Here is a 115343-nt window from a genome sequence, read left to right on the forward strand (position 1 = left end):
AGGGCTGCTGCTGCATAAATCAGTTCCGTGCCAAGTTTCTCTTCGATTTCTTGTTTTAACTCTTTGACGATGCGAATAGCACCTATATAGTCTACCACCATGCCATCTTTAACCACACTGGCAAAGCGATATGCCCCTGCAACCGGCTGATAATTCTCATCAAGTACAGCCAATACGATATAGGCTGTTCCCAAATCAACACCTGTGTAATAAACTGAGGAATTGTTGATTATGGGTGTTTCAATAACTTTCTCAAAATCACTAACAAGCTGGTCGCAGTATAGAAAGGTTGAATTTACTGTATCCATTTCTTCCCCCCCAAGCATTTCCAGATCATCATACCGAGTATGTTAATGATCAGATTAACTGAATCAATTAAGTCTTGTCGTGAGCAGTTTTGCTTTTCCTCGTTCCAGTAGGCTTCTAAGATTGCTGGTTCGATCTCTCGTAGGGAGGCGCGCAAGTAGTTTAACAGAGCAATTTCTTTGCTATTCTCCGATCCAACCTGAAACTCACTAAGGTCAACTTGCTTTTCCAGCTTAGCGGAGCGTTCGTTAATTTCTTCTTCCGACCATCCCCAGAATTGAATTTTGTCCGAGGTAATCTGCCCTCGTTCAGCCTTTTTCACATTTTGGAAGCATTTTCCCAGTTCTATGACTTCCTCAGACAGGATAGCATTTCCGAAATGGAATAGTTCTGCGGCGATTAGCAGAAATAACGACTCCAGACAATCTATTTTGCCTAACAATCTAAGGATCGTCCAACTTTCCCTTGATTGTGCCTGGTTGGACTTGTCGCTAGTTTGTTTCTTGTCAACATTTGCCTGACTCTGAACCAGCGTGACACGTCGATCCACAAGAAATTGACGAGCTCCGGGTGTAATCTTGGTATCCGGTTCCAGAGAATAAGTTGTAAAGGGCTCTCGTCTGTATAAATCTCGCAGTTCCATCTCTGTGATAAATTTCATTGCCTCACCTCACCTTCCTTAAATCTCTTTGGGGTAAATCTCCCGGACTATCATTTCTTCAAACTAGAATTCAGAAAATATATATTGTTTCAAGGCTTCAACGCCGTTATTGTCTTTTAAAGAAATTCTGAAATAAGGTTCCTTAACCCCAATTCTTTTCAACTGTTGAATACTCAAATCGGCAAATTCCTGAGCCAAATCGATCTTTGTAATCACTCCAAGTACAGGACAGTTAAATGATTTAGCAAAAGCCGGGGGATATACTTCAAGTAATTTAGATTGATCAACAAGAATCAGTAAATGAGATGCGGTTTGGGCAGTGGCAATTAGGTATTTGTACATCGAAGGGTTTTCTAAATAGGAGCTCGGTGTATCAATGGTGTTTTTTCCGTAGATAATGTCCTGGGTCTTTTTTAGAGGCCTGCTGGATTCGTTTAAAACATTGGCTAAAGTGGATTTTCCGGATTGGGTTGGACCTACGATCATAATTCGCTTCTTCATGTGCGTGTAATTCTGGCCGGGGTAAAGCCCAACAAAGTTTCTAAAGTATCATTAATCGCACCCATTGCTGTTTCAACACTTGCTACATCACCGGAAATAATCAGGGCACCTGTAAAACGATCCAGAAAACCTATCTCTACATCAGAGGCCTTTGTGGCAATGTCTGCAGCTATAATAGCCGTCTCGCCTGGAGTAAGGGTTGATATCCCGATGGCTCCTGTTTCCTCAATTCCCAGACGTTCATAAATATCTTGAACAGGTGATGCTATGATGTGAGCCAGAGTGACTTGCTTGCCTGGTACAGATTCTTGGATAATTCGTTTTCTGTCAAACTCATCGGCCATACTCATATTATCCCTCCTGTCCGGTATCATCATTAATGTCTAATAACTTCCACCTGAAAGTCATACCCTTTGATTAACTCTTCGATTTTATCTAATTCTTCCGGTTTGTAGCTAAAATCTTCGGTAATCGAATAGTTCATGTCTAATTGCTTGTATTTGTTGATCCCTAATTTATGATAAGGGAGCAAGTCGACACCTTGAAAGTTCCTATAATTTCTAAAGGGCTTTAGATACTCCAAGGTTTTGAGGATGGTTTCTTCACTATCATTTAATCCCTTAAGGAGAGGCATCCTGACTTTCACATTAAAACCTCGGCGTACGAGCTCTCTTAGGTTGTCCAGGATACGTTCATTACGTACTCCGGTAAGTTCATGATGCCGATCAGAATCAATGTGCTTAATATCATAGAGAAACAAATCCGTAAACTGAGCTATCTTAAGCAGAGAATCCTGTTTTACATAGCCTGAGGTTTCAATGGCTGTGTGAATACCTAAACGCTTGCACTCAGTTAGGAGGTTGGTGGCAAATTCCGGTTGGGCTGTGACTTCCCCTCCCCCAAGAGTCACTCCTCCACCTGAACTCAGGTAGAAGAGCATATCTTGCTGGATGATCTCCAGAACTTCAGAAATTGTTTTGTCCGAACCGACAATGGAGAGTGCCTGTTTAGGACAGACTGTTTCGCATTTTCGGCAACCGATACAATCAATGCTCCGATTTACTCTATGCCTGGTTGTTTTAGGTTTAGGTTGTCGCAGCTTCTCTTCTTCGTCCTGAAAATAATGGATTTGGACGGGACAATCAGTAATACAGAGGCCACAATCAATGCAAAGATCCTCTTTGAACATGACTTGATACTTTCTTTCAAGTCCCTCAGGGTTTGAACACCATTTACATCTGAGGGGACAGCCTTTGAAAAAAATTAATGTTCTAACGCCCGGTCCATCATAGATGGAGTATTTCTGGACATTGAAGATTCTCGCTTTTCTTTCCAAGATTTTAATGGTTTCTGTACTCATAATGTCCCCATCCCTAGTATTCTCCATCTTCCGGCTCATTAAGGTCTTTGTCTAAATCGAATTAAAAATGCTCTAAGACGGTTCTGCTGATTATTTCGTCCTGTACTTCCTTGCACAGTTCCACGAAGTAAGCGCTGTATCCGGCGACACGAATAATTAAGTCTCTATACTTGTCCGGTTCAATTTGGGCCTTCTTTAAGACTTCGTTGTCCACATAGCTGAACTGCATTTGACCATTACCGAGGATAGAAGCTGTTCGTAGTAAGGTGATTAAGCCATTTTCTCCTTCAGGGGTTTCCAGAATGCCTCGCAGTAGCTTGAAGTTGTGCACCATACCCACATTCATGGATTCGTTGCTCAGCTTACTGACCGATTTAATGATAGCCGTTGGACCCAATTTGTCCGCCCCCTGTGTCGGGCTGATTCCGTCTGAGAGAGGTGTCCACGCCAGTCTTCCATTAGCTGTCGCCCCGGTGATTTCTCCGATGGGCGTGTTATTGGAAATAGAGAGCGTACCATGAGTCAAGTGAGAATAGAGCATTTTAAAGGTGTGATGAACCCGCTCTGTCCAGATGATGATATCTGAGGCTATTTCATCAACATAGTCATCGTCATTCCCGTATTTAGGGGCATTAAGACAATCTGTCCGAATGGCTTCGTACCCATCGAAATTCGCTCCTACTGCATCCCTGATTTGTTTCAGTGTATACTTCTTATCTTCAAAAACTAACTTCTTAATTGCAGCCATAGAATCAGCGTAGGTTCCCAAACCGGAGAAGATAAGTCCCGGGCCATAATTAATGAGAGCTCCGCCGTGGGTAACATCGGTTCCTTTTTCCATACAGCCTTCTACCAAGAGAGACATCAGCGGTTTGGGGGCCAGGTCTCGGTGTACTCTCTGACTAACAATAGTTCCGATGGCAGACAAACGAATAATATGCTCAAGCTGTTGCTTGCAGGCAGCATCAAATTCTTCGTAGGTCTTGATATCGTCCAGTTCTCCTGAGTCAATTCCTTGCATGGTGCCATGCCATTTCATCATACCGCGGTTGAGAACAAATTCTATGGCAATGGGCCATTGAGTGTAGCCTGTGGATGTCCATTGATAAATTCTGCCGGATTTTTGGGGTTCAACACATCCCATGAGACAATAATCGCGTGAGTCTTCAATAGAGAACCCTTTGGCTAGCATCATTTTTATATGAGTATCATCAAAGTGACAGGCAGGGAAGCCAAGTCCTGCTTTAACCACATCAACGATTTTCTTCAAATATTCTTGGGGGGATTTATTATGAATCCGACAAGCTAAAGAGGGTTGATACATCTTGGTAAATCGAACTGCATCCATGATCAGATAGGTCAGTTCATTAGTTGCGTCCCCACCGGTTCTCTTCTGTCCGCCAATCGTCAAGTTGATAAACGGTTGATAGCCGGCGAAATATTTAGCACCCAATTCACTGGAAAGCCACATGACTTCCGAGCATTTGATAATAAAGCTGCTTATTAACTCAAAGGCTTCGAGTTTATTCATTCTGCCGGCTTCCATATCGGCCTTGAACATGGGGTAGATGTATTGATCTAAACGGCCGAGAGAAATACCAGTCTGGTTTTCTTCCACTACAAACAAGGATTCCAGCGTCCAGACTGACTGAAGTGCTTCCTGGAAGGTACTGGGAGGATTAGCCGGTACCCGGGTTAAAATATCAGAAATCTTGTAAAGTTCTTTTTGTCGAGCTGAGTCATACTCTCTGCCTGCCAGCTCTCTGGCATAATCCGACAGCCGTTTAGCATAGGCCAAAATTCCATCGCAAGTTTCGATCTCTGCTTTATAGAAATAAATCTTATCAATGTCCTCTGGATTTTCCATGGACAATTTGCTCAATTTGTCAACGGCTTCCTGTCTTACTCCATTAATCCCTTTTTTAACGAGTATGACATCATAACCCGGGCAAGTGTCCCCACCGCCATTTACCTGGTGGTAAGAGAGATCACTGACGAAGGATTCCCCCGAAAAAGACCACACTCCGGCTTCTTCATATTGTTGCTGACATATTTCATCTAAGCTTCTGCCTTCCCAGTAGGGGAAGATCTCTTCCTTCAAAATCCGCTTATCTTCTTCACTGATTTGAAAGGGATCTTGCGGCCGGGTTGACATGGTGTCCAATTCATCCCGAATCCAGCGCCAGGCGATATCCGGAGATACTGCACCCGCTCTCGCTTTTCCACAGGGATGACCCACAATCAATTCATCATTTTGAATCACCAAGGGAGCTGTCTCACAAGCCTTTCTAAAGCACTTAGCCCGCAGGAGAATTTTTGGCAACCCTGCATTTTCTTTAGTTACTTGGGTAAAAGCCCGGGCCCGATAGGTACTGACACTGGGCTTAACTTTTAAATAAGCTGCTTTTAGTCGTTCTAAACGAGGGGTTAACCCTGTAATTTCCCCTTCATAGACTGGGGATTTTGTCACACTGTTAGTTGTTGCAGGGTGTGTGGCCAGCCCCTTGGAAATACCCTCAAACAGTTTCATAACCAGAGCTTTTTCATCTTGTGACAAGTGTTTTGTGGCATCTGCAAATTTAGTTGAGAACTCTTTTATATCCAACGTTTATTCCTCCCTCTTACGTTATAAACAGGTAAGTGTCTATTTTTCTTTAGCTTAGGTGAGTTGCTTAAGTAATTTTTCGAGCAGTCCCACCAGATCATTGGAACTCTGATCAGGCAAACAACTAGTCTCACTTACTTTAGCGTCTTTACCCACCTGTGTGCCATTGGTTATATCCTCTAGCTGACGTACACCATAACCGACTTTTCGAATATTAATTAAGTTCATTGGAGTTACATTATCGGAAGTGTACCCCCCGCCCGCTGCTCCAGAACCTAAGGTTAAGGCCGGGAAGAGATTGGTTGTCGCTCCTATCCCGCCTAAGGTGGCAGGAGTATTCACGAGCACTCTTGATACCGGTTTTTTTAAGGCAAACTCCCGAATTACCTCTTCATTTCTAGAATGAATAATCAGAGTATGTCCCCGACCCTCATTAACAAGCAATTCTACGCATTTTTCACAAGCGTTCATCCAATCCTTTTCTACGTAAAATGCCAAAACCGGACAAAGCTTTTCTCTTGAATATGGATTGCTGGAAGAGACAAATTTTTGTTCCGAAACTAACACTTTAGTATCTTCCGGAACGCAGATACCGATATGACCAGCTAACTCAACAGCGGTCTTTCCTACTATTTCAGGATTCAAACTGTCATCAGGCCGAAAAAACAGCTTACTAAGTTGTTCTGCCTCCTGGCCGGTCATAAAGTATGCCCCGGTTTTCTTCAGTTCACGCCTTACTTCATCGGCAATACAGTCTTCCGCCACAATAGATTGTTCCGATGCTGAGACGATTCCGTTATCAAAAGTTCTGCTAAGGACAATATCTGCCACTGCCTTTTTAATATCTGCGGAACGTTCAATAAAAGCAGGTCCATTACCCGGGCCGCCATAAATCGTTGGCTTTCCGGAGGTATATGCTGCTTTGACCATCTTGGGCACACCTGTAATCAGGATAAGCGCTGTATCTTTGTGGTTCATTAAAGCAACTGTTCCGTCCACTGCAATCGTTCGCAGATACCCTATGGCACCGCTTGGCAAACCCTTCTCCTCTGCGGCTCGAATTAATATATCCAGCACCTTGGCGATGGTTTTTTTGGCCTTGGGATGAGGTGCAAAAACAATTGCATTGCCAGACTTTATGGCAATCAAGGTTTTGTATATTGTAGTTGAAGCAGGGTTTGTAGAAGGTGGCAAGGCTGCAATCACTCCAACAGGTACGCCTATATCTATGGTCTTATTTTCTTTGTCTTCACTAATAATACCGACAACTTTCATATCCTTGATCTTCTGATAGAGAAAATCACTGGCAAAAATATTCTTAACTAGCTTGTCCGGCCACTTGCCAAAGCCTGTTTCTTCCTGTGACAGAACTGCCAGTTCTCTCGCATATTTATTCACCGTCTCAGCCATATGACCGACAATTTTGTCCAGCATTTCCTGAGAGAAAGTTGCCAGTATCTTTTGAGCCTCACGGGCATTTTCCACAAGAATCCGAGCCTCTTGGACGGAGAGCAAATCGTTGTCTATTCTATTCATAGTTTCAATCACTCCCCTTTCCAACCGCCGAATTATAATGCTTAAGTGCCCTTTTTACCAATCAAGAACATATCTGGCGATAATTTTCTCAACGTCTGGGTGTGGCCTGGCAATGACATTCGAGGAATAGATTTTTCCGACTTTGCTAGCTTCTTTAACGCCGGCCTCGACTGCTGCTTTCACTGCTCCCACATCGCCACGAATTACTACAGAAATCAAACCGGAAGCCACATTCTCATATCCGACCAATTCCACATCTGCAGCTTTGCACATTGCATCTGCCGCCTCCAGCACCGAAACCAGGCCATACGTTTCTATGAACCCTAAGGCACCATTTGTGTCCACGCGGACTCCCCTTTCAAAAATCAATGATCACTCTTCATCAATATCATGAACCGAAACAATCTTGCCGACCCGACTGACGGGACGTGGCATCACATGGGAGGCTGTCACTTCACCTATGGCTGCTGCTGCCGCTGCACCACTTTCTACAGCCGATCTCACTGCTGCTACGCTCCCTTTAACCATTACTGTAACAAGTCCCGAACCCACATTTTCATAGGAAACAAGAACAACATCAGCTGCTTTACACATAACATCCGCTGCTTGAATTGCCGGCACCATACCTCTCGTTTCCACAAGACCTAGTGCTTCTTCCCCAAAGTATTTCATCGAAACAACCCCACTTTTCTATAATTTAACGCTCAAGGATTGTCGCATTATTGTCTTTTTCAACAAATTATGTACTTTTATAATATCTCATAGGCATATTATTTTTTTGAAGAATCAATATGTCTAATTGCATTATTATATCCAGCAAAAATATTTTATTGGACTAAAGAGTGTTTTTTGCACTTTATTGACTAATATTCTTGGATTGACCTGTCATATTTCAAGTATCCCTGTGTCAATGTAATGAAAAGGTTACATAAGAACTATCCTTATGACCTGGCGTACAATTAGCATCAATACTTGAAAATTGTGATTTAAAAAAGCAGTAAAGCCAATTACAAAAATTGCTTTACTGCTTACTTCAACTCATGTACAATTCAAATTTAACTAGCTCCATTTAACCATAGGAATACAACATTCCAAATGCATTGATTTTGTTATTTTTTTTTGCTAAAGTTAATTACAAATAATCACAAAATCCAAGTTCAATTAAGCTTGGTGGAGATATGTATGGAAATGGAAGAACTGGTTCAAGAAAAGCTGCGACAGGCTTTTCACGACGAAAGAATTGTGTTCGACAAATCAAGATTTGCCGGTGGGCTTACAAACTATAATTATATAATGGTTATTAATGGTATCGAATATGTTATCCGGCAGCCTGGCCGCATGACCGAACAAATTATTGATCGTAAGATTGAAAGGGTCAATAACCATATTGCCTCAGAGTTAGGTGTGAACTCTGATTGCATTTATTTTGATGAATCAAGCGGAATTAAGATAAGCATCTATATCAAGAACAGTTGCAATATGGCACAGGCTGATCCCGGTTCTTTTCATAATTTAGAATCAGTGTGCGACATCATGAAAAAAATACATTCCTTCCCCAAGGGTTTTGCAAATCATTTTGAGTGGCAAGAGGAGCTTTCTAAGTACGAAGGGATTATCCAGCAATTACATGGGAGTTTTTTCTTTGACTATCAAGACTTAAAGGAGCAGCTAATCTTCTTTGTCCAAAAAAATATAGAAAGTACAATTCTTGTGCCATGTCACAATGACACAGTACCGGAAAACTTTATTATGGATGACAATGGCCGGACGTATCTAGTAGACTGGGAATATTCTGGAATGAACGATCCTTGCTGGGATGTAGCAGCCTATATTCTTGAATCAAAACTAAACGAAGAAGCCATCCAATATTTAGTCAAAAACTACTTTGGCTATCCACTTACCACAATGGATGAGCTTAAAATAAAAGGCTTTATGATGGCCCAAGATTTACTTTGGACAGTTTGGGCCTTAATCAGACATTACAACGGCGAAGATTTTCTGGAATACTGCTGTTTTAGGTATGAACGCTTTCGCAAAAATATCAAACTCGTCAAACAATCTCCCCAGTGCTCTATAGCGAGTATGGTTACGGGTTAAAACATTGGGCCAATTCTTATTGAACTTAATATCAGATGGGGCCGCTACATGCTTGTCAAATTCGACACTGGTGTCGATTTTGACCTTACTCACAGAGAAAAATGAACAGTAGGGTAAGGATTATTATTCAAGTAACCCGCTGAAGCAGAATAAAGAACTTCCACAAGAAGTGAGTGTCTTAAATTCATACAAGATAAGAGCGCCTGTTTAGGCGCTCTCAATATAAAATCCTTTATTTTTACTTTTTGCTTGATACAAAATTTGATCAGCTTTGTTCAGAAGGTCATCGTACTTAAGGGTCCAGTCTTCAATCCATAAAAGTCCGCCGGAAATCGTTATCGGCTTAAGGGAACCGTCTGGAAAAGCGAGTAAATCTTTAGTCAAGCCCCGGTAAAAGTTATCCATCTCCATCCTTATAGCCTCCCTATTTTCAAACCCAAATAAGAACAGGACAAATTCATCTCCGGAACGTCTCCCCAAAATACTGGATTTTCCTCCTATTTTAGCAAGATGTGATACCGCTCTATTGATATATGAGTCTCCCCATTGATGCCCATAAGTGTCATTGATTTGCTTAAGATAGTCAAGATCAAACATGATAAGTGCTGCTGTGTCTTGTTGTCCGACGCTTTCTATAACGTTCTCAATGCGGCGTTGAACTGCCTTTCTATTGTATATCATGGTCAGGGAATCATAATCCCGTTCCATTTTGATCTTGTTTTTCTCCAGAATCTCTTGCGTTACATCGCTTACAACACCCATAGTGCTATTTTCGTTTTTTACCACCTTAACCTTGACGTATTTAATGGGATCCGTGCTTATTTGGTAAACATTCTCATCCTCTTTTTCTGGATTATTAAGTTTTTGCTGAATAAGCCCTATAAACTTCTCTTTGTCTTGAATAATCTCAGCCATGACAGCGCTGTCAATTTCAAGAATTAATGGCAATTGATCCGTCATAAACACATGGCTGGAATCGCATCTGATTTCAAACACACCAATTGGAAAATCCGCCAGATCGATTATTTTTGACATCTTGACGGTAGACTCCAGCAATTGATTATTGGCATTTTCCATTGCGCTGGACAAACTATCAATTTCGGTCAACCCCGTTGGATTAAGTTTAAGTGCTTTGTTGTTAGCGCTTTCTCGCACCTGCTTAACGAGTTGAGTTATTGGTTTTGTGAATCGATAGCTGATGAAATACCCTCCAACTATTCCTATTGCAATGGATGCCAATAGAGACATTCCTAGGATTTGTTGGATTTTACGAACATAATTGAGCAGATGATTTTCTGTCATTAAGCCAACTAAGTACCAAGACTCTTGCTCAAAAGGTGTATTGAATTTGTAAAGTCTTATTCGTTCCAGACAAGCATATATCTTTTCTTCACTATTGTGATTTTCTACACGATAAATATTTCGATTCTTATCTACTTCAGTCAAGGCGAATGATTCCTCTGCTCTGATCATCCGTTTTTGTAATGCACCAACCATTAAAATCGGCTCAATTTTGTTAGCTCCTGCATTGCTGTAGCCGATCAAATACCCCATTGAATCCCTGGGCTGCAAGTCTATGGCGGGTAAAAATTGATTAAAGTAATTTACAGATATTTCCACACCTATAATACCTCGTAAGACGTTATCCCCATCAAAAAGTGGCATTGTGTAAGTTATTATAGGCAAATCATTAGGAAAGAGGTTAAAAGGGGGACTCCAATAGCCCAACAAGTTGGCATTAAAGGTTAGAGGAGCCTTAGAAAATGGCTTCTCAAAAAACTCACTGTTACTTTCATCGAATTTCATGTCGTATTTCCAAGATTGATCCATTGGGATTTTTTGATCTTTCGCCAAATCCGAAGGTCCAAGAATCAGGTATAAATCTTTACTTGTATAATCATTCCAAAGTGGATCATAGTCACGAATGTACAGCGCCGGATACTTAGCCGATTCTTCTTTTAAAATAATAAAGGCACCCGTGGTCTGAGTCGTCCTCAACATATTGATCAATTCGTCAATGGATTCATCGAAAAAGGCCTTACTCGATGAAGTATCAGAAAGATTTCTGGAAAACTTATTGATAAAGGGGGTCATATTAGTCCAGCGATTTTTCATTTCCCTTTGTACGGTATCATTGCGATTGTGAACTTTATCATAAAAAGACTGGTAAGCATTCTCTTGGGCTTGACTGAGAACCCCTGCTGCTATCAAGGTACCTATCAAAAGAATTGCCTGAATGACGATCAATACAATAACAAAACTGGTCATGCGAAATAATATTGATTTTTTATCTATCTCAATTTTCTTCATTACAAGCTTTTCTTTCATCACTCACCCAAAATCAGAGACCCTTCTTGTTTTATTTGCTCATACCATCTGTCAAATTGGGATTCTGAAACTAAAGAATCAATAACTTTTGTGCGCTCTTCTCCGTTTGCGGTACGTTTATCCAACAATTCCAGATCCCTTGTAATTTTATTAAACAAATTACTTTCTAGCAGCAATCGCATCTCATAGCTTCCCTTAAAGGGTTTGTTGAAATATAAGGTGTGTGTTTGAAACATTTGGAGAGTCGAGTCTATCATCTCCGGGATAGCTCTATTGCTTGGACCTATTTTAGTCTGTTCTTCCTGCAGCAGTTTCCCATTTAACGATTCATCCATAACCGGGAAATACCCTGTGGCAACTGCAAACTCGATGTTTTGTGAGGGTTCTGTAAACCACTTCAGAAAGACCCCGGCAGCAAACTCATGGGCCTTGTCACTCTTAGTCACACACATCCCAGCACCTTGCTGAAAAGCATAGGGTTTACCCTTGCTAAAATAAGGATAAGGCAATGTCATAGGTTCAATGGGGTAAACTTCATCCTGTTGCACCGTCACTTCCGTGGGAAAGTAACCGGATCCAGCCGTAGAACCTGTATAAGCCAGCACAGTGCCGGTTTTTGCGTCATCAGAGCTGAAACGGCCACTCTTTTCAAAATAACCTTTTATGTAAGGAATATAATAGTAATCCCAGATAGTCTTGGCCACGTCTTCAGTAAAATTGAGGCGAACTGAGTCATCTTCAAAGCTGTAGATTTCCGTTCCCAACTCCATTCCGGATAAAAGCATATAATTTGCGCTGGAATCAATACCTAAAAATGCTTTACCTGTATGTTCGCGATACAATTTGGAAATCTCGATTAAGCCTTCCCAGGTCTTCAACTTTTGGATATCAGCACCTGTTTCTTGGGAAAACTCGTCCCAAAATGTCTTGTTAACATACAATATTTCAGAGGATTTGGCGATGGGGAGAATCTTCAAATGCTGTTCTTTTCCCAAGCGCCCCTCCTTCAAAAATTCCTCTCTGTAACGTTCTAATTCCTCTTTAGAGAAAAGTTCCTCCAGGTTTGCCAGTTCTGTAACCATTTGGATTCGATAGGCATTGTCAGGATAGGCCATAAACACATCCGGTAACCGTTGGGAACCGATATTTCTGTTGGCAGCGTCGTAAACTGCGTTGGCAAGTTGCTCTACATCGCCTAAACTTTGTGCGTCCACGACGATCCCTCTTTTCACTCCGACAGTTTCGTTAAAATCTGCAACTAAGGCGTCAAATTTATCCTTGATATGACCATTGTAATAATGCCATACAATAACTGTAACCGGTTTCGAAGGATCTAGTGGTTCTTTGTCATGATCAATGAGATTACACCCGGGAAGGAATAGCAACATTGCTGCTACTACGAATAGAATCAGCCCTTTTCCCCTCATATGAAGCCCCCATTATATCTATTTCGCACATGGTTATTTCTATATTGTACCATTCAATCTACCTCCTTTCTACAAGATCATTCTTTTTATTCCAAATATGATTTGAGGCACCGGAAATGGACGAAGTGGACTTGCAGGTAAGAAAAACAAAAAAACATTGTAAAACTAGTAATTTAAACTAAGAACCCTCTGGCATTTAGCACAGTGGGTTCTTAGTTTACTTACTTCGTTTATCATCCCGATCAGACAGTATCAAACCGCCTCATCTAAAAATACATAGGCTGTCACTACTCCGGTCAGGAAAAACTGGAAGAACATTTCAACGGTACTTGTAACTCTGAGAACTGTTGGTAAGGTATCAAATTGCTGAAGCATAGGTATTAAACCACCGATTATAAATAGCATTATCCCAACGGTTATCATAATTTTTTTCTTGGTTAACTGTAAGTTTAAAATCAACGGTATAATCGAAAGAACCAAAATAATAGCTCGAATTGTCTCCAATACGATTATTTCTTCTGTGCTCGGAAGCCGTAGCCCATTCATTTGAGACAGGTAATACTCTCCAGTAAATAATCTAGCATTGATACTGCCAAAAATATAATAAAAGATAACATAACTACCCGAACAAATAAGTATCTTCCTTAACCAATCAAATGAACATCTCGATTTTATGGACTCTCCACTATTTATCTGACTTTTACTATATAAAAAAGCAATTCCCCCCGTGATAAATAAGGCCATCATAGATTGCTGCCCAAATATCGCTGGTACTACTTCCAAAGTTACTATTCCCGGGGCAAAATATAATGCTTCAAGTATTTGAGTTATATAATTCAATATCAGGATTAGGAACAGCACCATGAAAACTCGAATTTTAGTTAAGCGCAAATTCTTGGCAATGAACCCAAGGATAATAGAAATCAGAAAACCAGACAGAAGCATGATTAGGACAATATACCTATAATCACTTTTAACCTCAGGAAATTTCATGCCCAGATTAGTTAGCAATGCGCCAGCTAACATAAGCGAAACCAACGTTAAACCGGTAATTATTAAGCCTTTCCATAAAAACTCAAAGATTGTCTTAATCCTTATCATCCTCTTCTCTTCTCCTAAATCTTTTTGCCAAAACCCCTTAGGATTTGCTATTACCTACAATTAAGGAGGGAACTGAATTCTCATCGTCAAGCATTCTACGAATTTTTTATATATCCTGCCAATAAGTAATAAGTTTTATAAAAGTATACATCGAGCATTAAGAATACTTACTTCGGCCTATATTCACCCTTTTTTCCAGCTGGAATCCCAGCTCACTGAGCTTAACCATTCAATAGTATTTGAGATTTATGAACCTTCCAGATAAGAAATGTATAGTATTGCCATTATGTAAAATACTACCATATATATTCTGAAGAATTGGAAGGAAACCTCTTGAAGTTACGCACTCTGTTATTACTAAGCATCCCATCCTTCATATTGTTTATAGCAATTACCTTAATTTCGGCAAGACTTCCGTCATCCATACCGGAACAAGCTGTGGCTGGTAAGCTTGTCTGGCAAAAAAATAACTGCGTTAGCTGTCACACTCTATTTGGACATGGTGGATATGAAGCGGAGGATTTAACTCATATTACTGCCACGGAGACTTCGGAATACCTTATTAACTATCTTGTCCAGGCTCCTGTTATGCGCCCTCATAAATACACCCGTCACCCGGCCCTGGATAAAATTGATGCTGAGAACTTAGTGAACTATCTGGAATTCGTTCACACTATACCCACTTTGGGATGGCCTCCTCAGCAAGAACAAGTGGGAGATGACTCATGAATCAATCCGTTGCCCCAATGCAGCAATTTTTGGCCCAAATAATTAGTCGTAGGTATTGTTTATCCGCTGTAAGCTTATTTGCCCTGCAAAGCGTTGTGGCCTTGATGGGAGCATTAGATTTGGTGATATCCGATTTGCCTTCGCCTATCCCCTTTGAGTACGGAAGAGCAATCCATCTGGGTCTGGCAGATTTTTGGCCACTCATCGGTACTATGGGTATGGTTTACTTTTTCATCACGGCAGAGCTTAATCGAGAGATCTATTCGCCCAGTCTAGCCCGTCGGCAATACTGGGTAGTCATGTTATTTACTCTCTCTATCTTTGGAACCCTGGCCCTAAGAATAGGTAATGGCCGAGAATTTCTCGAAGGGAAACCTATTTTTTACCTCGGCATATGTCTGGCACTGGTTCTGGCCTCATATAATCTCGTCCGAACCTTATTAACAGATAAGCGAAATATTACTCCAGCGGCTGCGACTATGACTGTGGGCGTGATCTTTCTGTTGTTGCTGTTGCTGCCTAACACAATAACTTTCAGCAACCCGATCATCGATGAAGCAACCAAGTTCTGGGTTGTTCATCTATGGGAGGAAATGGCCTTTGAATTGACCTCAGTGGGTTTCATTGCCACCTTTTTTGTCGTTTCTGGGCTGGCAAATCGTACACAAATTGAAAAATGGCTTTATTTAGAAGCCTCTTTGGCCATAGTCGGGGGGTTGTATGGTACCGGACATCATTATTACTGGATCGGATTTCCTGCCATTTGGCTAATCCTGGGTTCGTTAGTAAGTCTAGTAGAGGTTATTCCCGTAGGCATGTTAGTACACATGACCTATAAGGGATTAAAATCGAAAAAGATCCGCAGTAGACGAGAGATGCTTACATTATGGTTGTTGCTTAGCAGCGTATTTTATCATATAACCGGTGCATCTCTTCTAGGTCTATTCATCACCATTCCTTGGGTTAATCTTTATATGCACGGAACGTATTTTACTTCCGGTCATGCCCATCTGGCCTTATTCGGAAGCTTAGGATTTGTAGTCTTAGCAGGGTGTTATTATGTCCTCAGCCAAGGGAGTGAACCAACACTCAAAGAGTATAAGGGCGGAGTTCTGGCCGTGATAATTCTAAATATTGGCCTGATAATCATGTCCTCAGCTCTACTGGCAGCAGGAATTAAAGAGACTTATCTCTGGCGGATCTTAGGTATGGATTTTATGGATGTCCATTTGCTCCTTAATCCCTATTTGATCCTGCGAGTCCTGGGTGGGACTATGTTTGCATTGGGGGATCTTCTTTTATCCTGGTACATTTTTAAGGCCTGGCGAGGGACAAAGTCTAATAAGATGTGAAGGTAAATAATACGACGTCAGTAACGAGGTTAAGAAATGCAGATTACCATAACAAGTTCATTCTGGTTGTTTCTATTAATCCTATTGATTGCTCTTCAATTACTTCTGGTAATTATTCTTATTACGAAACCCTTTTTGCGCTATCTGATAGGGTTGCAGATCAAGGGTTTTTCGGACAGACTCCTTTCTGATAAATATACTCAAAATCTCATGGAATTGTGGCCAGCAGGAAAACGCATTTCACTTTTAAACATTCTGGAAATAGGCTTTCGAGCTCAGAATGGAAAAATCATAACGCGGCCTCTTGGTTCCCCTAAGCATTTTCCCGGCTTTGATAGTCTCATGTTTGCTCCACAAATTATGACAAGACTCTCTTTACCTGAAGGTACTCAAATAAACATGCAGGTAACTATTGGTCCAAAAGCTTATAAGCCGATGACTCTCGATATCCCCATTATAATTGGGGCAATGGCTTATGGCATAGCACTCAGTGAAGAAGCCAAAAGAGCTTTAGCTAGAGCCGCTAAAACTCTAAAGACCTCCACCTGTTCTGGGGAAGGCCCCTTTTTACCGGAGGAGCGAATGGAAGCAGGAAAATACACGTTGCAAATTTCCCGCTGGGCCTGGGGGGCTAGGACTCAGGAACAAATTGACTCTGCCGATATGTTGGAAGTTCAAATGGGACAAGGTGCTGATATGGGGGCAGTCACTATCGATGCTGTAGAATTTCAAGGTCGGGCGCAAGAACTCTCGGGCTTAGCCCCTGATGAAATGGCTATTGCTTTTCCGGCACCTCCCGGTGTTCAAAAACAAAGAGATTGGCCTAATTTCATGAAAAGTCTACGGGAAAAAGCTAACGGTATTCCTATTGCCTTAAAAATTATGGCAACAGGACACCTAGAGGATGATTTGACGGCTGCACTTAAACTAAAGTTTGATGCAGTTATTATTGATGGTGCACAAGGTGGCTCCCACGCCACAACCCCCATTAAACAAGATGATTTTGGCATCCCTAGTCTCTTTGCTTTAGTTCGGGCTGTACGTTTTTTGGAGAAAGAACGTGCCCGAGACCGGATAAGCTTAATCATTGCCGGTGGGTTCTTTACTCCCGGAGAGTGTCTAAAGGCTATGGCTCTAGGTGCAGATGCAGTCTATATGGCTACTGTTCCTCTGCTTGCCCTGACTCATAGCCAGGTCAATAAAGTCATACCCTGGGAGCCTCCTACGACATTGGTGTTTTATGACTCTCCCTCAAAGAGTAAACTTGATATCGAACAGGCAGCGACAAGTGTCGTTAACGTTATAACCTCTATGGTTTTAGAAATGGCAGAAGGCATGCGGGCTCTTGGAAAGGCGTCCTTGAAAGAGCTAAATCCTGATGACCTAGTTGCCCTGGATTCTTTGAGTGCCGAAGTAACTGGCGTGAAGCGAATATACTAGTAGGGTGCGTTATTCATAACGCACCCTACAATTGTTAGATTCCACGTTTAATTCCTGCTTTTATTCAAACTTCGATTTTGCACTTAATGGGCTTTTATGCAAATATCCTACCTGTTTCATGTTTTCAATAATTTTCCCAAGGTATTCATGAGTCAAATCAGGCCACTCAAACCCAAGGTTTTTTAAATAGTTAATAGTTTTTAAAGAATTAACGTTGAAAGAAGGAGTAAGGGTTAACGTTCCTTTCATAATCAAATCTGTTACAATTCCATTTATTGCTACCTGTTCATTTTCAGATTTTGATAAGGATATGATAGCCTCAGTATACTCGTTCAGGGATATACATTTTATATATAATCCATAGAATTCCAATGTTTTCAAGAAGCTTTTTACTCTAATTGTTTTATGGTTGAATAAATGAAATATAAGCAGTTTTGGAGAACTACTCTGCAATATAGAAATAATTGCTTTTGCACAGGAATCTACAGGTGTGAATTCGATGTATTCTTCGAGAAGATTTTCAGGAATAAGCCTGATTGTAAAGATACTTTTCAGTTTCCTATAAAATGCATTTTCTTCAATGTTGACCTGAAATTGTCCGTCAGAGATACGTCCTGTTAAGATCCCCACTCTAAATATTGTAGCTTTTAATCCCTTTTCAACTTCTTCCAATATAAGGCTTTCTGCCTCAAATTTGCTTCTCACATAAACATTGCTTTTGTAGTCCTGACCAATATTCAAGTCATTTTCAGTAAAGTCTTTTATCAATACTTTCTCACTCATATAGTTGCCTGAGACACTGGTGGTAGAGATAAAGCTCAAATGCAGATCATTTTTATGGCAAAAATCAACTATTTCCTGAGTACCTTTAACATTTATTCGTTCGAAATCTGAATAACTACCATAATGCTTGACCATAGCCGCAGCATGGATCACAGCTGTTACATTTCTGACTAGTTCTTGATACTCTTCTGATGAAAGTCCAAATCTTTTCTTGGAGATGTCCCCGTTTACCAGAATGATCCTTTGATTGATCAATTCACTGGAGGCTTGAGGAAAGTAGAAGTAAAGTAAATCTCTGAATCTTCTTTCAAAGTCTGCCCCTCGCACAATACAATATACTTTAACAAGTTGATTATTTAAAAGCTCTTTCAGGATATGGATACCTAAAAACCCTGTCGCTCCCGTTAATAAGATACCCCCGGTGTTAACCTCTCCTTGAACAATATACCGATTTAAGACTTCAAAATAATTCGGAATCTGATTCGCATAAACGCTTGCTTTTTTGTTTTGATGGGTAATATAACCCCGTTCCTTAATTCCTAAAGAAAGGCTTCTGATGGTGGGATGTTCGTAAAATTCTTGGGCAGATATCTTCCAGGCTTCAGATAACGAAGAGGAAAGTATTTCTAGAATTGCCAAAGAATCTCCACCGAGCTCAAAAAAATTATCATCAATTCCTATTTTGATTACATTAAGAGCTTTACTCCATATATCAGCCATTCGTTGCTCAATACCATCCCGTGGTGCAACATATTCATTAGCCTTATCATCTTCGCTCCAATTAGGATTTGGCAATGATTTACGATCAACTTTCCCGTTGGAGGTTAAAGGAAGTGCCGGTAGCCAAATAAACCGATTGGGAATCATATATTCAGGCAAGTAACCCAACATATGTTGTCGCAACTCAGATACGGGCAGTTCTACACTGCCAACCAGAAAAGCACAAAGTAAAGCCCTATCCAGATGCTGATATGTGGTAACAACGGCTTGTTTAATATCTTCATTCTTTAGAAGACATTCTTCTATCTCACTCAATTCAATACGAAATCCTCTGATTTTGACCTGCTTATCATTTCGCCCAATATATTCGATCTCGCCATTTTCCAGCCACTTTCCTAAGTCACCGGTTTTATACATTCTCGTCCCTGGGAAAAAGGGGTTGGATAAAAATTTCTCACTAGTTAACTCAGGCCTGTTAAGATAACCCCGTGCAACGCCTTCCCCTGCGATAAATATTTCACCTAACATGCCGATGGGAACAGGAGTCTGATATTTATCTAGAATATAAAACTTGGTATTTCCTATAGGTCTTCCGATGGTAAGTTGGTCTGCATCATCAAGTCTTTTTGTTGAAGACCAGATTGTTGTCTCTGTCGGTCCATACATATTGTAGATCTGAGCTTTCGTAATCTTTTTAAGACGTGATAATAAGGATTGAGGGAAAACTTCGCCCCCAACCATTATCAGCGACAATTCATTTAGACAAGTCGAGGAATTCAACATTATGTTCAACCTTGCAGGAGTAGCTTGGAGCACGTCCACTTGGTATCTGACTATCAAATCAGACAACAAGTGTGGGCTAGCTAGTTCCTCGTTATTGGCTATTATCACTTTCAGACCTGCAATTAGTGGGAATAATGTTTCCATAAAAAATATATCAAAAGATAGGGTAGTTATTGAAATTATCGTCTTATAGGTAAAGTCAATTTCCTTAGTAATAGAATGGACGAAATTGCTGATAGCTCTATGTTCGATCATTACACCTTTAGGCGTTCCAGTCGATCCTGAGGTGTAAATAAGATAAGCCAAGTCATTGGGTCGCAGGGTGCAGACTAAGTCATCAGTAGTGCCTTCCCATATCTCTGAATTACTAAGATCAATAACTTCTACCTCTGTCATCAAGTGATTATAGTTAGAACAATTAGTCAAGAGGAAGCGACAATTACTATCTCTTAACATATGCTCGATTCTTTCTCGGGGATAGCTGGGATCAATAGGCAAATAAGCTGCTCCAGACTTTAATATGCCCAATATTCCAACAACCAGATCAAAGGATCGTTCTACGCTAAAACCAACTATCTCCTCTTTGGCGACACCTTTCTTTAACAAGAACCTGGCTAGTTTATTTGATCTATTATTTAATTCCTGATAGGTTAATTGATTATTTTCGAAAACAAGAGCAATTTTTTCAGGAATCTTTCTTACGGTTTCCTCAAACAATTGAATGATAGTTTTCTCTGGTTGGAATTCCATTTCCGTTTGGTTAAATATACTGAGAACTAGCTGCTGTTCTGAGTCAGACAACATATTCAAATTACCAACACTTTTATTAGGGTATTTTATACCGTCTTGAATTAAGTTTACTAAAGACCTGTTGATATCCTCTATCTCCGCTTCTTTCAGAACATCTGTTGAGTAATCATAATCTAGATGAAATAATCCGATACTTTTCAATTCATTGATATTCACGCGTAAAGCATTGACCTCTTGACCATTAAAGTGCGCTTCTAATTCAAATTCTATTTGACCCGAATCCAGATTAGCGTTAAGAAAAGTCAGCGTAAAATCAAATAAGTTATCATTAATGTTCTGTGTTTTCCGAAATTGTTTGAGAATATGTACATACGGATAGCTACTGTACCTCAACATTGTAAGCCATTCAATGTTCAAATAATTTAAATAGTCTTTAAAGCTTAAAGACGGATCTACATCAACTATAAAAGGTAAATTATTAAAAAATGCTCCTATAGTATTTTTTTCTTTTAGAGTAGTTCTATTTAAAATAGTAGTACCGATTACAATTTGCTCCCGGTCCTCTTTCTTCCAGAAATAAATTGATAAAACTGAACAGAAAAAGATAAAAGGCGAAATCTTGTGTTGGTTACACACCTCATTTATCCTTGAAGAAATTTCTAGCGGTATACGGTAACTCTTTCTTCTAGCTTCAAGACCGCTAGTTCCTCTCTTCATAAACAAATTAGTGTCCGGCAAGGCTTTGATTTTCTGCTGCCAATAATCCCGGTCAGTGAAAAACCTCGATGAAGATAAATACCTAGCTTCCTTTTTTATATACTCAACATAAGAAGGTTCATTAATTTCAAGGCCCACTTCATTGACTGCGCTATTTAAATTCTTCACAATTTTATTTACTAGTAGAATAATTGCCCAAAAATCCACAATAATATGGTGACATTTTATAAATAATCCACTTTCGTTGTTACTAAACTTAAGTATCGCAAAATAACAAAGATCGGAATCATAAAATTGAAATGCTCTTGCGGTGACATCTTGAGCCCACTGATAGTAATCTTCCAAACCTTTGTTATAACTAAAATCCAGTAATTCAATGGGATGCTCATTGTATTCCGGAAAGTATTGAACAATCTCATTAGAATCATTCTTCAGCCGAGTACGCAACGCATCATTTTGCATTATAACTAGGTTAATTGCATTATTCAAAAGATGGTAGTCCAGTTGACTCTTAAATCGTATTGTAATCCCTAAATTGACATAACTAGGGTTAGGGTAAAACTTTTCTATGATTGAGATTGACTTCTGGGCACTAGTTAAAGGATAGATGTTTATCTCTTTTTTCATGCTGATACCTACCTTGCGTACTTCAGATATGAAATGCTTAACGATTTTTGCCTATATATAAACTTAAGCTAACTGTTTTTTATCAACTTTTCCGGTGGGATTTTTAGGTAAACTATCTAAAATGACCACTTGCCTAGGACATTTATAATTTGCTAAGTGCCTGCGACAGTATAGTATGAATTCTGTAGGTTCTGCAGACGCCCCCAGCTTTAATACTATAAAAGCTTTAGGTACTTCACCCCTGTCTTTGTCAGGGCTTCCAATCACTGCTGCCTCCAAGATTTGTGGATGATAAAAAAGACATTGCTCTACTTCACTGGGATAAACATTCATCCCTCCAACGAGTATCATGTCTTTCTTTCTTCCAACAATATATACATAACCGTCCTCATCAATCTTAGCTAAATCTCCGGTGTGGAACCACCCTCCTCTTAATGCTTCATCTGTTGCCTCGGGTAGGTTTAAATAACCTTGCATTACATTAGGCCCTTGCACACAAAACTCTCCGATTTCTCCATGAGGAAGTTCTTGATCATGGTCATTGACAACTTTCACATTAACGCCATCTAAGGCCGGCCCTACAGAACCAGGTTTGATGGCCTGATATAACCCAATACATGCAACGGCCTCAGAAGGACCACTCCCTTCAACAAGGGGAATGCCGTATCTATTAGTGAATTCCTTAATTATCTCTACAGAGAGAGGCGCTCCTCCGCTTAGGCAAATTCTCAAGGAGGAGATATCGAAATTGTGTTCTTGGGAAAGAGCTACTAATAAAGCCGAATACATAGCCGGAACTGCACAGAAATAGCTTATTTTTTTTGAAGCTATTTCACCTAAGACTGCATTTGGTATAAACCGAGGTAAGATTGTAAAAGATCCTCCTACGAAAATTGGCATTAACATATTCGTAAATTGTGAAAATGCATGAGAAAGAGGAATGACACATAAATTATGATCGTCTTCTCTAATGCCCATCCTTGTTATTAAGGCATTGGTAATAAATAAGAGATTACCATGAGATAAGAGGGCACCTTTTGGTCTGCCGCTTGTGCCCGAGGTATAAAGACAAACTGCTAAATCGTTTTCTTCTACATTCCTATCAACTGGCTCGGCTTCTTTTTTAAGGAGCTCTTCAAAAGAAATAATTCCCTCTTCTTTTGTCCCTCCGGTTGAGATTATGTTTAAATCAGGTTTCTCAACTCTTACTTCTCTGATCATAGGTAGCAATTCCTGATCTATTATTAACAATTTGACTTTGCCATCATTTAAGATGTAATGTATTTCGTCAGCTTTATATAAAGGGTTTAGTGGCACTACAGTACCAGCCGCTCGAAGAATAGCAAAATATATCCGGACAAAATTGGGGCAATTACCCAGGACTATAGCGACTTTATCACTTGGTTTCACCCCCAATTCCATGAGCCCTTGAGCTAGGTTGTTTACTTCCTTATCTAATTGACTGTATGAAATATTCTCATTTTCATAATGCATAACTGTTTTATTGGGAAGAATTTGAGCAGTTTTACTTAAGATTCTATCTATAGACTTAATATTTCCCATCATTCAATCCTCCTTGCTTTTTATCCAGGATAATATTCATTAAATCGCCGATGGTTTTAATTTTAAATAGCTCTTCATTACTAATTGTTATTCCAAACTCATCCTCTATGGAATTAACCAGGACTGGGATATCCAAAGAATCAGCGCCTAGGTCATCGATGACTCTTGTTCGTTCATTTAATTCTCCTTCGTAAATAAACTGCTGGTCAACGATTATTTTGATTCTTGACAAGATCATCCCTTTGTACCTCCTAAATGATTCAATCTTCCTCGTATATCAATCACATCATTTTCAATAATTTTTACTTACCTTTTTTGTTCCTGAGTATCTTCACGGCTTGTACCCTGCTTAATTATATCAGAAGATGGATTTTTTGGAAATATAATCCATAACATATTAAAAAAAACAGCCCTTTCGGACTGTTAATAGCAATTTCCATTGTTTTAATTGTGAGCATAAAGTCTTCATAATAACCCATTTTACCATCTGCAAAAAACTTCTGATCCAAGCCTACTCTTATGTGAACATGGCTCCCGCGACAGCCTTAATCAAGTGGGATAACTAGATTATTACTTATACAAATGACAGGCTACAAAGTGTCCTGGAGAAACCTCTTTAAACACCGGTTCATTGTGCTTACATTCATCAAGTTCCTTAAAACAGCGGGAACAGAAGCGGCAGCCTGCGGGAGGATTAATCGGACTTGGTACATCGCCCTGAAGAATAATCCGTTCTTTTTTATTCGCTGGATTAATTACCGGAATAGCAGATAGTAATGCTTGAGTATAAGGGTGCATTGGGTTAGCATAAAGCTCCTTTTTAGGTGCAATCTCCACCAACTTACCCAGATACATTACCCCCACGCGGTCACTGATATGTTTAACCACGTTTAAGCCATGAGCGATAAACAAATAGGTAAGCCCAAACTCTTCCTTCAAGTCACTTAGGAGATTCAACACCTGCGCCTGAATAGATACATCAAGAGCTGAAACCGGTTCATCACAGACAATCAGCTTTGGTTCGACAGCCAATGCTCGGGCGATACCTACACGCTGGCGCTGTCCGCCGGAGAATTCGTGAGGGTAGCGGTTACGTTGGTGACGAGCTAGTCCTACACAGTTCAAGAGATAAATAACCCGTTCTTCAACTTGATTCTTCGGCAGGAGATTGTTGATGACAATCGGTTCAGCAATAATATCTCCTATTGTCATTCTAGGATTTAGAGAAGCATAGGGATCCTGAAATATCATCTGGATATCCTTGCAATAGGAACGGCGCTTTTCTTCATTAAGAACTGTTAGATCCTTACCTTCAAATAATATCTTACCATTTGTCGGTCTATAGAGATTTACAAGGATTTTGCCAAGGGTTGTTTTACCACAGCCAGATTCTCCAACCAGGCCAAAGGCTTCCGTTTTGTTAATGGTAAACGAGACTCCGTCAACTGCTTTTAATGCAGTTACTGGCTTGCCAAAAAAATTAGTGTCAATAATAAAATGTTTTGACAGGTTTTGAATATCCATCAACACTTCGTTCATTTTATAGCCAATCCCCCTTCCATTGCGCCGACAGAAGCTGAGGTTGCACCTATGCCACCACAAGTTATACTTTCTGACTCGTATAAGAAGCAGCGCACCTTGCGTCCCGACATTTCTTTCAGCTCAGGGATTTCTTTAGTACACCGTTCCATACTGTGATCGCAGCGATCGGAGAAAGCACATCCCGAAGGCATATTGAGGGGGTTGGGCACCATGCCTTTAATCATATACAAGCGCTCATCACTATCATCGTCAATTTGAGGAATAGATTGCAGCAATCCCACTGTATAAGGGTGTAAAGGGCGTTCAAACAAGCTTCTGACATCTGCCTCTTCCACAATCTTTCCACAGTACATAACAATAACCCGATCGGCTGCTTCGGAAACCACTCCTAAATCATGAGTAATTAGCAAAACAGCCATATTGAACTTTTCTCTCATACGATAGAGTAATTCCAGAATCTGGGCTTGAATAGTAACATCTAACGCAGTAGTAGGCTCATCTGCTATTAAAAGCTCCGGCTCGCAGGCCAGAGCCATGGCTGTCATTACCCGCTGACGCATACCACCGCTCATCTGATGAGGAAAATCGTTGGCCCGTTGGGCCGCTGAAGGTATTCCTACCGTATCCAGCATTTCAATTGTCCGAGCCAAAGCCTCTTTTTTGGAGATCTGCATATGGGTCATGATGCTCTCCATAATCTGATCTTTAATGCGCCAGACCGGATTCAGGGAAGTCATTGGTTCCTGAAAAATCATGGATATATTGTTGCCACGAATTTTTTTCAGTTCTTTCTTACTCATCTTATTTAAATCCTGAGATTTAAAGAGGATTTCCCCATTGGCAATTCTGCCGGGCTTCTGTAAAAGACCCATAATGGAAAGGGAGGTCACACTTTTTCCTGAACCGGACTCGCCGACAATGGCCAGAATTTCGCCTTTATCTATCGTAAAGCTGATATTATCTACTGCCTTGACAATGCCTCGTTTCAGCTTAAACTCCGTACTTAAATTTTTAACTTCCAGCAACATCCTGTACACCGCCCTTATTTTATTCTGGATTTGGGATCAATGGCATCCCGCAGCCCGTCCCCGAGTAGGTTAAAAGCCAGCACAGTAATCGTGATGGCGATACCGGGAAAAATCAGTGTATAAGGCGCGGTAAAAATAAAGCCTCTCGCCCGGCCAAGCATGTCACCCCACTCAGCGAATGGAGGCTGAACGCCCAGACCCAAAAAACCAAGAGCTGCGGTATCCAGCACTGCGCTAGAAATACCTAAAGTAGCTCTGACGACAATCACAGAAATGACATTCGGCAAAATATGCTTATAGATAATGCGACTTGATTTATTTCCTATGACTTTAGCTGCTTGTACAAAATCATTCTCTTTAACCGAGAGAATACTGCCTCGTACAATCCGAGCATACTCCGGAATGGACACCAAGCCAATGGCAATAATTGCCTTATCCAATCCTTTACCTAAAGCCGCCATGAAGGCAATAGCCAGCAAAATCGACGGTATAGCCAGCATCATATCCATTACCCTCATAATGACAGTATCCGTTTTACCTCCTCGGTAACCGGCAATAGCACCCAGAATAACACCAACTGTCAGGGAAATAGCAACCGCTGCAACTCCAACGAAAAGAGATATTTTCGTCCCATCAAGGATTCGGCTGAATATATCTCGGCCTAGTTGATCTGTCCCAAACCAATGAGTGGAATTAGGATGAATAAAGGCTTTACCCATATCGGAATAATTGGGATCATAAGGCAGGATTTGTTTACCCATCAGCTCACTGAGCCAGACAGTAAGAGCTATAAGCACTAGGAATGCAATAATTATCAGGCCGACTACTGCAGCTTTGTTCTGTCTGAGAGTTTCCCACATGACTTTCAGCTGCGATTCCGGTTTTTCCACGTATTCTGCAGCCTGCAGCAAATTTTCATTCGGAACCGAACTATCCTTTGTCTTCATACAAGCTACACCTCTTTCTTAGAATATTTAATACGCGGATCAAGGAATCCATAAATCACATCGACCAATAAATTCATCAGAACAAAGATAGTAGCCACAAGCAAGACCACACCCTGTACTACGGGGAAATCAGACTTGAGAATACAGGCCACAGTATAGGCCCCAATTCCCGGCCAGGAGAAAACCGTTTCCGTGAGCACAGCTCCACCAAGTAAACTCCCCAACTGCAAACCGATAACTGTTATGATGGGAATTAATCCGTTTCGTAAAGCATGTCTGACAATTACGCGGCTTTCATCAATTCCTTTAGCTCTGGCAGTACGAATATAATCCTGCTGCAAGGTATCTAACATGCTGGAACGAGTCATTCTAGTGATGATCGCCATGGAATACATGGCTAGAGCACTGGCAGGTAGAATTATGTGCTGCAAAGCGTCTTTAAAGGAGTCCATATTACCGGTCACCAGACTGTCCACCAAATAAAATCCGGTTACTCGGATAGGCTGTAAGAGGGGGTCGATTCTCCCATTGGAGGGAAGCCAGTGTAAAACCCCCGAAAAAAGGATGATAAGCAGAATACCTAGCCAGAAAATTGGCATGGACACTCCGACCAGCGCCAACAACATACCGGCATTATCGAAAATAGAGTTCTTTTTAACAGCAGAAATTACACCTATAATGATGCCAAATAAGGAGGCCAGGACGATTGCTACAAGAGCCAACTCGATGGTGGCAGGAAAACGAGTAAATATCTCTTTAGTAACTGAGGTTTTGGTATAGTAGGAAGTACCCAAGTCGCCTGTCAGGGCACCTTTAAGATAATGGAAATATTGCAGGTAGATTGGATCATTCAGGCCATTAGCCTGACGCCATGCCTCTACAGTTTGCTGCGTTGCGTGCTGTCCCAAAACAATCGGGGCGGGATCAGGTGAAAACACGCGCATGATGAGAAAAACAATAATGGATACCCCTATCAGCACGGGAATTAACATCAAGATTCGTTTAATGATATATTTGAGCATCAGCAACAACCTTTCGACAAAAACAAAACCGGGAACCGGAGTTATCCGGTTCTCGGCAGTCTTAAATTATTTAGAAGTATACAAAGATCTTATTTCTTCGCTACCCCGGCAAACGGAGTAATGCCAGTCATGTGGAAATAGAAATTCTCAACGTTAGGCTTGTAGGCGCAAAGAGTTTGGGCGTGGGAAATTGGGAGCCATGCAGCATCAGCTGCTGCAATTTTTTCCAGTTGAGTGTAGATTGCATTTCGATCTGACCCTGCAGGAGTCGTTAGACCTTTGGCGATTAAGCCGTTGAATTGATCATTTTTGTAGAGAGCGATGTTCATGGTTGGGTCATCAACAGATAAGAGATATAAGAAGTTGTCAGGATCCCCATTATCCCCGATCCAACCATAGAAAGCTAAGTCATAATCTCCGGCTTTAAGTTTTTGTTTATAGGTGGTCCAGTCGAAGGAGTCAATAGTAACTGTAACACCAACTTTAGAAAGGTAGCCTTGAATTGCTTCTGCCAGTGATTGTCCTGTTGCAGCATTATAAGGTCTTGGGTTGGTGTAAGTGATCATGTGTATGGAAGTCAAGCCGGCCTCTTTCAAGGTCTTAGCTGCAGCTGTAGGATCATAAGCTACTTGGGCGATACTCTTGTCATAACCTTCCATAAAGGTTGGCAGAATAGAAGTAGCAGGTTCAGAATAACCTTGATACAGGCTCTTTACTAGTTCCGGAACATTGATAGCCTGAGAGACTGCTGCGCGAACCTTTGAATCATTGAAGGGCTTCTTAGAAGTATTATAAGCCATATAGTTGATATTCATTCCAGGAGCCTGGAAAATCTTATTGCCGGCATCAGTGATCTGCTTGACAACTGTAGAATCGATGCCATCGATGATATCAGCTTCACCATTGTTTAAAGCAACAACACGAGCAGAGTTGTCTTTGATGAATTTGAAGATAACATTTTTGGTAATTGCCTTGGTACCCCAGTATTCTTCATTACGATCTAACACTATGTTTTGATCTTTTTCCCATTTAACAAATTTGTAGGGGCCGGTACCAACAGGTGCCTGGTTAACATTATTGTTATTATCTTTTAAGGCCTTGGGACTGATGATTGGAGCAGCCATGATCATTGCTAAATTATTCAGCAACGGTGTGCTGGGAGATGTCAAATTAATTTTAACCGTTTTAGCGTCAACAACCTCAACATTTTTTACAGAACCGTAAACGAAAGGCGCATAAGCCATATCTTCGGTCACTTGTGGAGGCAATTGACGGTCAATGTTAAACTTTACGGCTTCTGCATTAAAGTCAGTGCCATCATGGAATTTTACGCCCTCTTGAAGGTGGAAAGTATAGCTAAGACCATCGGGACTAATTTCCCAGCTTTTCGCTAAAGAAGGTTCTACTTTGGTGGAATCTTGGTTGTACTTTAAAAGACCTTCATAAATGTTGCTCATTACCTTTGCCGACTCACCGTCGTCAACAAGTGCAGGATCCAGTCCTCTAGGCTCAGCACCTTGAGCATAAATCAGGGTATCGCTGGCTTTTGGTGCAGTGCTACCCTCTGGGTTTGCTTTGCTGCCTCCACAACCCGTTAAGGAAACTAGGATAAGCGTTGCAGATAGAGCAAGGGCCATAATTCTCTTAACTTTTCTCATTTTCTTCCTCCTACTTTTTCTTTGAATTAGAAAATATTTCATATTTTCTGTGAATTTGTAGTACCACCCCTAGATGTTTTCCCTAATTATAACAAAATGGCTAGGTCAACTAAAGAAATAAAAAAGAGAAAAAGTAGAATTGATTATTACATGTCGAATCTAAAGAGAAGAAAATCCCCTAATGATCCTTCCTTAGGGGATTAAATATAAATTAAAATTAACTAGTTTAGGTTGTATTAATTGAGGGTGAATCACGTTAAATCAGATCCAACAATATCGATTCTTCGGTCTTCCTATCTTTTGATAACTGGGAATTGACTGTACCTTACCATTTTGAACAAGATAGGTAAGATATCGATACACTGTCGGAACGGCTAATGATAATTCTTTGGAAATCTGTTCCACTGTAGTAGGTTGTTGGCAGTCAGTGAGATATCGCTCTATATAGGAAAGGGTCGATTTGCTGATACCTTTGGTTACAAAGACTTCGTACTGCATTATTGGTTGTGCTTGAACTGCCTTTGTCATATCTAACAATCGCATATGCAATTGGACGCGAGCAATTAAGTCTGGTGCTTTCACGGGTTTAAGGGCAAAATCAGTGGCCCCTGCATCTAAAAAACGATCGGCAATTTCCTGCCTTTCATCGACTGTCAGTACTAGAATAGGTATTTGCTGATCTTTTTCGCGGATCAAGCGAACTGTTTCTAAACCATCCATTTCCGGCATATGATAGTCCACTAAAATAATATCCGCTCCATGACTTAGGAACCCCTTAATTCCTGCCCTCCCATTGGGATAGGAGACGGGATCCCATCCGGCAAATGTAAATATTTCACTTAAGGTATAGCGCAATGACTGCTCATCATCCATAATTATTATTCTCATTGGCTTTCTCCCAGTGGCAGGGTTATCCAAACCTTTGTTCCCTGACCGACTTCACTTTTTATATTAACATATCCCTCATGTCCTTCCGCAACCTGTCGCACAAAAGCTAAACCAAATCCGGGGTGGTTTTTAGTGCTGTATCCTGTCTTCCAAATCCGTTTTACGTCATTTTCCGAAATACCGTAGCCATTGTCTTCCACCTCTAATTTCACAGAGTTTCCCAATGTTTTGGCGCGTAAAACAACCCTTCCGTTCTCTCGATCTTGAATGGCATCCAAGGCGTTATCAATTAAATTTATAATTGCCCGAGTTAATCTGATTTTATTAATGTATAGATTTGATTGAGGCTCTCCATCCAATTCAATATCAACGGATAAATTTGTGCCGCTTAAACGACTAGCCCGAATATAATCGATTAGCTCTTTAAGTTCACACCAATTCTTCCGATCCTCGTACAAAATTTCCGAAACCATTTTGCTCATTGAATTAATGGAGCCATAGATAGTTTGACAGTATTCCTTCAGCTTAGGATCAGGCCAGCGGGTCTCCATCAATGACACCAATCCCTCAATAGTAGCAAGGGGAGTTTTGAGATCATGGACAAGATGGAGGACTTCACGTCCTGAGCGAGATTCATTAGCTTCAAGCTTGGCACGAAGCAAATCTTGCGAGATTGTCCACCTTTCCATATATAAAATCAAGTAAATCCATAAAGTTATGGCACTGGCAACAAAAATAAAAAATAACACATTGGCATAAAGTGTTAGAACTTGACCAAATCCGATTTGTATAGCAACTTGTTTTATTTTAATAGATAATGAACCTTGTCCGAAACCATAAGGCGTCAGAAAAGGAACCTGATTCAACCAGGCAACACCAAAAATTAATTGGGAGAAAACCAATAGTTTCATCCCCATATTTAATTTTTGTTTGCTCAATGCCTGCATCACCACAATCGATATCCAAAGAAAAATATCAGTAGCTCCAAAACTATAGTTTAATGGGGTAAGTTGATTAACGATTATATAAGCAAGGGGAACCGCTGTCAGGGGAATGATGGTTTTGAATCTCGGGCAATTTAAAGCCTCGGCCATCCCGTCACCTAACATCACGACACTTAGGAACTGAGGAATTGAAACAATGGTATTAATTGACACAATGAGAAAAGCATTAAACATTAACGCACTACCATCTGTTTTCTGGTTCATCGTTTGGAGTAATTGATCTAATTCGATGAGCTGTGGCTTTAACCAATAAGGAATTAAGATGCCCAGCAGAAAAAATCCAATTCCTATCCATATCTTCCTTGATTTAATAACTCTTCCCACGGAATTACCATCCTTTCTCCTTAGATTATTATAACATGTAATCAAAATACAGATAATTTTATTTCTGCCATGGCGTACTTAACCTTTTTCCATATTTGCCAAGGTGTTCTGGCTTATTATTAATTCAGTGCATACCTCCAGCGAAGTAGAATAAGGGCTCCTACAAGATTCTGCTCAGGCACTTCTGATATCTTCGCTTAGATAATTATGAAAAAAGCTTTGAAACCATTAATCTTTATGGTCTCAAAGCTTTTAATTAATTATGTTCATTTTAAGTTTTAGCTTAAATAGCTAAAACAAAACGCAATTGCTTAAATCTTAAATTTACCTACCAGATAGGAAAGGTTTTCGCCTATTTTGGCTAAAGCCTCTGCAGATTGGCTTACTGAATTCATTGTAATCGCCTGTTCCTCTGAGGAAGCCGAAACCTCTTGGGTACTTGCAGCCGTTTGTTCAGCAATAACTCCAATCTCCTCGACTGATCTAACAGCTTGCTCACTCCCCTCGGCCATTAATTTAGTTGCTTCGGTAACTTGCTGGATTTGCTCAACCACCGTATTAATCTCCGAAACAATAGTTTGGAACGAATCCCCTGCTAGAGCAACAGCCTCTACGCCAGCAGATACTTCTGCCTTCCCTTTTTGCATAACTCCAACGGCGCGTTCAGTTTCATACTGAATGTTTCCGATCAAAGTGGAGATCTGGGCAGCGGACATTGAAGACTGTTCTGCAAGTTTCCGTACCTCCTCAGCCACTACAGCAAAGCCTCTTCCTTGCTCCCCCGCCCTTGCTGCCTCAATAGCAGCGTTTAAGGCCAACAGATTGGTCTGTGAGGCAATCCCGGTAATCACATCAACGATTTGTCCGATTTGGCTGGACTGTTCACCTAACTGAGAAATAACTTCTGCAGTTTGGTCATTAACCTCCCGGATTTTCTCAATCTTCTCCACAGCATTTCTTGCTTGAAGGGCACCCAGTTCTGCCGCTTGAGCCGCGTTATCACTACTATGACTCACAATCTCAGCATTTTCCGCAACTTGTTGGGCATGTGTGGAAAGTTGCTTGATTATTTTTCCGGTTTCCCCCACTGAAATAGCTTGCTCTGACGCCCCCGAGGCAAGTTGTCCCAGTGTACCAGCGACTTGTTCGCTGGCAGCTGTAGCTTCTTCTGCTGCAGCCGATAGTTCTTCACTCGTAGCGCCCAGAGTACTTGCAGTGTCGGCAACTTCCCTGACAATAGTATGAATGTCCCCAATAAACTGATTAAAGTGTTCCGAAAGTTTACCTACCTCATCATTACTTGTAATATTTAACCGTTTGGTTAAGTCGCCGTCCCCTTGTGAGATATCCTTTAACACATCGCTGGTCTTTACAATAGGTTTAGTAATTCTTTCTGAAACTATAAATATGACCAGCCCAATTGCGAACAATGCGACTATCGCAACAATGATTGAAAAATTGCGAATGGAATTAGCTTGCTCCAAGATCGTCGCCATTGGAACATTAATAACAAGGGACCAGGGCGTTGTCGTTCGACCAATCGTCACTGGCACATAGAATCTGTAATACTCATTATTGGATATCGTGTAATTCTTCCCTGCTTTAATTGTTTCCAACGCAGCTAAATCATCAAGATCATTACCGATTTTATTAGGGTCAGGGTTTGATACGTACTTACCGTCATGGGAAACAAGACACGCATATCCGGTATTAAAAGGTTTTATCTCGGAAATTGTCTTCTGGATAGTGTCTAAAGCTATATCTGCTCCAATCGCTCCAACAAATGTACTGTCTCCATTAATCAGTATAGGTTCAACTAGGCTGATCATAAGGACTTCCTTACCCTGCACCGTGTACTGGATAGGATTAGTAACAGTCTCTTCCTGAGTTTTTTTAGGTGTTAAGTAAAAATCCCCTACACCCGGCGTATCATAATCCACGAGAGCTTCGACTTTAATATCTCCTGCTGCTCTATTCCAATAGGGGATGAATCGACCGGTTTTATCATGGCCTGGTTGGTTTACATGATCCGGGTCTTTCCCGTCCAGGGCATTCGGCTCCCATACTGTCCAGGTTCCCAGAAAATCTTGGTTGTCGTTCAAAACGCTTAGGATCATAGAATTCATCGTTCCACGATCAGTGTTGTTGGCCTCCTTAAGGCCTTCAAAGGTTGAGCCTAATGTTCTCACAGTATCCATAGGAACATTTAACTCATTCGTTACTTGATTAGCATATTGATATGCGGTGTGTGTAGCCGTTTCATAAGCAGCATTCTTCGCCATTTCGACAGATTTTGTCGATACAAGCAATATAACGCAAACAAACGAAACTAAAACGACTATGCCTGTTGAGAGTAATATTTTGTTCCTCAGTTTCAAATCCCTTATCATTTTTATTCCCCTTCCTAGAGTTTTGGGTATTTAAAAAACAAGATTCCTTCAAGCTTATTTACTGCCTAAACTAGTCCCCCCAATAAAAAAAGCCGCCGAATTCAAACGATCGGCGACAGATTTTGTTCGGTAACCCGGCTATCTTATACATTAATGAAGACCCGTGGCTTTGCGTCCCCAGTTTTCACTGGGTTTGCTCTTATCGCAGAATATAAAATTATTCACATCCATTATTGAGACTATCCAAGTGACCTAATATGATAAATCGCAATTAAATATAACATATATCTACATATTGTTACAATAATTTTATTTAGAATTTTTTTGATTGCGATACTATAGCTTCCAGCCGGTACGGCTAAGTTTAGTCCCCAAAATAGGCCATAGTACATACCTTAGTATATAAATGAATGACATCCTCAGGTCTAATCTCCCATTAGAAGGGCTGGCAAATACTATGATAATTGGCATACCCAGAGCACTTCTATATCACAAATACAAGCACCTCTGGAAAAGTTTTTTTAATGAATTAGGCATCGATTATATCGTTAGTCCGGATACAAACAAAGAAATTCTTCGCAAAGGTTCAGCCTACTCTATTGATGAATCCTGCTTATCTTCTAAGATCTACCTGGGGCATGTGGAATGGTTGTTGGATAAATGTGACTATATTCTCATTCCCCGCTTTTCAGATTATAGTAGAAATGGCACGGTATGTCCCAAGTTTCTGGCGATTTATGATTTAGTAGCCAACACTTTCAGAGACAGATCTATAAATTTATTATCTTATAGCATTAATCCGAAGGTTACTCATGTTGAAATGGCCGCCTTTCTTAAATTGGGCAAAATCCTGGACAAAAAGAAGTCTCAAAGTCTATATGCCTACCTGAAAGCCAAACAGGCAGAAAAAAGGGCGCATTTGCTAGAGATAACTGAACAAGAGCGTCTACTCCACGAAAGTAAGCTGAAGATTTTAGTGATAGCTCACCGCTATAATATTTGGGACAAATATATCGGCGAACCTATCCTCAACATTCTGCGAGAGCAAGGGACTGTTCCGATTATTGGCGATATCGCTCCCCAAAAAGAGACCTTAGCTAATTATACCCAGATCAGCGAGACATTGCCCTGGGTCTTTAATAGGGAGCTTGTCGGCTCCATACCCATTTATAAAGACCTTGTCGACGGTATTATCCTTATGAGTGCCTTTCCTTGTGGACCGGACTCCCTAGTTAACGAGATCCTTATCCGACGAGTCAAGGATAAACCTATTCTTAATCTCATGATTGACGGACAAGAGGGAAACACCGGAATGGAGACCCGTTTGGAAAGTTTTATCGATATTATCCGGTTTAAAAAGGATGAATGCCATGGAAGAAATTAAGGCCAGCTACCCTCAGCTAGGAAATTATTGCACTCCTCTAGAGCTCTTATTCACTGAAGGATTTGATGTCAAGTATATTGTTCCTCCGCCTATCACCAAAAAAACCTTAGCCTTAGGAAGCCGTTACAGCCCTGACTACGTTTGTGCACCTTTTAAATACCATCTGGGAAACTTTATCGAGACGATTGAGGCAGGCGCAAACACCCTTGTCCAAACCGGCGGAGTATGCCGGTTACAATATTACGGAGAACTTCATGAGCAAATTCTTCAGGATTTGGGCTATAGAGTTCATTTCGTAAACATGTCCAAGGTTCAAGACACCAACCCTCTTACCTTTTACAATGGCTTAAAAGAGATAAATCCCCAGATGTCTTTGCAAAAAATAGGGAGGATTCTGCCTGTTGTGTTGAAGATGTTTGAATACATCGACGAGGCGGAAAACTTTATTCGCAAGAACATTGGTTTTGAAAGTAGCAAGGGAGCTTTTGAGAAAGTTCACGCTGCCTTTCTGGGGGATCTGCGCACTGTCCGTAACAAGAAAGAGCTTAAGAGCACTTACCGGGACTATATGAAGCTGTTCAAAGGAATTGAAATAAACAAGCCTACAGATCCTCTTAAAGTAGGAATCGTCGGAGAATACTACACCATAATGGAGCCTTTTAGCAATCATTATCTCGAGAAAGAACTGGCCCGAATGGGTATTGTCGTTGACAGATGGATGAACGTAACAAACACTCTGATCCATTATCCAAAAAAACAAATACAAAAGCAGATAAAAGATTATGCCGAATATCCTTGGGTGGCTACCAGCATGGCAACCATAGACCGCGCTTTAGAGTTTGCCAGAAAGGGTTATGATGGCATCATTCATGTCAAGTCCTTCGGCTGTACTCCGGAAATCGATGCGATGCCGATTCTCCAGAATATCAGCAAAGATTATAAAATTCCGATTCTCTATTTTACCTTTGACACTCAAACCAGTGAGACAGGGGTCAATACTCGTCTTGAAGCTTTTTATGACATGATCATCATGAGAAAGGAAACAAAGAAATGAGCAAGGCATATTTAGGAATTGATATTGGCTCAATTTCTACTAAAGGGGTGATTATCGATGAAAATAATAATATTAAGGCAAGTGAGTATCTGTGGACAGAGGGCGACCCTCTGAAAGCTGTCAAACGGCTATTGTCCGCTCTAAAACTCCAACTTGCCGACAGTCAGCAAAGAATTGTCGCCGTCGGAACTACAGGCAGTGCCCGCAAACTGATAGGAGCAATGACGGGCGCTACTGTCGTCAAAAACGAGATAACCGCCCACGCCATCGGCGCAATGTCTGTTCATCCTGACGTCCGCACGATTATCGAAATAGGCGGTCAGGATTCAAAAATAATACTAATCGAAAACGGTATCGTTATCGATTATGCGATGAATACTCTTTGCGCTGCCGGAACCGGCGCATTCCTCTCCAGCCAGGCACAGCGCCTGCACATCAATATTGAGGATTTCGGAAAAATTGCCCTGCAGTCTACAAAACCAACACCTATTGCTGCCCGCTGCACTGTTTTTGCAGAATCTGATCTCGTGCACAAGGCCCAAATTGGTCATAAGAAAGAAGATATTGTTGCAGGCTTATGCCAGGCCGTCGTTGCCAACTATCTTAATAACGTGGGTAAGGGCAAGAAGATCATTTCGCCTGTTGTTTTCCAAGGTGGTGTAAGCAAGAACATCGGTGTTATAAAAGCCTTTGAGGAATTACTGGGGATGCAGGTCACAGTGGATCCTAATAGTCATCTGACTGGCGCCCTTGGAGTAGCGCTGCTAGCAAAAAAATCAAGAGTTGAAAAGGATTTCTTCTTTGACATCACTGATATTGAATTTAAAACAGTTGGGTATGACTGCAAAAAATGTTCTAACAACTGTGAAATTATCTGCATTTATAAAGAAAATAAAATTATTGATGCCTGGGGTAATAAATGTGAAAACGGAGCGATCACTAAATCCCAGCCCCATGATTAAATTCATTTAGCAATTTGGCTTTAAATGTCTGAGTTTTTAGGGATTTTGTTCGAATGCCAAAAGCCTTGAGGAGCACATCTTTATGTCCCTCAAGGCTTTAGTTTTGTATCGTAGGGTACGTATCTCTACTTTTCTATCCTTTCGACGACACACTTAACGTACTCCGTCCACGGAAATGATAGGACTCTCCAAATGCGGCACCACCTAAAATCAAAATCGCACCAAGGATTTGAACCATACTCAGATGTTCGTTAAGAATAATTGCTGAGAATACCAGTGCGGATAAAGGGTCGATATAACTGCATATAGCCACTGACTGGGCTGGGAGCTCATGAATAGAGGAAAAATACAAATAACAGCCGATCCCGGTATTAACCATCCCAAGAATTAAAATGGGAATAATACTTGAACGGGTTATAGAAATTGTACCTTCATGCATGAAAAAAGTGTATAGAGCTACTACAGTACAGGCAGTAATAAGTTGAACGAGGGTAATTTCCAGTCCGTCAAGTTCTTTCACTTTTTTATTGGTAATTATCATTCCAGCATAAAGCAATGCAGAAATGATTCCGCACATAAGTCCCCAAGACATTCCCCCTGTTAAAAAATCTGAACCGTTGACGAACACCATACCCAAAGCAACCATGATAACCCCAATCATTTTGCTTACCGTCATCTTTTCCTGGAATGTGTAAGGCGCAGCTGCTATTACAATCACCGGTCCACAATAATAGGCCAGAGTTGCGGTACTGACACTGGTTAGCCGATAAGCCTCAAATAAAAACATCCAACTTAGCCCCATTGAAAATCCGGAACCCAGTAAATAAAGCCATTGCTTTTTAATTTGCTCAAAATGTGGCCTTTTCCCTCCGGCTATAAAAGCAAGGCCTAAGAACAGGCTGCCTATAATGGTTCTTGATAAGACTATTTCCGAACTGCTGAGCAAAATATAACTGGCCACTATGCCATTTGAACCAAAAATAAGCAGCGACAATATATATTTCACGTATGCTTTCGTCATTTATTCTGCTTTCCTTTCGCACTTTTTCTCCTATTGTATTAATCTAACACGCCCTGCTTCTGTTGTGTAGCCTAGAAATACTTCTCGGGAAAATTCTCTTTTCCTAATCATGAAATTTCTAGATACCTCTTTGCTAAGCAGTGTTAGCAGAAGAGAGCATACAGTTTGGCAAAAAAGTTTAATCCACATAAATAAAGACAGCCCTGAGCTATAAACAGGGCTGTCAAAAATCTATGCTTAGACTTTAAACTTATGTATACTTACAAATGCGCCTGACCCCCTTAAGCAAAACCTCTACTCACCTCACCAAAGCTCTAAAAATAAGAATTCCGTCATTTAAGCTTCCTTACTCCTTAACTTGAAGTATACGTAAAAACTGGTACCTGCAGGGCCAGTTTCAACACTTATCCTGCCGTTGTGACGTGCAACTATACCGTAACACACAGCCAACCCTAAACCAGTCCCTTGCTCTTTCGTCGTATAGAATGGTGTGCCTAACTTCTCAAGTGTACTCTGATCAATTCCATTACCTTCATCCCTTACGACCAGGGCTACTTCACTTTTAGTAGTGAAAGTTTTTATTAGTAAATGTCCGCCTTTTGACATTGCTTCAAATCCATTTCGAACAAGATTTAATAACAACTGACGAATTTCCCCAATATTAAGTTGCAAATCCGCAACAGTATTTAGCTCAGTAGTTAGTAATTTATCGTTGGTATTGGCATCTGCTTGGATCAGCGGCAATGTAGATGTGATTATATCGTTAATATTATGCCATTCCAACATAGTTGGTTTGTTTCTACTGATTGAAAGAAACTCCGAGAGAATTGAATTTGCTCGATCTAGTTCTTCTATCATAAGGTCAAAGTATTCCTTATCCTTTGACTCCTGTTTTTTCTTAAGCAATTGCAAAAAGCCTTTTACTGTTGTCATTGGATTTCGAACCTCATGACTAATACTAGCTGCCATTTCACCGATCAAATTTAATCTATCAAGTTTGACCATCTCCATCTCAGCTCGTTTGCGGTCTAAGATTTCCTGTGTAAGTAATTCATTAACTGCTTGCAATTCTTTAGTTCGCTCTTTAACTAAATCCTCAAGATAATACTTATGCCGCAGATCCTGATGCTTAAGCTTAAAAAGCAAAAAAGATATAAAATATGATATTAAAACTACTGAAAAAGTGTTTATATAGTTTCCCTGACGAATGTCCGGATTCTCTTGATTAATAGTTAGGAAAATCGTTAACGTAGCAAAAGATGAACCATACAAAAACGCTTTGACCTTTAGGTTATAATTGGAGATTACGGCTACAATAAGGCAGCCGATTATGTAAACTGTAACTTGCCCATGGATCTTTTGATCGATACCAGAGACCACTGTTGTTTCGAATAGGATAAAAAAAGAATAAAACACGACGTAAAATTTGTGAGCTAAAGTTATCTCATTAGCGGTTTGAACCATTATCTTATAGGAAGCTAAGATGCATAGAATTGACACCCACCCCAAACTGACATGAGAAAGGAATAGATAATAATAACTATTATTAATAGTCCAAAGACCCCTGGTTCCGTTTAGATAATCAATAAAAAGTAAAACTAAGCTTAATAAGAACAACACAATTGAAAATTTTCGGGTTAGATTAAAATTTTGATAGGTGATTATCCTTTCAATGGCGTTTTCATGGTCTTCCGTTATCTGTTGTGATTTTAATAAGCTCATGTAGTACATCTCCTACCTCTATCTCTCACAACAAATAATATTCAATTCTATTAATGTTTATCCTCTTTTTTCCCCTCTTCTTTCTTTTTCTACATGACAACATCGTTCATGATCTAATCGGTCGCATAGGAAAGGGCTGTCCAGAAATTGCGATTAAACTTGAAACATATGTATACTTGCCAGAAAGCAAATAAAAAGATATCACAGATTTTCCATGATATCTTTTTATTTGCTTTGTTTATTCAGTTGGAGCTGCAACAGAAAGTTGATTATTAATCATTTCCTTCTCGGCAATCAAATCTTCGATATGTTCCTTCTGTCCAACTAATTCTTCCAGAGTCATGGAATTAAAATCCTTCTTGGCAGATACAGGGATTTCAATTCCTCGATCTCTCAACAATTGATCCACCTTGTCTTCATTTTTCTTGTAGAGATAATAGGCTAATGCGGAAACCCCTACCCCCACTGCGAAGCCTGTTATATGGTCCCTAGATACAATCATCATTCTTCTTTTCCTCCTAACTTTCTCTTTACTTATTATAATTTTTTAAAATTAGCATTCTAATCTTAAAAAGATTATATCATTCTTACTCTTTAATCCTTCTAAAGCATCTCCATGTTTATTAGAGACTCTCTTCATTTGATTTAATAAAGAAGGTTCTTTCATGCTTCCTCTAAACCCTACGTATTTCCTCATTAGATTGCCAAATATTTTAATAATGCTTTTATGATAAAGATTTTCTTCTGATTTTACCGCAACATCATAATAAGTTCGGTTTTCTTCCTGACTGTAGGCTTGAAAGGCTTGGATGCTTATTCGATCAAATTCTTCTCCTGTCAAATGTCTGACAAAAGTGGAAATCCATGTGATCGTAGAAGAAACTAAAAATTCCTTTTTCAGAATTGAATTTAGTAAATATACGGCAGTAACAACTTCCGGATCAGGGGAGCCTGAGAATTTCACTTCAGAAATGCCATGATTTACAACAGCTGCTAAGGTGCTTACCCCGGCGTTCCACTCCAGTAAATTTGTAATGTTGTTGAAAGGGAGAAGCCCTGAGCGTCCAAGCCAAGCAGCAATTAAGGCCCCCAGAGCATAATTGTCAATGACGTTTACTCCAACGTACTTCTTCTTATTCTCCACGTAAACTGAGCACATATTATACTCAATTGATAAAGCTGTCCCAATCCTTATGATAATCTCCGACAACTCTATTTCAATGGGATTGTAATAGATCAAGACTGACCTGGTGATGGGACTGAATTTAACGCAATGAATTCCGGCATGTCCCAGGACTTCTTTTTCTAGTTTATCAATTCTTCTCGGAGGCATAGATAAGGAAATGCGGACTCTGCCAGGCAATTGGTGGATTATGTTTATCGCTGGATAACTCATATTCTCAACTCACATTTCTTTCAAAGTTATGAAACAATAACCTGGCCGAGTTGCAGACAACTAGTATTGTTGTGCTATTATGAAGCACCGATCCCCAAACTACCGGCAGAATGCCGATAGCGCCCAGCATAAGTCCAACTGTATTGATTCCTATAGTCACTGCAAAGTTCTGTTTTACAATAGACATGGTTTTTCGGGACATATTTACCATGCTGGGTATTAACAAAGGGTCGTCACTGGCAATGGTAACATCTGCTGCTTCTATGGCTATATCTGTTCTGGTATTGCCGATAGCTACCCCAACATCTGCATAGGCTAGGGCCGGGGCATCGTTGATTCCGTCCCCCACCATAATGACTCGGGATCCCTTGGACTGAGCCTGAAGAACATACTTGGCTTTATCTTCCGGAAGCAGTTCCGATTCAAAGCCATCCATAGCCATGCTATGGGCTACAACCTTGGCGGCATTTGCCAGATCTCCAGTCAGTAATTTTAACTCATCAAACCCTAAATACCTCAGACGATTGATTGCTTTTTTCATATTCTCTCTCAAGGTATCTTGGACACCTAAAACCCCTATGAGCACTTCTTCCTGAGAGACAAAAATCACATTTTCGCCCCGGTCTATCAAGTGAGTAATTTCTTTTTCCAGGTCAGAAATATCTATCTGATTTTCTTCAATGAACTTTCTGTTGCCCACTCTGACCGTCTTATTGCCCACCTTAGTTTCTACCCCTCTAGCCACATGAACGATGGTTTCAGAGTGTTCCGGTATAGTCCACCCGGATCTGCGCATTTTTGATAAAATTGCAAAGGCCAAAGGATGAGTCGAAGTTTCTTCTGCCGCTGCCGCAAGCTTTATAACTTCCTCTCCCGTTACATTTTTCTTAGTGACAATGCTTGTGATTCTTGGCTTTCCTTCAGTTACTGTGCCTGTTTTATCTAAAATTAAGGTGTCTGCTTCGGCCATTGCTTCGATTAAATTTCCGCCTTTTAATAAGATTCCGTTTTTGGCTGCGGTGTGAATAGCGGCAGATAAGGCTGTAGCTGTAGAAAGCCTTACTCCGCAAGAATAATCAATTATCAGCATATTTAAGGCTCGGACAGGACTTTTCGTGGTGAGATAAACAATCCCGGCAAGGGCAAAATTCAAGGGGATTAACTGAGCAGAAAATTTATCTGCATAAACTTGGATTTGTGCTTTATTATTGCCGGCATCTTCCACCATGCTCACAATCCGGGAAACAGCAGTATCGTCCCCTACTTTTTCTGCCTTTACTGTTACATTTCCGGATTGAATCACAGTTCCTGCAAAGACGCGCTCTCCTTTTTTCCTTACCACCGGCATAAATTCGCCGGTGATAGCTGCTTGGTCTATAACTGCTTCGCCATCGACAATGATTCCGTCCACGCTAATTTTATTTCCGGTATGCCCCATGACTAAATCGGCAACTTGGATTTCCGACAGGGGAATCTGCACTATTGTATCATCCTCTAACTTTTTCCAAACAACAGTTTCTCCTACCTCAATCATATCTTTTATGGCATTTCTCGTTCTGTTCATGGTATAAGCTGTAATGAGTTCGGCAATATCCGATAGTAAGATAGTGGTTAAGGCAGAAACCCCGCTGCCCGAAAGTAAGGAAGTGATAATCGAAGCCATTGTCAGGGTATCAGCATTCGGCCTCTTCCTAACTAACACGGACTTCATACCACTTTTAAAAATAGACTTTGATAACCCTAAACTAAGAAGGGCCGGAATAGTCGTAAACCTGGACAAAAGACCCTTCTGGGGAACAAGCTCAAAGCCTTTAGAAAAATTAGCAACCAAAAATCCTGCCCCGGTTACGGCAATTCGAGCCAGAATATCCTGATAGGACTCTTCCTGTAGTCTTCTTTCATTGACCGGAACATCATTTTTTTCTGCCCGTTCATTTTTATGGGCTACTAATGAATATGTATAGATAACCGTTTCAACCGTTTCCAGAATTTCTTCCCCATCCGCCATTTCGGAATCAAAAATAACCAAAACATTTCCAGTAACGGTATTTACCGTTGCTTTATTGATAATTGCTATGTTATTTAAGTTCTTTTCCAGATCAATGGCTTGTTGTCGAAGATATTTTAAGGTCCTGCATCTTATCCGCACTCTTCCGGCAATGCTATGAATTATTTCACATTTTAACAAAGGCAGTTCTTTTTTTACCGGCACTCCCTACCATCCTCCTTTACAAGCACATCTCTCGCTTAATAACTTCTTTCATTTTCTCAACTGTGATTCCTAATTGGTCTACTTTCGTCTTTTCCAGTTGGTTTCTGTGCGCGCCTACTATCCTGATCATAGTTTTTAGGTGTTTAATGATTTTCTTTTCATTAATTATATTGGCATCATATAAAATCACTGCGCTGCCTGAAACGTAACTGTAGGTGGCTTCGTTTACTCCCGGAATTGCTTCGATTAATTCAACGACTGAGAAGGTGTCTACTTGCCAAGCTTTAGGGATCTCCCTGATTGAAGGTATGGCTAATCTCAGTCTGCCTGGAAGGCTGTGTACTACATGGATCTTAATCAGATAGTCATATAGGTTTTCTATCAGAATCATCTCGAATCACCCTCTAACACCAGGGATCTGTAAGCCCAATACAATAAGCTGTAAGGATTTGACTTAGCTGCTTCTGTAGAAAAAGCTAACCCCTTCACTCCATAAAATAAGAACATCAGAGAAAGGGCGGTTTTCATATCTAACAGCCCTTTTGTCTTTTCGGAGAGCGAATAACTTAGGGCTTCATTCCATTTCTTAATTTCTTGCCTAATTATGGAGATTTCCGGGCTTTGTATTTTGTCCTCTAACCCCAGAAGCTTTATGACTATCCCAACAATTAGGAGTTCATCTATTTTCTCTGTCTCATAGATTACTAATATTGAACCCGTTAAGGTATTGGCTTCTACTTTTTTTATGCCCTCAATTGTGCACATTTTATCTTCGAGAAACTCTTTTCCGGTTGAAGAATTAACGAAGGCAGGAACAAAAAATCGAATGCGCCCAGGAATAGAATGCTTTATTTCTATCGTTCCACGAAATCCTGGGAAATGAGTTCCCTTTTTCTCTTGACTAAAACCCCTTGTGTAAAAAAGGCCAAAAAGCATACCGCTTAGAATTCGATATTTATTCATGTTACGCTTTCAATACTAGGTATTGATTCCTCCTCTTTTCAAATTCTGTATGTTGTAATTCCCCATATGAAGTAGATTCGTGTCGAACTAAAACCGATTTTATCGCTATATTATATTAGAACCTTTAGCTTGTCAGGATAATTTACAATGATAATTATTATCAGAATTATTGCTGGTTGTTCATCGATATTCATTATCAATTATCATTAAAAATTTAGTCATACTGTTTATCAGTATAACTATATAATACTCTTAGTACACCTACTTTTAGGTAGCTTACACCTTCTGTTGCAACCCTTGTCAATCCTAAAAATTGTGGATTATCTTATTTTTAAACCTTTACAGCATTGCTTTCAGGACAGCTTTTTTGCCGATACTATGCAAGAATATTTGTATTTATTGGCTTTCTCTCGTTGAAAACCATTATCATGTATTGTATTTGAACCATGAACTTTTGTCAATACAAGACACGACTAAGGCAACTTCACTATAATCACTGCGATTTTTAATAATAAGCATGAAGCAGTTGCATTAATGCAGATTGTTTTGTATCATTATATTGAACAATCAACATCGGATCAGACATTTTAAATCTTAGTTCATTTGTAAAAACGAACAAAAAAGTCCTTGTTTTTTTGTAATAAGTTACAAAAAACAAGGACTTTTTATAATTCAGTCGGCCTGGGCGGTTTATAAAAGACTGAGGGCCGTGTAAGACGAAGACTCGGGGTCTGTGCTGTAAGACGCAGAAGTTGATTATTTTCCGTCTGCCGTATTTCATGTAATTGTAAGGCACCGGTTAGGCAGGCTTGAACACAGTGAGGAGATTTGCCTTGGTCAAGGCGGTCATAGCAGAGCTGGCATTTGCCCGCTTTTTGGGTGAAGGGGTTTAATTGTGGGGCATTAAAAGGGCAGGATCCCACACAGGACTGACACCCGGTACACTTCTCCGGGTTATGCAAGACAATACCGTCCCGTCGTTTATAGTAGGCTCCCCCAGGGCAAACCCTCAAACACTCAGGATTTGCACAATGATTGCATGCCGTTGATAAAAAGAACCTTTGAATCTGGCTATCGCCTGCTCTTTCAATCTGACGGAGCTGTCGCCATTTCAATGGCGCAGGTAACTGATTATTTATTTGACAGGCTTTGATGCAAGCACCACAACCGAGACAACGGTTCGTATCCAAGATAAAACCCAGTTGTTTAACCATTCTGGAACACCCCATTTAGTTAAGATATTAGAGAGAATCAGTTGAGTTTACGCAGATTAATAAAGGTTTCATTGAGGGCAAAGCCCGGTGCTCCCAGGGATAAATTCCCCATGTCCGTATTAGGCGTTCCCATTAGGCTGTTAAGGGGAAGGTTAGATTTCACCGGTTCCTGATAAAGAATGACTGCTTCTCTTGGAAGCCTGTTCTCAATTTGGACAATCCCCTCCAGTTTCCCAAACTTATTCCAAACCAGTACCCTCTCCCCTGTCTGCAAGGCATAGCGCTCTGCAACTTCAGGAGAAAGATGAAAAATGAAGTCTTCTTTCTCAGTCTCTGAGGAGTAGACTTGAGAATTAATCGTCGTAGCATGATGGGGGGTTAAGAGGCGAAGGGGAAATTCCTCAGACGGTGAAAGAGGCGGTCTATAGACCGGGAAAGCGGGCAGGCCGGAGGCTTCTGCCCTTGCCGAGCCAAATTCAAAACGGCCGGAAGGGGTTTTAAAACGGCGGTTTTCCCAGGCAGTGGCAGGAAATCGAGCGCGCACAGGGCCATTAAGAATTTCTTCCGGGGTTTCTAAGCCCAGGATTTCCAACATGTCTGGCCCAACTTCTTTGAGCAGGGTCTCCTTTTCCTCTCCACCCGTCGGAAAGGCACAACTCCCCGGGGCCAGTTGATTCAGTTTATGGGAAACAGCCCAGGCGATTTGGAGATCTGAGCGGGATTCTCCGACAGGGGCTATAGTTGGCTCATTGACCCCAACCCAGTAATGCCAATAACTGGCGTGAAGATCCCAATGTTCGTAATGAGTTGTAACGGGAAGAAAAAGGTCTGCAGCTTGAGAAGACATGGAATGAAAAAGATCGCTGATTACAATATAATCGAGCTTTTGAATTAAGGCCTTCCAAAGATGCAGATTCCCATCCTGGGATAATGGATTTCTGCCGGAAATCCAAAGCATTTTTACCGGAGGGTCTGAGCATTGCAGAGCTTGTTCCGCAAAATTATTGATACTTAATAAGCGATCTTCTCGATTCTCTTTGTCCTGAGGGACGGACTTCAGCAGCCCTTTTGACTCTGGGGTTTGTTTAGGGTGAAGGCCCTGGAGCTGGCCTGCAAACTGCCAAGTTTTAAATTGACCGTATTGCACCCCTCCGCCGGGTTCGCCAATATGTCCGGCCAAAGCTCCCAGGGCATCAATGGCCCGCAGATTCTGTCCTCCGTTGGTGTAGCGTTGCAGACCAAAGCCGGCCCATATACAGGCGGGATGAGTTTTAGCGTAATCTACCGCTAACTCCCGAATGGTTTTAACCGGAACTCCAGTGATTTCTGCACAGTGATTCAGATCAATATCCCTGCGGAGATACTGTATAAATTCTTCATGCCCTAAGGAATAGGAAGCCAGGTCGGGATCAAGAAGATTTTCTTCCACAATAACCTTTGAAAACCCTAGGGCCAACAGACCATCCGTTCCCGGACGGACTTGAATAAAATGGCTGGATCGTGCGGCTGTCGCACTAAAGTAGGTATCAAAACAAACCACTTTTACTCCCCTGTCCATGGCATTTAAAAGAAGAGGCATCTGATGGACAGCTGTCCAAGCGGGATTAACGCCCCAGAGCCAAATCAGCTGAGATTTCCCCATATCCCCGGGGTCTGAGCAAAAAAACGTCCCGAAATCATAGGTCTGGGCATCGACACCTGCCGACCAACAGGGGGATCCTATAGCTCTTGTCGTTGAACCAAGACCGGAAAAGAGGCCTTCCATAGCATTATGCAAAACCCCAAAATTTCCCGAATATTTATTTAAAGCCAGGGGCAAGGCATTCCCATACTCCTCCCTGAGCCGGAGTATCGTGCCTGCGATCAGGTTTAGGGCTTCATCCCAAGAAATCCGTTCCCAATATCCGCTGAAGCGACCTCTTTGCTTCATGGGGTAACGTATACGTTTCTGGCTGTAGACTTTCTTGACATCTTCCAAGGCTTTAGCACATAATTTGCCTTTGGTATATTCATGGAGAGGATCCCCTTCAACGGAAATCAAAATTCCATTTCGCGTGGTACTGAGGATGCTGCATGTATCGTAACAATTGCGCGGACAAATATTCCGATGGGTCTGATACATAGGGTTACCTCCTTCCCTTAACTAGTCTTCCTATTTAACACTATTATAATCTGTTTTGGGAATTCAGGAGGAAGAAAGCTCCGAACCATTTACTAAAATGATCAGGAGCTTTCCAGGCTATGGATAACTTAGGAAAAAAGCTTAAACGTCTTTATTAGAACAACGCTGAGATATGGATACCTACTGCACTGACGTAAAAAAGGGCGCGTCCGAGAATTTCCCCTACTCCAACCAAGGCAAACACCAGGTAAAGTGTACTAGCCGTAAATACTTTTTGGGATTTGAGCCCTATTAGCAGCAGAATCAAGGGGGCTAGCCAACCTAACCCGGCCCGGAGCCAGAACAGCGGGCTTGAGAGGAGGAACTGGACAGTAGCCGCACCCTGAGCATTAACCTTAATTGTGGATGCGTACAAAACAAACATAAATATACTTACAATGATACAGCCCAAAGCCCAGTTCAGCAAACTCTTTTTTTGCTCGGGTTGAAGCTCTTTACCCCCCAGAATTACCAGAGCCAGGGCACCTAATAATCCGGCTGTCAGGATGAAGAAAAATACCGGTGCAACATTATTCCAAGCCGGGACTCGGGGAAGAACATAAATCATGGCACTGCTGATGATGCCTAATAACCCCAGCACTGAAGTGATCAGCAAAGAACTCCGAAGTTTACCCGCAGGATGAAAGGACAGCCACAAGAGATAGAGCCAGCCGACAAAGGTAAGGATAAAGAAGAGGATTTCCCGGCTTAACCAGGAGGAGCCGAGATGAGTGATTGCCCGATAAGCCGCCTCCGGATGCCCTAAGTGGAATAGAGAGGCCAGTAAGGCAATCATTAAGAGTATTCCGGAGACCACGACACCTTGCTTGAATAGTTTTTCCTTGAGCTGATTGCGGCAATCCAGGCCTAAAAGGCCGACGATTATACCTATTGAAATCTGACTGAGTACTGTAAACACTATTAAAGGCCATTCCCAAGTTCCCATGGCTTAATCCCTCCTAATCTGCTTGCCTTGTTTTGGTCCGATGAAACGAATGGCTGGCTGAGTAATGTCCGGGCTTGGCAGGCCGGGTAAGGTTTTTAGCACACCCATCCTTTGATCCAAGGCCTCATTAATTTCAACCAATTGTAAGGCTTCCGGAATGCAAGCGGCGACACAGGCAGGTTTCTCTCCTTTATCAATCCTTTGATAGCACAGATTGCATTTTTCAACCTTCTTTTGAGCAGGGTTAAATTGCGGGCGATCATAGGGGCAAGCCATGAGGCAAAGACGACAGCCTATACATCGATCGTGATCATGGACAACAATCCCGTCCTCCCGTTTTGTGTAGGCTTTGACCGGACAAACTCTCAGACATTCCGGATTAGCACAGTGATTACAGGCCATGGAGAAGAACATCCGGGTGGGCAAGGAATAATCTTCTTCACGAAGTTGGAAAACCTGACGCCAACGGGGAGCTGCATCCGTTTGATATTCATTTTTGCAGGCCATCTCGCACCCCTGACAGCCTACACATTTTTCTGAGTTATGCAAAAAACCTAATTGCTTAGTCATTTAGATCCCTCCTTAAGCTTTTTCAATCGTAACGAAGTTGTCATGAAAAGCCACACCATTATTACCGGTGGCTTGTTTTCCCATGTCGCTGGGAGTAGCCTTCAAAGTGTAATTAACATTGAAATTGGAATCCTTATACCAGGCCTCGTAGGAAACAATCACCTCCGGAGATGTCGTCCTGGTTAAATGGGCTTTAACGATAATCGAGCCCAAATCGTTGTAGATTTTAACCTTATCTCCTTCGGAAATTCCGTATTTTGCTGCAAGCACAGGGTGTATTTCAACCTTTGGTTCAGGATTTGCTGTCATCATCCAGTCCAGATTTTGAAATTGCGAGTGAAGGCCGTGTTGAGGGTGAGGTGTAAAAAGGCGGATTGGGTATTTTTCCGGTGCCTTCATGTCTTCGACCCAAACCGGCAAGGCCGGTAACCCATTCTTCTCAGCTAAATCACTGTGAATCTCGATTTTCTTAGAGGGGGTACGGAATTTACCGTCAGCCCAGGATGCCGGCGTCATTTTCGCTTTGCGGGGGCCTTCAATTAATTCCCGATAATCGCTGATTCCGAGTAAACTATGGATGCCCGGATTAAATTCCTTAGCTGCCCATTCTTCCGGAGTTCCGCTGGTTGGGAAGGTACAGGAACCGGGTTCTAAGGCATTCATTTTTTCCGAAAGCAGCATGGCGATTTCTACATCGCTTTTGGACTCATACAGAGGATCAATAGCCCGCTGATTAATTCCGATCCAATAGTGCCAATAACTGGCCATGACATCCCAATCTTCAAAATGAGTTGTCGCCGGGAGAACAATATCGGACATTTGTACGGTTTTGTTAAAGAAGGAATCCACCGTCACAACAAATTCCATGGCTGCAAACATTTTCTCAATAGCATTGGTATCCGGATCTTGAGAACCCGGGTTTCGGCAAGCCAGCCAGAGCATTTTGACCGGGGGATCATTTTGGGCCATCACATCATGGGCAAAGTTATTCATGTTAATATTGCGGTCGCCCTCTTTGCCGTCAGGTCCGATAAATCCTTTCGAACCCTTAGGTGCCGGATTAACCATAGCGTTGTAGCTAAAGCCCCAGGTTTCCAGATGGCCGTAATTGACCCCTCCGCCGGATTTGCCTACATTCCCTGTCATCACACCTAAAGCATCGATGATCCGTACGTTCTGACCGCCGTTGATATGCCGCTGCATACCATAACCCACCCACATTGAAGCCGGTTTGGTTGTCGCATACTCCCGGGCAATTTCCCTGATAATATCTTGGGGAACACCGGTTTTTTCACTAGCCCAGTCAAGGGTAATGTTCGTCTTCAGATAATCCACCCATTCATCGAACCCTACGCTATTGTTTCGAGCATAATCCCAGTCAACCCAGTTGTTGTCGAGAATATAGCGAGCCATTCCCAGGGCCAGAGCACCATCCGTACTCGAGTTTATTTGAATATACAGATCCGCTTTAGAGGCTGTTGAGGTGAGAACCGGATCGATTACAACCAGTTTGGCACCGCGTTCCCGAGCCTTATTGATAAAGGGAAGGGTATGAATTGCTGTCCAGGCGGCATTTTGCCCCCACAAAATAAGATATTTGGCATTGACCATATCCTCAGGATCATTGCTGTAAAGGGTTCCAAAATCATAGGTTTGGGCATCGATCCCTGCCGGCCAGCAAGGAGTGCCCAAGGCGCGCGTCGTGTAACCGATGCTGGACATGGTGCCCTCTGCTCCATAATGCACGATGCCAAAATTCCCGGAATATTTGTTGAAGCAAATCGGGAGAGTTGAGCCATAGCGGCTTTTTAGTTCAAGAATCTTTTTAGCGATGGTGTCCATGGCTTCGTCCCAACTGATGCGTGTCCAATTGCCTGAACCCCGGGGGGTTTGCTTCATGGGATATTTGACCCGATCCGGACTGTAAACCCGCCGAGTATAGGTATACCCTTTTAGACATAGCTTGCCGTTGGTGTAACCATGCTTAGGGTCACCCTCAACCTTTTTGAGAATTCCATTTTGCACATAGGAAATTTGTCCGCAGGTATCATAGCAGTTTCTGGGACAGACGTTGCGAAAGGTTTTCATCTCTTCGAGGGAGTCGTCCGCTGCTGTAACTGATTTGGTTAATAGATTAAAGTTGAATAACGCTGCACCTGCCGCTGCTGCTGCAGTTCCGCCTATAAATTGACGACGCGATAATTTCATAATGAGCCTCCTTACTTACAAAAGCTTGATTGTGTTCCGGCTACGAGGATTTTACTAAGGGCCGTGAATAGTGGATAGTCAGTTGACCTGCCAATGGCTTGGGCAAAAGCTTCTACCCATTGCTCCATGTGCTTGGAGCAAAACTCTCGGTGAAGCTCCAAATAATACTGGGCTGCAGATAGATTTTGCTCTTGCTGGGAGCTAAGGGCTCTGGACAGGAGATAAGCCATGAATTCTAATTCAGTACCTATGAAATCATCAGGTTCATGCCCCTGCTCTTGGGAATGTAACCCTTCCCGGAGATACATTTTTCGTACCGCCAGGGTCTGCTCTTGCATGACTAAACCTTCTGCCGAACGATAGACTGATTCATAGGGAGGGGCTTTCGGGGCCGCCGGACCTACGAATAGACGATTAAACTCATAGGTTAAAGCTTGGTATACTTCCGGACTACTGTTTAGGTATTCCTCTAATATTTTTACAGCCGATTCCAGTTCTTTAGGTCCTTCACTTTGAACCAAGACCGCTGCAGCCTTGTTTAACGGTTCTAAAGTCTTTGGCAGCTGCTCTCCGCCTTGGTCGAAAAATCGACTTAAGGCTAATAATAGGTTAATCTTAGCTTGATATTTCTCCAGGGTTCTTTGTTCGGCACATTCTCTCATTAAAAACACCTCCCCTTTTGTTTGTACCATAAATCACTTCCTCCCTGGTAATTCGGTTTTCCCTGATTTCTTCCTTTGTAAGAAAAAATGAAAATGCTCCCCATCCTTTGCAATAAACTACAAAAAGCCTTTCAACCCTAAGATTGAAAGGCTTCCAAAGAAAGCGAAAAGTTTTTATTAACCTTTATTCCGGCCACAAGGTTTTTAATTTGCCGATTTTTAAAGCGATGAATAGATTCATTTGGTTTTCCAGAACCGATAAATCACGTCCTAAAATCTCCGTGGCCTTTTTTAGGCGGTAGCGCAGTGTGTTGGGATGGAGGAAAAGCCTTTCCCCGGCAGCATTAAGATCCGTACTGGAAGTCAAATAAACTAAAAGGGTTTCTTCTAAGGCTAAATTGTTTTCTCTATCGAATTTCAACAATGGGCCTAGAATCTCATTGCGAAAGTCCTCCAATTCCTGCCGATCCAGTCTATAGAGCAAGCGCATTACTCCCAGATCTTGAAAGGCAATAAGGGGTTCATTCAAGTCAAACAATTGACCCAATTCCAAGGCCGAGCGTGCTTCCTGGAAGCTCCGATGAATATACCGAGCCGTGGGATATAGATTTCCCATTCCCCAAGAAAGCTGATGTTCTTTAGGATAAGCCGCCAGCAACTTTAAAACAGGCCGAAGAAGGATTTGAGCTTCTTCAGTCCATAAGTTTGCCGGAATTATGTCTGCTTGGGGGAATAGCATAACAACTTGGCCATTACGTTCCAGACAAATGGTTTTAGGGCGGTAGCTTCTTAAAGCAGACATGATTTCTGACATAATATCCTCGAAAATCTCTTGTTGGGGTGAGTCGGGGTCAAAACCGGGGATCTCCCCTACCACAACTAGGTGGGGTTTAGAAAAATCCCATCCCCATAATTTACCGCGGGATATAATGACCTCCAGAGAATCAAAATTATTATAAAGTAAGTCAAAAAGGAAATCCCGATGGTAATGCCGTTCATTTTCCTGGACGCACTGGGCTTTGGTCAATTCAAGAAGTAAGAGGGTTGCGGTTTTATCTAAAAATAGCCGCTCGATACTGCCCAGGAAGTTTAGTGAAGTGGCCATGCCCAGGTAACCTAGTATCCCTTGCTCCCCTAATAAAGGATACCAGGTGAGAGGGACGTTGAAGGGTTCAGCCCATTTGCCTGAAAAAAGTTCTCCGGCAGGGACACATAAATTTGGCAAAGACCGCTTGGGAGATATGAAGAGTGGGGGGGTTTCAGGGAGCTCGTTTCCGCCTGCCCATTCTAAGATCTCTAACTGTTTATTGAGGATAAATAGATCAAACCCCAATATTTCACGCAGATTATGCAGAATGGCAAAACTTCTTCCATGGGCCAATTGTTTTGCTAACTCCTGAAAATATTGTTCGCTTACCGCAAGAATTCTCCCCTGTTCACGTTCGATCCAGCTCACTGCGCGTTCACAGAAAGCCTCCCAGGACATCTGTTTTTTTAATGAACATTGTAAAACAATTCCATTGTTTGGATCTTTTGAAGGATCACAACCCTTTTCTATAATCATAAGCTTTATGTTGCCGTCTTCGGGTTGGAGGCTAACAAAATGACCAATCCATGGCAAGGTAATATGGCAGTGATCGTTAAATTCAAACCTCTGAACCGACCACTGCTCACATCCTTTCACTTCTGATTCATTAGGATCAGCAGGGTATAAATCAACAGATTCTAAAAAACGGTTCAGGGTAAGTGCGTAGGGTAACGATTGTTTTCTCATATAGTTCTTTTATCCATCCTTGTCCAACTTTTTCTTTACATTGTTTTCCATAAGCATTAAGAAATTATTTTAGATAGTTGATTAGAATAGTTGGCTTTTATCCCTAAAAACAAGGTCACTCCTGAATTTGATAATATCATTATTACCTCTCCCCTGATTTGCTGGCATTAATACATTTATAAATTTGACGCTTAGTTAACTGTGCGCCTATCTTAACATTTCTTTTTTTAGAATTACAGAAAATTTTTTTAATAGCCGCTTTGGGCAGGATATTAAAATTGTGTTCAGCCCTCTTACCTCACTCTCTTATACTCTTCATGAGCTTCCGGATCCTTCGGGGCTACTTAGTCAGTTCCTTCAGCAGCTCTTCGAATTCTTTGGCTCAAATTCGGAATCGATTCCGAATTTGAACTGTCCTGTCCGGCGGTGAGCTTGGCCCCATACTCTTCAAAGAGGCGCATGAGTTAATTGGCCATTCTCCATGAATTGATCATAGATTTGGCCTCCGTCAGGCACCCTCCGATTTCGACTGAACTGTAAAGCAGCATTCTGTCGGTCTGATATTTAATACTGTTAATTTTCGGCCGCGATAATCTGCGGCGTCCGCTCGCTTATTTCCTTCGTCATGATTTTCGAGCTCCTCTGCTTATTCATAAGCTTTTACGGAGGAAAAGCTTATGAATAAGACAAGATGGATTTGAACAATCTTACTCATAGTTTATGTGTTCAAGCCCTCACTTGTGACAAAATACTGGTAAGACCGTAAAGCGCCTAGGCTCTTTACGGTCTTGCCAGTATTTTTTAAACACCCTAGACAGGGGTAACCCCTGCCGGACAAGGTGCATAAGATAAAAAGGAATAACCAAGGCGTGGCCAGTCAAAATCCAGAACAAGGGGGATTTATAGATGGCTATCATTTCGTCAGGACTGGAAACCGAGATGGTTGTCCGTTATCAGATCGGTATGACTGCCGACGATTCCCCGGTATTTCGAAAAAAAGCCTTTCCGGGCTGAAGATGGACGTGTCCGATGAGGATTTTTACGAAATAGCAACCACATTATACGATTTGATATCCGCAACCCGGAGTAAACGCTTTGACCTGACTGAGGAATAGATCCCCATTCAATCAATCATTCGAGGAGAGAGGGTATTGGTATGCAAATACGCAGCAGAAGACCCTTCGGCTGACCTTTGTTACAAACAGGGGGAAGCACATTTACCCTTGCGCTGCCGGCACCACGGACAGCCCTGACCGCCACTGAAGTTGAGGCCGCTATGGAACTGATTATTTCCAAAAATATGTTTCTCACAACCGGCGGTGAATTGATTGGCAAAAAAGATATAAAAATAACAGATTCAACAACAACCGATTTGTATGATCCGCTCCTGTATTAAAGCCTACCAGAGGGGAAAATGCCTCGCCTGACGATGGCTGTTGATTTTGCGGCCCAGGGGCCGCTGTTACAAATAAAGATTCGGCCCTGCTGCGACCATGGCAGCTCAAATTCGGAATCGATTCCGAATTTGAGCAGAAACCAAGCGGTGATCCTCTAGAGATAATGCTTAAAAAATAGTTCCCTCTTTCCTCTGAATATCGAGGCGTGGCTCACTCATCCAAACCCAACAAGAAACCAAATTCTAGCAGACCCTTAGTTCATCGAGTTTTAACTCAATAACATCCCCTTAAGTTCATGCCATTTGCAATTAATATTGTTTACATTAACAAGCATATTAGACATGTCAACATTCTGAGCTTGAATCGAAGCCAAGAATTCCTCATTTGTGGCTGAATGCTGTTCTGCTATCGCTGATATACTTCCTACTTGATCATTTATTTTAACGAAATTTCCCAATACCTGTTGAGCCATTCCAGACTCCTTTTTCAATAATTGATTTTCCTGATTATAGGAATCCTTCAACTCATTAAAGAAGTGAGTCACATCCGATATTAAATCATTTCCTAATTCAATTGCGCTAAAGCCAGACTTTACTTGAGTTGTTGCAAGATTCACTTTATCTATAATATCTTGGGTTACCTTGCTAATATTTGCAACAGTCGCTGCACTTTCCTCTGCAAGCTTTCTAACTTCTTCAGCAACAACTGCAAAGCCCCTGCCGTTCTCACCCGCTCGAGCTGCTTCAATACTGGCGTTTAGGGCTAGCAGATTTGTCTGACTTGCGATTTGCGTGATTCCCTCTAAAAACAGACTTATTTGATCAATGCTGACTTTAAGAACTTCAACTGTTTCCATGGCTGTAAGAACAGACGTACTCACCGTCTTCATCTGGATATTCATTTGATTAATTTTATTAGAGCTATCCTCAACTTTGATAACCATATTACCGGAAATTTTTGCAACAATGTCAGATATTTTATTATTCTCAGCTACTAGTGTTTTGGCATTTAGCATATTGTAGTTGATATCCTCTATGTTTACAGCTTGTTCCTGTACTCCTACTGCTACTTCCGTCATGGCGACCACTATGTGGTCATTAGACTGCTTTATTGCTTCAATATTTTTGCTAAAACTGCTTAATTCAAGATCCAACACTGTTGATACTTCACTAACCTTATGCATCGTAAGCTGCAACTTATCTAGTAGTTCCCCAGTTTCTTTTTCTTTGGAGACGACCGAATCAACCAGATCTCTTCCCCATTTTGTCAGGAAAAATATCAGAATTACAGACACATTGAAATATACAAGAGTCCTTGTTAGCCCTGAAGCAGGGCTAGTAGTATTCGTCAACGCTAACGGATGCATGACATACGTTGCAATTATTATTGTGTCTATGACTCCTCCAACGATTAATACGAGCGCCTTTTCAAAATATAGGGCCGACATTGAAAAAGCTAGCATCAATAACATGAAACTACCAATACTGGGACTTTGGATATTTGTTTGTAAGGCGATTAATGATATTACAATACTAAATACGCCACCTTTAACCTGTTCCTTGATATGAACAAAGTAAACGGATGTACTAATTACTAGAACGATAAGAACTTTTACTGAATTCGTAAAAAACAAAGTGTCAAATCCATTATAAATAAGACTTTCGAGCAAAATTAAAATAGCCGCACCATAGATAACACTTAAATTGACTTTACTCACTCTTTTTAGATCATACCCCGTTGCAGTTATACGCAAGTTAAATTCCCCTTCTTTTTGAGACATATTTCACATGGCACTTTTCAAGTAAAAACCCCATGTTTCATCCTAAACGCCCTTAAATATATGATTAAAATTTAAATTAAACAATAGCTTTAATTGATCTATGTTTAAGTAGACATTGTAACTCAAATGTATATACCAAATTGTAATTCTCCAAAATGCTGAAGAAAGCAAGCTGTTGGCTTCAACCTTAGTGTTAAATATTAAGACAGGTTGACACCTACCGGCGGTCTCCAAATCAAGCAAAGAGCATAACTACGTGAGGTGATGCTAATCATAATATAATTAATAATGGACAGTTTAAAATTGATTTTATTCTAGAATGTAAAAAAGCCCTGAGGCTGTACATTGTGATGTACCTCAAGACTTCCGTTTTTATGTATCTCCACCACATTCGAGGGTTTGATTGGTGGAGGCGATGCGTATTTATCCAAACCCTCGCCTAGTCATCATACTTTCTAAGATCGTTGTACAGCCTAAGATTAATAGTATTAGCAAAAGTCTAAATCCTCAATATCATTTGGTTGTGAAAGTGTAGATTCTTATTGTTCCGGATCCGCATCATTTTGCTTAGAATCCTGTTCATCAGCTTCAATGTCTAAATACCCAAAACTATTTCGTCAATGAGTCTTGGGTATCCGAACAAACTTATGATGAGTAAGGCATTCCTTTTAAGAACCAATCATAATTGTTTTTCGACTCAAACAGGTCGATCTGCTTTGTTTTGACTGCATTTTCTTGAACTTGATAATTATTCTTCGCTGTATCCATCTCCGACTGTGTAATCATACCGAGGCTCATCCGAACCTGAGCCTCAGAAAGTGCCACTTTTTCTTCTGTTAGGTCCTGCTCTGCGAGGCATAGATCGCTTTGCTTTTTGGCGATATCATTAATGATCGAATGATAGGTTGTCTCCAGCTCTTGCTCTAACTGGGTTAGCTCCAAGTTTGCATTCATTAAATTATAATTTGCTTCTTTATACTGATATGATGAAAGGCCGTGATCCTTCTGCGCCTGTTCAAGATCAGATTGTAAGATCACAATCTCATATTTTTTAATTGCTATCGTATAACTAGACTCAAGAGCCTTCTTTAGATCAGAGTCTTGATCTTCGGGAGTAAATGCTTCATTTAAGATCGGAACAGTTCCTATTTCCGGGTACTTCTCAAAGCTAAACAGATTTTTTAGATCGCCCTTATATGAATCCATCTGAAAATGAACACTTTCCAGTTGATTTTGCAAATCAATTAACTTATTTATATTGTCGTTGACAGTCGTAAAGGGTATTAAGCCCAGTTGCTCTTTTGATTTCAGGACTTCTAATTGCTTTTGAAGCGTATCTATGCTCAAAGAAATATCAGATGAACTCAGCTTTAACTGATTATAAGCAATAAATTTACTTTCAGCAGTTAACGTCTGGGTATCATCGCTCATCGAAGCCTCGAGATCTGCTATTGCTATCGAGGTAGGCAAATCAGCAAGATTTCTCTCTAATTCCTTTAGGTTATCGAGTAAACTACGTTTTTCAGTACCAAGCGAAACGCGAGTTGAGGACTCCTCAGTCTGATCTCTCTGGCTGTCAATATCTTCAAGGTCATCCTCTAAATCCTTAATTGATCTCTTAAGATATGCCTTGGTAACCTCACTATTTAGTCTATTGTTTTGATTGATTTTAACGTCAATATTTTGTTCATTGATTATACCTTTGATATCTTTAAAATTAATGATTTTTAATTCCGCCGTGTCAGCTAAAGCCGTAAACGGTTGCCCAAAAATTAGCATGGAAGTTATTAAGGCCGACAAATATAATTTTTTCATGTTAATCCCCATTCCGCCGCTGTCGCAGGCGGCACAAATAGTTATGAAAAATGGTGTGCGACTTTCACCAAAATGCTATCATTTTCAAGAACTTTGCAGACCATAATTTAGTTATTAACTGATTCCTGGACCACTACAACCGGCGTTTTTTTCTTCTTAAACACTCCTTTAAGGTCATCTAACAGTGTATAGACTACCGGTACAACTAAGAGTGTTAAGAAAGTTGATGAAATTAGCCCGCCAATAATTGTATATGCCATAGGGATACGTGATTCAGCTCCCGTGCCTGTCGATAGTGCTGTAGGAAGCATACCAAAAATCATTGCTAAAGTCGTCATAATTATAGGCCGAAATCGTGTGGAACCTGCCTGAAGTATCGCCTGATTTCTTTCTTCTCCCTCGCTCCGTCTTTGCTTTGTAAAATCAACTAATAGTATTGCATTTTTGGTTACTAATCCCATCAACATGATAATCCCGATAAATGCCATCATGCTTAAGTTGCTTCCTGATAGAAATAGGGCCAGCAGTGCTCCTATAATGGCGAATGGCAAAGAGAATAAAATAGCAAATGGATCTACAAAACTTTCAAACTGTGCTGCTAAGATCAAGAAAATGAATAAAATTCCCATTAATAATGCTGTAATTAAGCTTGAGATACTTTCGGACAACATTTCCTGAGATCCGGCAGCTGTTTGGCTTACTCCAGTCGGCATATTTTCTTCACTGTTCAATCTCTCATTAAACATGGTATTAAAACTACCGGTTGAAACTCCAACTAAATTTGCAGTCACCTGAATCTCTCTTTCTTTGTCATATCTGTTGATAGTAGTGGAACCTGTAGTAAAAACTTGTTTTGTTACCTGATCGAGAGGGACCAGCCTATTATTTGTCCCTGGCACATAAATTCCTTTCAAGCTGTCAAAATCCGTTCTCTGATCATCTTGAAGTAACACCTTAACGCTGTAACGATCCTTTTCTGTTTCATAATGGCTTACGACAGAGCCATTAAATAGTGTTCCTAGCGTATTCGCAACAACAACTGGACTCACACCTAGATCGGCCGCTCGATCACGATCTACCTCAAGCTTTGCTTCCGCTTTTCCAGCCTTATAGTCCATACTGACATCAACAGTCCCAGGAATTTGTTTGAAGATCTTCTCAGCTCTCTGCGTATATTCTAAAAGATTACTAAAGTTATTACCTTTAAAATGTAACTGAACGTCCTTTCCTGACATAACGCTTGAACCTGTGCTCACAGAAATATTAATTCCTGGAATCTTCTTCAAGTCCTCACGCATTTTATTACCGACTTCACTCAAGCTTTCAGTTCTGTCATTCTTACCGGGTAACTTTGCTATAATTTTGATTTGCCCAGTTGTAACTGTGGAGTATAGGTACTGAACTTCAGAATACCCACCGAGAATTTCTTCCATTTGTTTAGTCGTCTTAGCAACACTCTCGAGTGTTCTTCCCCCATCGGGCTCCGCCGTAATTGTGATCTTTCCATTGTCTGTTGTCTCCATAAAACTAATTCCAATACCGGACAGAAGAGTTAAACTTGCAAAGAACATGGCCAATGCAATAAATACAGTTTTTTTCCTGTGCCTTAAGGCTACTTTAAGTATGCTAGTATATACATCGGCAAGTTTGTCAAATAAATGGTTGAACCATAATAAGAGCCTCCCCAGAATACCTGGTTTTTTATTTGTTTCACCTGTTTCTCTTTTAAGATATCTGGACGACAACATCGGCACTAAGGTAAAGGAGACAAATAACGAAACTAATACGCTGGCAGCAACGGTAATGCCAAATTGCTTGAAGTATGATCCAATCATTCCATTAACCAAGGAAATGGGGAGAAATACCGCGACTACTGCAAACGTCGTAGCCATTACTGCAAGTCCAATCTCGCTTGTTCCGTCTTTAGCTGCTTGCATCCCCGATTTGCCCATATTTAAGTGCCTCACGATATTTTCTATGACTACAATCGCATCGTCGATGAGCAATCCAACTGCTAAGGAAAGCCCCATTAAGGACATGGTGTTAAGTGAAAAATCCATTATTTTCATTACTGCAAAGGTCGTGATAATCGATGTTGGCAGTGCAATTGCACTGATGGCTGTACTGCTCCAATTTCGAAGGAATAAGAATACAACAATAACCGCTAGAATACACCCTTCAAGCATCGTTTTCTTAACTTCATCCACCGATTCCTGAATGGTCAGTGAATTGTCGCTGACAATATCAACTTTCACACCTTCAGGCAGCGACGTCTGGAGTTTTGAAATTTCTGCTTTAAGATCACTTGCAACTTGTGTTGTATTTTCCCCAGATTGTTTGACTATTTCAATGCCAATAGTCTCTTTGCCCTTATAATAAGAAATGCTGCTTCGATCCTCAATACCATCTTCCACTTGGGCTATGTCCTTGATTCGTATTTCGGTTCCGTTACGATTAGCGACTAAAACATTTAAGAAATCATTGACTTCTTTTATCGTACCATCTGTCCGTAAGGAAACCTCTTTTTCTCCGTTAGAAACTTTTCCGCTTGACATATCTACGTTGTCGCTTTGAAGACTAGCTGTTATTTCCGAAGTTGTTAGATCAAGAGACGTCATTTTTTCTTTATCCAGCAGGATATGAATTTCCCGTTCTTGTCCACCATAGGTTGTGATAGACCCCACGCCTTTAACCGTATTTAATCGTTTTACGATATCATCTTCAACGACCTGAGATAAATCCTTATTCGAAAGAGGTCCAGTGACAACGAGTGATAGAATTGATTCCGCACTAAAGTCAAACTTTTGAATAATCGGTTCATCAATATCATCTGGCAATGCAGCTCGAATTCCGTCTATTTTATCCTTGACATCTTGGGCTGCCACATCGATTGACTTATCACTATCAAATTCAATGGTAGTCTGCGAAGAACCTTCTGTAATGGTAGAGGAAATATGGCTCACTCCTGAAATCTGTCCGACTGCTTCCTCTACTTTTTTAGTTACCTTTGATTCGAGCTGTTCAGGTGAAGCTCCCGGCTGGGTAATAGAAATAGCTACAATAGGGATATCTGTATCAGGATATTGATTAATGGGTAACCCCATATAGCTCACTATACCTACTGCGACCAAAGCAATCATTACCACAATGGCAAATACAGGCCTTTTTATACTGAGATTTGCTAAAAACATAAGGTTTATCCCCCTATTCCGTTACTGCTGAGACTGTATCGCCATCTTGGATTGTATTTACATTTGTAATGATTACGCTGTCCTCTTCTTCTAAGCCATCTTTAATCTCTACCAAACCATTTGTGATTTCCCCAATACTAACAATATGTTTACGAGCGATCCCTTCATCGTTCACAAAAACCGTATAATCTCCTTGAGTACCACTTAAGGCATCGGTTGGGACTGAAAGCACTTCTTCCTTCTGGTTACCCACAATCTCAACGTTGGCATAAATACCCGGTTTTAGTGATTGATCTGGATTATCAACCAGAACTTTGCATTTAAAAACCCTTGATGAAATATCTGCAGATACTTCAATACTGTTAATCATCCCATCATATTCTTTAACTTGATCCACTCCAACTTTTACTTTGGCACTTTGTTCTAACTTTAAAGAACTTATTTCGTTTTGATCTACCTCAATTACGGCATAGATAGGTGATATATTCTTAACCTTTCCTAAAGTAGTTCCCATGTTGGCATATTGTCCTATACTGACACTTTTCTCATCAATAACGCCTGAAATTGGAGCGGTAATTGTCGTATTTACCAACGATTCTTGCAAAATTTTCAAATCTATCTGTGCAGTATTCAGAGCAGCTTTTGTTGATTCTACACTGTTCTTAGCTTTTTTTAGCGTTGTTTCTGCAATTTCTAAGTCTGCCTTGGAAATTGCCCGCTGATCAAAAAGCGTTTTTGATCTATCATAGGAAATCTGTGCATCTTCCAAAGTCAATTGATTTGCCTCTAAACTTAATTGCGAAGATAGTATCTTACTCTCCGACGATTCAATATTATTTTTAATGTCCTGATCATCTAATTTGATTAACGTATCCCCTTGGGATACATAATCGCCATTCTCAAACACGACCTGTACTACCTTACCGCTAATTTTTCCAGCTATAATTCCTTCTTCAGATGCTTCTAATGAAGCCTTATATGTAAGGGTCGAGTCCTTGGCAACATACTTTGCTTGAGCGACTTTGACAGAAACAATATTAGGAGAAGTGATTTTAGCAACTGGAGTTGTCTTTTTCCCCTTAACCAGAGTGACCCCAGCAACAAAAACGAGCACAACAACTAGGATTATAATTACTCTCTTTCTAGACACTTTAAATCCTCCTCAAGTAATCAGATTTATGCTATATAACCTGTTCTTTACATTCGCGTTGGTTTTCGGCTTTCTTACCTTCGAGTGATATTTTATACCCCCTATCTTTTTTTTTATTATTTGGTATAATACATTGTAATTAGTCAACTACTATTTATAGTAAATATTTATTTACTATAAATAGTAGTTGACTATACGACAATTGTCAATTGCCCTATTTAATTCTTCACAAATTATTCACAGGGAGGTAATTTTTATGATAGAAGACCTTGAATTAAATGAGATTGCAAAAAAGATGTCCAATCTGGTTCCCTTATTTGCAAGAAGGCTTTTAAGACCATTAGAACAAGAAGCAAAAAATCTCACAAGTCCAGTACACATGCACACAATGACTGTTCTATGTGAAAAAGAATATTTTACTATGACAGAACTCTCCAACGAAATGACTATGTCAAAGCAACAAATGACTCCTATCATTGATAAATTGGTAGCAAGTGGATATGTGCAAAGAAAACATGATACTATCGATAGAAGGTCAATAAAAATTTGTCTTACTTCCGTTGGTATAGATTTCCTTAATAACATAAATAATGAGGTAACCTACATCTTGAAAAAGAAAATCGAATGTTTAGATAAGGATGACTTAGCTTCTTTAAACGATGCTTTGGATAACCTCTTTAGGATCATAAATAAAATTCCAAAATAGGTTTTCCAAATAACTCTGTACCTGCTCCTTATCATCTGATGCGCACAAAGCTAAAAACACTTCCTGCGTGGTGATCAGACAATTTTACAGAACCTTTTTTCAATTTAAATATCTAACCCATATTCAGAAGTAATTAATCGACTGAAAGTGCTGAATCAATCCACTTAATGATCTCCCACGCAGTTCGGTATCCAAACTTTGAAAGCTTAGAGTTAAGATCTTAAAAAATTATTGATAGCTATATTGAAAAACTCCTAGTCTACAAAGGCACCTTGAAGTAAAAATCAAGGTGGCCTTTGTAGACTAGGAGTGAGATTTGATGCAAAAAAGCCCTGAGGCATACATTTTCATGTACCTCAAGGCTTCCGTTTTTATGTATCTCCACCACATTCAAGGGCTTATTTGGTGGAGGCGAGGCGTAACTATCCAAACCCTCGAATGGGAAAATTGTTTTGATTTTGCAAATCTAATCTAACACGGATAAGAAGACTGAATTACTGCACTCCAGGGGAGGAAGGATAGCATCTTTGGCAAGTCTGAACTCACGCTGATAGGGCGTTAGCAACTCCGCTACAACCGATAGCCCAAAAGGTGTCAACAAGATTACATGTACAATTAGTCATAAGATTAGTCTTATTCATACTGTCCACCCCCATTTAGTGACTTAGTACGAATTCTCTTGCAATAAAAAGCATTATCAACCCAGCCAATACTTCAAATGAGTAGATACCCGACACTCACGCCGCCCGTCCAGCGTCAATTCGCAACTAGATCTGAAAGAGAACGTATTTCCAGCAAACTACAAAACCGTTTATTATATCAGATTATACATAGTGATAATGTTCACCTATTGCAATAAAAAATAAATGCGAATTCATTTTAGCAGAGAAATAGGGATTAAAATTCTTCTAATTCCCTCGGCACTTATCGCTTGAACATTTTATTCCTAGTTCTTTACATAATTTTTTCAGATCGTGGCAAATCAATGTCATGATAACTTTTATATCTAACGTCTCTACAAATCCTTTAGTTGCAGAGCCTTTGATATAAACTTTACCAGCCTTTTTAAATAAGGCTTTAATTGTATCTGCCCCACCAGTTTTAGGGATTTTTGAGGTTTCGGGTAATCTAAGATATCGGAGTACCCCTTTTACATCATACAAGAACCAATCTTCTATGGATCGTTTCGCTTTAACGTGGATAATTTTATTGGCACCACTTGCCTTTAGCTGCTGTTCGACCTCAGACCATACCACTGGAGGATTAGCAGAGAAATCAAACACGTCTGTATCATAACACAATACTACAGTATAGTTTATACCTGCGTTTCTACTACTCATTATTTCTTTCAAAACTCTTTTTGCCCTATTTTTATAATTCCCAATACCTTTGAGGTTTCTTATAATCAATTCATCGACTCTAAATCTTTGTTCTGGAGCAAATGAGTGGAGCTGTCTAATGAGTCTATTATAGAAATCTATCTCTGTTTCACCTTCAATAAAAATCACAATAACCTTACTCATTATTTTCAGTCTCCAAGTATTGCTCAATCATCTTTATGTCCTCTTCTGTGCCACTAAGTAATTCAAACAAATAATCCCCAGTCGACATTTCCGAGTTAGATGCATCATTGATTAGTGCTTTTTGGGCAAACATACGTATTCTTTTAAATTGTGCAACACCATATTTTCCCGGCATTCCCACGTATACATTATGGGGCTCGAGATATTGAATAATATAAGGAGAGTGACTGGTAATAATTATCCTAGTCTCTCCTAACAGTTGTGTCACCACTCTTAAATAGTTCTGCAGTAGACTTGGATGTATCGAGTTTTCAGGTTCTTCAACTGCAATAAGGGAAAGATTATTTAAGTCAGCAATGATGATATTTGTTAGCAACAAAAATACTCTCTTCGCGCCATCAGACATATCTTCAAAATTAATTGGTTGATTTAAGTTATGATCATTTACGTATAAAATATATACTTCCTTACTTAATTTAAAAGGCAAATCATCAGGAAGTTGTTTGTTCAATTTTGTGTTAACACTAACTTCTTCCACATCAATCTCTGTGATTTGTGGAAAAAGTTGCATGAAAGAATTAATAAGCAATTCATATCTTTCAGGATGCTGCTTTTTTAAACTAAAAACTGCTCGAGGTAGATTATTTCCCTCCATTTCCAAAGCATCCACATTCTTTCGAATTATAGGGTCAGGACCGTATGAATTGCTAGCATCTAGATGCCTCTCAATATAAACCCTTAAGCTATTAATTCTTTTTATAATATCGTAGTAATACAGAAAGTCAAAGGCTTTCAATTTATTAACAATTAATTCATTATTTTCTATTGTAACCTTACTACTACATCTACCTGTCTCAGCACTTCGATAGAATGCTTGCCCTCCGTCCCTTTTTATTAGAACTTTATACTTTTGGTTTTTTTCATCAAGTTTTACTTTCAGCCATTCACCGACAATACTAGCACCTGTGTCGTCATCTCTAACCCACTTAAATTTATATCCATATAATACAATATATGTATTTTCATCTATTGACGTCTTCATTTCAAACTCTATTCGAAAATCCTTTGAAGGCATACTCTTATTTAAGGGAATGCCCTTCGTCCAAGACATCATATCTTTTTTAGTGTCCTCATCTCTCCTAATGAAATCTACACCAAAATCAATTGCCTGAAGTAAGTTAGACTTTCCGTAACTATTTAGAGACACCAACGCAACTAACTCACTACAAATTATTTCTGACATTTTAATGTTTCTGAAACCATCGATTGATATTTTATTCAGTTTCATATTTCCCCGCCTCTCATTAACTTGCGGAATAATCCTCATCACCATCATAACCTCCTTTACCTGAATACGCAATAAAATTTTTCGTATACATGATATTATTATCATAAAATCAGCAATATAAACGGTTTAACGCAATATAAATTTGCGTTAAAATTATCAAGTACTAAAGAATGATTTTTAATTCGGAGATTCTCAAGGCAAATCGGTTATATCCTCTATCAACTCAAGCTCCATCCAAGCCCTCCTTATAGCAATTTGGTATACATACACTTCCACATTATGGTAAATATATCCTTTATTTATATGCTTAGTAAGCATAATAGATAAATTGTCAACTGCAGAACTTGCCTTTACCTGCTCATTTAAACCGGGATCAGAGTGAGCGAGATCGGGAGTATAAAGATTAAGGACATATATATGTTGGGAGCTTGAAATAATGGGTAAGGCAGAAAGTTTCGTTCTATGCCTCTTAGCGGGAGGTGATTCAACTAGCGAAAATGTACATTAAAACTGAATGTCAAGAAAGTCTTTTTCGTGATAGTCCTTAATTACTTCTGAGACATCGTTCAACGAGGTTGCATAGAGACGCCTCAATTCTTCTAGAAAGCTGAATTTATCAGCTAGAAGTGTATTTAATCAGAAACGATTATTGAAGAGACACATTCTTCCTACTATCGCTAAACTCGATTGGCATGAATGTCGACACAAAGGCCTTATGCTATTTCATCACAAGTAAGAAGGACAATCGAGATGCTGTTGATTTGCTGTAAACAAATACTATCAATGAATACCTTTAGTACAAAGACCACCTTGAAGTAACATTCAAGGTGGTCTTTTTTTTGAGCAGAAAAATAACATCTACTCGTTTAAGACATCTGTTAAACTAACCAATCTGTTTAAGACTTGCGAACGCCGCTGGACCTATAATTATGTTTATCCATATTTGATTACATGCTCAAAATTAGAAATTAAGACTAATTGATTAGCGGCTCAGCACCCCTATTCTCTTCCACCTATTATGTTGAAAGAAGGTATTTCTCAAAGAATCTCGTCGAATCTCCAATCAACTCAAAAGTTGGCAGGGTCAATAACGCGAAAAGTGTCAGTGTTCATATTCTGTTTTGACTTAAATCCGTTGCGACTTTCTAGGATATTCCAGAAGAAATTCCCACCCATAGTTGGTAATCTCCAATTGTGAGCAAACTCATACAAAACGTCCACCTTTTAAAACGACTACTGGACTGTAACTGATTAAACTCCATCTTGAGACCCCAAAGATATTGGTAAAGATCTGTATGGAAATTCTTTGCAAACGCAAAAAAGCCCTGAGGCATACATTTTCATGTACCTCAAGGCTTCCGTTTTTATGTATCTCCACCACATTCAAGGGTTTATTTGGTGGAGGCGAGGCGGTACTGCTGGTACACCTAACATTATTGCCCTAAGAATAAAATATCTTTTAGAAGTTTTAGCCCATCCGTAAAACCTTGTCTATATGAATTTTGCCTTAGCGTGTTTCCGTAAAGTGTGGATGATTCTTCATACTGTTCGAAAACACTTTGTTTAGAACCCATTAGGTTCTTGATACTATCGCCTAAATAAATCAATTCCTTTCTCAATTTATCATATTCGGCTTTTTCCTGAGTTTTACCGCAAGCGGTATAAAAAAGTCTTTCTTCTATTAAACTCTCTATGGTTTTATCAAGTATCCCATTAGAGGTAATCTGTTTTTCAATCATGTTAAAAATCATCCTCCTTCTACTTCTTCTTTTTATAAAGCTCTTTTACTTCAACTCCTAATGCATCAGCAATCATAGCCATAGTTTTTATTCCGGGATGACCACCCTCTTCGATGGCTGCTATGCGACTTCTACTTAGTCCTGTAGCTTCAGCCAATTCTTTTTGTGTCCACCCTCTCTCCTTGCGAATCTTAGCTATTATCACGCCAATCACTTATGTCATTCCCTTTTGATGCTACCTATAAGTTTATCGCTTAAGTCATGTCGAATTGAGTAATAATTGAAAATATTAAAAGTAACTTGTTTACGCTAAATATATCATATTTTCGACACTATTTAGTAATCTATGTATATAGTTTATCCACAGGGCTTTAAACCGAAGGAAATCGCCATTACTCGCCGAAAACTAACTTTCGGTGATGAAGTTTGAAACAGCACAAGGGTTGCAGGCTTGAGGAAGTTATGCTGCGAAAAGGTATAACACAATTCGCATTAGCAGATATGACCGGCTATTCCCAGTCGCACATATCTAAAATTATGAATGGTAAAGATCTATACTTATCTACAGCTCAAGAAATAGCTAGCGCATTAGGGTATAGGGTAGATTACATTTGGCCTAATTATTTTCACGGATACCGCTAACTAAGACCCCAGCAATTATGCTGGGGTCATAATCTTCTATAATAAGAATACGTCTAGTAGATAAATCTTTTGCGGGGTTATTGTGCATCTCGGTTAATCAAAATACCAATAACCGTGGCTACAGCACTAACACCATTAGCAATAGCATTAATGCTCTCATCAGTTAAGATCTGTACTCCAAAGGCATCTGTAACGAGTTTTACAGCCCCTAACACGGCGATAGCTAAAGCCGGTTTTCTTAATTTTTCTAACATATGAATCATCCTTTCATTTTTAGGCTAAGTCTAATTTCTTTGCAGCGAATCCGAGCTTGTTAATATCCTTTATCGCTTGGTCGGCTTTAGACTGTAAGACCCTTACCGATAAATAGATATCCTTGTCCTCTACTATGGATGGCGGCTGAACAATCACCGCGTACGGGTCATTCCAATTTACACCCGTAAAGGCACAAATGCCCTTTGTAGCTCCTTGGATGAACTTCCGCTTGTAATCTTCTGTCTTTATTTTTTGTGCGTCTATATCGCTGTCAACAAAGCCGCCTTCAATTAAAATGGCTGGCATAGAGGTATCCCGCAGAACCTGGAAGTTTGCAAACTTTACTCCTCTATTTACTGCGCCGGTTGCATCGATAATAGGCCCCTGTACAGCCTTTGCTAGTTTCTCCCCTTGACCTCCTGCCGAAAGGGCGAACGTTTCAATACCAATCCCGCCGCCAGAATTAAAGTGGATCGAGATAAAGTAGTCTGCCCCCCATGTGTTAGCCATTCGGCAACGTTCTGCTAGTGATACAGCATAATCCGAAGTACGAGAGTACATTACTTCAAAGCCAAGCACCATTAAAACTCTACCCAGTTCATAACCATACGATAAAGTAAACTCAGATTCTTTAATTTTCGATACTGCCCCGGGGTCACTTCCTCCGTGCCCCTGGTCTATAAAAATCTTCATATGATCCTCCTATAAAACTTTATTTGCTAAAAATCCTATCACTGCCCCACCGGCTGTCATGGTCATCGTAGCCCATAGAGGGAGTCTGTTTCTGAGTGACTCAATTACACTCTCCATCTTCTCTGTCCTCCCTTCTTGGCTTTCTATCCGTTGCTCAAGCAGCTGGACTACCGCACAAGGATTTCCGATTGAGCATTGAACTTGTTGAGTCATAGAACACCTTCTTTCTGGCTGTATCGCCTCTTTCCGTTTGAAACCCATAAAAAATAACTGCCACGAAGGCAGCTAAAAGATGTATAATAATGTTAAAAAATTAGGAGGGGGAGAAATTGAAGAATTGGAAGGTTCCAGGGGTAATCCTAGTTTTACTTATGTTGGCAATAGCTTTTCGATGGAATATTGATAAAAACACCAATGGAAGCACAGTAGTAAAATACAGCACGGATCGTTGGAATGGCGCAGTTTATTATGAAAGACTTTCATCGTCGGATCACAGCAAGCGCATGATACAAAGCCAAAGTATTGCAATGGATTGGTATTCTAGTAAAAGCCTGACTGTGATATGGGGTGTATTAACCTGTGGTAGTGTAATTTGGTTACTTTTTACAATACGGGACAAAAGGATGTTTGAGAATGAAGCAGAAAATAGAGGAATTGAATAAAATGTATTGGTATCATTGGGTTGCCATTTACGTATTGATTGGTTCGGCTGTAGCATTTTGGATTATCCCCGGAGAATCGCTGTGGCTAAAGATTGTGATAGCGGTCGTTGGAATGAGTTCGTACCTGGTAATCGCTAAATTACCTAGAGAAGATGTGAAGGATCTCTGAGACGAGATCCTTTTCTATTTAGCCATAACCCTTTTGGCTAACTCGTTTCGCTTGTCTGTTAAAGAGTTTATCCGTTCCCTCTTTGATAGTGGATTCATAAGCGTATCGTTTTCTATCTTACGTATCTCTTTAGTAATTTTGCTTATCTCATCTGATACGGTGTTAAGTTTTTTCAGTCTTTTTTCCTGCGGGAATGCGGCTTTTGAACTTTCTATCTTTGCTGACCCTCTCGCTCTTAGAAGTTGATCCTTCTCATTATAGAGTTTATCCATTGACTTACCGCTGCTATATTCAGGGGCTAAAAAGGCTCTTAAAAGTGGCAAGTCGCTGATATTACGAGCAGGTCTTTGTTTCTTTTCGACTAGACCCGACGTTTCAGCTATGAAGTCTATTGCACTTGTAGCGTATGACCCCAATCCAGCGGTTAAGCCACGAATGGTGTTATCCATAATTCTAGGTGATCCAAAGTTCTTTAAAGCTCCTTGTCCCCCCGTTAATTCATTGACACCCTTCGCAAATAGTTTAGCAGTTCCAGTAGTTCTAATATCATACTGATCAGGAAAATTCAAATCTGATTCTCGTTGCGGAATAATCGGCCCCTGTTTGAAAAAACTGTAATTTGCCATACCCTCAAGGAACGGTGTCAATGCCGTAATCATTGTTGGTATAGAAAAAGATGTAAGCGTTTCCTTTCCAAAGCCCTCAAAAGCTTCGGGGTCGTTTGTTTCAAGATACCTCAGTGCCCGTTCAGGAAGATTCGCGAATATAGGGGCCAGATCAAACGGTTTTGGGATTCTCGCTACCTGGCTTGTGCCCGGGATAGGGACAAGCCAGAATGTAGAAGTTAACCAACTAGGGGCATCACTAATAGTTTTCTTTTGCTCGTCATTAGAGAGATACCTCTGCGCCATATAGGCCCCGATAGTAGGGAGTGTTATAGAAACAAAGGCTCTAGTAGTTACGCCGATCGGATCTTCTTTTATGGCCCTGTATAGTTTAGACTTTCCTTGAATGCTGGCATTTAAGAACGCGATAATCTTATTAGATTCACGGATACTAGATCCGGCTCTCCCAAAATCCATTATGTCTCTAGCCCTGTACGCCGCCTCTGGCCGACTAGCGCCACTTCTTAATGCTGCTCTATACTCACCCAGTTTGGTGGCACTCTCTGAAACATCGGTAATTGCACGTAGGACACTAATCCATGACTTAGGATTTATGACATTAACGAATTTATTTCCCTGCGGCTTTGATAAAATGTCTTTCAGCACTTCTTGATGGACTTTTCTATCCATAGAGATGATATTTCCGTATCCTGCATTATCTTTAAGAAATTGATTATACAACGTTTCCTTACCTTGCTTGGTTCTTATAATATCAAATAAGGCTCTCGGGATATCTGTGATCGGATTAAAGCCAGACTTACTTACCGAAAATGCTGCAGGAATGTCTCTAATTGGATTCCGCAAGCTAAACTCTGGAGTTAGAGTTGCGCCTGATCTTAAAAGCCCTGCGGGCTTCTGTAGTAACTTTATTAGCATGTTGGAAGACTCTCTATCCAGGTTCAGTAGCGCCTTATAAACGTCGGGTTGCACTTCGTATTGAACCTTTTTACCACCTTCCATAGCATAGACTGTATTTAACCGCCCTCTCTCTTCACCCTCAGCTAGTCTACGGATAAAAGCCCCATTAGTGTCTTTGTCTGCCAGTTTACTAAGCTGTGAAGCCACCTTATTGCGATCAACCGCCGATATGCTACGGTAAATATTTTTTACCATACTCTCAATCGGATCAATGACTTTTCTGTCTGATCCAACCAAACGGTTAAGTGGGGCCGTAACATTGGCAAGCGTCTTTGATACTCCTGCTGCAAACTCCACCTTGTCATCATCGAATAGCCTAAAAAGCGGCATATAATTTGGATGCTTTTCCCTCAGTGCTGTGACTAATTCTCTGCTGATTAGTCCGGATTCAGCCAAGGAGTCAAGAGATTCATTACTAATCTTCATTAGTTCTTTGCGTGCCGCTTCCATCTCGGGGGTGCCGTACTTCTGGATAGTTGCGTTTATCTCTGCATCGGTAAAACCCGAGTTTATTCCTTTGGCATTGACATCCCTAGCGTGTACGGCTAGAGCATAATCCCCCAAGTCCTTACTTGTTTTACCCGATTTCTCTACGCCTTTAATAACCGGTGCTAACCTTGACTTAATTAATTCGTCTGCCCTCTCGGGGCTACCCCGAAATAAACGACCTTGTTTGTAAAGACTGTCCTCGGCACTAGCTACCTTTCCAGTGATATTCTTTTCAAGATTTTCCAACGGCGCTAGATCATCGACAAATTGAGTCCTGACCCTACTCAATGTTTCAGAGAATGGTTTACTTTTCGCGGGACTGCGATCTACTTTTGTCCTGAATGTATCAGCGTTACCCGGAGCCATTGTTTCCCCTACTCTCGGTAAAGATAGAGACGGGTTACTAGTACTCGGTCTTTCTATAGTAGCATTCATTACCCTTGGACGTTCTATCACATTTGCTACATCAACTCTACCATTAACAATAGGAATATCGATATCCGTAGTCTCGCTAGATACCGTAGGCGTTTTAGGCTGGCTCCTTGGCAATCTACGCAGAGTATCCTCAGTGATCGATTGAATAGGCAGTGGCCCAGCAGACGGGATACCTTCCTTATTTGTCCACGTTAAAGGCTGTGGATTTGGAGGATTAATTTTCGGTAAAGGCCCTTCAAGATTGTTCTGCACTGGCTTTGGTACATCCCTTGGCTTTAATGGCGGGATAACACCGGCAGCCTTACCCATTTTTAATTCTTGAGGATTAAGGGAAGTTCTTTTAGCCTGCGCTCTCTCCCAGTTGCCTATAAGCTTTGGTAAGTCTACACCAGTATTAGCTTTCACGTCAGCATAGGCCGCTTCTACCGTTGTCCCTGGGGGATAAGGGGCTAATACATCTGTATGCCTGACATAGTTTTGCGCCTCTGCAATGCCATCCTGGAGCTCTTGAAATGCCCTTTGCTCACTAGTAGTAGAGTTATATTTTTTCAGGTCTCTAGGCTCACCAAAAGCTGCTTGAGCATTTAACTGCTTTTGTTGTGCCATCTCAGACGGATTTAACCCCTGCTTTGGTAAAGTCGATCCAGTTCGCCTCATATTATTAGAGGTATCCGCAAAGGTTTTGTTTAGTTGGTTAGCTCGTGCATCACGAAGAGACGGTACTTTATAAGCGTTTTGGACTTCTTCTAAGGGATTAACTTTTGGAAGATCAATCGATTTAGTAAGTTTATTAATCCTAGCTAGATCAATACCTTCCCTAACACCTTTCCCTACCAATTGCCCAGCACCGTGTAAAGCGGTGCCGCCAAGTGCCATCAGTGGAACTTGCTTTTCTCTCTCTATTAATCCTTGTAAACCATCACCCTCTAACGCTGTTTCAGTAGGAGCGACAACCCCACCATAGGTAGCACCCGCCCTTACTCCAGTTCCAAGTGCAGGAATTAAAGCTTTGGGCAATGCTCCTATGGCCTTAGATACCGGTGCTGTCTTCGCCAATGCTCCTAAAGGTTTAGCTAGCAAAGCATCCCCGGCTATCCATAATGGAAGGTCTGTCACTAGATTACTGCCCATCGAGACGGCTTTTTGCCCAAGGGTCTCAGGCTGTGGAAGAGTTGAAAGATCAACTTTTCTCCCTGCTATCTTTTCAGCTACAGGGGTAAGTGCTTTACCAATGTTAGAATTAAGCGTCCCCCCGATAAATGCAGATTTTAGACTCGGTTTAGCAGTTTCAATAGTGTTGCTATGCGCCGGACGCATTTGCATAGCCAGAGGCGTTCTAGTAGCTTCTAGCGGATCAGGAGAGGGAGGTGCAAAGATTTGGTCAAGTGTACGCGGTTTATTCTGTTGATTGCCGAATATTTCATCTAGACTTCTTGCCATACTGCACCTCCTTACTCTTCTGCTGTGTTGTACCATCCACTACCATTTTTATCCCAGGTAAAGTTCTTAGCCGCCCAATTATATAAATCCTGGACTGGAACACCGTTAGCTTGTAAATCCCCGGCATTTGCGTTAATAAATTTCAAGATATCAGAACGCGTTGCCCCGTTGCTAGCCATAGATTGAAGACCTTGCATGGAAGTCGCTAGGGATTGTTGCGCTCCTAATTCATTTTGGTATTTAACTGCGCTCAAATTAGCGGAAGAGCTACCGCTGCTTGCTCTAGCCGCGCTCTGTTGTGATAAAGCTAGCTGTTGTTTAGCAAGCCATTGTTCAAACTCTGTCTGGGATTGTCCTGCATCAAATTGCTTGCCCCACTGTGTATCAGCTACAGTATCCCTTGACTTTCCATAGTCAAATTGCTCTCGCCATTGATCAAGACCCGAGTTATATTGCTGATTAGCCAAAGTTGGGGCATCATTGTACATACCTGTTAACCCGGCCTCTTGAAGCCCGAACGCTTTATCCCTGTTCTTTTGATCTAAATAAGCCTGGAGGTATTGCGCTTCTAAGCCCGCATTGGCTGAGGTAAGATTTGATTCATAGTTATTTTCGACATCTGATACTCGGCGTGCATTGTCGGATAGTGCGCTTGCTTCTGCTTGATCTAAAGCACTGTAAGCATTTTGATAGCCCAGATTATTCATTAAAGCCCCTTGCCCTGCTATACCGGATTTAGCTCCACCGCCGCCGCGCTGCGCCATGTACTCATCAAATGACCTTGCTGCTTGCCTAGCGTTTACACCTGCTTGCGTTTTCTTCTGCTGATACACGGGTTCGATGGTCGCTTTTTCGGCCTTGAGATTGGATAGCGCGTTTTGTCTTTGTTGATCTAGCTGCGCCATAGTCTGTTGTTTCTGATAGTTTTTAAGATTACTAAGGCCACTTGACATACTAGACTCATAACCACTATTTGAGGAGCCGGATGTGTCTCTTAGACCTTCCGTTCCTTTTAGCCCTCCGCCAATTACCTTACCGTTTTCGTCGTAGTCATTAAAGGATCCATCAGGGTTATATTTTCTCGCCATAATTCACCATCCTTTCTAGGCTGGTAATAATCCAGTAAGTTCATTGTATTGATCTTGTGTAATTCGGTTATTCAGAAGAAACACATCTAGCTTGATTAACATATCTTCTTTTGTTCCGTAAGTTCCATTTTGTATTACTGTTTTGCAGTATGTGTATGTTAATATTGATGGCATTTTACAATCCCCCTAATCCTAATCCTAATTCAAACATTGACATCCTATAATCTAAATCTAATAAATAATCATTTATATTTGGTTGGGGTGCTTGAACTATAGAATTAGCCAACATATATTCATTTGTTGGATTAATAAGTGAAATTATTTTCATACCATTTTCTAATTCTTTAACTTCAGCAAGTCCATCCTCAGTAACTTCTTGATAAATATTTATAACTTCTGACAAATTTATCCCTCCATTTTACAAAGCTGTTTTGCTTCCAAATAATTTAAAAGTAGAATCAGCATCAAAACTAGACATAGAGAGTTTAATTGAAGTAATAAGAGTTGTATCTTCGAATTCTCCACTAGTCATTCCTAAATGACCTTGACCACCATGAGTAGCATATATTTGATGATATTTACCAGTATTTGAAATTACAACATCTAACAATCTTCTATTTCCTGTATCACTTCTTACATTTATCTGAATTCCATTTGCAGTAGTTGAAGAACTATAAACACCATTGACTAAATTATGTGAAATATATTCTGTATCTGTGGTAACTCCATTAAATGACATAATTATATCTCTTATTGATGAATCAAATCCGTCCAATTCACCAACTATTCTAAACGCTGTATAACCAGCAGGAATACTAGACCATGTGAAATTAGCTGTATCTACAGTAAAGGTTTGTGTTGCGAGTAATTCCCACACTAAACCTTCTGTTGAAATTGCAGACATAGCATTTACTGCTAATCTATTGGCTGGAACATGTGTAGATGAATCCAAATCACATACTCCACTGGTTGCTCCTTTTTGGGTTAAAGGTATTTTTTTATCTAACTCAACTTTTAAACCTGCCGGATGTACTGCCCTTGTTGTATCTGTTCCAGTTGTTGTTTCGGCTGCTGTTGCTAACTCTACATGCCCTTTTACTGTTTCGGAAGAAAATAATGCTGCATGAGTATTATAAGTTGTAGTAAGGGTAGCAACCCTTTCTTTAATTTGTCCTGTAGTACTTGATAACTTTGCATCAGTAACAGAACCATCTGCTACTCCACCTGATACAATAGTATCAATTTGAGTCTTTAACCACTCTAAAATACCCTGTACCGTGCTAGGACTTGAGCTTATAGGTGTGGCTCCTATTTTATCAGCTCCACTAGAACCATCTGTTACTGCTCCTAATTCTGTTTCTGTGAAGTACCTTGAGTCGTGGTCTGAACTTGTTTTATGGTTATCAATGTAAGTTTTGAGAGCAGATAATAAAACCTGGACATCGTTTCCGGTTAGACCTGATATACTTTGGACACCTATAAATTTTGCTCCACTAGTTGCTGTTACAGCTTGCAATCTGGTAATAAGTGCTTCAATAACACTTTGTACTGTCGCCTGTACACCGATAGCACTAATAGGGGTTGTGCCTATCTTATCGGCTCCGCTCGCTCCATCTGATACGCTCTCTAGCTCAGGAATATGAACATCGTTCAAATACGTCTTAATGTCTTCCCCGGCTTTATCAAAGAGGACTTTTACTTGCGTTGCAGATTCAGTCGGCTTATCTGTTAGCTTCTGAACATTTGCTACGTCTTCCGTTAATTTCGTTAGAGCCATTTATTTCACCTCGCTTGTCGTGTCTGCTTCGGCTTTTATAGATAAGATAACTGCCGATTCATCGACTTTGTCATTCTTAAGGATAAATTTGATATAAGCATATTTCTTAGCCCTGATCTTTTTACGAAAAGGTTGAGGCGCTCTATTGGTCATAAAAGAAAAATTCTCGAAGTCAAGCACCCCGAAATCCAACAAGGCGAACGACACATTGATAGATTTAATGTCGCTTAAAAATTTCTTGTCTGTAGTGTACATAACATCAAGGGAAGTCTTGGTGTCGGGTTGAATTGTTACCCATATTTTTCTTGTATTTTTTAATAAATGGCTAACCCCAAAGTCTGTAAAGGCCAGTTCGAGTTTAGCTGTAATTGCTACGCCGTTGTCATTCAACCCTTCGAATCGCTCAATAGTTCCCTGCGATCCATAATAAATCTGCCCGTTGATATCAAGGAAACAAGTTCCAGAAACATTGTCATAAATATATATAGTGTTGTTTCCGTAGTTCCAAATATAGACCTTATCACCAACATTACACCAATACTCTTTTTCTCGCTGGTTATCAAACGTTATTGCTTGAGTCAAATCTATTGATGATAATGATTGTCTTAACCTTTCGCTTATGATATTTGCGTTTCGTTCATCTTCAATATTTGTGGAAGTCCATTCCCACCATGATCCTTTAGCAATAGAAACAGGATTATTTTTGATAATTTGAACTGCATTAAAGGCCTCATTGCCTACTTTTTCATTTAAGTCATGGATAGGATAGTCCCAAGCACTCGCTGTTTCATTCCATTCAGGATAGCTATAGAATGACCTATCTTCTTTAAGGATAATTTGCCTATCATATTGAGTTTTTATATCGGTAATGGCTGTTTCATCAGTTCCGGCATTTCTAAAGTTAATTGCGGGAAAATAATTGGCCTTAAGTGTTCCTGACCACATTCTGCGGTTTTTCTCGTCTGGATTTCCCCATAAAAAAACAGCCGTGTCATTACCAGGGCCAAACATCATAGCGTATTTATTTTTTACAACTAAATCCTTATTGGTATTTGCACTTGTAAGCTTTACGGCGCGAACATCATCAACGTATAAAGTAAAATCGCCCAAATCTCTGACTTGCTTTATCCCAATACTAATAATATCAGTATCATTCAATGGATTACTTAAAGGTATGGTTATAAATTGACTAGCTTTTGCTAATGCGGGTATATTCAAAATTTCCTTCGGCGAGACACATCCAACATTATCATCTAAAAGTAATTGTAATTCTCCAGCTTTTATGGCAATTGTTGGACGCAACCATAGCCTAATATGAGTGTATTCCCTTAAATCTGTTGAAGATAATGAACTTGTTACGAGTATTTCATTCGCATGAGCTAGTGAACTAATTCGTATTTTCTCGGAATATGTTCCCAGTGCCTTGTAATCGGTGCTAACCGTTGATACTACATTAGGATTGACATATTCATTCCATACAGTTTCACAGTCATTTATAACTAAGTCCGCTTCTTTTTTGCTCCACTCGATAATCACTAATGCTTCATCTGATGGATCAACGTCAAAATTAACTTGACCTGATGTTCTCACAACATTAAAGGTATCATTTTCAATTTTCCTAGCACCATTTACCCAAGCATAAACTTCATCAGCATCAATATTAGTTTCTGCTAATTGATATGTTCCAGTTACTCCATCACCTACAAACTCTTGTTTTTTACGTCCTGTAAGCAAATTAATAGGTTCAAAAGGTGTACCCCCTCCAGCTGGAGGCGATCCTATGGCTATAGTGGGGATATAGGGGTCTACGTCTTGGAATGTTTTTCCATCATACTCTTTGTATTCGAATCCATTGAGAAAATAGAGTTTCCCCTCGAAGTAATATACGGTTGTCTTAGCATCGGTCATTGTTCCTATTTCTGTATTAGTTGCTAAATCAAAATTATATTCATATACTTTCCCATCATTACATGAAATAAGGACATTTTTATTATCGATACTTCCAGACCACATTCCCTGAACATCTAAAGAGTTTTCATAATTTATAAAGGTTTTGTGCCCTGGTCTTTTTTGAGGCTTGTAATTTTGAGTTATGCGCCAGTTAACTTGCTTCGTGGACTCGCCCAGGGTGCTTTCGGTCTCGCCTACAGCTTCATTAATACCTAAGAATTTATCTATCTCTATGGGGTCAGGAGGTTTACTCGGTTTATACAATATTTACACCTCCTTAAGAGTCTTCTTCTGTCGGTGCGTATACGTCTGTAATGGCTACTTCAGTAGCCTTGTTTATACTTTTGCGTTTTAGCTGTTCATACTTATCTTCAAAAAAATTGACTAGCTCCTTATTCTCGAAGGGAGCTAGTCGTGCAGCGATGTAATAGGTAATCGCTTGATCTGCTTTGTAATTAACTTCGGTTGTATCGTCAATGGATGTAAAAGTGTCTGGTTCATCCTTGGTAGAGTCAAGTCTTGATTGTTCATAGAGTTCTTTGTGCGCCATATCCCCGAGTAGAACGGCTTTACTTTGCATGTCGATGACTTCATCTTCAGGTATAAGCACACCATCATCCGTAAGTTCGTCTAACAATGCACGTGCTTTAAGAAATAGATTTTTTACGGTTTCTGCCATAATTTCACCTCTCAATATAGGACTTTTTAGCTAAACAACGTATTATGCATCTTTAGTAAAGGTTTAATGAATTGTAATTTAATAAGAAACATATAGAGTGTCGAAGTTTAATGCTTGCTTAAACTCTGTTTCTGAATCTCCATATACATAACTACGTGTAAAGGCAAACGGGAGCCTAGAATAGGCTGTACCACTACCTTCTGTAGCCATTAAATCACTCTGCCACTTTTGGCCATTTACCGTAAAGCCTGCCCAATATCCTGCTTCATCGACATACTTAGCAACTTTCCCCGCAAACTCTCCATTAGGGTAAACAATCACATTACAGGGCAATCCTAGATTAGTCTCAATTGCGGTTTTAGAGTCTGCTATTTCTGCTTGTAGTTGTGCATCTCCTTGACTATCCCACGGTATTGTATGAGTTTTTGAGTGACTACATATTTCCCAACCATTAGCCGCCATTTCACTAAGTTGACCCCAGCTAGCAAAAGGCGCATACACATTAGTCCCCTCGTTATGAGTCTCCTGTCCAACGGCATCGCTAATGATCGCAAATACTCCTTTTAATCCATGCTTCTCCATAATTGGGTACCATGTTGTATATACACTCTCAGAACCATCATCAAATGTTAAGCATACGCAATTATCAGGTATAGGGATGTTTTCTCGCCACATCCTCGCTATATCTGTAATAGTTACAGTCCTATACCCATGCCTAGCAAGAAATTCCATCTGCATAGTGAAAGTATAAGGTTTTCCATTAAAATCGTGAGGCGCATGATATGCTAAAATTGGTACTATTTCTTTCCTTAAAAAAGGTACTAACTGCAAGTCATAAACGTCATGTACCGAATCAGTGTTATCCGATCCTGCCGATATTAAAAATCTTACATACCGAACATTTGCAGGTGTTGTAATTATTGTAGATAAATAGCGTTCGTTTTCATGTTTAGACATGTAACGAACACCTGCAGATTGAAAATTACCGATCAATACTTTATCTTTGTCATACCATTTGACTCCGTAATAAATACGAAAATCATTAATTGGTTGACTGCCCAAATTCTTCTGTTTTATCCTGCATCTTACAATATATGACTTATTAGACTCAACTGAACGATATTCTGTATCCCAAATTTCTCTATAAGCTCCATTACCCGTAATCGTCAAAACACCACCACCAGGAACACCAGCATTCGCAGTAAATACAACACCCGCAGGAAGTCCCCCTAAAGCTGACATATCCAATCTATGCAATGGTTGCTGTGTCAATCTATGGAGAACACCAAGATTTTGACGTTGTTGAAACTTAATCTCTTGCCTTGAAACGGGTCTATTGTCATACTCTCTAGCTGTTGAGCGAATCTCTCCAATACCAGTTGTCGTTTTTACTGTGAACGAAGCGAAATCAACGTCGTTTTGCCATGTTTGTTTTGGCTGTATTGTTACACTGTAAGTGCCAACATTAAGGGTTATTGGCACGCTTCCCTTGTTCCATATGGATAAGTTTTCTTGTGCCGTATCGTAGGTGTAGGTTGTTAAGTTTGAATCCACAGACCCATCAAACTGCCTAACTATTGAGCCGTCACTATCACCTCTAGGCCTAGCTTTAACTAAAGGCATTTAATATACCTCCTTATCCTATCGAAATAACTCCAGTTAACTTCTTCCGCATCTTATCCCTTGCGCTCTTATCGGCATCATATGAGTTTTTCCATGCTTGATAAACGCTTTTTGGTACACCTTTTTCAAAGTCGATACCGACAGGTATTGTGTAGGTAACTCCGTTAACACAAACAGGCATACTTGATCCCTCTGGATAAAGCTGAGTTGGAGGAATCATGATGTTGACGTGCTCTTCGGCAGCAAGTTGCTTTTTAAAGGAATCATACTCTTTTTTCAGTTGACGTTCGGTTATCTCAACAGGTTCAGTTGTTTTTTTATCTAAGTTTGCCATTTTAAAATCATCCTCTCAAATTAAATAAAAGGGGAGGTTATTCCCTCCCCCTATGTTGTTTATGCAGATGCTAGAGACTCGAAGCGAAGTCCGCTCAGTTCGTCAATACGAAGTGTGGCGAACATAGCTTTCCATCCGATACTAGACTTCTGGTCTAGGGGATCAGCGGTTCCGGCACTACCGGCAGCCTTAACAATAATTTTTGGCTTTGACGAACCCTTAATATCAGGAACCATGTAAGCATCACGGCCTAAGCAATAAGAGGCATGAACGTCAGCAGAGCTAGCCCCTGCTCCTGTGAATACTTTACCATTATCAATCTCAACAAAGTAGATTCCAGCCAACTTTGCAATAACACCTTCGCGAAGGATTTTAGAATTATCGTATTGGTTGAATGATTTGTACTCAGTCAGATTCTTGATGTCATAGGCTACATAAGGATCTACCATGCAGACGTAGCCCATAGCACCATCCGGCATTTGGATCTTCTTGACCTTGTTTACTTTCATGGTTCGAGCCATTTTTAAGATGTCAGCATAAGAGATATTGGCAGCTACCAAGTTTCTGGCCGCTACACCGTTGGCGTATTGAACGTTAGTTCCGGCCACAACAACATCCCGAACGATCTCATCAATGGACTGTCCGGCATTTTCTCCCATCAATTTTGAGACCTCACTGACAGTGTCATCAAGGCCGACCATGTTCAGTTTTTCAGTGGTAATTGCATAGTTTCCGTACTCGGATACAGTTGCCGAACGCTTAACGACTACAAGGTCAGTCCCATCGGGGATAACACCCTCGGTAATAGCTGTGGTAGAAGTAGAAAGGTTCTCAAATCGGCGGATAGACACCGTGTCACCACTATTCTTAGGGAGTTGTTTTTTGGCTCCGTATTTGTACCATTGCAACTCAGGGATAAGGCGGTCGTACATCTCGCGGTCGTATATCTCTGCGTTTTCATTAGGAATTGAAGTGAAGCCAGTTCCGTTGTTCCCCAGTGTTTGTACATCGGTTGCGAATAATTGAAGGTCAAAATAAGTCATTTAAAATCATCCTCTCGTCCTGTTTTTTACTTCCTCCCTATATGCTTCAAACTCTTCTGCTGTCATGTCCATCACTGATTTGGTTTGGTGAGATACATTGCCGTTTGAAGCACTACCAGGTGAGGTTATTTGATTCTTACTAATCTTTCTAAGGGTTTCCTGCTCGGTATCTAATCGGATCTTTTCGAGTTGCGCTTTGTGATTCTTGACAATAATGCGGTTTTGGGCATCTAAAAGGGTTATCCCTTTATCGTTTTTGAGTTGCCAAACTTCCGGCGGTATTTGTGATGGATCTTTAATGTTGTCATGCTCGGCAGCCAGCTCTTGGTATTCGCTCCAAATTTGACGTTGTGACTCCATCCTTGCGAATTCTTCTCTGGCTTTTTTTACGTCAGGATGTTCATCGACAAGTTTCTTTACAGTGTCAGGATCTTGTCCGGCATCGTGCATCTGTTTTTCATAAAGAGCTTGCTTATACTCTGCTTCGGTTGTGATTGGTTTACCGTTCCACTCATATCCTTGTTCAGCTATAAATGCATCTCTTGCAGCTTGAGCAGCCTTAGAAGTCTCTTCCTTTAGTCTGTGGGCAAATGCCTGAGTCTGAGTGACATCGTTAGTTTCCTTGGCTTGGCCTTCGCTTTCAGTTTCTTCCGTTGTTTCCTCAGTCTCGGTTGATTCTGTTTGCTCTGTAACTTCCTCGGTTTCCGTCGTTTCGGTTGATTCAAACTCTTCACTAAATAACTGTAGGTCTAGGATGGCGAGTCCCTCGGATAATTCCGATTTAGCAGCCAAATTCTTAAACATGAAATCTCTCCTTTAATTGACGGAAGGCGATTCACCGTCTTATTTGCAGCCTAATTTAAACAAAAATAAAAAGCCTCATTGGCTTGGGGTAGAAATTTGTTGTGGCATTCCTTGTGGAGGTGGAGGTGGAGGTGGAGGTGGAGGTGGAGGTGGAGGTTGTGGCTCTGATTGCATGATCATCTGCTTGACTTGATTCTCCCAGGCTTCAGGATCTTTCTGCCTTATCGTATCGAGTTGCATTTGTACTTCAGGCGGTAGACTCTCGACATACCTTGCCATTAACTCATAAAGTATTTGCTTGTCTTCGTCCATTTCTTTGCGACTGTCAATAAGTTGTTGCTTCTTTGCTACAATCCCTTGAGGCAATCGCTCTAGGTACTCTATAAAGGTCACTCTATCCTTATCTAGCCACGAATTAAGCGTGTTAAGGTTGAACACCTCAGACCATTGACTTGATGCCCCAATATCCAAGGTTAGGTTCATATTGATGTCTTTGTACTTTTCACCATTGAACATCCTTACTTCATCTTCGCCGGCTTGGTTTTTGACATTAATTGCTCTTGTCACATTGAAGTTAACCTTCCAGAATTCAGCCCATATCAATCCGACATCTCTCATGCATTGAATAAACCTACGCTTAACGCTTTCTAGTGGAATAGCGGACTGCTTCTGGGCCCACATCAATGCGCTAGTGTTCTCTGCTTTGGCCTCGCCTAATGCGTTCTCATTAGCTCCTGCTAAGTCTTTAGTGTAGTTGATAATCAAGTCAATCAGCTTATAAATGTCAAAGCTTGCTTGTCCTGTCTCAGCATACTTAAAAATGTTATCTATGGGGCCATCGACTCCGATTGCTTTCCCTACGGCATTTGTCCATCCTTGTATTCTTGTTCTGTCGTAGATGGCTTTAGGTACACCTGTTCGCTGTGCTGAGAGAATAGCCATAGCAAAGAGAGTATTGACTGCAATTTGATTAGGAATTTGCCCTTCCATCTCTCCCATACCCTGGCTAAAGCGTTTGCGGATATCCCAGTTCATCATTGCGATAGGATAAAGTTTTTTCTCGGTGTCTGTATCTTTGACAATCTGCACATTCTTTGTGCTTTTTTTCATCCATATAGTGCCATCTTTTTTGTAATAGTGCAGTAGCACGGTTGTTTTGCTCTGATCATCTAATTCGTATTGCGCCTTATCAAAAGCTTGATCGTGCGTATCGGAATCGGCTGTAATTAAGTCAATTTGATTCTGTGGAACTTCATTCTTCTTTGCATCTTCTTTAGCCTTAGAGACTAACTCTCGATAAGAGATAATGACGTAAGGCTGCACCGCCTGACCGTTCGCATTAATTCTCCTATCGTTTGGATTGCCCAAGAATAAGTTAATTCCGTCAATGACCTCACCGCATATCCTGCCTCTTGCTATGACATCATTTCCGCTTTCATAGTCAGCATCTAGATAGTAATGAAGAATCCCAGGGCCACTAAGTGCAGCATTTAAGAGCATTTCCTCATTAAGCGCTTTCTGTTCAACCTCATCCCATGTAGTCTCCGAATACTGCGTGAATATCTCTTCCGCTTCATCGTAGAGGTCTGACTTCTTGCTCTCCATACCTTGTGCATAGCCATCGACACTAAAGTTCATTTTGATATCCTCAGCCATGATTGAGCTAACCTTGAAGTCAACTATTCGCTTTGACATGGGAAAGATGGGCTTCGGAAGATCAACGCTCTCCATGCCATACCAATGATCATTTGAGTAGAATCTCTCGGCCTTGGCTACTTTAGGGAAGTATTTGACTTTGCGGAAGAAGTTTAATCCATTTTCGTACTTCTGCCAACTATCTGTTTTAGCCTGTTCCATCGTCATCACCTCCCGAGTAGTTGAACATCTTACTTATGTCATCGTTCAACTTCTTCTCCGCCTTGTCTATCTCATGACTTTGTTTAATCTCTTTGACTTCCTTAACGACAGTCTTGACTGCTTCAATGGGAGTCTGAGCCTTTGGCGGTTCAATGCCTTTATTAGCCTGCATTCCTACTCTGATTCCTTCTCTAAAGGCTAGTACTGGAACAATAAAAAAACACAATCCTAAGATTGCGTAGAATATATCTATCACGTTATCACCTCCACATACACAGGGAAGTTTCTCTCTATCATCTTTAGACCATCTAAGCATAGTTGTAAGGCTTCTTTATCGTCCGTGTGCACAAACATATATCCCTTAGCCTTTGTAGCCTCCCCGCGTAGCTCTAATGTCTGCATAAGCGTAGACACAGCAGAGCAAACTATATCTTTCCCGGGCAGATCATAATTCGCATGTCCCTCTGCTTTTAGACTGTTATCTCCTACGGTTATCGTTATCACTTTACCATCCTCCAAGATATCCTTCGGGCGCTTCGTCTGTGCTTACATAGCTTTGTGGCTTGGGATTATCGTCACGTAATGCCCAATGCTGTGTTTTCTTTTTAGTCTCAACTATAGGAGCGCATTGTCTCATAATACAAAATCCCCTGAGTGCATCGGGGGCATGCGTTAACTCATGCGGATCAGTTGCTACGTCATTAGGATCTGCTTCATCCTTTTGGACTTGTGGCAATGTTCTAATGAGATTCACACAGTTCGAGAATATTTTCATCCGGCTAGTTTTAATTATCTCGCCGGTCTCGATATCTCTCTTCTCAATGATCTTTATCCATTCTTTGAGTGCCATCCACCCTGCTACTCTTGAATTATCCGACTTAGTTAATGACTCTCCATTTTCCCTAAACAAATCAAAGATGCTCTTTCCTGTGTCTTTTTGCCTGTTCTCTAAGTCAGGTGGAGCATACTTAATCTTTATACTGTCAGTTCCATTAACCTTTTTTATCCTCTTAGCTGCTTCAGATACAATTAGATCTGATTCGTAAAGCTCTTTGTAAACATAAGCGTTATTCTCAGGATCTAAAGTAATCCAGTAATTAGCAAGCTTATCAAGGCCATAGTCTTTAGTCGTGAACCTTCTCCAGTCAGGCGGGATGACAAAAGGCTCTACAACATGAATATCTGTCCTAAATTCATCAAAATATGTCCCGCCTGGGATACCATAATCACCAAGTCCAACCACTTTGAAGCGGTCTGGATTAGTGACTTCAAGATCTTCTATAAGCTTCCTATCTGCATCATCCAGCCATTCGTTGCATTTGTATGTTGTAGTGAGCGTGAATGCTTCCGGATCTGAATTGTCAAAGAATCGTTTCTTTGTCCAGTGCGAGTTTACCCATGGGTTAAATGTAAGCGTGAGCTGCTTCCACAGTCCATCAGGCATTTCCCCACGAATAGACTCATCAAGAGTGCTGAAGTCCTTCTCGTCTTCAATCTCGTAAGCTTCTTCGAGCCATACCCAGCACAACACGCCAGTATCTACCGTTATAGATGTTAGCTTTAAAACATCGTCAAACCCCCTAAAAAGAATCTTTTGACCTGTTGGTATGTAAGTCGCCTCTAAAGGACTGAGGGTAAACTTCCATTTGTCATAAACACCAAGGCGCTTAGCCGCCCATTTGAGCTGAGCATAGGTGCTATCCTTGTGCGTATTGAACGTTTTGCGTACAACCACAGCATTGGCCTTGCCGTGCTTCATGATGTTGAATATAAACCATAGAGCGGTTGTTGCAGACTTCTTTGATCCCCTGCCGCCTTTGAGAACGCGATACCTCTTTTTAGATCTCCAGAATGACCCGTAACCTTTGCCAACGATCTCAGGCAGGTTTATTTCCTCTATTTTTTTCAATCGTCTCACCTGTCTTTTATCGAGAAATGGATTGGGTAGTAAAACGGAGCAATCAGGAGATAATCGGACTTTGCACTTTTACGTAAAAACACGCTTTTAGCCCCATTTTTCAGGAATCTAAAAACGTGTAAATCGCCTCTCAAGGCTAAATTTGACCGAATATGAGGATTTTGTAATTATGCTACTTTACATAGTGTTCATTATCGGACCCAATCAATCTTCCAGCTCATTTTCGCCCTTAAAAATGACCATTGAGCCGTTGATATCTATCTTTTCGGTAAACATACCTATGTGCCGTGCCACGTTCTCCAAGGCCTTGTCTTGGTCTCTCATCTTGATCTCTACGCCTGCCTGAGTTTGCTTAATACCGGCAAAGAGCAGTTTTGCTTTAGCACTCAGGTGGCGTGTATCCTCAATGTGCAGATCCGCGTTGCCTTCGCCGCGACAGTAAGGGCATTTAGGATGTGGACGCAACAACCGGTCAAAGCCATAGCCGCCAGCATTTGATGGAATAGCCGGTTCTTTATTTTGTTCCCTAGCCAAATCATAAGCCATCCGTACAGCCTGCTGGTACTCTTCCTCGTCGCGCCATTGGTATTGGTGGTCGATACCAAAGCAATGGCGGCAGCAGACGCGCCGAAGATGGATAATTTCGTTAGGGTCAGCCGTGGCAATATCCCACCAACGCTGAAGCACCATATCGGCTGTAATCTCTGTGCGCTCTGCACGTTTTTCTTTCGCTTTCTGAATCGCATTTTGAATTTCAGGTTTCTTCAAGTTCTCTTGTCCTATGCTGTAAGAGGTTTTAGGGGAATACCCCGCACGAATGGCTGCTTGTGTAGCATTAAGGTCTATTAAATATTCGGTTATGAATTTTTTCTGCTTTGCCGTTAGCTTTGCCATTCGTACACCTCCTAACTTATCGTTACGCCTCGGTTATCACGCATCATCCTATCAAACGCATTAAACTGTGGGCTTATCTCATACAGCTCATCTAATATCTTGCGAACCTTACACTTACCGATCCAATTCTTACAGTTCCCGCAATTAGGATTAAGCCCTACTTTCATGGGCTCATATCCTACACACGAAAAAGCTGGCTTAGCCAATTACATCACCGCCTTAAGGAAATAAGAAAAGCGCCCCCGTTTGGGAACGCTCAGAAAATATAGACATAAAGAAAGCCCCACACTTTTTAGCGCAGGGCGTACGTATTGAGTCCATTGTACCACCATTTGTCAAGTCGTGTCAAACTATATTTGCTGTCCAAAAAGTTTTAGATATTCCGGAATCTTCTTCTTTGGCTTTTTTGGTACTCTGCCCCTACTACTTCCGCCAGGAACGATTGGGCCATCCATACAGGTGATTGGCTCCTTTGAGACTAGATCTGGCGGGTGCTTTGAATAAAACTGTTTAAGTGCTTCGTCAGGCGACAGAGATAAGAATTTTTCTGCCCATGTTCCCCTAACAGAAGGGATATTCACTCCTAGATCTGTTGTTAGCTCGTTTTCTGTAAGCTCAGAGATCGGTTCTGGCTCAGACTCCGGTTCTTCTGGAACATACACACATTTTTTATATTGACTATCCCAATAAGCACACAGTTTACAGTCAGTCCAGCCATTGGGGCATTGACGTATTTCTTTAGGACATTCCATGCTCATCTCTCCTTTAACCGCAAGCACTCCATCCACAAGCTGGATCGGGGCACTGGACACAACCTCCAGTGTGTACAACGGTTGCTCCACACCAGGGACACGCATTTTTGTCATGGGATGTCATTGCGCTTCAGCCTCCTTCGGTTTCCAATTACTTAAATCGTGACAAGTATTACAAGGGTCACCTTTTATCTCCGCTAATTGTTCAGCAGTCAGGGATGTATATTTGCACTGCCGACATTTAACTTCATTCTGCAATATTTTCTCCCCATTCCACTCCCGCCGTGGGCTTGGATTCCAGTTATTCTCCATTGAAAAGATAAACTTCACAGCCATGGCCGCAACTTGTACGGCTTCAGCTCTCATATTTTTCATATCGGGTTCTCGCTTTTTGACTTCATCCCAAAGCTCGTCTAACTCCTCAAGGATGATAGCGTATCCGTGATGCGGAGAAGAGAATAGCTGATTTACTTTCATAGCTTTTTGGAGTTCTTCACAAACATCCGATACAACATTTATCCTCATTCTTAGGCAACTCCTCTCACTTTCTCGATTCTTGCTTTTACCGCGTTCATCAAGGCATCTTGCCCCGCCGCTTTACGCTCTAATGCATCCGCAGCGTCCTCATCCATCGTCCCCTCTGCTACCAGTCTCATGACCACGATACGCCTCGTCTGACCTTGCCGGTGTACCCTTGCATTCGCTTGCTGGTCTTCTTCTAGGCTCCATATCTGGTCAAACCAGACAACCGTTTGACAACTCGACTCTTGGAGGTTTAGACCATGACCGGCACTCTTCGGATGTAGAAGCAACAAGGGTATTTTGTCACTGTTCCAGTCTGCAATATCTTGATTTCCGTCTTTTCCTTTTCTCAGAATCTGCGCTTTCGGGAACCGTTCTTGAATACGTGATAACGAATGCTTGAAGTTGTAAAACACCATAACAGGTTTTCCGTTTGCTGCTTCGATAATATCCTCCAATGCGTCCAACTTGGCATCATGAATTAACTTTACCCCTCTATCCTCGTCATAGACCGCACCTGAAGCCATTTGCAGTAACTTGTTACTCAGGACTGCTGCTGTCTGTGCAACTACATCCGCATCTCGATACGGCAGCAGCAAATCTTTCTCCAGTTTCTTGTATAATTCTCTCGACTTCTGATCCAGTTTAATCGGTACTACCCGGTCAATTCGCTCAGGTAGCTCCAGCCAATCCTCAGATTTCATGCTAACGGCAATATCGGATATAGCCGCGTAAATCCTTTGCTCTGCTTCCTGCTTCTCTTTCCACTCGTATACAATGTGACCACTTCTAGCACCTGGGACAAAAAACCGATCTCTGTAACTCGTGATTGTTTTACCTAATCGTTCGCCTTGATCTAAAAGATATATTTCCGGCCAAAGATCCATTAAGCTGTTGGGTGCCGGTGTGCCTGTTAACCCTATAACCCGTTTCATCATGGGCCGTACTCGACGTAATGCCCTAAACCGTTTTGACTGTCCGTTCTTGAAGCTGGATAACTCATCGATCACGACGGTATCAAAATTCCAACTAGTACCCAGTTCACCCACAAGCCACTCGACGTTTTCTCTGTTTATCACGTAGATATCGGCATCAGCTTTCAGGGCCTTTCTTCGTGTTTCCGCGCTCCCAAGGACTTTGCTAATTCTCAAATGTTTTAGGTGATCCCATTTCTCTGTCTCACGGGCCCAAGTATCATCCGCTACCCTCAGAGGCGCGATAACAAGCACTCGGTTTGCATCGTAATAATCATTAAGCAGTAGATCAATCGCAGTCAGCGTGGATACTGTTTTGCTAACCGAGGCCCATCTCCAACAGTAACGCGATATAATTCGTGTCCAGAATTCGTTGTGTTGCGTATTCTTGGTACTGGTGCGGGATGAACTTCATTTCGGCATCACCTCGATTATGAATTTATTTATATCCTCAACCGAATCTATTTTGTAAACTTGGTGCCCCATGCTTCTCAGGATCTTTGCCCATCGCTCCTGAAGCGGTTCTAATGGTTTCCCGGGGGCCTTAGTCTCGACATATACTGTTTTCCCACCAGGTAGTATAACGAGTCTATCCGGTACTCCCCGATTTCCAGGGCTAACCCATTTAGGAACCTTCCCGCCTAGACGCTCGACTTCAACCCTCAGCTTTTTTTCGATATAGGATTCACGCATGGTTGTTCTCCTTTTGGTTGGCGGTGCAGTAAATCCTCGCACACGCGTATATGATTAATATCACGTTTAGCATAGGGGGTATACATACATGTGTTTTATTACGTCCTATGCTAATTACATAAATACTTTAATAGAAGAAATTACTGCTTCATCTGTCTCAGTAGGGCTAAACACGTTCGTATATCTGGCTTTTTGCTGAAGCAGTAATCCGTTTTTTACTGCTTCAGCTCTGTTTCGATTGCATCGGGAGGGTGAAGCAGTTGATTCAGTGGTGAAGCAGTAATTATTTCACTTACTGATTCGCTCAAAAGCAGTTTGTTGACCAAAACCAGAGACGCGAACACGGCCATTCAATTCCTTCCATCCTGGTATGCGACGCAAAATATCGCAGATGTCCTTTGCTTCCCATGGCCTCATCGATCCTTTTTTATTGTTAAGGCACTCTACCCATATCTGGGCAGCACACACGCGATCCCGGAAGACCTTTTCCTCTGATTGCTCTCCCCATTCGTCCTCGACTGGTGTTTCAAGCCATTCCTGAATAATGCCCTCCCGGGGATCATTCTCCATATGAAGCGCTTGTTGCTTTGTTGCCTCATCCCTTGCTGCCTTATCGAGCTCCAAGGTTTCCCCCGCCTTAAACCAGCACAAAACCTCAGCCCATATTTGGTCTATTAACTCATTCGTAAGATGCTTCCAATGGTTATACCTAGCCTTCTCTGGATGAACTTCTACAGGCCAAAATCGACGGTTTCCCGTGGTATCTCTAAGAAAGTCTCTGGTATTAGTTGTCCCAAAAAAGATACATTTTCGGGGAAACTCTGAAACCTGACGGTCGTAGGCTACGCGGTATCGGTCTTCTGTTTTCGATAAAAAAGCTTTGACTTCCTCAACCTCTGTCCGTTTCATGGCTGATAGTTCACCAATTTCAAAGATCCATCCTGATTGAAGATGTTCCCCAGCTTCTTTATTCTCAAACGTTCGTAAGGAATCGCTGAACCACTCGCGCCCAATCTTTGCAAGCAAACTACTTTTCCCAGCTCCTTGGGGGCCAATAAGAACTAGCATTTCATCAAATTTACATCCGGGAACATACAGCCTTTTGACAGCCGCCAGTAACATTTTCCTCGTAGCCATCTTCACGTAATGGGTATCCGCCGCCCCTAGATAATCAATAAATATCTGTTGCGCTCGTTCTACTCCGTCCCAAGTACAGCTTTCCAAGTAGCTCTTAATAGGGTGAAAGGTATTCATATGAACTACCTCCGTGAATGCGTTTTGAATAGATCTTCCCGCGCTGATCTCATACACTTTGGCGAACCAATGCTGCAGTCGTTTATCATCAGCACCTAACCACGGCTCGTAAAGTCGATTATCGCGTTCCCGTTGCCTCCAAGGCAGAGGCTTGCGTATGACCTCGGAATTACCAAAAGCATCATACGCAAGAACTCCATACCATTCGCCATGGGATAAAATAAGCTCAATATTTTTTGCTGTCGGTAAAAGTTCATTGGTCTTATGGTGAAATTCTAACTTCTCTTTCCATGACTCATCCTCCGGATCTTCGTCGTTTACGTCTTCGTCGCCATTACTAAACTCTTCCTGAATTTCTGACATCCTAAGTCTCTTAAACTCAGGTTGGCTGCTTGCGAATTTCTCCATGGCGATGTGACTAGGAAGCTTTGTAATGTTCGTTTTTTCACTCACTCGGTCATCCAGTTTGCCGAACTTATGAATTCTTACAAGATCAAAGGCATTGACTTCTCGACCACTGCAGGGGTCACTCTCATGATGGCTAAAAGCAAAAGTATCTTCGTCATAAATGATTAAACCCCCGTGGCTGCTTGACCCGGTATAGGTATACCGTTTTAGACTCTCATCCACTGCTTCATAGGCATCCGGTAGAAATGAGGCTATGGCTTGGCTAATGGTATAGCAGCGGCAAAAGGTTCCTACTACTCCATGTTTAATCGTAGGGTCTTCCATACGCTTGGCTGTTTGCCGCTGTGCTTTATCCTCGGCATGTCTAGGCCATGCTAGCGGGTCTTTCCAATCGTCATATTGATTTAAAACGCCATCGACGCAAAGGGGATCCCCTTCATAGACCTCAAGTATTGGCGTTGCATCCTTGGAGCAACTTGGCAGATACATGAGCCGGTGGACTTCGAATGTGGTCTTGTCAAAATACTCCATACCGATTTGCTCAGCCAGCTTGCGACTTACGGCCCCGTATTCGTCAGGGCTCATAGACCGATCAACAGGAGCGATCAGGCGGTATTTTGGCTTCTCTGGCCTATAGCTGTGTGTGGAATAGATAGCATAAGCACTACCTCCTAAAACCAGCTCACAGGCGAACGGGAACCCGTCATCGTTGATATGATCGGCATCCAGTGTTATAAGACTACGAGTGTCAACGTTCTCTTTTTTCCTCCGTCCGCTTCGAACAAGCCCGCCGACGAATGCTGGGCCATCTTTGATCTTGCCACGCCCGACATTATGCAATTTGTTGTACTGGGCCATCGTCTCATTCGTCCGGCGAACTTTCCGTAAACGTTCTACAAACTCATCCCAGGTTAGGTATTGGGGCTTCCAGTTTGTATCGGTTCGGTGCTTACCGAAGCTGATATCTAGTTCCATTGGTAATCACCTCTCATGTCAGCAGATCGTCGAACGCTTCTTGCACGGCCATCTTCAGGTTGTTAACTGCAATCTTGAAATAACTTTCCTTCAGCTCAACTCCGACGAACCTGCGCCCCATTTTTATAGCCTGGTATCCTTCGCTGCCAATACCTGCGAAAGGACTAAATACAATGTCACCAGGATTAGACCAAAGTTCTACTCCTCTGGCGATCACGTCAAGTTGTAAAGGGCATATGTGACGTTCATCCTTTTCTTCACGAGCTGAACGGTATTGAAGTGTGTTACTTTGCCTAATATCCATCCATACAGGAGATGCGTACCTTCGCCATACTTGATGTGAATATACGGGGCCTCCAACATACGGTTTCTTAGCTTCTGCTGCTTCCTTGTCAGGCTCTGGACGTTCTATCTTTGGGGCATCCGGTTCATTTTCTCCAAAAAACCTCACCATCCCATCGGGATGCACAATTGGCTCTGGGTTATCCCCTGGCTTCCTCATCGTTAAAATATAATCAGGTAGTCCTTGGCGACACATAGATGAGTCTTTTACTAGCTGCTTATGCATCAGGCCGAGTGCCTTCGTCCTAGTTGCCTCTACCAGTGGATCTTTCCAGATCGTAACCCTGGAATGCCATATAAAACCGGCATCTTCGAATGCCTGTCTAAGTTGAGCAGGAAAATCTTTAATACCGATATACCCATCCCGTGACTTCATGGCCGGGATATCCATGCAGTGAAAGCTTACCAAACGTCCTGGTATTGTTATTCTGAGAAGCTCGTGGATTAAGAACTTAAAATGCTCAAAGAATTCTTCATCGTTTCGGCAGTTACCCATATCTCGATCACTGTTCGAGTAGGTATAGAGGGATGCAAAAGGAGGAGAAAAGATGCTGTAATGAATGCTGCTATCGGGAAGTCCTCTTGCAACCTCCACGCAATCCCCGTTATATATCGCGAAATCCTGTTCGATAACTTGGTCAATAGTGTTAACTTGCAATCTTCTCACTCCTTAACCATGGTGGTAGTCTAATTGGGTTTTTTGCTCTGTATTCTGTAACGTCTCGTTCTGTCGAACGTATTGACTCAGACGTAATATCCTTGGTGTACTGAACCATCTCGGCGACCATCTTCCGGAAGTCAGTTTCTTTACGTTTGATATTCTCAGCCGTTGCCCCTTCTCGGCTGGAAGTAATCATGGTCACATTTACTGGTCTTGTTTGTCCGAAACGATAGCAGCGCCTAACAGCCTGAAATACTTGTTCGAAACTATCCGAAAGACCGACAAAAGCCATATCGGCGCAATGCTGCCAATTCATACCGAATCCTGCGATTGAAGGCTTTGTTACCAGAACACGGATCTTTCCTGCTGCGAAGTCAAGCAAAGCTTTTTCCTTATGGGCTGCTTTGTCACTCCCACGTACTTGGACTGCTCCTGGAATCGCGGCAGTCAACATCTCGGATTCGATGTTTAGGTCACACCAGACAAGGAAAGGTTGATCGGATGCATTAACGATCTCAGCGCAGGCCTTTACTCGTTCTTCAGCGGTTTCTCGACGTGCCTTTTGTCGCTGTGAAAGTGTCTTAGCAAGTTCCCCTTCAACTTCAATAACATGATCAGTAATCGTGAGCGGTGGCAAAATGTAACCGTCATCTGAGTAACCAAGATCCGAGGGTTTTTCTAATACAACGCCCCAGCTCGCAACCCACTTCCAGAACGTATCTTCCGCATGTCCTTTTAAGCGCCACTTCTGCGTCTCTCCACCATCGTGGACGAAGTACATGGATAGCATTTCTGTGCGACTCATGACACCTAAAAATTCAGCGTGATTGCCGATTTCCATGTAATCGTTCGGCGCAGGCGTTGCCGTGCAAGCAAGCCGGTAGGGTGTAAAGGCAAAGGACTCAATTAGCTCAGTCCGCATTTTGCCAGTGAACGATTTGAGGATGGAGGATTCGTCCAGGATAACACCGTCAAATAGTATTGGCTCGAAGTGATTAAGCATTTCATAATTAGTGATGTTTAGTCCCGGACGAACATCGTCCTGGCTTCGGCACATCGTTATTTCGTATCCGAGCACTGCCCCCTCGCGGATTGTCTGCGCGGCCACTGCAAGAGGAGCCAGTATCAAAACGTCCCCGCCTGTCAATTCGTGAACCTTCATTCCCCATTCGATCTGTATCCGTGTTTTACCAAGCCCCGTTCCAGCGAATACCGCTGCTCTGCCAAGTTTAAGCGCCCAACAGTCAATGTCTTTTTGGAAATCGAACATACTTTCATGGAGTGTTTCACGGTCTACAGAAAATCCGGATGGAGGCATTGTTGAACGTTTGTTGTTTATGAAAAGGTCATATTCTTGCATACAATCAATCCTTCATATAGAAGTCACACTCAAACCCTGCGGCTCTCATCGGTAATCCTGGTGCCCATCTTATTGGCTTACCCATCACAGTCGTTACATGTTCCAAGGAACCGATTCCTATTGGAACATCCAGCACAACCTCATCATGGACGTGCATTGCAATCCTGTAGCCTTCTGCATCTACCCGCACCATACTTTCTGCTAAGCAGTCCCGAGCAATCGCCTGGACAAGATTCTCCACCAGACGGCCCCCGTAGGTTCTGTGGGACATCCATTTCTTTTTAACTTGATCCATACCGTCAAATACTAGGCCTTCTTTATTAAATTTAGGCTCTGGCTTAATCCTCGGATTGACATACGCCAAACTCCGGCCGCTTGGTAGATCTGCGAACAGCACACCCGCCTCATATCGATATTGAACTCCATGCGCCAGTTTGACAGTTGTTTTGTCCCTTACCGCCGTTACAGCGGCATTCTCAGCAGCATACCAGAGCTTGCGAATATTTGGATTTGCATCCCGCCATTGCTTGACCAGTCGTGGATACTCGTCAGGATTGATCTCATGCTTAGAGTCCATAACGGCCAGTGCATTTTCCCCTCCTTGGAATCCACAGGCCAACGTTGCTATCTTCCCACGTGCTCTTAGTTCATAATTTGCATGACCTTTGACAATCGTCTCAAAAGGAACTCCAAACATGTTAGACGCTGTCGCTTCGTAGATTTTGCCGTGTCCTCTGAATACCTCCAGTACCCAGCCTTCATCGGCTAACCACGCTATGACCCTTGCCTCGATTGCGCTAAAGTCTGATACGATGAACCGACATCCCTCAGACGGAATGAACGCCGTACGGATTAATTGACTGAGTACGAATGGCGGGGCACCAAATAACATTTCAACGAGTTCGAAATCGCCTGATTTTAAGATCTCCCGTGCCATAGCTAAGTCGGTGAAAACATTCTTCGGAAGATTTTGAACCTGAATTAATCTACCCGCCCAGCGCCATGTCCGGTTAGCTCCGCAAAATTGAAGTAAACCCCGTGCTCTCTCATCGGCACACATACTTCTGTTCATTGCGTTATATTTGTCTACGCTGGTCTTCGACAGCTCCTGCCTTAGTTCCAGTACTCGCCGTGTCTCATCGTCTGGAGCCGCATCTAGTAACTGAGGCATATAATCCTTTGACAGCCCGTCTGGTGTATCTAAGCCGCGTTCTAACAACCATTCCTTAAGCTGTGTTAGACTGTTAGGGTTTTCTAGTCCAGTAATCTCTTTGGCCTCTTGCATGAGCCTTGCTTCGTATTGTTCATCACAGGCAATTGCCTGTCTAAAAAGTATTGGATCAAGCCTAACCCCTTGGTCGTTTATTCGTTGGTCGAGTGCCCATAATGCCCATTCGTGAGCCGGAACCGGAAAGCGTTCTAATTTTCGTCGTACTTCTCGTTCTACAACTACGTCCTGACGGTTGTAGGATTTATACTCTTCCCACTTCTCGGGATCATGATGGGGGTAATTACGAGTTCGTTGACCGTTAGCTTTACTAGGTTTACACGGTACAGAAAAATATTTGATTAGATTTTTTCCTTTAGCATCTTTCTGCACATCCAGTTTAAGAACTTCTGCTACCCCATCAAGATAGCCCGGTAATCCTAATGCTAGCGCCCATACAGACGTGCAACGCCATTGAGAAGGATCGCATTCTATGCCGTATTGCTTAGATATACAAGTCCGTTCGAAGTTGGCATTATATGCTGTCTTGATCACTGACGGGTCAGTTAAATCACGTAGAACTCTATCCGGTATATCTTCAAATGCTGTTAGGTCGATTACTAGAACAGGATCATCCCCATAGGCAAAACCGAAAAGTAATATCTCAAAATCTGGAGATTCCACGTAACGGTATACTCCACATGTTTTAAGATCGACGCTGCTATAAGTTTCTAAGTCGATTTGTAAGACAGTCATATCTTAAAATCTCCTATCTTGATAAATTAGGGGATCCAATGTTGGTTGAATCCCCTTGTAAGATGTGTTAGTTTAGAAAGTCCTCATCGTCCCCGGCTAAGTCTATATCAAAATCTTCCTCGGCGAATTCGTCATTGACGCTTGCTCTGCCGCCTAAGAAGTCTCCGTCTTGTACCTTGACCACATTGTTAAGTCCAGCCGCAATACCCCGATTTCCTTTTGTATCAAATGGGTAGAAGTTCAAACTAACCTTTGCATAGCATCCGGAGTAGACTTCCGTACTGTCCGTGATCTCTTGGAATTTGGTTTTACCATCTGCCCCTTTACCTACTGGTTTGGCAATACCGGGCTTATTTTTGCTTGAGGCATTTAGGAAGTAATGCCCAGCATACGCTTCATCATCTGGTCGCTCTTCGTCACCATCGCGAAGAGGTGTTTTGCAGTTTGCCGGAATCTTACCATTGGGCCATTTACTTTTGCCAAGCTCTTTGGCAGCGTCCACAGCGGCTTTGATCTTTCGTAGCGTATCTTTGTCACTCTTGGGAATTAGGATAGCTGTGCTGTATTTCTCGTCTCCTCCGTCAATGGCTTGCGGTTGAAAGATATGTGTATATGAAAGTCGTACTTTACCGGTTATCACTTTTGTTGCTTGATTATCAATTGCCATTTTTCATCAAACCTCCACATTTTCAAAATCTTTTTCTAAACTATTAAGTTCTGGTCTCTTATCGGTCTCAGGGACTAGAACTGGTTTACCTGGTGGCTTAGTGATTAAATCACCTAGAATAGTTGGAAGTACTTTTTTTCCTACTTTCTTTTCCAAGTCTCCAATGCCGAAAAGCTCCTGGGGCTTAAGGTACTTATCGGTTTCTAATTTTGCTGTTTCAAAAGCTTTAATAGCCGCGTTTTTATCCGTGATAGAACGATTGCTGCGTCCTTCAACGAGCTTCCACTGGGGAATAGGACTGCCTTTAAGCGCTTGGTCGTAAGCGTATTCCTCGACATCCTTAGCCCAAGACTTAAGTTGATCCGTGATAAATAAGATGGATCCGATTTCTTCGTTGCTCATTAGTGCCGGGTCTTTAAACTCGTGTTCTAGCGCTTTCATATTCTCGTCAGCTCGTGCTCTACAGTTTCCTTTCACTTTGCACCAGCGGCAGTGATCTCCAGCGCAGAATTCACCTTCTCCCGCAAAGGCTAATACCGCTGCGGGCTTAACAACTGACTCGGCCCATTCTAGTAAGTCCTTAAGTGGCATAACCTCTGTACTAACGTTGTCTAATCGAGGCTGGATGATGGTCATATGCACTTCTTCAATAGAATAGAGGTAATTGTACCCCGCCCATGCTCCGAGGCCATATAGACGAATCTGAGGATTGTTGTATGCGCTAACGGGTACACCTTTTCCGTATTTTAGGTCAATAACTTCCAAAACTCCGTCTGCTATTAAAACAACGTCGCCTGTCCCGAAAGCATCAGGCACCCACTCAGTCAAGTCAAGGCGTTCTTCGAGTAGTATCACTGCATCACTGGATCTTGCCTTTGCAGCCATGTACCTTTCTTCTACTAACTCGACGTAGTTCTGGACTGCATCCTCCATCTCCTGATCGTAATACTTGTTTAGCTTAAACTCTTCCAGCTTCTTATCTAAAGCCTTCCGTTGCTTGGAGTTACATACGGTTACTCTTCGGCGGAGTTTGATCTCAGCGAGTTCATGGGCTGCAGTGCCTTCGTTAGCGTACTCGCTACGTTTCTCAGGAACTGTCTCTTGCAATCTGGCGCTCGGCGGGCAGTTAATCCACTGCCCCGCTTTAGAAGCTCCCAGCAATGCGTGAGCACGTTCAGCATGTGCCTGTTGCGTCATAGTGCCTCCAGCTTAAGAAGGAATGCGGCTCGTTTCTCTTCTGGTACGTCGGATATAGATTTGCTCCCAAACTCATCTAGCAAGGCCTTGATTGCTTTTTTACCCTCAGGGGTTGTACCTTTTTCCTGAGCTTTGGCACGTAGTTCTACGACTGTGGGTACTTTTTCAGTCTCTCCTTGATCAGGGGTTCCCTCGTTATTCTCAGGCACGTTATCCGGTGTTTCGTCGGTCGTATTCGATCCTGTCTCTGGTTCAGGGTCTTTATCAGGTTTATTGGTTCCCGAGGTTGAGCGCTTGGTTTTTTCCTGCTTGGGCTGAGTTACAACTGCGCCGCCTACTATTCCTGCTAGCCCTGAGATTGCCTCTTGTAACTCCATTGGGCTGGTAGCTTCAATATTAAGGGTAATGTTCATTTACGTTTCCTCCTCTTTTTTCGGTTCTTATTTCGCCATGCCATATATTTTTCATAGTGATTTAACTTTTTGGGCTTTGCGATAATAGGGACAAACACTGACCAAAATCCTTCTGGGCCTATTTCCCATTGTGCCAAACAGCATTTCGTTTGGCATTTAGCCTTGATTTCCCCTTCAGGGAATTCCATGGTCGAACCACATACACATTTAACAGATATCGCTTGTTTTAGTACCATGGAGATTACCTCCCTGATTCTTTAGTCAGCTTCAACAAATTCGCCGTTTACGAGTCTATAGAAGGTATCTGCCTTGATTTTTTCACCGTCTACTTTAACGCTTTGAACATCCTTGACGTGGTATTCGTATTTAAGTTCTTCCCATTCTGCTAGTACGATCCAGCAGCCTAGCGCGCCCCGTGCCTTGCTTTCATAGCCGATTGCTATCGCGACAGACTCTTTTCCCTCGACGGTCGCTGCGGACTGATCGCCCGTGTTGGTCGCTGCGGACTGATAGCCCGTGTTGGTCGCTGCGGACTGATCGCCCGTGTTGGTCGCTGCGGACTGATAGCCCGTGTTGGTCGCTGCGGACTGATCGCCCGTGTTGGTCGCTGCGGACTGATCGCCCGTGTTGGATTCTTTTTTGCTGCTCCAATCAACTTTATCAAGAACAAACTTCACTCCCGCTGAGATCAGACCGTTAAGACCAATTTCTACGCCGACTCTCAGCTTTGAGCATGCTACTTTACTATCATCGTTGTCTTTGTCTGTTTTCCCATCACCCACAACTTTTGCATAGCGGCTATCGGCAGGAGGATAGTAGTTAAATACATCGAGTGGATTTTCACAGAAGTGGAATCCTCTTCGGCAAGCCGCGGCATCTGCTTCTTCGTATTCTCCACCTGGAGCGAATTGAAAACCTCGGCATTTTAGATCTTTATCAAAACCTTTAAATCCATGAATCATAATCTTTTCCTCCTTCAATATTTTTGGTATAATATAAGGTAAGATAATTTTCTGTTAGCCTGTTTGGTGTTAGTGCACCGACGGGCTTTTCTTTTGTTTGCTTGCATTCAATTGATCCGTGAGATTAATCGCTCTGCCCTGAGGCTTATCCACTACTGTGATCGTTCCCGGCATAATACTCATAAGCATTTCAAAAGTCTGGTTTTGCTCCTCGGTTAATGCCACTGGAAGAATTACTTCGTCTTTGATATAAAAAAGCACTAATCCGTCTTTCAAGTTGTCACCCCCTCTCATTAACTAGCCCTTGGGCCTTTAAATCTTTTTCTTGACTCTAGATTCATACCAAGTCCATATTGCCTGGCAGATTCCAATAGATAACGCTCCATTCGACTGACGGTTACTTGCGTAACGCCTAAGATCTTGCTTATTTCCCGTTGGGATAATCCTCTAGCCCGAAGTTCAAATAACCTCTGCAGTCTAGGCCCGACTGTACTTAAGAAATCTGTTAAAATGACTTCTTCCCCGATTTGATAGCTTCCGGATAATACAAAATCCCCAAACGTCTTTTTTTCATCAAACTCCACTGGACGATCTAGGCTATCTACCGGAATGCTCTCTCCCCGATTTCGGATTAAACGACCATGATCTCTAACATGGCGCATTAGTGTCCCCCTAATCATTGGAACAGCGTAGGTTGAAAACTTAATTGGCTCTCCGTTCTCCCCCTTAAAACCAGTCGGGTTAAAAAGTTGATAGGCTCTAATAAGTCCCAGGTAAGCAATACTTTTGAAGTCATCTTCATCGAATCTGATAGAATCGTTTTTACGGGCATTGAGCATAAATGAGAAGGCTACGGAATGAGCTAATCCGAGATTTTTACTGATAAATTCATCCGGCGTACCTGGTAAATGCGGGTTTTTATCCACCTAATTTCACCTCCTCTCACTAATTTCAGTTCGACCGTTAGGGGCTTTCAAGGCATAAACACATCCGCATTCTAGACAAGTTACACTGATAATGTCATAGTTAAGCCCAAAGTTTTCCTTTTCAGTCCTAAGATACTTAGCATGGCCTATTCCTGAATCACAAGTTGGGCAATGGTCTGATACTCTAGCGCTTTGGATGTTAATAACCGGGATGTCTTTGTACCATTGGAGAATTGACACCGAATAGCCAAACACAGGGAAAGATTTCGTCTTGTACTTTGTGATAATGTTGGCGATCATTTTCATCATGTCATTACGGCTGAGTTTCCCGTGGGCAAAATCATTAATCAGGTCATGGACGGATTGCTTATCCTCAGAGGTAGGGAGTTGGTATATCTTTGTCAAGGTTAGCCCTCCCTTTAATGAATAAATGGTCTAGCGATAATTCCGATCACGTAGAAGGTAATAATGACAAGGGCAATAGCGAAAGCCGTACTTTTACGAGTCTTTTCAACGATAGCCTTAAACATGGTCATTCCTCCTCTTTATTTGATAAACCATTTACCTTTAACAAACTCAGCGTTACTAATCGCCATGCCGCGTTGATCGAGGAAAAAGCCAAGATTGGGCTTAATAACGCTTTCGTTTTCTCCTAGCTTACAGACGATTTCTTTCCCGTCTCTTAGCCAAGCAAGGATAGCTTCCTGCCAAGTAACTTGATGTTGAAGAACTAGTCTCCATTTCTCATTGACTGATGGGACAAAATGCGATTCCCAATTACCATCAAGTATCAACTGACCCTGCTTACCAAAGGAGTAAATTCTGCCAGTTCTCATCCGTTCAAATTTAGCCCCTGGATTTTTGAGCGCATAGGAGTACATTTCGCCTGTTGTTAAAATCATGTTGATTTCCTCCTTAATTTTCAGACTGTAAGATTTGCTTTAAAACTAATCCGGCTAATAGATCGATTCCGCGCTGCGGGTTTGGATGAGGGATAGTATTGATAGTAAGATTGACCCTGATTTCTTGAGGCCTATTTGTAGACTTCACATTTATCCCTTCCTCTCTTTATCGGGTTCATCCTTTATGCCTGATGTTTTTCCGGTCTGTGCTCTTTCACGATTACCGTGTACCAGGTAATCAATAGAGACTCCAAAGTAATCTGCAACTTTCTGAACCCTATCAACGCTAGGAATGTTAGTGTCCCATTTATACATTGCCCCGTTGCTAAATCCGAATTTAACTTCTAAGTTTTTAAGGTTTGTATTATTTTCGCGGCATAGCTCTTGAATTCTACCAACTAACGTCATACGATCTAATACCTCCTTTCCTGACATTTTTGTCAAAAATAGTAAACTTAGCTATTGACAAGCAACCGAAAATATTCTAATATTGGGTACAAGAAATACACCAATTAAAACTCGTTCGACACGAATTTTTAAATGGGTCTTAGTGACTCTTGGTTTTTTGTTGCTTGCATGGCGTTTATCTAAGTTACTGAGATAATAATAACCTAATATTTTCGGTTAGTCAATAGAGTTAGTGGATTTTTAACTAATATTTTAGGTTGATTGGAGTGAGTCTTATCCGTGGGCATAGTAGAAAATATAAAGGATCTCTGTAAGCAGCGTGGTACGTCAATACCTAAAATTGAGAAAGAGTTAGGTTTTGGGAATGGGGCTATATACAATTGGGATAAAAATTCTCCAACTGTCGGTAAGCTTCAGCAGGTAGCAGATCATTTGGGGTCATCTATTGATTTTTTAATCTCGGGCTTTGATCAAGAGATAATAGATAGTATCAAATCACTATCTAATTACAACGGTGCAAAATCTTACTTTTTAGAAGATGTACTTACCTTTCTAATCCCAGAGATAGAAAAACTTAAAAAAGAATATTGGGACGTACCCTTTGATGCAACTCCTACCGACATGATTTTATTAATTAGAGAGACGCCGCTTTCTAGAGAATTTAAAAATGATCTATTATGTTTACTTGAAAGGGTTAAAGAGCAACTTAAAAGCATACAACCCGAAACTATAGCGGCCCACCATGACGGAGATGAGTGGACAGAAGAAGAACTAGCCGATATTGAGAGATTTAAAGAATTTGTACGCTCTAAACGGAATGCTAAAAACTGAGGTGACATCATGTTATACGAAATGCTTATCACCGAAGCAGAAAGTCAAAATGTTGAAGTATGTGAGGAGCACATGGGGCCTAGGATCAGAGGACTGTATGGAGATAATGTAATTTGGCTAAACCAAGGATTACCTACTCACGCAGCTAAGGTGTGCGTTCTCGCTGAAGAAATGGGGCACCATTACACGTCTACTGGCAACATATTAAATCAGAAAAAACTAGCCCACATTAAACAGGAAAAGCGAGCTAGGAATTGGGCCTATAAAAAATTAATCCCCCTAGAAAGCTTTGTTAACGCTTTCAAAGAGGGAATTACTAATCGCTATGAGTTTGCTGAGTTCTTGGGAGTAACTGAATACTTTTTAGAACAAGCTATAGAGCATTATAAAGAAAAGTATGGTTTATGCGTTGAGTGGACAAGCTATGTCATCTACTTTGAGCCTCTAGGAGTGCTCGAGATTTACGAAGATTATTAATATCTATATTTTTTTACCCCTATTTAGAACACACGTTCTACTTATTACGAGATGAGGGATAAGAGAGTGAGTAAAATTATTCGGGCAGCATCTTATTTAAGATATAGCAGTGACAATCAACGCGAGGAATCTATCGTAGCCCAAGAAAGGGCTATCGAAGAATACTGTAAGCGAAAAGGCTATGTTCTAGTAAAGAAGTACGCTGATGAAGCTAGGAGCGCAACAACCGATAACCGAGCAGATTTTCAGCGCATGATAGAAGAAAGTGTGTTAGGGGCTTACGAGGTGTTGGTTGTCCATAAACTTGACCGATTTGCACGAAACCGTTATGACTCGGCTCTTTACAAAAGACGACTAAAACTGAACGGGATCAAGGTAGAGAGTGTTTTAGAGCAGTTGGATAATTCTCCCGAATCTGTTATTCTTGAATCAGTCCTGGAAGGAATGGCTGAATACTACAGTAAGAACCTTTCTCGCGAGGTTCGAAAAGGTCTAAATGAGAACGCAATGAAGGCAACTCACAATGGTGGTCGTCCAGCCTATGGCCTTAAAGTTAACCCTGAAACACATATGTATGAAATAGATGAAAAGAGATACAGAGCTGTTCAAATGTATTTTGAAGGTCTTGATGCAGATTTAACAAGAGCTGAGATCGCTAGGAGAATAAACAGTGCTGGATTTAGAACTTATGCCGGTGACGAATTTAAAATTACTAGTTTTGATACTTGGGCGGCCAACCCGAAATACAAAGGTGATTATGTATGGAACGCTAGTTCATCGAAGGACGAATCCGGTAAACGTAATAGCCACCTCAAAAAACCTATTGAAGAGCAGATAATTATTGAAGGGGCTATTCCTGCCATTGTTTCAAAAGATCTCTGGGAAAGGGTGAACGCTAAATTGAAAAAGAGAGAAAGTAATAGTGAAAAATCTCGGCTAAGAGCAAAAACGGTTTATCTACTTAGCGGGAAAGTCTTCTGTTCCAAGTGTGAAAGCCAGATTTCTGGCGAATCTTATACCAGCCGTGGTAGGAACTATGCTTACTATAAATGTTCTAGTAAGTGCGAAAATAAAGGCATTCCAAAAGAGCTTCTTGAGAGCGTCGTTATTGATAAATTAGTAGAAATCTGTTTTTCTTCTGAAGCCGTTCAACAGATAGTGGAAAAGGTTAAAAAGCTGTATAAAGAAAGACAAAATAACACAGCCAACGATACCGTTCCACTAAAAGAAGAGATCGCGTCTCTAGAATCTAAGATTGACAAATGGATTGATGCTATAGGAGACGGTATTCTTGACAGGAATGTTCTTGCTAAAAAAATAAATGAAGCCAACGAAAAGAAGGAATTCCTTACTTCCCAGTTGGCTTTAGTAGAAGTTATTCAAAAAACGCCTGAAATTGAGGATGCGGCAATCATCAAAATATTAGACAAAAGAAAAGATTGCCTTCTATCTGATGATCCAATAGATCAAAAGGCAGTCATACAAGAATATATAGACAACGTAAAGGTTTTTTTTACTGCTGATAAAATGCTTGATATCGAGATTACCGTGAGATTTGATATGTTAGGTGTACCAATGGTGGAGGCGAGGGGACTTGCACCCCTGTATCGAAGAACGACCACAAAAGCGTCTACGCGTGTGTCCTTTAATTTAAATTTCGCCAGTCTTGACTCCTAAAGGCAAGGATTCAGTTCAGGCTAGCTCGATGATCTTAGCTAATGTCTCCGAGCATTGACATTAGAGCGTCCTACTTAATTGACACTCTGACCCTTCATCGTAGGTTCTGAAGGCAGAATGCTAGCGGCACTTAGGCAGCTAGAGCGTAATTGTTTTCGTTAACTATTTTTGCCCACCGTTTAACGAGACCAGGTGGAATCTCGACGCGCAACTCTTGCCACCGCTTCCCCGAGCGAGTCTAAAACGCCCCCGTAAAAATTAACTACAAACATAGTATACCACATTTTTGTTTAAAGCAAAGTGAATAACCCTGGAATAATTACTTCTTTATGGAAAAGACATTCTGGAACTATTAATCTTACGGAAATTTTAGATTAAATGTTTTTTCTTTTATCCTAAACAAGTTACTGCCCATTCCAAATTTACATATATCACTTATATTATATAAACAGATTAATTTTTAATAATTCTTATTCCGATCTCTTAAGGCACGCTCTATATCACGTTTTCCTTCACGTTCAGCAAGAGCTTGCCGTTTATCATAATTTTTCTTCCCTTGGCCAACAGCTAATTCTACTTTAGCCATCCCTTTTTTTAAATAAATTTTTATCGGGATCAGGGTTAGCCCTTGCTGCTGAATCTTACCGATTAGTTTACTTATTTCCGCTCGGTGAAGTAGCAGCTTACGAGGCCTAAGTGGATCGTGATTGAATCGGTTTCCCTGTTCATAGGGGCTGATATGCAGCTGGTGAACCCAAATTTCACCCTCATCTAATTTTGCATAGCTATCCTTTAAATTAACCCGTCCATTACGAATGGATTTTATTTCAGTTCCGGTGAGAATAATCCCAGCCTCAATTCTATCCTCAATATAATAATCGTGGAAAGCCTTACGATTTTCAGCAACAACTTTAATTCCTCCAGAAGGCATATTAATCCTCCTCTCATCAAGTACTTCAGTATAACACAAACTTCCTATTATAACCAAATGTTAAGAATCAACGACCTAATACTTTCCGACATCCTCTAGCCGATAACTCAAAACAAAAAAGTTTAGCAATGAGAACCTAAATTACCCTATAGCTCTAATTCCTTCGAAATCCCCTGCATCCCCTCTAAGCCTAATCCTAAAAACTCCTCTAACGTAAGTCCCAGCTCACTGCAGCTGAGAATCTGCTGTCGATTTGCCCCCTTGGCAAAGGCCTTTTGATCAAATTTCTTAAGGAGGAAAGGAACATCTACCCCAGAAAGCTTTTTATCCGGTCGGATAAGAGCCCCGGCTACAATCAGCCCTGTCATAGGGTCTGTTGCATAAAGGGCCTTATCCAATAAAGAGTTTCGGGGTAGTCCGTGCCTCTCATTGTGTACCTTAACGGCATAAATAAGGTCTGGGGAAAAACCTAGGCTCTCTAAGATTTCCGCCCCTTTTAGAGAATGAACTTCAGGCTGTTCTTTAGTATCCTCATAATCAATATCATGGAGCAGGCCCGCCATTCCCCACAAATCAGGATCTTGATCAAAATGCTTGGCTAAACGAATAAGGACTGCTTCTGTTGATATCATATGTTTTAGTAGGTTTTTATTATCCACATACTTCGTTAATTCTGCGTATGCTTCTGCTCTTGTCATCATTGATTAATCCCGCTTCCTTTCATTTCAAGAACCTTCCCTTTCCACTCAGGATAGTTCTTACAACTATGTATCTAAGACACAATCAAACTAATATAGATTAGTCTGATTCAATGTCGCTTTAATCGTGATTGTATTTCTTCTGATCAAACTGTTGAAGAAACTCGTGAACCTTTAAAAAAACTTCTTCGCGTTCCTGACCAAGAGTTAAAATATGTCCAGATTTTTGCCAATAGATTACCTCAGGATTGACCTGCCTGATTTTCTTCCTAATAATCTCTACACTGACAGGTTTAACGGTTAAATCCTTTGAGCTTTGCATTAATAAGGACGGACACTTTATTGTCTGAAGTTTATTGCGTACTTGACGAATTCCTTTATTTAATGAAATTAAGGAATCCACCGGAACCCGTTCATAGACAAAACGCTCAGCTAGTGGGTCATTTTTTAACAATGCTGGTTTATCCTTTACCGCTTTTTTAGGATTTAACTTTTTTCCCCTCCTCGAAAACGGTTTATTCTTCTCAACAAAGGTCATAAACGGCCTAATGAGCCGAACGAAACGAGTTCTCCTATCTGCCAGGATCATGGGGGCATTCATACTGATAAGTCCATCGATGAGACCCAGCGTCCCCAGATGAAGAGTCAATAGTCCTCCCATGGATAATCCTACTCCAATTACAGTATCACAAGTTTCTCTAAGCTTTCGAACACCGACTACTGCGTCTTTAGTCCAATCCTCCCAACTAGTTGTTGCCATCAGTTCCGGAGTTGTCCCATGACCCGACAGTTGGACTCCCAGGATTGTCCATCCAAGCTTGGCTAAGCGTTCACCCATTAGCCTCATTTCTGAAGGAGAGCCGGAAAAACCATGAATCAGCAGACAGCCAACATGGTTGCCGGGAAAAAAGAAGGGCTCTACTAAGCGTCTTTGTGGTTCCAGCAACTACACTCCTCCTAACAGATTTTCGTGATTCATCATCTGAGTTCGATTATTGTGTCGTAGTATCGAGAGAATCCATAAGATTACCCTAACACCGCTTTATGACCTTCAACTGGAGAAAGAGAAAAATTATTATAATAATAAATAAAAATACAATATCTAACAGTATTCTTTTTCACTGGACTTATTCAATTAACTAGATTAACCGGATACAAAAAAATAGCACAGAAGGGCACCTCATACGAAGTACCCCTCTTTGTTGGCTTTATAAGCTTAACTACGAAACGATGGCTAAACCCAAAGAACTCAGCAAAAAGACAGCTGCTAAAACACCTGTGGCTTTAGCAAATAATTCGTCCATGCCTTTCTTCTTGCCGAAAATAGCCTCTCCGGCACCAGTAATAGCTCCTGATAATCCTGCACTTCTTCCGGACTGTAGCAAGACTGCTGCAATCAGCCCTATCGAACTGAGTATTAAAAGAATTATTAATGCAATTTGCAAAATAACTCACCCCCTAAGATACCCTTCTCATACATCACTGCGATTTTATAAATGCTCAATAGGCTCATTTTAGCACAAGCCCAGGTAAAACTCAATAAATCTTCGACTTGCGCGATCTATCTGGCCAAAGCTTTCCGCCCACGATAGACGGCGCTTTCTCCCAGTTCCTCCTCAATTCGAAGGAGTTCGTTGTACTTGGCAACCCGCTCTGTCCGTGCCGGAGCTCCTGTCTTGATCATGCCGGCATTGACTGCAACTGCGACATGCGCCAATGTGACATCTTCAGTCTCACCGGAACGATGGGAAATCACTGAAGTATAACCGGCTCTTTTGGCCATTTCAATAGCGTCCAGAGTTTCCGTTAGAGTTCCGATTTGGTTAAGTTTAATTAGAATCGAATTGGCACATTTCTCTTCAATTCCTCGTGCTAAGCGTTTGGGGTTGGTTACAAACAAATCATCTCCGATAAGCTGAACTTTATCTCCTAAACGCTTAGTGAGTTTATGCCATCCTTCCCAGTCCTCTTCATCCAAGCCGTCTTCAATAGAAAGGATCGGATAACGCTCAATCAAACCCTCATAGTAATCAATCATTTCGTCGGAAGTTTTCTTAACCCCTTCACCGGCTAAGTTGTAGGTTCCATTCTCATAAAGTTCTGTTGCTGCTACATCAAGGGCTAAGGCAACATCTTCGCCAGGTTGATATCCTGCACGTTGAATAGCATCTACTATGCATAACAAGGCATCTTCATTAGACTCGAGGCTAGGTGCAAAACCACCTTCATCACCTATTGCAGTTGCCAGAGATTTTTCCTTGAGAACCGCCTTCAAACTGTGATAAACTTCTGTTCCCATACGCAGAGCCTCGGCAAAGCTTGAAGCTCCAACAGGCATGATCATGAATTCTTGAATATCCACATTGTTATCGGCATGTTTGCCACCGTTAAGGATATTCATTAAAGGCACCGGAAGTTCTTTGGCGTTCACGCCCCCCAGGTATTGATAGAGAGGAATTCCTAATGATTCCGCCGCTGCTTTGGCAGCTGCTAAGGATACACCGAGAATAGCATTAGCTCCCAGTTTCCCCTTGTTCTCCGTTCCATCAAGTTCAATTAACAGACGATCCAGACCGGGTTGGTCAAATGGATTTAGTCCCTCTACTTCCGGAGCGATAGTCAGATTAACATTTTCAACTGCTTTCAGTACCCCTTTGCCCATGTAACGGGTATCGTCAGCATCTCGAAGTTCGACTGCTTCAAAAGCACCTGTAGATGCGCCCGAAGGAACTGCTGCGCGACCTATTATTCCATCCGTAAGTACAACATCAACCTCTACTGTAGGATTTCCTCGGGAATCCAGAATCTCCCGTGCATAAACATCTGTAATAAAACTCATTGATCAATGTCCCCCTTTTTTTATTAGAAATCTCATACTGAGAAGTTCTAGCTTAAAGTAACTTAAACCTTAACATCTGGCAATCCTTAATTCTATCAGTGAACTAATGGATATTAGGAACCCAAATTAATGCTTCCTAAGTCAAAATTCCATTAACGATTTCCCAGTCATTTCATTAGGAATAGGGATTTGAAGTAGTTTTAAAATTGTCGGAGCTATATCGCATAGTGCTCCACCTTGGCGCAGTGCTTGTCCTTTGAACCTTTCATCGGCAAGAATGAAGGGCACGCAGTTCGTGGAGTGAGCGGTTATCGGCAACATTGTCTGGGGATCTACCTTCTCCTCGGCGTTCCCATGATCTGCCGTCACAATAAGTGTTCCCTCATGTTTTCGGAGTTCATCATAGATCTGTCCTAAACATTGATCGATCACCTCTACTGCTTTGACCGTTGCCTCAAACACACCCGTATGTCCAACCATATCTGGGTTAGCAAAATTTAGAATGATCACGTCATAAGTGGACTCTCTAATTTCTCCAAGCACAGTCTGGGTTAATTCTAAAGCACTCATTTCAGGCTTCAGGTTATAAGTAGCGACTTTTGGCGATGGAATGAGGATACGCTCCTCCTTGGGATAGGGCTCTTCAAGCCCGCCATTAAAGAAGAAGGTGACATGGGCATATTTTTCTGTCTCAGCAATTCTTAATTGTTTTAGCCCTTGATCAGAAAGCACTTCACCTAAAGTATTATCCAAGTTTTGTTGAGGAAATGCTACAGGTGCCGGAATAGTTTCCTCATATTGAGTCATACAAACGAAGTGAACCTGCGGATGATTAGAGCGCTCAAATTCAGAAAACTCTTCATCAACAAAAGCGTGGGTTATTTCACGGGCACGATCCGAACGGAAGTTATAGAAAATTACACTATCCCCTTCTTGAACCTGGCCCACAGGGTTTCCTTCTTCATCATCAATCACTGTAGGTATTACAAACTCATCCGTCACACGGGTGTCATAGGAAATCTCAACAGCAGATAAGGCCCCGGCTGCATGTTTGCCTTCACCATTGACTATAGCCTGATAGCCCTTTTCTAAGCGATCCCAACGTTTGTCCCGATCCATTACGTAGTAACGACCGCTGACTGACGCTATTTTCCCCACTCCCAGATCTTTAATCTTCCCTTCCAGCTGGCAAATATATTCTTTGGCACTTTGAGGTAAGACATCTCGTCCATCAAGAATTACATGGATATAAACCTCCGTCAGTTCCTGTTTCTTAGCCATTTCCAGAAGTGCAAATAAGTGATCGATATGAGAATGAACTCCGCCATTAGAGAGTAAACCCATTAGATGAAGTCTCTTATTATGTACTCGAGCTCTGTCCATAGCTTCCAGCAAGACAGGGTTTTTAAATAGGGTTCCATCCTGAATCCCTTTATGTATTCGAGTTAATTCTTGATATACCACCCTCCCTGCCCCGATGTTCAGGTGACCTACTTCCGAATTACCCATTTGGCCGTTTGGCAATCCTACGGCTTCACCGGATGCCTGAAGAGTAGTATAGGGGTATTCTCCTTCAAGACGCTTGAAGTTTGGAATATTTGCTGAGGCAATTGCATTTCCCTCATGAGTTTCCCGACAACCCCACCCATCTAAAATCATAAGGAAAACCGGTTTGATGTCCATTTTATGTCCTTCCTCGCAAGTCTACATGGGACTTGCATTTTTGATAAGTTTCGCAAAACTAAGGGGATCAAGACTTGCCCCACCGACTAAAGCCCCATCTACATCAGGCTCCTGCATTAGTTCCCCAATATTTTCAGCTTTGACACTGCCTCCATAGAGTATAGGAACATTCTCTGAGGCTGATCCCATCAGCTCAGTCAAGGTAGCACGGATATTAGCACACATCTCTTGAGCATCTTTACTGGATGCGGTCTTACCGGTGCCAATCGCCCAAATAGGCTCATAGGCCACAATTATCCTCAACAGATCATCTTTGGATATTCCGGAAAGAGCGCTGGCAACTTGGTTTTTTACCCACTCGGCTGCCTTCCCCTCTTCACGAAGTTTCAAATTTTCCCCGCAACAAAAGATAGGAGTTAATCCCACCGCCAATGCCTGCTGAACTTTCTTAGCAACATCATGATCCGTTTCTCCAAACATTTCCCGGCGTTCAGAGTGACCGAGTATAACGTATGTACAGGCGACATCAAGCAGCATACGCGCTGATATCTCTCCGGTATAGGCACCTTCTTCCGCCCAAGCCATATTCTGCGCACCCAGATGGACAATACTTTCTTCCAACTCATTTTTTAGAGCATGGAGAGCCGTAAACGGAGCACAGAGGACAACATCTAGGTCTGTAACATCCTTGACTTCCTCTAAAAACTTTATTGCATAGTCCTCTGCTTCATTGACAGTTTTAAACATTTTCCAGTTGCCGGCGATTACCCTTCGTCGATTAGCCACTTACAATACCTCCTTTTGTAAGGCCTAGGCCTCTTCTAATGCAGCAACACCCGGTAAGATCTTGCCTTCTAAAAACTCAAGTGAAGCTCCACCCCCTGTGGAGATATGAGTCATGCGCTCCGCAACCTTCATCTTTTCCACAGCTGCCACAGAATCTCCTCCACCTACAATCGTGATTCCCCCACAGGCTGCAACTGCTTGAGCGACCTTCTCAGTTCCTTTAGCGAAGGCTTCCATTTCAAAAACCCCCATGGGACCATTCCAAATCACGGTGCGTGCTGTGGAAATGCAAGCTTCAAACTTCTCAGCAGTGGCAGCTCCTATGTCTAAGGCCATTTCTTCCTCTCGGATTTCCGAGACCCTTACTGTACGATGAGCCGCATCGGCTTGGAAAGCAGTCGCTGCGACAACATCTATCGGTAATTCAAGTTCGACTCCTTTAGACTTTGCCTTCTCAATAAGTTGCTTAGCCAATTCTACCTTTTCCTCTTCGAGAAGGGATTTTCCCACGTTATATCCTTGGGCCTTCAGGAAGGTATTGGCCATCCCCCCACCAATGATTAAAGCATCTACCTTTTCCAGCAGATTTTCGATAACTCCAATTTTATCACTCACTTTTGCTCCCCCAATAATTGCAACAAAAGGACGTTCTGGCCGTTCTAAAGCGTTACCCATAAATT

Annotated in this window: 107 protein-coding genes, 1 other RNA gene, 2 pseudogenes and 1 riboswitch (2 of these 111 running past the window's edge); of the genes and pseudogenes, 16 read left to right on the plus strand and 94 right to left on the minus strand. The window is 41.4% G+C overall.

Annotation, left to right across the window (positions count from 1 at the left end):
* From eutJ to BLS16_RS03860, 9 genes are all read right to left on the minus strand, one after another.
* Positions 1-308 carry the 5' portion of an ethanolamine utilization protein EutJ gene (gene eutJ, locus BLS16_RS03820; protein WP_092330156.1) on the minus strand. It extends 535 nt beyond the left edge of the window, so the window shows 308 of its 843 coding nt (coding positions 1-308); the start codon lies at positions 306-308; the stop codon falls past the left edge of the window.
* Entirely contained in the window at positions 296-967 is a 672-nt protein-coding gene (locus tag BLS16_RS03825; RefSeq protein ID WP_092330157.1) for a cobalamin adenosyltransferase, read from the minus strand. The genes eutJ and BLS16_RS03825 overlap by 13 nt, the downstream gene beginning before the upstream one ends.
* Positions 968-1030: 63 nt before the next feature.
* Complete coding sequence (locus BLS16_RS03830) at positions 1031-1468, minus strand: EutP/PduV family microcompartment system protein (protein WP_092330159.1); 438 nt, start codon at positions 1466-1468, stop codon at positions 1031-1033.
* The gene (gene eutS, locus BLS16_RS03835) at positions 1465-1818 is read right to left on the minus strand and encodes an ethanolamine utilization microcompartment protein EutS (protein ID WP_092330162.1); all 354 of its coding nucleotides are present in this window, start codon (positions 1816-1818) and stop codon (positions 1465-1467) included. The genes BLS16_RS03830 and eutS overlap by 4 nt, the downstream gene beginning before the upstream one ends.
* Positions 1819-1844: 26 nt before the next feature.
* Complete coding sequence (gene cutD / locus BLS16_RS03840) at positions 1845-2828, minus strand: choline TMA-lyase-activating enzyme (protein WP_092330164.1); 984 nt, start codon at positions 2826-2828, stop codon at positions 1845-1847.
* A gap of 61 nt (positions 2829-2889) precedes the next feature.
* The gene (gene cutC / locus BLS16_RS03845; RefSeq protein ID WP_092330167.1) at positions 2890-5433 is read right to left on the minus strand and encodes a choline trimethylamine-lyase; all 2544 of its coding nucleotides are present in this window, start codon (positions 5431-5433) and stop codon (positions 2890-2892) included.
* 54 nt (positions 5434-5487) lie between these two features.
* The gene (locus BLS16_RS03850; protein WP_092330169.1) at positions 5488-6969 is read right to left on the minus strand and encodes an acetaldehyde dehydrogenase (acetylating); all 1482 of its coding nucleotides are present in this window, start codon (positions 6967-6969) and stop codon (positions 5488-5490) included.
* Positions 6970-7023: 54 nt separating this feature from the next.
* Positions 7024-7314, minus strand: coding sequence for a BMC domain-containing protein (locus BLS16_RS03855; RefSeq protein WP_014905109.1), 291 nt, complete (start codon positions 7312-7314; stop codon positions 7024-7026).
* Positions 7315-7341: 27 nt separating this feature from the next.
* Positions 7342-7641, minus strand: coding sequence for a BMC domain-containing protein (locus BLS16_RS03860; RefSeq protein ID WP_014905110.1), 300 nt, complete (start codon positions 7639-7641; stop codon positions 7342-7344).
* 510 nt (positions 7642-8151) lie between these two features.
* On the opposite strand from BLS16_RS03860, the gene BLS16_RS03865 reads away from it, so the two are divergent.
* Positions 8152-9066 carry a choline kinase family protein gene (locus BLS16_RS03865; protein ID WP_092330172.1) on the plus strand — a complete coding sequence of 305 codons (915 nt, stop codon included), beginning with the start codon at positions 8152-8154 and terminating at the stop codon, positions 9064-9066.
* 207 nt (positions 9067-9273) lie between these two features.
* On the opposite strand, the gene BLS16_RS03870 is transcribed toward BLS16_RS03865, so the two are convergent.
* The 3 genes from BLS16_RS03870 to BLS16_RS03880 all read right to left on the minus strand — a co-directional run bounded on the left by BLS16_RS03870 (position 9274) and on the right by BLS16_RS03880 (position 13922).
* Positions 9274-11394: a diguanylate cyclase domain-containing protein gene (locus BLS16_RS03870; RefSeq protein WP_092330174.1), complete on the minus strand. Its 2121-nt coding sequence runs from the start codon at positions 11392-11394 to the stop codon at positions 9274-9276.
* Positions 11394-12821 carry an extracellular solute-binding protein gene (locus tag BLS16_RS03875; protein WP_092330177.1) on the minus strand — a complete coding sequence of 476 codons (1428 nt, stop codon included), beginning with the start codon at positions 12819-12821 and terminating at the stop codon, positions 11394-11396. The genes BLS16_RS03870 and BLS16_RS03875 overlap by 1 nt, the downstream gene beginning before the upstream one ends.
* Positions 12822-13073: 252 nt before the next feature.
* Positions 13074-13922 (minus strand): hypothetical protein, encoded by an 849-nt coding sequence (locus BLS16_RS03880; protein WP_092330179.1) that lies wholly within the window; start codon positions 13920-13922, stop codon positions 13074-13076.
* Positions 13923-14255: 333 nt separating this feature from the next.
* Between BLS16_RS03880 and BLS16_RS03885 the strand changes: the two genes are divergently transcribed.
* From BLS16_RS03885 to BLS16_RS03895, 3 genes are read left to right on the plus strand one after another with little or no spacing between them, the layout of a single operon-like run.
* Positions 14256-14651 carry a c-type cytochrome gene (locus BLS16_RS03885; protein WP_092330182.1) on the plus strand — a complete coding sequence of 132 codons (396 nt, stop codon included), beginning with the start codon at positions 14256-14258 and terminating at the stop codon, positions 14649-14651.
* A complete protein-coding gene (locus BLS16_RS03890) occupies positions 14648-16003 on the plus strand; it encodes a cbb3-type cytochrome c oxidase subunit I (RefSeq protein WP_242876178.1) in 1356 nt (451 codons plus the stop codon). Before BLS16_RS03885 ends, BLS16_RS03890 begins: the two co-directional genes overlap by 4 nt.
* A gap of 36 nt (positions 16004-16039) precedes the next feature.
* Positions 16040-17443 (plus strand): FMN-binding glutamate synthase family protein, encoded by a 1404-nt coding sequence (locus tag BLS16_RS03895; RefSeq protein ID WP_092330184.1) that lies wholly within the window; start codon positions 16040-16042, stop codon positions 17441-17443.
* A 60-nt stretch (positions 17444-17503) separates the two neighbouring features.
* Here the strand turns inward: BLS16_RS03895 and BLS16_RS03900 are convergent, their stop codons facing one another.
* The 11 genes from BLS16_RS03900 to BLS16_RS03950 all read right to left on the minus strand — a co-directional run bounded on the left by BLS16_RS03900 (position 17504) and on the right by BLS16_RS03950 (position 34189).
* Positions 17504-21823 (minus strand): non-ribosomal peptide synthetase family protein, encoded by a 4320-nt coding sequence (locus tag BLS16_RS03900; RefSeq protein ID WP_092330187.1) that lies wholly within the window; start codon positions 21821-21823, stop codon positions 17504-17506.
* A 63-nt stretch (positions 21824-21886) separates the two neighbouring features.
* Positions 21887-23389: a long-chain-fatty-acid--CoA ligase gene (locus BLS16_RS03905; protein ID WP_242876179.1), complete on the minus strand. Its 1503-nt coding sequence runs from the start codon at positions 23387-23389 to the stop codon at positions 21887-21889.
* Positions 23373-23624 (minus strand): acyl carrier protein, encoded by a 252-nt coding sequence (locus BLS16_RS03910; protein WP_092330192.1) that lies wholly within the window; start codon positions 23622-23624, stop codon positions 23373-23375. Before BLS16_RS03910 ends, BLS16_RS03905 begins: the two co-directional genes overlap by 17 nt.
* A gap of 332 nt (positions 23625-23956) precedes the next feature.
* Positions 23957-24925: an ABC transporter ATP-binding protein gene (locus BLS16_RS03915; RefSeq protein WP_092330194.1), complete on the minus strand. Its 969-nt coding sequence runs from the start codon at positions 24923-24925 to the stop codon at positions 23957-23959.
* Positions 24922-25956: an ABC transporter ATP-binding protein gene (locus BLS16_RS03920; protein ID WP_092330197.1), complete on the minus strand. Its 1035-nt coding sequence runs from the start codon at positions 25954-25956 to the stop codon at positions 24922-24924. The genes BLS16_RS03915 and BLS16_RS03920 overlap by 4 nt, the downstream gene beginning before the upstream one ends.
* A 14-nt stretch (positions 25957-25970) precedes the next feature.
* The gene (locus tag BLS16_RS03925) at positions 25971-26903 is read right to left on the minus strand and encodes an ABC transporter permease (RefSeq protein ID WP_092330200.1); all 933 of its coding nucleotides are present in this window, start codon (positions 26901-26903) and stop codon (positions 25971-25973) included.
* 5 nt (positions 26904-26908) lie between these two features.
* A complete protein-coding gene (locus BLS16_RS03930) occupies positions 26909-27925 on the minus strand; it encodes an ABC transporter permease (RefSeq protein ID WP_092330202.1) in 1017 nt (338 codons plus the stop codon).
* Positions 27926-28014: 89 nt separating this feature from the next.
* Entirely contained in the window at positions 28015-29583 is a 1569-nt protein-coding gene (locus BLS16_RS03935) for an ABC transporter substrate-binding protein (protein WP_092330205.1), read from the minus strand.
* A 261-nt stretch (positions 29584-29844) separates the two neighbouring features.
* Entirely contained in the window at positions 29845-30471 is a 627-nt protein-coding gene (locus tag BLS16_RS03940) for a response regulator (protein WP_092330207.1), read from the minus strand.
* The gene (locus tag BLS16_RS03945) at positions 30468-31799 is read right to left on the minus strand and encodes a sensor histidine kinase (protein WP_092330210.1); all 1332 of its coding nucleotides are present in this window, start codon (positions 31797-31799) and stop codon (positions 30468-30470) included. Before BLS16_RS03945 ends, BLS16_RS03940 begins: the two co-directional genes overlap by 4 nt.
* Positions 31800-32110: 311 nt before the next feature.
* Positions 32111-34189 (minus strand): methyl-accepting chemotaxis protein, encoded by a 2079-nt coding sequence (locus tag BLS16_RS03950; RefSeq protein WP_092330212.1) that lies wholly within the window; start codon positions 34187-34189, stop codon positions 32111-32113.
* Positions 34190-34314: 125 nt separating this feature from the next.
* Positions 34315-34397: riboswitch (cyclic di-GMP riboswitch) on the minus strand.
* 198 nt (positions 34398-34595) lie between these two features.
* Between BLS16_RS03950 and BLS16_RS03955 the strand changes: the two genes are divergently transcribed.
* Genes BLS16_RS03955 through BLS16_RS03965 form a run of 3 tightly spaced genes read left to right on the plus strand, consistent with a single transcriptional unit; the run spans position 34596 to position 37589 of the window.
* On the plus strand, positions 34596-35573 hold the full coding sequence (locus tag BLS16_RS03955; RefSeq protein WP_242876180.1) for an acyl-CoA dehydratase activase-related protein: 978 nt from the start codon (positions 34596-34598) through the stop codon (positions 35571-35573).
* On the plus strand, positions 35560-36627 hold the full coding sequence (locus tag BLS16_RS03960; RefSeq protein ID WP_092330218.1) for a hypothetical protein: 1068 nt from the start codon (positions 35560-35562) through the stop codon (positions 36625-36627). The genes BLS16_RS03955 and BLS16_RS03960 overlap by 14 nt, the downstream gene beginning before the upstream one ends.
* Positions 36624-37589 carry an acyl-CoA dehydratase activase gene (locus tag BLS16_RS03965; protein ID WP_092330220.1) on the plus strand — a complete coding sequence of 322 codons (966 nt, stop codon included), beginning with the start codon at positions 36624-36626 and terminating at the stop codon, positions 37587-37589. Before BLS16_RS03960 ends, BLS16_RS03965 begins: the two co-directional genes overlap by 4 nt.
* Before the next feature lie 133 nt (positions 37590-37722).
* Here BLS16_RS03965 and BLS16_RS03970 read toward each other — a convergent pair whose 3' ends face one another.
* The 16 genes from BLS16_RS03970 to BLS16_RS24170 all read right to left on the minus strand — a co-directional run bounded on the left by BLS16_RS03970 (position 37723) and on the right by BLS16_RS24170 (position 54986).
* Positions 37723-38610 (minus strand): DMT family transporter, encoded by an 888-nt coding sequence (locus BLS16_RS03970; protein ID WP_092330223.1) that lies wholly within the window; start codon positions 38608-38610, stop codon positions 37723-37725.
* Between the two features lie 336 nt (positions 38611-38946).
* Complete coding sequence (locus BLS16_RS03975) at positions 38947-40332, minus strand: ATP-binding protein (RefSeq protein ID WP_092330226.1); 1386 nt, start codon at positions 40330-40332, stop codon at positions 38947-38949.
* Between the two features lie 238 nt (positions 40333-40570).
* The gene (locus BLS16_RS03980; protein ID WP_345788509.1) at positions 40571-40837 is read right to left on the minus strand and encodes a hypothetical protein; all 267 of its coding nucleotides are present in this window, start codon (positions 40835-40837) and stop codon (positions 40571-40573) included.
* Positions 40838-40885: 48 nt separating this feature from the next.
* Positions 40886-41665 (minus strand): hypothetical protein, encoded by a 780-nt coding sequence (locus BLS16_RS03985; protein ID WP_207649725.1) that lies wholly within the window; start codon positions 41663-41665, stop codon positions 40886-40888.
* Positions 41666-41732: 67 nt separating this feature from the next.
* A complete protein-coding gene (locus BLS16_RS03990) occupies positions 41733-43940 on the minus strand; it encodes a heavy metal translocating P-type ATPase (RefSeq protein WP_092330231.1) in 2208 nt (735 codons plus the stop codon).
* Positions 43941-43956: 16 nt separating this feature from the next.
* A complete protein-coding gene (locus tag BLS16_RS03995; RefSeq protein ID WP_092330233.1) occupies positions 43957-44331 on the minus strand; it encodes an HMA2 domain-containing protein in 375 nt (124 codons plus the stop codon).
* On the minus strand, positions 44328-44903 hold the full coding sequence (locus tag BLS16_RS04000; protein WP_092330236.1) for an HMA2 domain-containing protein: 576 nt from the start codon (positions 44901-44903) through the stop codon (positions 44328-44330). Before BLS16_RS04000 ends, BLS16_RS03995 begins: the two co-directional genes overlap by 4 nt.
* Before the next feature lie 665 nt (positions 44904-45568).
* Positions 45569-46117 carry a 4Fe-4S dicluster domain-containing protein gene (locus tag BLS16_RS04005; RefSeq protein ID WP_092330239.1) on the minus strand — a complete coding sequence of 183 codons (549 nt, stop codon included), beginning with the start codon at positions 46115-46117 and terminating at the stop codon, positions 45569-45571.
* A gap of 37 nt (positions 46118-46154) precedes the next feature.
* On the minus strand, positions 46155-48239 hold the full coding sequence (locus tag BLS16_RS04010; protein WP_092330241.1) for a molybdopterin-dependent oxidoreductase: 2085 nt from the start codon (positions 48237-48239) through the stop codon (positions 46155-46157).
* 154 nt (positions 48240-48393) lie between these two features.
* Positions 48394-49224: a dimethyl sulfoxide reductase anchor subunit family protein gene (locus BLS16_RS04015; RefSeq protein ID WP_092330244.1), complete on the minus strand. Its 831-nt coding sequence runs from the start codon at positions 49222-49224 to the stop codon at positions 48394-48396.
* A 3-nt stretch (positions 49225-49227) separates the two neighbouring features.
* Positions 49228-49794: a 4Fe-4S dicluster domain-containing protein gene (locus BLS16_RS04020; RefSeq protein WP_092330246.1), complete on the minus strand. Its 567-nt coding sequence runs from the start codon at positions 49792-49794 to the stop codon at positions 49228-49230.
* Between the two features lie 12 nt (positions 49795-49806).
* On the minus strand, positions 49807-52002 hold the full coding sequence (locus tag BLS16_RS04025) for a molybdopterin-dependent oxidoreductase (protein ID WP_092330249.1): 2196 nt from the start codon (positions 52000-52002) through the stop codon (positions 49807-49809).
* Positions 52003-52013: 11 nt separating this feature from the next.
* Positions 52014-52694 (minus strand): TorD/DmsD family molecular chaperone, encoded by a 681-nt coding sequence (locus BLS16_RS04030; RefSeq protein WP_092330251.1) that lies wholly within the window; start codon positions 52692-52694, stop codon positions 52014-52016.
* Between the two features lie 154 nt (positions 52695-52848).
* Positions 52849-54438, minus strand: a complete 1590-nt coding sequence (locus BLS16_RS04035) for a PucR family transcriptional regulator (RefSeq protein WP_092330254.1) — start codon at positions 54436-54438, stop codon at positions 52849-52851.
* Positions 54439-54782: 344 nt separating this feature from the next.
* The gene (locus BLS16_RS24165) at positions 54783-54899 is read right to left on the minus strand and encodes a DUF3102 domain-containing protein (protein ID WP_242876181.1); all 117 of its coding nucleotides are present in this window, start codon (positions 54897-54899) and stop codon (positions 54783-54785) included.
* A gap of 3 nt (positions 54900-54902) precedes the next feature.
* Entirely contained in the window at positions 54903-54986 is an 84-nt protein-coding gene (locus BLS16_RS24170; RefSeq protein ID WP_242876189.1) for a DUF3102 domain-containing protein, read from the minus strand.
* A gap of 358 nt (positions 54987-55344) precedes the next feature.
* Here BLS16_RS24170 and BLS16_RS24175 point away from each other — a divergent pair, with 358 nt between their 5' ends.
* Positions 55345-55452: a DUF1659 domain-containing protein gene (locus tag BLS16_RS24175; protein ID WP_242876182.1), complete on the plus strand. Its 108-nt coding sequence runs from the start codon at positions 55345-55347 to the stop codon at positions 55450-55452.
* A gap of 171 nt (positions 55453-55623) precedes the next feature.
* Positions 55624-55834 (plus strand): annotated as a pseudogene (locus tag BLS16_RS04050) (DUF2922 domain-containing protein).
* 269 nt (positions 55835-56103) lie between these two features.
* Here the strand turns inward: BLS16_RS04050 and BLS16_RS04055 are convergent.
* From BLS16_RS04055 to BLS16_RS04070, 4 genes are all read right to left on the minus strand, one after another.
* Positions 56104-57588 carry a methyl-accepting chemotaxis protein gene (locus tag BLS16_RS04055; protein WP_176786059.1) on the minus strand — a complete coding sequence of 495 codons (1485 nt, stop codon included), beginning with the start codon at positions 57586-57588 and terminating at the stop codon, positions 56104-56106.
* A gap of 672 nt (positions 57589-58260) precedes the next feature.
* Positions 58261-59430, minus strand: coding sequence for a hypothetical protein (locus BLS16_RS04060; RefSeq protein WP_092330259.1), 1170 nt, complete (start codon positions 59428-59430; stop codon positions 58261-58263).
* Between the two features lie 107 nt (positions 59431-59537).
* Positions 59538-62621, minus strand: coding sequence for an efflux RND transporter permease subunit (locus BLS16_RS04065; RefSeq protein ID WP_092330261.1), 3084 nt, complete (start codon positions 62619-62621; stop codon positions 59538-59540).
* A gap of 13 nt (positions 62622-62634) precedes the next feature.
* Positions 62635-63771 (minus strand): efflux RND transporter periplasmic adaptor subunit, encoded by a 1137-nt coding sequence (locus tag BLS16_RS04070; RefSeq protein ID WP_092330263.1) that lies wholly within the window; start codon positions 63769-63771, stop codon positions 62635-62637.
* A 256-nt stretch (positions 63772-64027) separates the two neighbouring features.
* Between BLS16_RS04070 and BLS16_RS04075 the strand changes: the two genes are divergently transcribed.
* Entirely contained in the window at positions 64028-64477 is a 450-nt protein-coding gene (locus tag BLS16_RS04075; RefSeq protein WP_092330265.1) for a MarR family winged helix-turn-helix transcriptional regulator, read from the plus strand.
* A gap of 908 nt (positions 64478-65385) precedes the next feature.
* On the opposite strand, the gene BLS16_RS04080 is transcribed toward BLS16_RS04075, so the two are convergent.
* The 4 genes from BLS16_RS04080 to BLS16_RS04095 all read right to left on the minus strand — a co-directional run bounded on the left by BLS16_RS04080 (position 65386) and on the right by BLS16_RS04095 (position 69241).
* Positions 65386-66000 (minus strand): hypothetical protein, encoded by a 615-nt coding sequence (locus BLS16_RS04080; RefSeq protein WP_092330268.1) that lies wholly within the window; start codon positions 65998-66000, stop codon positions 65386-65388.
* Positions 65993-67327, minus strand: a complete 1335-nt coding sequence (locus BLS16_RS04085; RefSeq protein ID WP_176786060.1) for an AAA family ATPase — start codon at positions 67325-67327, stop codon at positions 65993-65995. Before BLS16_RS04085 ends, BLS16_RS04080 begins: the two co-directional genes overlap by 8 nt.
* Positions 67328-68721: 1394 nt before the next feature.
* Positions 68722-69027: a hypothetical protein gene (locus BLS16_RS04090; protein WP_092330274.1), complete on the minus strand. Its 306-nt coding sequence runs from the start codon at positions 69025-69027 to the stop codon at positions 68722-68724.
* A gap of 19 nt (positions 69028-69046) precedes the next feature.
* Positions 69047-69241: a helix-turn-helix domain-containing protein gene (locus BLS16_RS04095; RefSeq protein ID WP_092330277.1), complete on the minus strand. Its 195-nt coding sequence runs from the start codon at positions 69239-69241 to the stop codon at positions 69047-69049.
* A gap of 212 nt (positions 69242-69453) precedes the next feature.
* On the opposite strand from BLS16_RS04095, the gene BLS16_RS24825 reads away from it, so the two are divergent.
* Positions 69454-69669, plus strand: a complete 216-nt coding sequence (locus BLS16_RS24825) for a helix-turn-helix transcriptional regulator (protein ID WP_143015496.1) — start codon at positions 69454-69456, stop codon at positions 69667-69669.
* Positions 69670-69746: 77 nt separating this feature from the next.
* On the opposite strand, the gene BLS16_RS23410 is transcribed toward BLS16_RS24825, so the two are convergent.
* From BLS16_RS23410 to BLS16_RS04110, 3 genes are read right to left on the minus strand one after another with little or no spacing between them, the layout of a single operon-like run.
* Positions 69747-69932 (minus strand): hypothetical protein, encoded by a 186-nt coding sequence (locus tag BLS16_RS23410; protein WP_176786054.1) that lies wholly within the window; start codon positions 69930-69932, stop codon positions 69747-69749.
* Between the two features lie 10 nt (positions 69933-69942).
* Positions 69943-70617, minus strand: coding sequence for an N-acetylmuramoyl-L-alanine amidase family protein (locus tag BLS16_RS04105; RefSeq protein WP_092330283.1), 675 nt, complete (start codon positions 70615-70617; stop codon positions 69943-69945).
* A 9-nt stretch (positions 70618-70626) separates the two neighbouring features.
* Positions 70627-70830, minus strand: a complete 204-nt coding sequence (locus BLS16_RS04110) for a hypothetical protein (protein ID WP_092330286.1) — start codon at positions 70828-70830, stop codon at positions 70627-70629.
* Positions 70831-70946: 116 nt separating this feature from the next.
* On the opposite strand from BLS16_RS04110, the gene BLS16_RS04115 reads away from it, so the two are divergent.
* Positions 70947-71279 carry a hypothetical protein gene (locus BLS16_RS04115; protein WP_092330289.1) on the plus strand — a complete coding sequence of 111 codons (333 nt, stop codon included), beginning with the start codon at positions 70947-70949 and terminating at the stop codon, positions 71277-71279.
* The gene (locus tag BLS16_RS04120) at positions 71251-71448 is read left to right on the plus strand and encodes a hypothetical protein (RefSeq protein WP_092330292.1); all 198 of its coding nucleotides are present in this window, start codon (positions 71251-71253) and stop codon (positions 71446-71448) included. Before BLS16_RS04115 ends, BLS16_RS04120 begins: the two co-directional genes overlap by 29 nt.
* Before the next feature lie 14 nt (positions 71449-71462).
* Here BLS16_RS04120 and BLS16_RS04125 read toward each other — a convergent pair whose 3' ends face one another.
* The 35 genes from BLS16_RS04125 to BLS16_RS04290 form a co-directional block, all read right to left on the minus strand.
* A complete protein-coding gene (locus tag BLS16_RS04125) occupies positions 71463-75395 on the minus strand; it encodes an LPD38 domain-containing protein (RefSeq protein WP_092330294.1) in 3933 nt (1310 codons plus the stop codon).
* A gap of 11 nt (positions 75396-75406) precedes the next feature.
* Complete coding sequence (locus BLS16_RS04130) at positions 75407-76483, minus strand: hypothetical protein (RefSeq protein WP_092330297.1); 1077 nt, start codon at positions 76481-76483, stop codon at positions 75407-75409.
* A gap of 15 nt (positions 76484-76498) precedes the next feature.
* Complete coding sequence (locus BLS16_RS23415) at positions 76499-76657, minus strand: hypothetical protein (RefSeq protein ID WP_176786061.1); 159 nt, start codon at positions 76655-76657, stop codon at positions 76499-76501.
* A 1-nt stretch (position 76658) separates the two neighbouring features.
* Positions 76659-76886 carry a hypothetical protein gene (locus BLS16_RS04135; protein ID WP_092330299.1) on the minus strand — a complete coding sequence of 76 codons (228 nt, stop codon included), beginning with the start codon at positions 76884-76886 and terminating at the stop codon, positions 76659-76661.
* A gap of 15 nt (positions 76887-76901) precedes the next feature.
* Positions 76902-78260, minus strand: a complete 1359-nt coding sequence (locus BLS16_RS04140; RefSeq protein ID WP_092330302.1) for a hypothetical protein — start codon at positions 78258-78260, stop codon at positions 76902-76904.
* On the minus strand, positions 78261-80474 hold the full coding sequence (locus BLS16_RS04145; RefSeq protein WP_092330305.1) for a hypothetical protein: 2214 nt from the start codon (positions 80472-80474) through the stop codon (positions 78261-78263).
* A 13-nt stretch (positions 80475-80487) separates the two neighbouring features.
* Positions 80488-80889 carry a hypothetical protein gene (locus BLS16_RS04150; protein WP_092330307.1) on the minus strand — a complete coding sequence of 134 codons (402 nt, stop codon included), beginning with the start codon at positions 80887-80889 and terminating at the stop codon, positions 80488-80490.
* A 78-nt stretch (positions 80890-80967) separates the two neighbouring features.
* Positions 80968-82512, minus strand: coding sequence for a polysaccharide deacetylase family protein (locus BLS16_RS04155; RefSeq protein ID WP_092330310.1), 1545 nt, complete (start codon positions 82510-82512; stop codon positions 80968-80970).
* A 13-nt stretch (positions 82513-82525) separates the two neighbouring features.
* Positions 82526-82846: a hypothetical protein gene (locus BLS16_RS04160; RefSeq protein ID WP_092330312.1), complete on the minus strand. Its 321-nt coding sequence runs from the start codon at positions 82844-82846 to the stop codon at positions 82526-82528.
* Between the two features lie 59 nt (positions 82847-82905).
* On the minus strand, positions 82906-83889 hold the full coding sequence (locus BLS16_RS04165) for a N4-gp56 family major capsid protein (protein WP_092330315.1): 984 nt from the start codon (positions 83887-83889) through the stop codon (positions 82906-82908).
* A gap of 6 nt (positions 83890-83895) precedes the next feature.
* Positions 83896-84693: a hypothetical protein gene (locus BLS16_RS04170; RefSeq protein WP_092330318.1), complete on the minus strand. Its 798-nt coding sequence runs from the start codon at positions 84691-84693 to the stop codon at positions 83896-83898.
* Positions 84694-84768: 75 nt separating this feature from the next.
* Positions 84769-86550, minus strand: a complete 1782-nt coding sequence (locus BLS16_RS23420) for a hypothetical protein (RefSeq protein WP_092330320.1) — start codon at positions 86548-86550, stop codon at positions 84769-84771.
* Positions 86537-86806 carry a hypothetical protein gene (locus tag BLS16_RS04180; protein WP_092330322.1) on the minus strand — a complete coding sequence of 90 codons (270 nt, stop codon included), beginning with the start codon at positions 86804-86806 and terminating at the stop codon, positions 86537-86539. The genes BLS16_RS23420 and BLS16_RS04180 overlap by 14 nt, the downstream gene beginning before the upstream one ends.
* Positions 86803-87054: a ribosomal-processing cysteine protease Prp gene (locus tag BLS16_RS04185; RefSeq protein ID WP_176786063.1), complete on the minus strand. Its 252-nt coding sequence runs from the start codon at positions 87052-87054 to the stop codon at positions 86803-86805. Before BLS16_RS04185 ends, BLS16_RS04180 begins: the two co-directional genes overlap by 4 nt.
* A 1-nt stretch (position 87055) precedes the next feature.
* Positions 87056-88459: a PBSX family phage terminase large subunit gene (locus BLS16_RS04190; protein WP_092330327.1), complete on the minus strand. Its 1404-nt coding sequence runs from the start codon at positions 88457-88459 to the stop codon at positions 87056-87058.
* Between the two features lie 213 nt (positions 88460-88672).
* A complete protein-coding gene (locus BLS16_RS04195) occupies positions 88673-89362 on the minus strand; it encodes a terminase small subunit (RefSeq protein ID WP_092330330.1) in 690 nt (229 codons plus the stop codon).
* A gap of 11 nt (positions 89363-89373) precedes the next feature.
* Positions 89374-89568 carry a hypothetical protein gene (locus BLS16_RS04200; protein ID WP_092330332.1) on the minus strand — a complete coding sequence of 65 codons (195 nt, stop codon included), beginning with the start codon at positions 89566-89568 and terminating at the stop codon, positions 89374-89376.
* 144 nt (positions 89569-89712) lie between these two features.
* Positions 89713-90228 carry a hypothetical protein gene (locus BLS16_RS04205; RefSeq protein WP_092330335.1) on the minus strand — a complete coding sequence of 172 codons (516 nt, stop codon included), beginning with the start codon at positions 90226-90228 and terminating at the stop codon, positions 89713-89715.
* A 6-nt stretch (positions 90229-90234) separates the two neighbouring features.
* Positions 90235-90639, minus strand: coding sequence for a hypothetical protein (locus BLS16_RS04210; protein ID WP_092330338.1), 405 nt, complete (start codon positions 90637-90639; stop codon positions 90235-90237).
* Positions 90640-90641: 2 nt separating this feature from the next.
* Positions 90642-91967, minus strand: a complete 1326-nt coding sequence (locus tag BLS16_RS04215; RefSeq protein ID WP_207649726.1) for an SNF2-related protein — start codon at positions 91965-91967, stop codon at positions 90642-90644.
* Between the two features lie 54 nt (positions 91968-92021).
* Positions 92022-92303 carry a VRR-NUC domain-containing protein gene (locus BLS16_RS04220; RefSeq protein ID WP_092330340.1) on the minus strand — a complete coding sequence of 94 codons (282 nt, stop codon included), beginning with the start codon at positions 92301-92303 and terminating at the stop codon, positions 92022-92024.
* 288 nt (positions 92304-92591) lie between these two features.
* Entirely contained in the window at positions 92592-94940 is a 2349-nt protein-coding gene (locus tag BLS16_RS04225; RefSeq protein WP_092330343.1) for a virulence-associated E family protein, read from the minus strand.
* Positions 94941-94953: 13 nt separating this feature from the next.
* A complete protein-coding gene (locus tag BLS16_RS04230; protein ID WP_092330345.1) occupies positions 94954-95940 on the minus strand; it encodes a DNA-methyltransferase in 987 nt (328 codons plus the stop codon).
* Positions 95930-97000 carry a helicase-related protein gene (locus tag BLS16_RS04235; protein ID WP_242876183.1) on the minus strand — a complete coding sequence of 357 codons (1071 nt, stop codon included), beginning with the start codon at positions 96998-97000 and terminating at the stop codon, positions 95930-95932. Before BLS16_RS04235 ends, BLS16_RS04230 begins: the two co-directional genes overlap by 11 nt.
* Before the next feature lie 307 nt (positions 97001-97307).
* Positions 97308-99266: a DNA polymerase gene (locus BLS16_RS04240; protein ID WP_092330351.1), complete on the minus strand. Its 1959-nt coding sequence runs from the start codon at positions 99264-99266 to the stop codon at positions 97308-97310.
* Between the two features lie 67 nt (positions 99267-99333).
* Positions 99334-99933 (minus strand): DUF2815 family protein, encoded by a 600-nt coding sequence (locus BLS16_RS04245; protein WP_092330353.1) that lies wholly within the window; start codon positions 99931-99933, stop codon positions 99334-99336.
* A 6-nt stretch (positions 99934-99939) separates the two neighbouring features.
* Positions 99940-101130: a DUF2800 domain-containing protein gene (locus tag BLS16_RS04250; RefSeq protein ID WP_092330356.1), complete on the minus strand. Its 1191-nt coding sequence runs from the start codon at positions 101128-101130 to the stop codon at positions 99940-99942.
* A complete protein-coding gene (locus BLS16_RS04255; protein WP_092330358.1) occupies positions 101127-101543 on the minus strand; it encodes a hypothetical protein in 417 nt (138 codons plus the stop codon). The genes BLS16_RS04250 and BLS16_RS04255 overlap by 4 nt, the downstream gene beginning before the upstream one ends.
* Positions 101540-101779 (minus strand): hypothetical protein, encoded by a 240-nt coding sequence (locus BLS16_RS04260; protein WP_092330361.1) that lies wholly within the window; start codon positions 101777-101779, stop codon positions 101540-101542. The genes BLS16_RS04255 and BLS16_RS04260 overlap by 4 nt, the downstream gene beginning before the upstream one ends.
* Before the next feature lie 21 nt (positions 101780-101800).
* A complete protein-coding gene (locus tag BLS16_RS24180) occupies positions 101801-102505 on the minus strand; it encodes a DUF7666 domain-containing protein (protein WP_242876184.1) in 705 nt (234 codons plus the stop codon).
* A gap of 69 nt (positions 102506-102574) precedes the next feature.
* Positions 102575-102781: a hypothetical protein gene (locus BLS16_RS04270; RefSeq protein WP_092330363.1), complete on the minus strand. Its 207-nt coding sequence runs from the start codon at positions 102779-102781 to the stop codon at positions 102575-102577.
* 17 nt (positions 102782-102798) lie between these two features.
* Positions 102799-103431, minus strand: coding sequence for a sigma-70 family RNA polymerase sigma factor (locus tag BLS16_RS04275; RefSeq protein ID WP_092330366.1), 633 nt, complete (start codon positions 103429-103431; stop codon positions 102799-102801).
* 6 nt (positions 103432-103437) lie between these two features.
* Positions 103438-103836 carry a hypothetical protein gene (locus tag BLS16_RS04280; protein ID WP_092330368.1) on the minus strand — a complete coding sequence of 133 codons (399 nt, stop codon included), beginning with the start codon at positions 103834-103836 and terminating at the stop codon, positions 103438-103440.
* 140 nt (positions 103837-103976) lie between these two features.
* A complete protein-coding gene (locus BLS16_RS04285) occupies positions 103977-104333 on the minus strand; it encodes a hypothetical protein (protein ID WP_092330371.1) in 357 nt (118 codons plus the stop codon).
* Between the two features lie 150 nt (positions 104334-104483).
* On the minus strand, positions 104484-104741 hold the full coding sequence (locus tag BLS16_RS04290; RefSeq protein ID WP_092330374.1) for a helix-turn-helix domain-containing protein: 258 nt from the start codon (positions 104739-104741) through the stop codon (positions 104484-104486).
* A gap of 279 nt (positions 104742-105020) precedes the next feature.
* Between BLS16_RS04290 and BLS16_RS24185 the strand changes: the two genes are divergently transcribed.
* The 3 genes and pseudogenes from BLS16_RS24185 to BLS16_RS24830 all read left to right on the plus strand — a co-directional run.
* The gene (locus tag BLS16_RS24185) at positions 105021-105572 is read left to right on the plus strand and encodes a helix-turn-helix domain-containing protein (protein ID WP_242876185.1); all 552 of its coding nucleotides are present in this window, start codon (positions 105021-105023) and stop codon (positions 105570-105572) included.
* A 9-nt stretch (positions 105573-105581) separates the two neighbouring features.
* Positions 105582-106049 carry an ImmA/IrrE family metallo-endopeptidase gene (locus tag BLS16_RS04300; protein WP_092330376.1) on the plus strand — a complete coding sequence of 156 codons (468 nt, stop codon included), beginning with the start codon at positions 105582-105584 and terminating at the stop codon, positions 106047-106049.
* 51 nt (positions 106050-106100) lie between these two features.
* A pseudogene (locus BLS16_RS24830) lies at positions 106101-107108 on the plus strand (recombinase family protein); the annotation flags it as partial.
* Between the two features lie 517 nt (positions 107109-107625).
* Here the strand turns inward: BLS16_RS24830 and ssrA are convergent.
* The 9 genes from ssrA to BLS16_RS04355 all read right to left on the minus strand — a co-directional run.
* Positions 107626-107977, minus strand: a transfer-messenger RNA (tmRNA) gene (gene ssrA, locus BLS16_RS04315).
* Positions 107978-108186: 209 nt separating this feature from the next.
* Positions 108187-108657: an SsrA-binding protein SmpB gene (smpB, locus tag BLS16_RS04320; RefSeq protein WP_014905203.1), complete on the minus strand. Its 471-nt coding sequence runs from the start codon at positions 108655-108657 to the stop codon at positions 108187-108189.
* Positions 108658-108803: 146 nt separating this feature from the next.
* A complete protein-coding gene (locus BLS16_RS04325) occupies positions 108804-109355 on the minus strand; it encodes an HDIG domain-containing metalloprotein (RefSeq protein ID WP_176786068.1) in 552 nt (183 codons plus the stop codon).
* 121 nt (positions 109356-109476) lie between these two features.
* Complete coding sequence (locus tag BLS16_RS04330) at positions 109477-110298, minus strand: alpha/beta hydrolase (RefSeq protein ID WP_092330518.1); 822 nt, start codon at positions 110296-110298, stop codon at positions 109477-109479.
* A 277-nt stretch (positions 110299-110575) separates the two neighbouring features.
* Positions 110576-110800, minus strand: a complete 225-nt coding sequence (secG, locus tag BLS16_RS04335) for a preprotein translocase subunit SecG (RefSeq protein ID WP_034601684.1) — start codon at positions 110798-110800, stop codon at positions 110576-110578.
* A gap of 116 nt (positions 110801-110916) precedes the next feature.
* The gene (gene eno / locus BLS16_RS04340; protein ID WP_092330381.1) at positions 110917-112194 is read right to left on the minus strand and encodes a phosphopyruvate hydratase; all 1278 of its coding nucleotides are present in this window, start codon (positions 112192-112194) and stop codon (positions 110917-110919) included.
* 141 nt (positions 112195-112335) lie between these two features.
* Entirely contained in the window at positions 112336-113877 is a 1542-nt protein-coding gene (gpmI, locus tag BLS16_RS04345) for a 2,3-bisphosphoglycerate-independent phosphoglycerate mutase (protein WP_092330384.1), read from the minus strand.
* A 21-nt stretch (positions 113878-113898) separates the two neighbouring features.
* On the minus strand, positions 113899-114663 hold the full coding sequence (gene tpiA, locus BLS16_RS04350; RefSeq protein WP_092330387.1) for a triose-phosphate isomerase: 765 nt from the start codon (positions 114661-114663) through the stop codon (positions 113899-113901).
* A gap of 24 nt (positions 114664-114687) precedes the next feature.
* Positions 114688-115343 carry the 3' portion of a phosphoglycerate kinase gene (locus tag BLS16_RS04355; RefSeq protein WP_092330389.1) on the minus strand. 529 nt of this gene lie beyond the right edge of the window, so 656 of the gene's 1185 nt are visible here — the last part of the coding sequence; its start codon lies off the right edge, out of view; the stop codon is at positions 114688-114690.

It is taken from the genome of Desulfosporosinus hippei DSM 8344 (assembly GCF_900100785.1).
GTDB lineage: Bacteria > Bacillota > Desulfitobacteriia > Desulfitobacteriales > Desulfitobacteriaceae > Desulfosporosinus > Desulfosporosinus hippei.

What these genes read in the sequence shown, in the direction of transcription:
- BLS16_RS03825 (WP_092330157.1), bottom strand. Translation starts at nt 967, where the DNA reads ATGAAATTTATCACAGAGATGGAACTGCGAGATTTATACAGACGAGAG.
- BLS16_RS03830 (WP_092330159.1), bottom strand. Translation starts at nt 1,468, where the DNA reads ATGAAGAAGCGAATTATGATCGTAGGTCCAACCCAATCCGGAAAATCC.
- eutS (WP_092330162.1), bottom strand. Translation starts at nt 1,818, where the DNA reads ATGAGTATGGCCGATGAGTTTGACAGAAAACGAATTATCCAAGAATCT.
- cutD (WP_092330164.1), bottom strand. Translation starts at nt 2,828, where the DNA reads ATGAGTACAGAAACCATTAAAATCTTGGAAAGAAAAGCGAGAATCTTC.
- BLS16_RS03850 (WP_092330169.1), bottom strand. Translation starts at nt 6,969, where the DNA reads ATGAATAGAATAGACAACGATTTGCTCTCCGTCCAAGAGGCTCGGATT.
- BLS16_RS03860 (WP_014905110.1), bottom strand. Translation starts at nt 7,641, where the DNA reads ATGAAATACTTTGGGGAAGAAGCACTAGGTCTTGTGGAAACGAGAGGT.
- BLS16_RS03865 (WP_092330172.1), top strand. Translation starts at nt 8,152, where the DNA reads ATGGAAATGGAAGAACTGGTTCAAGAAAAGCTGCGACAGGCTTTTCAC.
- BLS16_RS03870 (WP_092330174.1), bottom strand. Translation starts at nt 11,394, where the DNA reads ATGAAAGAAAAGCTTGTAATGAAGAAAATTGAGATAGATAAAAAATCA.
- BLS16_RS03875 (WP_092330177.1), bottom strand. Translation starts at nt 12,821, where the DNA reads ATGAGGGGAAAAGGGCTGATTCTATTCGTAGTAGCAGCAATGTTGCTA.
- BLS16_RS03880 (WP_092330179.1), bottom strand. Translation starts at nt 13,922, where the DNA reads ATGATAAGGATTAAGACAATCTTTGAGTTTTTATGGAAAGGCTTAATA.
- BLS16_RS03890 (WP_242876178.1), top strand. Translation starts at nt 14,648, where the DNA reads ATGAATCAATCCGTTGCCCCAATGCAGCAATTTTTGGCCCAAATAATT.
- BLS16_RS03895 (WP_092330184.1), top strand. Translation starts at nt 16,040, where the DNA reads ATGCAGATTACCATAACAAGTTCATTCTGGTTGTTTCTATTAATCCTA.
- BLS16_RS03900 (WP_092330187.1), bottom strand. Translation starts at nt 21,823, where the DNA reads ATGAAAAAAGAGATAAACATCTATCCTTTAACTAGTGCCCAGAAGTCA.
- BLS16_RS03905 (WP_242876179.1), bottom strand. Translation starts at nt 23,389, where the DNA reads ATGATGGGAAATATTAAGTCTATAGATAGAATCTTAAGTAAAACTGCT.
- BLS16_RS03910 (WP_092330192.1), bottom strand. Translation starts at nt 23,624, where the DNA reads ATGATCTTGTCAAGAATCAAAATAATCGTTGACCAGCAGTTTATTTAC.
- BLS16_RS03915 (WP_092330194.1), bottom strand. Translation starts at nt 24,925, where the DNA reads ATGAACGAAGTGTTGATGGATATTCAAAACCTGTCAAAACATTTTATT.
- BLS16_RS03920 (WP_092330197.1), bottom strand. Translation starts at nt 25,956, where the DNA reads ATGTTGCTGGAAGTTAAAAATTTAAGTACGGAGTTTAAGCTGAAACGA.
- BLS16_RS03925 (WP_092330200.1), bottom strand. Translation starts at nt 26,903, where the DNA reads ATGAAGACAAAGGATAGTTCGGTTCCGAATGAAAATTTGCTGCAGGCT.
- BLS16_RS03930 (WP_092330202.1), bottom strand. Translation starts at nt 27,925, where the DNA reads ATGCTCAAATATATCATTAAACGAATCTTGATGTTAATTCCCGTGCTG.
- BLS16_RS03935 (WP_092330205.1), bottom strand. Translation starts at nt 29,583, where the DNA reads ATGAGAAAAGTTAAGAGAATTATGGCCCTTGCTCTATCTGCAACGCTT.
- BLS16_RS03940 (WP_092330207.1), bottom strand. Translation starts at nt 30,471, where the DNA reads ATGAGAATAATAATTATGGATGATGAGCAGTCATTGCGCTATACCTTA.
- BLS16_RS03950 (WP_092330212.1), bottom strand. Translation starts at nt 34,189, where the DNA reads ATGATAAGGGATTTGAAACTGAGGAACAAAATATTACTCTCAACAGGC.
- BLS16_RS03955 (WP_242876180.1), top strand. Translation starts at nt 34,596, where the DNA reads ATGAATGACATCCTCAGGTCTAATCTCCCATTAGAAGGGCTGGCAAAT.
- BLS16_RS03960 (WP_092330218.1), top strand. Translation starts at nt 35,560, where the DNA reads ATGGAAGAAATTAAGGCCAGCTACCCTCAGCTAGGAAATTATTGCACT.
- BLS16_RS03965 (WP_092330220.1), top strand. Translation starts at nt 36,624, where the DNA reads ATGAGCAAGGCATATTTAGGAATTGATATTGGCTCAATTTCTACTAAA.
- BLS16_RS03970 (WP_092330223.1), bottom strand. Translation starts at nt 38,610, where the DNA reads ATGACGAAAGCATACGTGAAATATATATTGTCGCTGCTTATTTTTGGT.
- BLS16_RS03975 (WP_092330226.1), bottom strand. Translation starts at nt 40,332, where the DNA reads ATGAGCTTATTAAAATCACAACAGATAACGGAAGACCATGAAAACGCC.
- BLS16_RS03980 (WP_345788509.1), bottom strand. Translation starts at nt 40,837, where the DNA reads ATGATGATTGTATCTAGGGACCATATAACAGGCTTCGCAGTGGGGGTA.
- BLS16_RS03985 (WP_207649725.1), bottom strand. Translation starts at nt 41,665, where the DNA reads ATGCCTCCGAGAAGAATTGATAAACTAGAAAAAGAAGTCCTGGGACAT.
- BLS16_RS03995 (WP_092330233.1), bottom strand. Translation starts at nt 44,331, where the DNA reads ATGATTCTGATAGAAAACCTATATGACTATCTGATTAAGATCCATGTA.
- BLS16_RS04000 (WP_092330236.1), bottom strand. Translation starts at nt 44,903, where the DNA reads ATGAATAAATATCGAATTCTAAGCGGTATGCTTTTTGGCCTTTTTTAC.
- BLS16_RS04005 (WP_092330239.1), bottom strand. Translation starts at nt 46,117, where the DNA reads ATGGTTAAACAACTGGGTTTTATCTTGGATACGAACCGTTGTCTCGGT.
- BLS16_RS04010 (WP_092330241.1), bottom strand. Translation starts at nt 48,239, where the DNA reads ATGTATCAGACCCATCGGAATATTTGTCCGCGCAATTGTTACGATACA.
- BLS16_RS04015 (WP_092330244.1), bottom strand. Translation starts at nt 49,224, where the DNA reads ATGGGAACTTGGGAATGGCCTTTAATAGTGTTTACAGTACTCAGTCAG.
- BLS16_RS04020 (WP_092330246.1), bottom strand. Translation starts at nt 49,794, where the DNA reads ATGACTAAGCAATTAGGTTTTTTGCATAACTCAGAAAAATGTGTAGGC.
- BLS16_RS04025 (WP_092330249.1), bottom strand. Translation starts at nt 52,002, where the DNA reads ATGAAATTATCGCGTCGTCAATTTATAGGCGGAACTGCAGCAGCAGCG.
- BLS16_RS04030 (WP_092330251.1), bottom strand. Translation starts at nt 52,694, where the DNA reads ATGGTACAAACAAAAGGGGAGGTGTTTTTAATGAGAGAATGTGCCGAA.
- BLS16_RS04035 (WP_092330254.1), bottom strand. Translation starts at nt 54,438, where the DNA reads ATGAGAAAACAATCGTTACCCTACGCACTTACCCTGAACCGTTTTTTA.
- BLS16_RS24165 (WP_242876181.1), bottom strand. Translation starts at nt 54,899, where the DNA reads ATGCGCCTCTTTGAAGAGTATGGGGCCAAGCTCACCGCCGGACAGGAC.
- BLS16_RS24170 (WP_242876189.1), bottom strand. Translation starts at nt 54,986, where the DNA reads ATGCTGCTTTACAGTTCAGTCGAAATCGGAGGGTGCCTGACGGAGGCC.
- BLS16_RS24175 (WP_242876182.1), top strand. Translation starts at nt 55,345, where the DNA reads ATGGCTATCATTTCGTCAGGACTGGAAACCGAGATGGTTGTCCGTTAT.
- BLS16_RS04060 (WP_092330259.1), bottom strand. Translation starts at nt 59,430, where the DNA reads ATGAAAAAATTATATTTGTCGGCCTTAATAACTTCCATGCTAATTTTT.
- BLS16_RS04065 (WP_092330261.1), bottom strand. Translation starts at nt 62,621, where the DNA reads ATGTTTTTAGCAAATCTCAGTATAAAAAGGCCTGTATTTGCCATTGTG.
- BLS16_RS04075 (WP_092330265.1), top strand. Translation starts at nt 64,028, where the DNA reads ATGATAGAAGACCTTGAATTAAATGAGATTGCAAAAAAGATGTCCAAT.
- BLS16_RS04080 (WP_092330268.1), bottom strand. Translation starts at nt 66,000, where the DNA reads ATGAGTAAGGTTATTGTGATTTTTATTGAAGGTGAAACAGAGATAGAT.
- BLS16_RS04085 (WP_176786060.1), bottom strand. Translation starts at nt 67,327, where the DNA reads ATGAGGATTATTCCGCAAGTTAATGAGAGGCGGGGAAATATGAAACTG.
- BLS16_RS04090 (WP_092330274.1), bottom strand. Translation starts at nt 69,027, where the DNA reads ATGATTGAAAAACAGATTACCTCTAATGGGATACTTGATAAAACCATA.
- BLS16_RS23410 (WP_176786054.1), bottom strand. Translation starts at nt 69,932, where the DNA reads ATGATTCATATGTTAGAAAAATTAAGAAAACCGGCTTTAGCTATCGCC.
- BLS16_RS04105 (WP_092330283.1), bottom strand. Translation starts at nt 70,617, where the DNA reads ATGAAGATTTTTATAGACCAGGGGCACGGAGGAAGTGACCCCGGGGCA.
- BLS16_RS04110 (WP_092330286.1), bottom strand. Translation starts at nt 70,830, where the DNA reads ATGACTCAACAAGTTCAATGCTCAATCGGAAATCCTTGTGCGGTAGTC.
- BLS16_RS04120 (WP_092330292.1), top strand. Translation starts at nt 71,251, where the DNA reads ATGAAGCAGAAAATAGAGGAATTGAATAAAATGTATTGGTATCATTGG.
- BLS16_RS04125 (WP_092330294.1), bottom strand. Translation starts at nt 75,395, where the DNA reads ATGGCAAGAAGTCTAGATGAAATATTCGGCAATCAACAGAATAAACCG.
- BLS16_RS04130 (WP_092330297.1), bottom strand. Translation starts at nt 76,483, where the DNA reads ATGGCGAGAAAATATAACCCTGATGGATCCTTTAATGACTACGACGAA.
- BLS16_RS23415 (WP_176786061.1), bottom strand. Translation starts at nt 76,657, where the DNA reads ATGCCATCAATATTAACATACACATACTGCAAAACAGTAATACAAAAT.
- BLS16_RS04140 (WP_092330302.1), bottom strand. Translation starts at nt 78,260, where the DNA reads ATGGCTCTAACGAAATTAACGGAAGACGTAGCAAATGTTCAGAAGCTA.
- BLS16_RS04150 (WP_092330307.1), bottom strand. Translation starts at nt 80,889, where the DNA reads ATGGCAGAAACCGTAAAAAATCTATTTCTTAAAGCACGTGCATTGTTA.
- BLS16_RS04155 (WP_092330310.1), bottom strand. Translation starts at nt 82,512, where the DNA reads ATGCCTTTAGTTAAAGCTAGGCCTAGAGGTGATAGTGACGGCTCAATA.
- BLS16_RS04160 (WP_092330312.1), bottom strand. Translation starts at nt 82,846, where the DNA reads ATGGCAAACTTAGATAAAAAAACAACTGAACCTGTTGAGATAACCGAA.
- BLS16_RS04165 (WP_092330315.1), bottom strand. Translation starts at nt 83,889, where the DNA reads ATGACTTATTTTGACCTTCAATTATTCGCAACCGATGTACAAACACTG.
- BLS16_RS04170 (WP_092330318.1), bottom strand. Translation starts at nt 84,693, where the DNA reads ATGTTTAAGAATTTGGCTGCTAAATCGGAATTATCCGAGGGACTCGCC.
- BLS16_RS23420 (WP_092330320.1), bottom strand. Translation starts at nt 86,550, where the DNA reads ATGGAACAGGCTAAAACAGATAGTTGGCAGAAGTACGAAAATGGATTA.
- BLS16_RS04195 (WP_092330330.1), bottom strand. Translation starts at nt 89,362, where the DNA reads ATGGCAAAGCTAACGGCAAAGCAGAAAAAATTCATAACCGAATATTTA.
- BLS16_RS04205 (WP_092330335.1), bottom strand. Translation starts at nt 90,228, where the DNA reads ATGACAAAAATGCGTGTCCCTGGTGTGGAGCAACCGTTGTACACACTG.
- BLS16_RS04210 (WP_092330338.1), bottom strand. Translation starts at nt 90,639, where the DNA reads ATGAGGATAAATGTTGTATCGGATGTTTGTGAAGAACTCCAAAAAGCT.
- BLS16_RS04220 (WP_092330340.1), bottom strand. Translation starts at nt 92,303, where the DNA reads ATGCGTGAATCCTATATCGAAAAAAAGCTGAGGGTTGAAGTCGAGCGT.
- BLS16_RS04225 (WP_092330343.1), bottom strand. Translation starts at nt 94,940, where the DNA reads ATGGAACTAGATATCAGCTTCGGTAAGCACCGAACCGATACAAACTGG.
- BLS16_RS04235 (WP_242876183.1), bottom strand. Translation starts at nt 97,000, where the DNA reads ATGTGCCGAAGCCAGGACGATGTTCGTCCGGGACTAAACATCACTAAT.
- BLS16_RS04240 (WP_092330351.1), bottom strand. Translation starts at nt 99,266, where the DNA reads ATGACTGTCTTACAAATCGACTTAGAAACTTATAGCAGCGTCGATCTT.
- BLS16_RS04245 (WP_092330353.1), bottom strand. Translation starts at nt 99,933, where the DNA reads ATGGCAATTGATAATCAAGCAACAAAAGTGATAACCGGTAAAGTACGA.
- BLS16_RS04250 (WP_092330356.1), bottom strand. Translation starts at nt 101,130, where the DNA reads ATGACGCAACAGGCACATGCTGAACGTGCTCACGCATTGCTGGGAGCT.
- BLS16_RS04255 (WP_092330358.1), bottom strand. Translation starts at nt 101,543, where the DNA reads ATGAACATTACCCTTAATATTGAAGCTACCAGCCCAATGGAGTTACAA.
- BLS16_RS04260 (WP_092330361.1), bottom strand. Translation starts at nt 101,779, where the DNA reads ATGGTACTAAAACAAGCGATATCTGTTAAATGTGTATGTGGTTCGACC.
- BLS16_RS24180 (WP_242876184.1), bottom strand. Translation starts at nt 102,505, where the DNA reads ATGATTCATGGATTTAAAGGTTTTGATAAAGATCTAAAATGCCGAGGT.
- BLS16_RS04285 (WP_092330371.1), bottom strand. Translation starts at nt 104,333, where the DNA reads ATGATTTTAACAACAGGCGAAATGTACTCCTATGCGCTCAAAAATCCA.
- BLS16_RS04290 (WP_092330374.1), bottom strand. Translation starts at nt 104,741, where the DNA reads ATGACGTTAGTTGGTAGAATTCAAGAGCTATGCCGCGAAAATAATACA.
- BLS16_RS04300 (WP_092330376.1), top strand. Translation starts at nt 105,582, where the DNA reads ATGTTATACGAAATGCTTATCACCGAAGCAGAAAGTCAAAATGTTGAA.
- smpB (WP_014905203.1), bottom strand. Translation starts at nt 108,657, where the DNA reads ATGCCTTCTGGAGGAATTAAAGTTGTTGCTGAAAATCGTAAGGCTTTC.
- BLS16_RS04325 (WP_176786068.1), bottom strand. Translation starts at nt 109,355, where the DNA reads ATGACAAGAGCAGAAGCATACGCAGAATTAACGAAGTATGTGGATAAT.
- eno (WP_092330381.1), bottom strand. Translation starts at nt 112,194, where the DNA reads ATGAGTTTTATTACAGATGTTTATGCACGGGAGATTCTGGATTCCCGA.
- gpmI (WP_092330384.1), bottom strand. Translation starts at nt 113,877, where the DNA reads ATGGACATCAAACCGGTTTTCCTTATGATTTTAGATGGGTGGGGTTGT.